The 113999-nt window shown below is 70.3% G+C and carries 100 protein-coding genes, 1 tRNA gene and 11 pseudogenes (1 of these 112 running past the window's edge); 60 read left to right on the forward strand and 52 right to left on the reverse strand.

The genetic code is table 11. The features are described 5' to 3' along the window. The first annotated feature begins 308 nt into the window (after nt 1-308). On the forward strand, nt 309-707 hold the full coding sequence (locus AB0M92_RS23715) for a pyridoxamine 5'-phosphate oxidase family protein (protein WP_366104274.1): 399 nt from the start codon (nt 309-311) through the stop codon (nt 705-707). Here the strand turns inward: AB0M92_RS23715 and AB0M92_RS23720 are convergent. From AB0M92_RS23720 to AB0M92_RS23730, 3 genes and pseudogenes are all read right to left on the reverse strand, one after another. Beyond that, nucleotides 682-863 (reverse strand): annotated as a pseudogene (locus AB0M92_RS23720) (hypothetical protein); the annotation flags it as partial. The gene AB0M92_RS23715 and the pseudogene AB0M92_RS23720 sit on opposite strands and share 26 nt — an antisense overlap. Nucleotides 864-1592: 729 nt before the next feature. Beyond that, nucleotides 1593-1988 (reverse strand): hypothetical protein, encoded by a 396-nt coding sequence (locus AB0M92_RS23725; RefSeq protein ID WP_366104275.1) that lies wholly within the window; start codon nt 1986-1988, stop codon nt 1593-1595. A gap of 17 nt (nt 1989-2005) precedes the next feature. Next, nucleotides 2006-2365 carry a hypothetical protein gene (locus AB0M92_RS23730; RefSeq protein WP_366104276.1) on the reverse strand — a complete coding sequence of 120 codons (360 nt, stop codon included), beginning with the start codon at nt 2363-2365 and terminating at the stop codon, nt 2006-2008. A gap of 214 nt (nt 2366-2579) precedes the next feature. Here AB0M92_RS23730 and AB0M92_RS23735 point away from each other — a divergent pair, with 214 nt between their 5' ends. Further along, on the forward strand, nt 2580-3032 hold the full coding sequence (locus AB0M92_RS23735) for a hypothetical protein (RefSeq protein WP_366104419.1): 453 nt from the start codon (nt 2580-2582) through the stop codon (nt 3030-3032). Here AB0M92_RS23735 and AB0M92_RS23740 read toward each other — a convergent pair. Continuing rightward, on the reverse strand, nt 3004-3990 hold the full coding sequence (locus AB0M92_RS23740) for a helix-turn-helix transcriptional regulator (protein ID WP_366104277.1): 987 nt from the start codon (nt 3988-3990) through the stop codon (nt 3004-3006). The two genes, AB0M92_RS23735 and AB0M92_RS23740, sit on opposite strands and share 29 nt — an antisense overlap. 265 nt (nt 3991-4255) lie before the next feature. Between AB0M92_RS23740 and AB0M92_RS23745 the strand changes: the two genes are divergently transcribed. The 7 genes from AB0M92_RS23745 to AB0M92_RS23775 all read left to right on the forward strand — a co-directional run bounded on the left by AB0M92_RS23745 (nt 4256) and on the right by AB0M92_RS23775 (nt 12342). After that, complete coding sequence (locus tag AB0M92_RS23745; RefSeq protein ID WP_366104278.1) at nt 4256-4501, forward strand: hypothetical protein; 246 nt, start codon at nt 4256-4258, stop codon at nt 4499-4501. Nucleotides 4502-4563: 62 nt separating this feature from the next. Then, nucleotides 4564-4833: a hypothetical protein gene (locus AB0M92_RS23750; protein WP_366104279.1), complete on the forward strand. Its 270-nt coding sequence runs from the start codon at nt 4564-4566 to the stop codon at nt 4831-4833. After that, entirely contained in the window at nt 4802-6007 is a 1206-nt protein-coding gene (locus tag AB0M92_RS23755; protein WP_366104280.1) for a tachylectin-related carbohydrate-binding protein, read from the forward strand. Before AB0M92_RS23750 ends, AB0M92_RS23755 begins: the two co-directional genes overlap by 32 nt. 115 nt (nt 6008-6122) lie before the next feature. Next, entirely contained in the window at nt 6123-7433 is a 1311-nt protein-coding gene (locus AB0M92_RS23760; RefSeq protein ID WP_366104281.1) for a tachylectin-related carbohydrate-binding protein, read from the forward strand. 246 nt (nt 7434-7679) lie between these two features. Continuing rightward, nucleotides 7680-8876 (forward strand): S1 family peptidase, encoded by a 1197-nt coding sequence (locus AB0M92_RS23765; protein ID WP_366104282.1) that lies wholly within the window; start codon nt 7680-7682, stop codon nt 8874-8876. A gap of 429 nt (nt 8877-9305) precedes the next feature. Beyond that, complete coding sequence (locus tag AB0M92_RS23770; protein WP_366104283.1) at nt 9306-10565, forward strand: family 16 glycosylhydrolase; 1260 nt, start codon at nt 9306-9308, stop codon at nt 10563-10565. Nucleotides 10566-10653: 88 nt separating this feature from the next. Continuing rightward, a complete protein-coding gene (locus tag AB0M92_RS23775; RefSeq protein WP_366104284.1) occupies nt 10654-12342 on the forward strand; it encodes a beta-1,3-glucanase family protein in 1689 nt (562 codons plus the stop codon). Nucleotides 12343-12444: 102 nt separating this feature from the next. Here AB0M92_RS23775 and AB0M92_RS23780 read toward each other — a convergent pair whose 3' ends face one another. The 3 genes from AB0M92_RS23780 to AB0M92_RS23790 form a co-directional block, all read right to left on the reverse strand. Continuing rightward, nucleotides 12445-12702 (reverse strand): hypothetical protein, encoded by a 258-nt coding sequence (locus tag AB0M92_RS23780; RefSeq protein ID WP_366104285.1) that lies wholly within the window; start codon nt 12700-12702, stop codon nt 12445-12447. A gap of 492 nt (nt 12703-13194) precedes the next feature. Continuing rightward, nucleotides 13195-14106, reverse strand: a complete 912-nt coding sequence (locus AB0M92_RS23785; protein ID WP_366104286.1) for a hypothetical protein — start codon at nt 14104-14106, stop codon at nt 13195-13197. Beyond that, nucleotides 14099-14410, reverse strand: coding sequence for a hypothetical protein (locus AB0M92_RS23790; RefSeq protein ID WP_366104287.1), 312 nt, complete (start codon nt 14408-14410; stop codon nt 14099-14101). The genes AB0M92_RS23785 and AB0M92_RS23790 overlap by 8 nt, the downstream gene beginning before the upstream one ends. A gap of 614 nt (nt 14411-15024) precedes the next feature. On the opposite strand from AB0M92_RS23790, the gene AB0M92_RS23795 reads away from it, so the two are divergent. The 4 genes and pseudogenes from AB0M92_RS23795 to AB0M92_RS23810 all read left to right on the forward strand — a co-directional run bounded on the left by AB0M92_RS23795 (nt 15025) and on the right by AB0M92_RS23810 (nt 19374). After that, nucleotides 15025-15348: a hypothetical protein gene (locus AB0M92_RS23795; protein WP_366104288.1), complete on the forward strand. Its 324-nt coding sequence runs from the start codon at nt 15025-15027 to the stop codon at nt 15346-15348. Between the two features lie 1233 nt (nt 15349-16581). Beyond that, nucleotides 16582-16758 (forward strand): annotated as a pseudogene (locus AB0M92_RS23800) (CBS domain-containing protein); the annotation flags it as partial. 1527 nt (nt 16759-18285) lie between these two features. Continuing rightward, nucleotides 18286-18717, forward strand: coding sequence for a response regulator (locus AB0M92_RS23805; RefSeq protein WP_366104289.1), 432 nt, complete (start codon nt 18286-18288; stop codon nt 18715-18717). 423 nt (nt 18718-19140) lie between these two features. Then, complete coding sequence (locus AB0M92_RS23810; RefSeq protein ID WP_366104290.1) at nt 19141-19374, forward strand: hypothetical protein; 234 nt, start codon at nt 19141-19143, stop codon at nt 19372-19374. 13 nt (nt 19375-19387) lie between these two features. On the opposite strand, the gene AB0M92_RS23815 is transcribed toward AB0M92_RS23810, so the two are convergent. Both AB0M92_RS23815 and AB0M92_RS23820 read right to left on the reverse strand, forming a co-directional pair. Further along, nucleotides 19388-19747 (reverse strand): hypothetical protein, encoded by a 360-nt coding sequence (locus tag AB0M92_RS23815; RefSeq protein ID WP_366104291.1) that lies wholly within the window; start codon nt 19745-19747, stop codon nt 19388-19390. An 852-nt stretch (nt 19748-20599) separates the two neighbouring features. Next, complete coding sequence (locus tag AB0M92_RS23820; protein ID WP_366104292.1) at nt 20600-21223, reverse strand: TetR/AcrR family transcriptional regulator; 624 nt, start codon at nt 21221-21223, stop codon at nt 20600-20602. A 126-nt stretch (nt 21224-21349) separates the two neighbouring features. Between AB0M92_RS23820 and AB0M92_RS23825 the strand changes: the two genes are divergently transcribed. Beyond that, nucleotides 21350-22300 (forward strand): alpha/beta hydrolase, encoded by a 951-nt coding sequence (locus AB0M92_RS23825; RefSeq protein WP_366104293.1) that lies wholly within the window; start codon nt 21350-21352, stop codon nt 22298-22300. Between the two features lie 376 nt (nt 22301-22676). Here AB0M92_RS23825 and AB0M92_RS23830 read toward each other — a convergent pair whose 3' ends face one another. Then, complete coding sequence (locus AB0M92_RS23830) at nt 22677-23879, reverse strand: serine hydrolase domain-containing protein (RefSeq protein WP_366104294.1); 1203 nt, start codon at nt 23877-23879, stop codon at nt 22677-22679. Between the two features lie 451 nt (nt 23880-24330). Between AB0M92_RS23830 and AB0M92_RS23835 the strand changes: the two genes are divergently transcribed. Continuing rightward, a complete protein-coding gene (locus tag AB0M92_RS23835; RefSeq protein WP_366104295.1) occupies nt 24331-24657 on the forward strand; it encodes a hypothetical protein in 327 nt (108 codons plus the stop codon). An 18-nt stretch (nt 24658-24675) separates the two neighbouring features. Further along, a pseudogene (locus tag AB0M92_RS23840) lies at nt 24676-24762 on the forward strand (IS5/IS1182 family transposase); the annotation flags it as partial. A gap of 301 nt (nt 24763-25063) precedes the next feature. Here AB0M92_RS23840 and AB0M92_RS23845 read toward each other — a convergent pair. The 4 genes from AB0M92_RS23845 to AB0M92_RS23860 all read right to left on the reverse strand — a co-directional run bounded on the left by AB0M92_RS23845 (nt 25064) and on the right by AB0M92_RS23860 (nt 28944). Beyond that, the gene (locus AB0M92_RS23845; protein ID WP_366104296.1) at nt 25064-25984 is read right to left on the reverse strand and encodes an NADP-dependent oxidoreductase; all 921 of its coding nucleotides are present in this window, start codon (nt 25982-25984) and stop codon (nt 25064-25066) included. Nucleotides 25985-26454: 470 nt separating this feature from the next. Further along, entirely contained in the window at nt 26455-27342 is an 888-nt protein-coding gene (locus AB0M92_RS23850; protein ID WP_366104297.1) for a hypothetical protein, read from the reverse strand. A gap of 510 nt (nt 27343-27852) precedes the next feature. Beyond that, entirely contained in the window at nt 27853-27984 is a 132-nt protein-coding gene (locus AB0M92_RS23855) for a DUF6233 domain-containing protein (protein WP_366104298.1), read from the reverse strand. A gap of 312 nt (nt 27985-28296) precedes the next feature. Then, on the reverse strand, nt 28297-28944 hold the full coding sequence (locus AB0M92_RS23860; RefSeq protein WP_366104299.1) for a hypothetical protein: 648 nt from the start codon (nt 28942-28944) through the stop codon (nt 28297-28299). A 366-nt stretch (nt 28945-29310) separates the two neighbouring features. Here AB0M92_RS23860 and AB0M92_RS23865 point away from each other — a divergent pair, with 366 nt between their 5' ends. Next, nucleotides 29311-29688 (forward strand): hypothetical protein, encoded by a 378-nt coding sequence (locus AB0M92_RS23865; RefSeq protein WP_366104300.1) that lies wholly within the window; start codon nt 29311-29313, stop codon nt 29686-29688. 32 nt (nt 29689-29720) lie between these two features. On the opposite strand, the pseudogene AB0M92_RS23870 reads toward AB0M92_RS23865, so the two are convergent. Then, nucleotides 29721-29870, reverse strand: a pseudogene (locus AB0M92_RS23870) (ATP-binding protein); the annotation flags it as partial. A gap of 107 nt (nt 29871-29977) precedes the next feature. Between AB0M92_RS23870 and AB0M92_RS23875 the strand changes: the two are divergent. The 5 genes from AB0M92_RS23875 (at nt 29978) to AB0M92_RS23895 (ending at nt 34001) form a co-directional block, all read left to right on the forward strand. Further along, nucleotides 29978-30256: a hypothetical protein gene (locus tag AB0M92_RS23875; protein WP_366104301.1), complete on the forward strand. Its 279-nt coding sequence runs from the start codon at nt 29978-29980 to the stop codon at nt 30254-30256. Next, nucleotides 30247-30531, forward strand: a complete 285-nt coding sequence (locus AB0M92_RS23880) for a hypothetical protein (RefSeq protein ID WP_366104302.1) — start codon at nt 30247-30249, stop codon at nt 30529-30531. The genes AB0M92_RS23875 and AB0M92_RS23880 overlap by 10 nt, the downstream gene beginning before the upstream one ends. 19 nt (nt 30532-30550) lie before the next feature. Next, nucleotides 30551-31840, forward strand: coding sequence for a hypothetical protein (locus AB0M92_RS23885; RefSeq protein ID WP_366104303.1), 1290 nt, complete (start codon nt 30551-30553; stop codon nt 31838-31840). Between the two features lie 1156 nt (nt 31841-32996). Beyond that, nucleotides 32997-33431, forward strand: coding sequence for a VOC family protein (locus AB0M92_RS23890; protein WP_366104304.1), 435 nt, complete (start codon nt 32997-32999; stop codon nt 33429-33431). 447 nt (nt 33432-33878) lie between these two features. Then, nucleotides 33879-34001, forward strand: a complete 123-nt coding sequence (locus AB0M92_RS23895; RefSeq protein WP_366104305.1) for a hypothetical protein — start codon at nt 33879-33881, stop codon at nt 33999-34001. Nucleotides 34002-34155: 154 nt separating this feature from the next. On the opposite strand, the gene AB0M92_RS23900 is transcribed toward AB0M92_RS23895, so the two are convergent. Further along, a complete protein-coding gene (locus AB0M92_RS23900) occupies nt 34156-34299 on the reverse strand; it encodes a hypothetical protein (protein WP_366104306.1) in 144 nt (47 codons plus the stop codon). Between the two features lie 772 nt (nt 34300-35071). Between AB0M92_RS23900 and AB0M92_RS23905 the strand changes: the two genes are divergently transcribed. The 5 genes from AB0M92_RS23905 (at nt 35072) to AB0M92_RS23925 (ending at nt 41019) form a co-directional block, all read left to right on the forward strand. Beyond that, the gene (locus tag AB0M92_RS23905) at nt 35072-35515 is read left to right on the forward strand and encodes a hypothetical protein (protein WP_366104307.1); all 444 of its coding nucleotides are present in this window, start codon (nt 35072-35074) and stop codon (nt 35513-35515) included. Nucleotides 35516-35607: 92 nt separating this feature from the next. Next, on the forward strand, nt 35608-38928 hold the full coding sequence (locus AB0M92_RS23910) for a CHAT domain-containing protein (RefSeq protein WP_366104308.1): 3321 nt from the start codon (nt 35608-35610) through the stop codon (nt 38926-38928). A 180-nt stretch (nt 38929-39108) separates the two neighbouring features. Next, entirely contained in the window at nt 39109-39792 is a 684-nt protein-coding gene (locus AB0M92_RS23915; protein WP_366104309.1) for an alpha/beta hydrolase, read from the forward strand. 446 nt (nt 39793-40238) lie between these two features. Then, nucleotides 40239-40697 carry a hypothetical protein gene (locus AB0M92_RS23920; RefSeq protein ID WP_366104310.1) on the forward strand — a complete coding sequence of 153 codons (459 nt, stop codon included), beginning with the start codon at nt 40239-40241 and terminating at the stop codon, nt 40695-40697. A 248-nt stretch (nt 40698-40945) separates the two neighbouring features. Next, a tRNA-Met gene (locus tag AB0M92_RS23925) sits at nt 40946-41019 on the forward strand. A 57-nt stretch (nt 41020-41076) separates the two neighbouring features. On the opposite strand, the gene AB0M92_RS23930 is transcribed toward AB0M92_RS23925, so the two are convergent. From AB0M92_RS23930 to AB0M92_RS23940, 3 genes are read right to left on the reverse strand one after another with little or no spacing between them, the layout of a single operon-like run. Further along, the gene (locus AB0M92_RS23930; RefSeq protein WP_366104311.1) at nt 41077-42033 is read right to left on the reverse strand and encodes an ABC transporter ATP-binding protein; all 957 of its coding nucleotides are present in this window, start codon (nt 42031-42033) and stop codon (nt 41077-41079) included. Then, nucleotides 42030-44915, reverse strand: a complete 2886-nt coding sequence (locus AB0M92_RS23935) for an FtsX-like permease family protein (protein ID WP_366104312.1) — start codon at nt 44913-44915, stop codon at nt 42030-42032. Before AB0M92_RS23935 ends, AB0M92_RS23930 begins: the two co-directional genes overlap by 4 nt. Continuing rightward, nucleotides 44912-48238, reverse strand: a complete 3327-nt coding sequence (locus tag AB0M92_RS23940; RefSeq protein ID WP_366104313.1) for an ABC transporter permease — start codon at nt 48236-48238, stop codon at nt 44912-44914. Before AB0M92_RS23940 ends, AB0M92_RS23935 begins: the two co-directional genes overlap by 4 nt. Before the next feature lie 195 nt (nt 48239-48433). Between AB0M92_RS23940 and AB0M92_RS23945 the strand changes: the two genes are divergently transcribed. Both AB0M92_RS23945 and AB0M92_RS23950 read left to right on the forward strand, forming a co-directional pair. Then, nucleotides 48434-49177, forward strand: a complete 744-nt coding sequence (locus AB0M92_RS23945; RefSeq protein WP_366104314.1) for an ABC transporter ATP-binding protein — start codon at nt 48434-48436, stop codon at nt 49175-49177. A gap of 494 nt (nt 49178-49671) precedes the next feature. Further along, nucleotides 49672-50532: a GNAT family N-acetyltransferase gene (locus AB0M92_RS23950; RefSeq protein WP_366104315.1), complete on the forward strand. Its 861-nt coding sequence runs from the start codon at nt 49672-49674 to the stop codon at nt 50530-50532. 832 nt (nt 50533-51364) lie between these two features. Here the strand turns inward: AB0M92_RS23950 and AB0M92_RS23955 are convergent. The 4 genes from AB0M92_RS23955 to AB0M92_RS23970 form a co-directional block, all read right to left on the reverse strand. After that, complete coding sequence (locus AB0M92_RS23955) at nt 51365-51559, reverse strand: hypothetical protein (RefSeq protein ID WP_366104316.1); 195 nt, start codon at nt 51557-51559, stop codon at nt 51365-51367. Between the two features lie 123 nt (nt 51560-51682). Next, nucleotides 51683-52891 carry a cytochrome P450 gene (locus AB0M92_RS23960; RefSeq protein WP_366104317.1) on the reverse strand — a complete coding sequence of 403 codons (1209 nt, stop codon included), beginning with the start codon at nt 52889-52891 and terminating at the stop codon, nt 51683-51685. After that, a complete protein-coding gene (locus AB0M92_RS23965; protein ID WP_366104318.1) occupies nt 52888-53598 on the reverse strand; it encodes a tRNA-dependent cyclodipeptide synthase in 711 nt (236 codons plus the stop codon). The genes AB0M92_RS23960 and AB0M92_RS23965 overlap by 4 nt, the downstream gene beginning before the upstream one ends. Then, entirely contained in the window at nt 53592-54776 is a 1185-nt protein-coding gene (locus AB0M92_RS23970) for a class I SAM-dependent methyltransferase (RefSeq protein ID WP_366104319.1), read from the reverse strand. Before AB0M92_RS23970 ends, AB0M92_RS23965 begins: the two co-directional genes overlap by 7 nt. 1156 nt (nt 54777-55932) lie before the next feature. On the opposite strand from AB0M92_RS23970, the gene AB0M92_RS23975 reads away from it, so the two are divergent. The 4 genes from AB0M92_RS23975 to AB0M92_RS23990 all read left to right on the forward strand — a co-directional run bounded on the left by AB0M92_RS23975 (nt 55933) and on the right by AB0M92_RS23990 (nt 59414). Beyond that, complete coding sequence (locus AB0M92_RS23975) at nt 55933-57087, forward strand: hypothetical protein (RefSeq protein WP_366104320.1); 1155 nt, start codon at nt 55933-55935, stop codon at nt 57085-57087. A 233-nt stretch (nt 57088-57320) separates the two neighbouring features. After that, entirely contained in the window at nt 57321-58649 is a 1329-nt protein-coding gene (locus AB0M92_RS23980) for a hypothetical protein (RefSeq protein WP_366104321.1), read from the forward strand. A gap of 7 nt (nt 58650-58656) precedes the next feature. After that, nucleotides 58657-59220 (forward strand): RHS repeat-associated core domain-containing protein, encoded by a 564-nt coding sequence (locus AB0M92_RS23985; RefSeq protein ID WP_366104322.1) that lies wholly within the window; start codon nt 58657-58659, stop codon nt 59218-59220. Between the two features lie 11 nt (nt 59221-59231). Continuing rightward, nucleotides 59232-59414 carry a hypothetical protein gene (locus tag AB0M92_RS23990; RefSeq protein ID WP_366104323.1) on the forward strand — a complete coding sequence of 61 codons (183 nt, stop codon included), beginning with the start codon at nt 59232-59234 and terminating at the stop codon, nt 59412-59414. Nucleotides 59415-59794: 380 nt separating this feature from the next. Here AB0M92_RS23990 and AB0M92_RS23995 read toward each other — a convergent pair whose 3' ends face one another. Continuing rightward, entirely contained in the window at nt 59795-60079 is a 285-nt protein-coding gene (locus tag AB0M92_RS23995; protein ID WP_366104324.1) for a hypothetical protein, read from the reverse strand. 211 nt (nt 60080-60290) lie between these two features. On the opposite strand from AB0M92_RS23995, the pseudogene AB0M92_RS24000 reads away from it, so the two are divergent. Next, nucleotides 60291-60722: pseudogene (locus AB0M92_RS24000) on the forward strand (ISAzo13 family transposase); the annotation flags it as partial. Between the two features lie 419 nt (nt 60723-61141). On the opposite strand, the gene AB0M92_RS24005 reads toward AB0M92_RS24000, so the two are convergent. Further along, complete coding sequence (locus tag AB0M92_RS24005; protein ID WP_366104325.1) at nt 61142-61798, reverse strand: TetR/AcrR family transcriptional regulator; 657 nt, start codon at nt 61796-61798, stop codon at nt 61142-61144. A gap of 112 nt (nt 61799-61910) precedes the next feature. On the opposite strand from AB0M92_RS24005, the gene AB0M92_RS24010 reads away from it, so the two are divergent. Next, nucleotides 61911-62891, forward strand: coding sequence for an NAD(P)-dependent alcohol dehydrogenase (locus AB0M92_RS24010; protein WP_366104326.1), 981 nt, complete (start codon nt 61911-61913; stop codon nt 62889-62891). A 75-nt stretch (nt 62892-62966) separates the two neighbouring features. Here AB0M92_RS24010 and AB0M92_RS24015 read toward each other — a convergent pair whose 3' ends face one another. The 4 genes from AB0M92_RS24015 to AB0M92_RS24030 form a co-directional block, all read right to left on the reverse strand. Beyond that, the gene (locus AB0M92_RS24015; protein ID WP_366104327.1) at nt 62967-63419 is read right to left on the reverse strand and encodes a DUF6207 family protein; all 453 of its coding nucleotides are present in this window, start codon (nt 63417-63419) and stop codon (nt 62967-62969) included. A gap of 333 nt (nt 63420-63752) precedes the next feature. Continuing rightward, nucleotides 63753-64262, reverse strand: a complete 510-nt coding sequence (locus AB0M92_RS24020) for a hypothetical protein (protein ID WP_366104328.1) — start codon at nt 64260-64262, stop codon at nt 63753-63755. Continuing rightward, complete coding sequence (locus tag AB0M92_RS24025; protein WP_366104329.1) at nt 64259-64603, reverse strand: hypothetical protein; 345 nt, start codon at nt 64601-64603, stop codon at nt 64259-64261. Before AB0M92_RS24025 ends, AB0M92_RS24020 begins: the two co-directional genes overlap by 4 nt. Nucleotides 64604-64774: 171 nt before the next feature. After that, on the reverse strand, nt 64775-65023 hold the full coding sequence (locus tag AB0M92_RS24030) for a hypothetical protein (RefSeq protein ID WP_366104330.1): 249 nt from the start codon (nt 65021-65023) through the stop codon (nt 64775-64777). A 215-nt stretch (nt 65024-65238) separates the two neighbouring features. Here AB0M92_RS24030 and AB0M92_RS24035 point away from each other — a divergent pair, with 215 nt between their 5' ends. Next, a complete protein-coding gene (locus AB0M92_RS24035; protein WP_366104331.1) occupies nt 65239-66726 on the forward strand; it encodes an FAD-dependent oxidoreductase in 1488 nt (495 codons plus the stop codon). A 171-nt stretch (nt 66727-66897) separates the two neighbouring features. On the opposite strand, the gene AB0M92_RS24040 is transcribed toward AB0M92_RS24035, so the two are convergent. The 4 genes from AB0M92_RS24040 to AB0M92_RS24055 form a co-directional block, all read right to left on the reverse strand. Then, complete coding sequence (locus tag AB0M92_RS24040; RefSeq protein ID WP_366104332.1) at nt 66898-68889, reverse strand: calcium-binding protein; 1992 nt, start codon at nt 68887-68889, stop codon at nt 66898-66900. A 413-nt stretch (nt 68890-69302) separates the two neighbouring features. After that, nucleotides 69303-69902: an FAD-dependent monooxygenase gene (locus AB0M92_RS24045; protein ID WP_366104333.1), complete on the reverse strand. Its 600-nt coding sequence runs from the start codon at nt 69900-69902 to the stop codon at nt 69303-69305. A gap of 236 nt (nt 69903-70138) precedes the next feature. Beyond that, nucleotides 70139-71002, reverse strand: coding sequence for a prealbumin-like fold domain-containing protein (locus tag AB0M92_RS24050; RefSeq protein WP_366104334.1), 864 nt, complete (start codon nt 71000-71002; stop codon nt 70139-70141). A 596-nt stretch (nt 71003-71598) separates the two neighbouring features. Continuing rightward, nucleotides 71599-73635, reverse strand: a complete 2037-nt coding sequence (locus AB0M92_RS24055) for a M4 family metallopeptidase (protein ID WP_366104335.1) — start codon at nt 73633-73635, stop codon at nt 71599-71601. Nucleotides 73636-74334: 699 nt separating this feature from the next. Between AB0M92_RS24055 and AB0M92_RS24060 the strand changes: the two are divergent. Together AB0M92_RS24060 and AB0M92_RS24065 are read left to right on the forward strand one after the other, a co-directional pair. Continuing rightward, nucleotides 74335-74490, forward strand: a pseudogene (locus AB0M92_RS24060) (ISL3 family transposase); the annotation flags it as partial. A 69-nt stretch (nt 74491-74559) separates the two neighbouring features. Then, nucleotides 74560-74991: a DUF4259 domain-containing protein gene (locus AB0M92_RS24065; RefSeq protein WP_366104420.1), complete on the forward strand. Its 432-nt coding sequence runs from the start codon at nt 74560-74562 to the stop codon at nt 74989-74991. A gap of 455 nt (nt 74992-75446) precedes the next feature. On the opposite strand, the pseudogene AB0M92_RS24070 reads toward AB0M92_RS24065, so the two are convergent. Continuing rightward, a pseudogene (locus AB0M92_RS24070) lies at nt 75447-76116 on the reverse strand (helicase); the annotation flags it as partial. Nucleotides 76117-76520: 404 nt separating this feature from the next. Between AB0M92_RS24070 and AB0M92_RS24075 the strand changes: the two are divergent. The 3 genes from AB0M92_RS24075 (at nt 76521) to AB0M92_RS24085 (ending at nt 79472) form a co-directional block, all read left to right on the forward strand. Beyond that, nucleotides 76521-76973, forward strand: coding sequence for a hypothetical protein (locus tag AB0M92_RS24075; RefSeq protein WP_366104336.1), 453 nt, complete (start codon nt 76521-76523; stop codon nt 76971-76973). 200 nt (nt 76974-77173) lie between these two features. Next, nucleotides 77174-77440, forward strand: a complete 267-nt coding sequence (locus AB0M92_RS24080) for a hypothetical protein (RefSeq protein ID WP_366104337.1) — start codon at nt 77174-77176, stop codon at nt 77438-77440. A gap of 355 nt (nt 77441-77795) precedes the next feature. Then, complete coding sequence (locus AB0M92_RS24085) at nt 77796-79472, forward strand: tachylectin-related carbohydrate-binding protein (protein WP_366104338.1); 1677 nt, start codon at nt 77796-77798, stop codon at nt 79470-79472. 684 nt (nt 79473-80156) lie between these two features. On the opposite strand, the gene AB0M92_RS24090 is transcribed toward AB0M92_RS24085, so the two are convergent. Further along, nucleotides 80157-81347 (reverse strand): ATP-binding protein, encoded by a 1191-nt coding sequence (locus AB0M92_RS24090; protein WP_366104339.1) that lies wholly within the window; start codon nt 81345-81347, stop codon nt 80157-80159. Between the two features lie 549 nt (nt 81348-81896). On the opposite strand from AB0M92_RS24090, the gene AB0M92_RS24095 reads away from it, so the two are divergent. Beyond that, nucleotides 81897-82103 carry a hypothetical protein gene (locus AB0M92_RS24095; protein ID WP_366104340.1) on the forward strand — a complete coding sequence of 69 codons (207 nt, stop codon included), beginning with the start codon at nt 81897-81899 and terminating at the stop codon, nt 82101-82103. Between the two features lie 447 nt (nt 82104-82550). Here AB0M92_RS24095 and AB0M92_RS24100 read toward each other — a convergent pair. After that, nucleotides 82551-82973, reverse strand: a pseudogene (locus tag AB0M92_RS24100) (IS5 family transposase); the annotation flags it as partial. Between the two features lie 180 nt (nt 82974-83153). On the opposite strand from AB0M92_RS24100, the gene AB0M92_RS24105 reads away from it, so the two are divergent. Continuing rightward, nucleotides 83154-84392 (forward strand): acetylhydrolase, encoded by a 1239-nt coding sequence (locus AB0M92_RS24105; RefSeq protein WP_366104341.1) that lies wholly within the window; start codon nt 83154-83156, stop codon nt 84390-84392. A gap of 261 nt (nt 84393-84653) precedes the next feature. Here AB0M92_RS24105 and AB0M92_RS24110 read toward each other — a convergent pair whose 3' ends face one another. From AB0M92_RS24110 to AB0M92_RS24125, 4 genes are all read right to left on the reverse strand, one after another. Next, nucleotides 84654-84848 carry a hypothetical protein gene (locus AB0M92_RS24110; protein ID WP_366104342.1) on the reverse strand — a complete coding sequence of 65 codons (195 nt, stop codon included), beginning with the start codon at nt 84846-84848 and terminating at the stop codon, nt 84654-84656. A gap of 73 nt (nt 84849-84921) precedes the next feature. Then, a complete protein-coding gene (locus tag AB0M92_RS24115; RefSeq protein WP_366104343.1) occupies nt 84922-85152 on the reverse strand; it encodes a hypothetical protein in 231 nt (76 codons plus the stop codon). Continuing rightward, complete coding sequence (locus AB0M92_RS24120) at nt 85149-85718, reverse strand: hypothetical protein (RefSeq protein WP_366104344.1); 570 nt, start codon at nt 85716-85718, stop codon at nt 85149-85151. The genes AB0M92_RS24115 and AB0M92_RS24120 overlap by 4 nt, the downstream gene beginning before the upstream one ends. Beyond that, the gene (locus tag AB0M92_RS24125) at nt 85718-86650 is read right to left on the reverse strand and encodes a DUF692 domain-containing protein (protein ID WP_366104345.1); all 933 of its coding nucleotides are present in this window, start codon (nt 86648-86650) and stop codon (nt 85718-85720) included. The genes AB0M92_RS24120 and AB0M92_RS24125 overlap by 1 nt, the downstream gene beginning before the upstream one ends. A gap of 490 nt (nt 86651-87140) precedes the next feature. Here AB0M92_RS24125 and AB0M92_RS24130 point away from each other — a divergent pair, with 490 nt between their 5' ends. After that, nucleotides 87141-87323, forward strand: coding sequence for a hypothetical protein (locus AB0M92_RS24130; protein ID WP_366104346.1), 183 nt, complete (start codon nt 87141-87143; stop codon nt 87321-87323). A 239-nt stretch (nt 87324-87562) separates the two neighbouring features. On the opposite strand, the gene AB0M92_RS24135 is transcribed toward AB0M92_RS24130, so the two are convergent. Then, complete coding sequence (locus AB0M92_RS24135) at nt 87563-88093, reverse strand: GNAT family protein (RefSeq protein WP_366104347.1); 531 nt, start codon at nt 88091-88093, stop codon at nt 87563-87565. 219 nt (nt 88094-88312) lie between these two features. Here AB0M92_RS24135 and AB0M92_RS24140 point away from each other — a divergent pair, with 219 nt between their 5' ends. The 5 genes and pseudogenes from AB0M92_RS24140 to AB0M92_RS24160 all read left to right on the forward strand — a co-directional run bounded on the left by AB0M92_RS24140 (nt 88313) and on the right by AB0M92_RS24160 (nt 91870). After that, entirely contained in the window at nt 88313-88612 is a 300-nt protein-coding gene (locus AB0M92_RS24140) for a hypothetical protein (RefSeq protein WP_366104424.1), read from the forward strand. Continuing rightward, nucleotides 88503-89102, forward strand: coding sequence for a transposase (locus AB0M92_RS24145; protein WP_366104348.1), 600 nt, complete (start codon nt 88503-88505; stop codon nt 89100-89102). The genes AB0M92_RS24140 and AB0M92_RS24145 overlap by 110 nt, the downstream gene beginning before the upstream one ends. Before the next feature lie 152 nt (nt 89103-89254). Next, nucleotides 89255-89792: pseudogene (locus tag AB0M92_RS24150) on the forward strand (transposase). A gap of 124 nt (nt 89793-89916) precedes the next feature. Then, entirely contained in the window at nt 89917-90315 is a 399-nt protein-coding gene (locus tag AB0M92_RS24155) for an HIT domain-containing protein (protein WP_366104421.1), read from the forward strand. Between the two features lie 430 nt (nt 90316-90745). Beyond that, the gene (locus AB0M92_RS24160; RefSeq protein WP_366104349.1) at nt 90746-91870 is read left to right on the forward strand and encodes a hypothetical protein; all 1125 of its coding nucleotides are present in this window, start codon (nt 90746-90748) and stop codon (nt 91868-91870) included. Nucleotides 91871-92101: 231 nt separating this feature from the next. Here AB0M92_RS24160 and AB0M92_RS24165 read toward each other — a convergent pair whose 3' ends face one another. Then, nucleotides 92102-92452: a hypothetical protein gene (locus AB0M92_RS24165; RefSeq protein WP_366104350.1), complete on the reverse strand. Its 351-nt coding sequence runs from the start codon at nt 92450-92452 to the stop codon at nt 92102-92104. Nucleotides 92453-93124: 672 nt separating this feature from the next. On the opposite strand from AB0M92_RS24165, the pseudogene AB0M92_RS24170 reads away from it, so the two are divergent. Then, a pseudogene (locus tag AB0M92_RS24170) lies at nt 93125-93211 on the forward strand (IS5/IS1182 family transposase); the annotation flags it as partial. Here the strand turns inward: AB0M92_RS24170 and AB0M92_RS24175 are convergent. Continuing rightward, nucleotides 93208-93939 (reverse strand): beta-glucanase, encoded by a 732-nt coding sequence (locus AB0M92_RS24175; RefSeq protein ID WP_366104351.1) that lies wholly within the window; start codon nt 93937-93939, stop codon nt 93208-93210. The pseudogene AB0M92_RS24170 and the gene AB0M92_RS24175 overlap by 4 nt on opposite strands. A 571-nt stretch (nt 93940-94510) precedes the next feature. On the opposite strand from AB0M92_RS24175, the gene AB0M92_RS24180 reads away from it, so the two are divergent. After that, on the forward strand, nt 94511-95107 hold the full coding sequence (locus AB0M92_RS24180; protein WP_366104352.1) for a class I SAM-dependent methyltransferase: 597 nt from the start codon (nt 94511-94513) through the stop codon (nt 95105-95107). Nucleotides 95108-95205: 98 nt separating this feature from the next. Here AB0M92_RS24180 and AB0M92_RS24185 read toward each other — a convergent pair whose 3' ends face one another. Together AB0M92_RS24185 and AB0M92_RS24190 are read right to left on the reverse strand one after the other, a co-directional pair. Next, nucleotides 95206-96162, reverse strand: coding sequence for a class I SAM-dependent methyltransferase (locus AB0M92_RS24185; protein ID WP_366104353.1), 957 nt, complete (start codon nt 96160-96162; stop codon nt 95206-95208). A 10-nt stretch (nt 96163-96172) separates the two neighbouring features. Continuing rightward, nucleotides 96173-96898, reverse strand: coding sequence for a glycosyltransferase (locus tag AB0M92_RS24190; RefSeq protein ID WP_366104354.1), 726 nt, complete (start codon nt 96896-96898; stop codon nt 96173-96175). Between AB0M92_RS24190 and AB0M92_RS24195 the strand changes: the two genes are divergently transcribed. From AB0M92_RS24195 to AB0M92_RS24220, 6 genes are all read left to right on the forward strand, one after another. Then, nucleotides 96844-97677, forward strand: a complete 834-nt coding sequence (locus AB0M92_RS24195) for a HisA/HisF-related TIM barrel protein (RefSeq protein ID WP_366104355.1) — start codon at nt 96844-96846, stop codon at nt 97675-97677. The genes AB0M92_RS24190 and AB0M92_RS24195 overlap by 55 nt on opposite strands. A 481-nt stretch (nt 97678-98158) precedes the next feature. Continuing rightward, entirely contained in the window at nt 98159-100471 is a 2313-nt protein-coding gene (locus tag AB0M92_RS24200; protein WP_366104356.1) for a molybdopterin-dependent oxidoreductase, read from the forward strand. A gap of 56 nt (nt 100472-100527) precedes the next feature. Continuing rightward, nucleotides 100528-101079, forward strand: coding sequence for an EF-hand domain-containing protein (locus tag AB0M92_RS24205; RefSeq protein WP_366104357.1), 552 nt, complete (start codon nt 100528-100530; stop codon nt 101077-101079). A 357-nt stretch (nt 101080-101436) separates the two neighbouring features. Further along, nucleotides 101437-101727 carry a hypothetical protein gene (locus AB0M92_RS24210; protein ID WP_366104358.1) on the forward strand — a complete coding sequence of 97 codons (291 nt, stop codon included), beginning with the start codon at nt 101437-101439 and terminating at the stop codon, nt 101725-101727. Continuing rightward, nucleotides 101720-102016 (forward strand): hypothetical protein, encoded by a 297-nt coding sequence (locus AB0M92_RS24215; RefSeq protein ID WP_366104359.1) that lies wholly within the window; start codon nt 101720-101722, stop codon nt 102014-102016. The genes AB0M92_RS24210 and AB0M92_RS24215 overlap by 8 nt, the downstream gene beginning before the upstream one ends. A 436-nt stretch (nt 102017-102452) precedes the next feature. Continuing rightward, nucleotides 102453-103565: a cytochrome P450 gene (locus AB0M92_RS24220; protein WP_366104360.1), complete on the forward strand. Its 1113-nt coding sequence runs from the start codon at nt 102453-102455 to the stop codon at nt 103563-103565. A gap of 215 nt (nt 103566-103780) precedes the next feature. Here AB0M92_RS24220 and denD read toward each other — a convergent pair whose 3' ends face one another. Next, the gene (denD, locus tag AB0M92_RS24225) at nt 103781-104788 is read right to left on the reverse strand and encodes a D-erythronate dehydrogenase (protein ID WP_366104361.1); all 1008 of its coding nucleotides are present in this window, start codon (nt 104786-104788) and stop codon (nt 103781-103783) included. Nucleotides 104789-104855: 67 nt separating this feature from the next. Then, the gene (locus tag AB0M92_RS24230) at nt 104856-105734 is read right to left on the reverse strand and encodes a pantoate--beta-alanine ligase (RefSeq protein ID WP_366104362.1); all 879 of its coding nucleotides are present in this window, start codon (nt 105732-105734) and stop codon (nt 104856-104858) included. Between the two features lie 509 nt (nt 105735-106243). Between AB0M92_RS24230 and AB0M92_RS24235 the strand changes: the two genes are divergently transcribed. Further along, nucleotides 106244-106453 (forward strand): cold-shock protein, encoded by a 210-nt coding sequence (locus AB0M92_RS24235; RefSeq protein WP_366104364.1) that lies wholly within the window; start codon nt 106244-106246, stop codon nt 106451-106453. A 223-nt stretch (nt 106454-106676) separates the two neighbouring features. Next, nucleotides 106677-106991 (forward strand): annotated as a pseudogene (locus tag AB0M92_RS24240) (DUF4142 domain-containing protein); the annotation flags it as partial. 210 nt (nt 106992-107201) lie between these two features. Here the strand turns inward: AB0M92_RS24240 and AB0M92_RS24245 are convergent. From AB0M92_RS24245 to AB0M92_RS24260, 4 genes are all read right to left on the reverse strand, one after another. Continuing rightward, nucleotides 107202-108761 carry a pyridoxal-dependent decarboxylase gene (locus AB0M92_RS24245; protein ID WP_366104366.1) on the reverse strand — a complete coding sequence of 520 codons (1560 nt, stop codon included), beginning with the start codon at nt 108759-108761 and terminating at the stop codon, nt 107202-107204. Between the two features lie 12 nt (nt 108762-108773). Then, nucleotides 108774-109475 carry a DUF6875 domain-containing protein gene (locus AB0M92_RS24250; RefSeq protein ID WP_366104367.1) on the reverse strand — a complete coding sequence of 234 codons (702 nt, stop codon included), beginning with the start codon at nt 109473-109475 and terminating at the stop codon, nt 108774-108776. Then, nucleotides 109384-109929 carry an EF-hand domain-containing protein gene (locus AB0M92_RS24255; protein WP_366104368.1) on the reverse strand — a complete coding sequence of 182 codons (546 nt, stop codon included), beginning with the start codon at nt 109927-109929 and terminating at the stop codon, nt 109384-109386. Before AB0M92_RS24255 ends, AB0M92_RS24250 begins: the two co-directional genes overlap by 92 nt. A 1053-nt stretch (nt 109930-110982) precedes the next feature. Beyond that, nucleotides 110983-112284, reverse strand: a complete 1302-nt coding sequence (locus AB0M92_RS24260; protein WP_366104370.1) for an FAD-dependent monooxygenase — start codon at nt 112282-112284, stop codon at nt 110983-110985. A gap of 450 nt (nt 112285-112734) precedes the next feature. Here AB0M92_RS24260 and AB0M92_RS24265 point away from each other — a divergent pair, with 450 nt between their 5' ends. Next, nucleotides 112735-113346, forward strand: a complete 612-nt coding sequence (locus tag AB0M92_RS24265; protein ID WP_366104371.1) for a sugar O-acetyltransferase — start codon at nt 112735-112737, stop codon at nt 113344-113346. Nucleotides 113347-113694: 348 nt separating this feature from the next. Here the strand turns inward: AB0M92_RS24265 and AB0M92_RS24270 are convergent, their stop codons facing one another. Then, nucleotides 113695-113999: the 3' portion of a hypothetical protein gene (locus AB0M92_RS24270; protein ID WP_366104372.1), read on the reverse strand. It continues 151 nt past the right edge of the window; 305 of the gene's 456 nt are visible here — the last part of the coding sequence; its start codon lies off the right edge, out of view — the gene reads right to left on this strand; the stop codon is at nt 113695-113697.

Consider the following 113999-nt stretch of genomic DNA (forward strand, 5'->3'; position numbering starts at 1 on the left):
GCTCCAGCACCGCCCACTGTTCATCCGTGAGATCTCCCCGCCCCATGAACAGCGATCATCCAACGCTCAAGATCCACTTTCGACACACGGCCTAGTCCGCCGGTCAGGAGAGCCGACCCTGCCGAGAGCCCCCTGGGCGCATCACGCCCAGGGAGCTTCGCTGCCCCACGCTGACCGCGACGGAACGGTTGCGCGTGGAGCGTTGACGCTTGGTCGTTGCGCGACATCGCCGAGTCCGGGTGTCCGTAGGAGGCGTCTCGAACCACCCTGCGCGACTGCGCCCGGAGGTGCGCCGCTACATTGCCGCGATGGACGTGAACGAATTCCTGGCCCGCCCGCTGGTCGCCCGTGTGGCAACCGGGGGCCCCTCGGTCCGCCCGGTGTGGTTCATCTGGGAGGAGGGGGCATTCTGGTGGCTCACTGGCGCGTACTCCCGGCTGGAGCACATCATCGCCGAAGATCCGCGCATGGCACTGGTCGTGGATACCTGCGAGCCGGCCACGGGGGAGGTGTTCTCCGTGACGTGCCGGGGGAGCGCCGAAACAGTGGCGCTTGACCGGGCGCGGGCGGAAAGGAAGTTGGGCAAGTACCTCGGGCCGATGGAGCACTGGCCGGCACGCTTCTCCGAGCCGCTGGAGGATCCGGCTACGAAGATGGTGCGGTTCGTGCCCAACCGTCCGCCTAGGCTGCAGGATCGGTCGTGGTAGGTCCAGCTGCCGTTTCGAATCTCACGAGCGCGCTCCCACCCCAGCGGATCCCTTCTCGCTGCGGATGCGCGCCCGTTCGCTGCGTAGGGCTGCGAGGGCGTAGGGGTGGCGGGCGTTCGGGTTGCGCCGGCGCAGGCAGGCGTGCAGGGCCCGGGTCGGGCCCGCTCTGACGGGACCGCTGCACCCCCGGATGGATGACGCGCCGGCCGGCTTTAGCCCGGTCGGGCCGACCCTGGAACATGGGGCCGGAAATCGGTGAGGGAGGCCGCGGAGGCCGTGCCGGGCCCGGCCGCGCTGCGGGCGGGGGTGGCGTACGAGGAGGAGCCGGACGGGTAGCGGGCGCTGCTGTTCACCCCGGCCGGTCCGGGTGGCGCGGTGCTCGTGCAGACCCGCTGCGGGGCGCTGGTCCAAGGACCGGTGGCCGGACCTGGTGTCCGCAGCCGAGGCGCAGCCGCCGCACGGCCTGGTCCTCGACGGCGAACTCGTCGTCGAGGACACCGGGGCGGGCCGGCCGCCGTGCGGGGCGTTGCAGCGCCGCGCCGACACCCGCCGCTGCGTGTTGGACGACTCGCGCCGTCACCGGAGCCCTCAAGCTGGATATCGATCACGTGGTCGCGCTCGCGGAGGCGTGGGATGCGAAGTAGGCGGAGTCGTATCGGCTGCATCATTCCGCTTGGCCCGCTGAGGCCCGGACCCCCAGCGTGGAGACCGGTGCGGACAACTCCGGGATGGGGGCGGGCGTCAACGAGCTCGTGCGGATCAACGGCGGTATCCCTGCAGAGTCGCGCTCGCCCCGATCAGGCCTGCGGCCGTCTGGGCGGTGGTACGGCCAATCGGGTCCTCCGCAACAGGCGCCGGCCAACGGCCGTCAAGGGCTCCGCCGGGTCACCGCCAGGTGCGGGTGTCCAGGACCTTCCCGGATCGTACGTCCACCCGACCCTGGAGATCCCCCGCCCGGGTGGCGATGACCAAGACGGGCACTCCCTCAGCGCCCAGGTAGGCGGTGTAGAAACCGAAGACCGCGTTCGGGTCGCCGGACATCTCCCGCGGCGGGGTGAGACGGAACTTCTCGGAGCCGTCAGCCTGGTACAGCACCGCGTTGTCGACGGGAGTGAACGGCTGGGTGTTCAGAGCCTCGACCACGAGCACCAGCGTCTCACCACCCTGCCGCCACGCAACCACGGCCTGCGGCGGCTTGGCGTAGTGCTTGTCCACCGTGGTGCCCGCAGTCCTATCGCTCCAGCGGACCGCGGTTTCGCCCGCCGTCCAAGCGAGGGACACCTCTGCTCCTTCTGCTGTCACTTGGGTATCTCCACAGGAGGGCCGACTGGGATCAGCCGGGCTCGGTCGGTGTAATTCAGGATTTCGAGTTGGCCGGCGCCGCCCGGCAGGTGCCCCAGCGTCGGATCGGTCTGCGGTCCGATGATGCTCTCCTGAATGCGGATGGGGTCGCCCCCTTCCGGTATCCGGTAGCGCTGGAGCACGGACACGTCGTCCTTCCAGTCCGTCCGAACGGCCGGTTGGTCGCGAACGAATTGCTGGTTCGGTACGTCATCGAACGTACCGAAGGCACCCGGGGTGGACGGCGACTGGCCTTTGGACAGGACCATGTTGAATTCTTCACCCGGCTGCGCGATGCGCGACGTGCTGGGGGTCACGCCGCCGCCCGCCGGTTTGAGGCGCGTTGGGGCCTGACGGCGATGTCGCCGCAGGACCGTACGGCGGTGCGTCGTCCGTCGACGGGGGAGCTGGCGAAGGCGCACCGGCGCGGCCTGCTGGAGAGCGCCCGGCAGTCCCTTCAGCGCGCGGTGCGTACCGCGGCCGCGCTCGCCGGGGAGGGGGTTGGAGGTTGCGCAGGGTGCTGTGGCGGTCGTGGTTGGCCAACAAGGCGCTGTCCGGGACCCCGGCCGACCGGGCTGCGGTCCTGGCGACCGGCCTGCGTCTGGCCCGGGCCGAGACGAGCGGGTTGCCGTCGCCCGGATCCTGGCCCGTCCGGGTATCAATGACGCTCTGCGTGCCGAGGCCGACAAGGCCTTGGACGGTACGCCGGAGGAGCTGTGGTATTTCATCACGGTCGGTCAGTACCTGGCTGACCGGCGCTGCTGGGCACCCGGTGGGGGAACGCCCGGGCCCAGTGGCGGACGCAGAACGAGACGCCGGGCACCACCGGTGAACGGGGCGTCTGGAGGACCTCGGCGCCTGCTGGTCTCCCCCACCCCGCCCCGAGCCGCATCTCCGCCCTGCCCCTCTCTCCCGGGGCGGAGATGTGTGACATGGCGGCCGATGCCCCCGATCGTCAGAGCCAGCCCTGCTGCGCCGCTTTGAGGCCGGCTTCGAAGCGGCTCGTCGCGTGGAGGCGTTCCATCAGGGCGGACATCTGGCGCCGAACGGTGCGCAGGGACACCCCGAGGCGCTTGGCGGCGGCCTCGTCGGTCATGCCCGAGGCCAGGAGCTTCAGCAGTTCGAGTTCGGTCGTGGTGGGAAGGGTGTCGCTGGGGCGGGGCCGGTCCGCGCCGAGCGGTACCGCCGAATCCCACGTCTGCTCGAAGAGTGTGGTCAGGGAGGCCACGATCCCGGGCGCGCTGGTGCACAGGGCGCCGAGCCGGGAGTGGTCCGGGTCGATCGGGACGACCGCCACCGCGCGGTCGAATATCAGCAGGCGCGGCGGCAGGAGCGGACTCGTCCGCACCTGGCCGCCCTGTTCGGTCAGCCACCGCGCGTAGGCCAGCGTCGTCGGATCGTTGCGGGCGCTGTCCTGGTAGACCGAGCGCATCTCGATGCCGCGGTCCAATGCCCGCCGGTCCAGCGGCCGGGAAGCCTCCAGGCTCGCTTCCGACAGTGCGCCGCCCGGCAGGATCGCCAGGCACTCCCTGGTCAGTCCGTGGGCGAGCTGCTCCAGGCGGCCCTGGATGGCGTCCATCCCCACGAGCCGTTCCGCGCCGTCGACCTCGGTGTTGGGGCTGAGTCCGGCGAACTCGGAAACCACCTGCGCCGCGGCGGCCTTGCTGCGGGCCAGTTCCTGCTGCTGCCTGGCCAGCTCCTCTTCCTGGCGCCGCAGGAGCAGCTCCAAGCCCAGTTCGGGTCGCACCGCGCGCAGGCCGCCCGGGCAGTCGCGGGACGGTCTGAGCAGGTCGAGGTCGACGAGCCGGTCCAGGCCCTCGCGGACCCGGGTCTCGGTCAGACCGAGGCGGTCACTGAGCTCGGTGATGCCTCCCGAAGGGTCGGCCAGCATGCCCCGGTACACGGCTTCCACGTCGGCTCCGAGCCCCAGCGTTTGCAGCATCTCCCAGCCCCCCGGCTGTAGTTGGGCCGCCCCCGGCGGGCGTCGCCCCCGCGATCGTAGGCGAAGTCTGTCACCAAGGTGCCAGGCCTGTTGGTGCCAGCCGGAACCTCTTCTTCGCAGGTCCCGCGGGCAGCAACATGGTGTTCACCGGGACGGCGGGGACGAAACTCCCCGACTCAGGCCAGAGCCGCAAGGACGATCCGGACCAGCGCGCAGCACACCGCACCGAACGCCTCGCTTCCATGCCTGTGACCTGGGGGAAACCATGTCCCGCACCGCCCGCACCGCCCGCACCGCCCGCACCGCCCGCTTCGCCGCTGTCGCCGCCGTCCTCACCGCCCTGTGCGCCGGCGCGGTCACCACCGCCTCGGCGGCCGCCGCCGAGGACCACAGCGTCAGCGCCGCCGCCGACGGCAGCATCAACTGGGACACCGCGCCCGCGTCAATCGAGGACAGCATCAACTGGGACACCGCGCCCGAGTCCGCCCGGGACAGCATCAACTGGGACTGACCGCAATGCGCGTCGTACGGGCCTCACTCTCAGGGCCACGTGCCGATCCGGACCCGGAGGGCGTGCTCGCGCTCGTCTCCGATCTGATCTGGGCCCACACGCCCGCCGCCCACGGACTCGAACACCTGCGGACCAAAGCCGCGGCCGACGGCGTGGACGTCTACCTCTTCCTGAGGGCCGCCTCCGAAGCCGCGGCCCTCACCCAGGCCCACGCCATCCTCGACGGCGCCCGCGCCCCGCTGCGGGCGCACGGCTACCGCCCCGGCGAGCCGCGCCGCGAACGTTCCCCAGGAGAGCACAGTGACCGCCACCCTCCGTCAGGCCGCCCGTAAGAGCGCGGGAGCCGCCCTCTCGACCGCCCTCGGAGCCTGCCTGCTCACCGCCGCGGCCGTCGCCGCCGCCCCGGCCGCCGAGGCCGCGACCACGTGCGGCGGGACCGCCTCGATCTACGGCGTCCTTCCCGACGGCCGCCTGACCTTCAGCACCATCACCCCGGCCACCGGCGCGCTGAAGAAGGTGCGGGTCGGAGCGGACCTGGGGTTCGAGCCCAGGGCGATGGCCACCCTCGACTTCAACACCGTCCTGGTGACCTCGACGACGGGCGCGCTCTACCGCCTCGACGTCCTCACCAACAACGAGTCCCTCGTCCTGGAACGCCCGCCCGTCAAGATCTTCGACAGCGGCTGGACCCACGACAAGCTCACCTACGACGGACACGGCCACCTCTACGGCACGGCGGGCGGGGTCCTGCTCCAATACCTGGTCTCACAGCCCAAGCCGACCGGCTCGGCGCACATCGGCCAGCGCAAGGAGATCGGCAGCGGCTTCGTCCTGAAGACCCTCACGGCCGCCGGAGACGACCGTCTGCTCGCCACCACGTCGGCCGGCGCGCTCTACTCCTACAAGATCAACGCCGATGGCACCTGGGACCGGGACGACCTCAAGCCGTCCGGCTGGTCCGGCTTCGACCAGGTCGTATCGCCCGGCGGCGGCCTCTTCTACGGCCGGATCGAAACCACGGGCGCCATGTACTGGTACAAGGACGCCAATCCGGCGGACGGTTCCGGAACCGACATCGCGTACCACAACGACACCCCCGTCAACACCGGCGGCTGGACGCAGCGACTGCTCTCCGCCCAGCCGGGGACCTTCAACTGCACCACCACCGCGGACCCGCTCGACGGCCACGACATACCCGCCGTGAAGGCGGCCGGCCGCGACCTGATGAACCGGCACGACGCCGGCGCCTGGAACAGCACCAGCCAGTGGAACTGCCTGGAGCAGCTCTGGGACAGGGAGAGCGGCTGGCGCTACTGGGCCGACAACCCGAACTCCACGGCGTACGGCATCCCCCAGGCCCTGCCCGGCTCGAAGATGGACGCCTTCGGCGACGACTGGCGCACCAACCCGGTCACCCAGATCAAGTGGGGACTGTCCTACATCGACGGCCAGTACGGCACGCCCTGCGGCGCCTGGACCCACTTCCTGAACAACAACTGGTACTGAACGGCCCCGAGCCGCGCCCGCTCGCCCGTTCCGCCTCCCCTTACCTCCCCTTACCTTCCCTCACCTCCCGGCCCGACGCGCGTACGTCAGGGCTGCCCAGAACCTGGAGACACCCATGTCCTCGTCGTCACTCAAGCGCCGCCTCGCCGCCACCCTGGCCGTCTCTGCCACCACTCTCGGCATGATCACCCTCACCTCGGCGCCCGCCCAGGCCGCCGCCATCTGCGGCGGCAACGTGTCGGTCTACGGCATCCTCCCCGACGGCCGCCTCACCTACACGGCGATAGCCCCCAACACCGGTGACCGCGTCAAGACCCTGGTCGGCGCGAACCTCGGCTTCACGCCCAAGGCGATGGCCACCCTCAACTTCAACACCGTCCTGGTGACCTCGACGGCCGGCGCGCTGTACCGCGTCGACATCCAGACCAACGACAGCGCCCTGGCCCTGGCCGGTGTCACGAAGATCTGGGACAGCGGCTGGACCTTCGACAAGCTGACCTACGACGGCGCAGGTCACCTCTACGGCACGGTCGGCGGCGAGCTCCACCGCTACAACGTCTCCCAGGCCAAGCCCGCCGGACCCGCCCACATCGCCAAGCACGCCGTGATCGACACCGGCTTCGTCCTGAAGACGCTCGCCGCCGCGGGCGACGACGTCCTCATCGCCTCCACCGCCGACGGCCGCCTGCTGTCCTACCAGATCAACGGCGTCGGAGACTGGGAGAGCTCGGAGCTCAAGAGCTCCGGCTGGTCGGCGGTCGACAACCTCGTCTCGCCCGGCGGCGGCCTCTACTACGGCCGTACGAACGGCGGGATGTACTGGTACCACGACGCCGACCCCACCGACGGCAAGGGCGACGACATCGCCTACCACCCCGCCGACCCGGTCGACACGAGCGGCTGGACCCAGAGCCTGCTCTCCGCCTTCGCCAACGACTGCACCTACCAGCCGCCGGCGCCCCCCACCCCCACCCCCTCCACCAAGGGCGGCCAGATCGCGCGCAGCGAGATCATGAGCCGCGCCGCGAACTGGCTGAGCCGTGACATCGCCTACGACCAGAGCGCGTACGCCTCCGACCCGGACGGCGACCACGCCTACCGCACCGACTGCTCCGGCTTCGTCTCCATGGTCTGGCACGCCGGTACCAGTTACACGACCCAGAGCCTGCCGGGCACCGCCGCCACCATCTCCAAGTCCGAGCTCCAGCCCGGTGACGCGCTGAACACCCTGGACGGGCACGTGGTGCTCTTCGAGAAGTGGGTCGACAAAGCCGCGGGCAAGTTCTCGTACATCCACGAGGCGAACACCAACGACGACATGATGCGCGGTCAGGACTACCTGAACGGCGGCAGCGACGGCCGCATCGCCGGCCACGCCGCCTCGGGCTACGTCGCCCTGCGCTACGACCACGTCGTCAACGGATAACCCCCCGCGCGAGCGAAGGCCGGACCGCCCTCCACCGGGCGGTCCGGCCCTCACTCGTGGGTCGCTCCGGGGCCTGGGAGGCCGCCCTCGGCGCCGGGGGCGGTCCCCGGTGACCGAGTGGTCGCGCGGGTGCCGCCGCGGCGGCACCGTGCTTGGTATGGACCTGACAAGCGGGGGCGGCTAGCGTAGCGGTTGACACTCTGTGAGAGCGCTCTCAAGCGTTCGATCCCCACACCAGGAGGTCTCGTGAAACACGACCGCCCCTTACGCGCCGCCATCGCCGCCCTGCTCCTGACCGTCGGCCTGGGCGCCGCCCACGCCGGTGTGGCGAGCGCCGTCCCGCTTCCGGAGCCCGCCGCGGCTTCGTCTGCCGCGGATTCGCCCGCCGCGGCTCCGTCTGCCGCGGCGCCGTCCGCCTCGGCCGGACTGCTCGACGCGATGCGCCGGGACCTCGGGCTCACCGCTTCCCAGGCCGAGGCGCGGCTGAGTGCGGAAAAGGCCGCCGCGGCCGTGGAGAAGACCGCACGGCAGGCCGCGGGTGATGCGTACGGCGGTTCGTGGTACGAGCCGTCCACCGGCCGGCTCGTCGTCGCGGTGACCGACCGTGCGGAGGAGTCCGAGGTGCGGGCCTCGGGCGCCGACACCCGCCTCGTCCGGCACAGCGCCGCCGCGCTGGACCGCGCCAAAGCGCGCCTGGACACGCTGCGCGCCCCCGGCGGGGTGGCCGGCTGGCACGTCGACCCGCGGACCAACAGTGTCGTCGTCACGGTCGTACGTACCGAGCGGGAAGCCCCCGCCGTACGGGAGTTCGTCGACCGGGCCCGGGCCGGCGGTCCCGTCACCGTCGCCGAGACGGCGCAGGCGCCCCGTACGTACGCCGCGGGCACCGTCGGCGGCGACCCGTACTACACCGGCAACGTCCGCTGTTCGATCGGCTTCTCCGTGTACGGCGGCTTCGTGACGGCTGGGCACTGCGGACAGGCGGGGGCCGCCGTGCGCGGCTGGGACGGGTCCGCGATGGGCACCTTCCAGGGATCCTCGTTCCCCGGCAACGACTACGCGTACGTCGGGATCCACAGCGGCTGGTGGACCGTACCGGTGGTGCTCGGCTGGGGCACCATCCCGGACCAGTTGGTACGCGGCTCCGCCGAGGCACCCGTGGGCGCCTCGATCTGCCGGTCGGGATCCACGACGCACTGGCACTGCGGCGCCGTCCTCGCCAAGAACGAGACCGTCAACTACAGCCAGGGCGCCGTCTACCAGATGACGAAGACCAGCGTCTGCGCCGAGGGAGGCGACTCCGGCGGCTCGTTCCTCAGCGGGGACCAGGCCCAGGGCGTCACCTCCGGCGGCTGGGGCAACTGCTCGTCCGGCGGCCAGACGTGGTTCCAGCCGATCAACGAGATCCTCGGCCGCTACGGCCTGACGCTGCACACCGCCTGACGCTGCACACCGCCTGAGGCCGGACACCGCCTCACCCTGCACGCGCCCGAGGCCGGCGTGGCACCAGGTCCTTCCGGGCGCGAGCACCCGGAAGGACCTGGTGGCCGGGGGCAGGCGGTACGTACGCCCGCGCGCAGTACCCGCGGCGGCGGTCCGGCCGACGATCAGGTGAGGCTCCGATTCGCACCCCTCTGCATCAAGCCAGCCTTAAGAGAGTGTTAAGCCGAAGGCCATAGGAGAAAACCGCAGCTCAGAGGCGTGCGAGGAGTGACGCCTGACGTTGCCATGACGGTTACCTCTCCGTAATACTCACTGCCTCGGGTGACATTGCGTCTCGTTTGAGAGCGCTCTCGTATCCCTCGTGTCACTCGTCACGGATCGCCGGCCTGGCCCTCTTCCTTCCCCCCACCCAGACAAGGAACCATGCCCATGGCTGCTGCTCATCGCGCACGCCGCCGCTCCCTCGGCGCAGTGGTGCTCCTGGTGACCACCGCCCTGGTCGCGGCGGTGCTCATGTCCTTGACCCGGTCGGTCGCCCCGCATGCCGGCGCCGCCGTCGTCGGGCAGAGCTGGTCCGACGAGTTCGACGGCGCGGCCGGCCGCGCTCCTGACGCCGCCAAGTGGACCCTGGAGAAGGGTGGTTCGGGCTTCGGCAACCACGAGTTGCAGTACTACACCAGCAGCACCTCGAACGCCGCGCTCGACGGCCAGGGCAACCTCGTCATCACTGCGCGCAAGAGCAGCGACGCCAACCTCGCCTGCTGGTACGGGCAGTGCCAGTACACTTCGGCCCGGCTGAACACCGCCAAAACCTTCACCCAGGCGTACGGCCGCTTCGAGGCCCGCATCAAGATCCCGCGCGGCCAAGGCGTCTGGCCCGCGTTCTGGATGCTCGGGAACGACCTCGGCAGCGTGGGCTGGCCCAACAGCGGCGAGATCGACATCATGGAGAACATCGGCCGCGAACCCAACACCGTGCACGGTACGGTGCACGGCCCCGGCTACTCCGGAGCGGGCGGCCTCGGTGCCGCGCACAACCTGCCGGGCGGCCGCGCCTTCGCCGACGACTTCCACGTGTTCGCCGTCGACTGGAGCCCGAACTCCCTCGTCTGGTCGGTGGACGGCACCACGTACAAGACCCTTACGCCAGCCGACACCGGCGGCGACAAGTGGGTCTTCGACCACCCGTTCTTCGTCGTCCTCAACCTGGCGGTCGGTGGGGACTGGCCCGGCACGCCGGACGCCTCCACGTCCTTCCCGCTGACGATGACGGTCGACTACGTCCGCGCCACCTCCGCCGGCGCCCCCGCCGCACACCCGGTCCGTGGCATCGGCGGCATGTGCGTCGACGTCGCCGGCGGCTCCGACGCCGACCGCACCCCCATCCAGCTGCACGACTGCACCGGCGGCGCGGCCCAGCAGTGGACCATCGGGGGCGACGGCACCGTCCGCGCCCTCGGCAAGTGCCTGGACGTCGAGGCAGGCTCCACCGCCGACGGCGCCGTCGTCCAGCTCTACACCTGCAACGGCACCAGCGCCCAGAAGTGGACGTACACCGCCGCCCGCGACCTCATCAACACCGGTGCGGACAAGTGCCTGGATGCCAAGGACAAGTCCTCTGCCGACGGCACCCGGTTGCAGACCTGGTCCTGCACCGGCGCCACCAACCAGAAGTGGACGGCCGGCTGACCCACCAGCCCCGCCGCCCTCCCATCCTTCCCCGTCCCTGCGTCCGACCGCTCCCCCCGCCCGCCCCCACGAAGAACGGACCCCCACCGTGACGGCTCGCCACCAGCGCACCATGCCCCGTAGAAAACTCCTCGCCGTGACAGCGGGCCTGGCCCTGGCCGTGCCCGCCGCGGCTGCCTGGCTTGAGGTGAGCGCCAACGCGTCCACCACCCCCACGCTCCCCCTGGACCTGGTGAACACCACCGGCAACAGCACGGTGTACGCCTATGTGCTCGGCCGTGACCCCGCGGCCGGCGGCACCTGGGCCTTCATCCAGGCCAACGGCTCCAGCCTGTACCACCCGCCGGCCCCGGCCAACGATCAGACCCCGCTCGGGGTCGACTGTGCCATCCCCCTCAAAGCGCCCGGCGCCGGGGCGCGGAGGGTGGTGCTGCCGCGCCTGGACAGCGGCCGCATCTACTTCTCCGTCGGCACGAAGCTCACCTTCCTGGTGAACCGCGGTGGCGGTCTGGCCCTGCCGTCGGTGAGCAATCCCACCGACCCGAACGCGAACGTCCCGCACGACTTCTGCGAATTCACCTTCAACAGCGACCAGTTGTACGCCAACATCACGTTCGTCGACATGGTCTCGCTGCCGATCGCCTTCGAACTGGAGACCGGGCAGGGCACCCAGACGGTACGCGGGCTACCCGCCGACGGACTGTCCCGGGTCGCCGCCGCGCTGCGGGCCCAGTCAGCCGCCGACGGCAGCGACTGGAGCCGGCTGGTCGTCACCGGGGGCGGCCGCGACCTGCGCGTACTCAGTCCCAATCTGGCGATCCGCGGCAACAGCGGCCTGTTCCGCGGCTACTTCGACGGCTACGTCGAGGAGGTGTGGAACAAGTACCGCTCCACCGACCTGCGCATCGACACCCAGTTCACCTGGGGAACCGTCACCGGCCGGGTGAACGGCGACGTCCTCGCTTTCCCCGGAGTCGGCAACTTCGCCAAGCCGTCCACCCTTTCGATCTTCTCCTGCAGCGACGCGCCCTTCACCACGGGCAACGACCTGATGGGCAATCTCAGCGCACGGCTCGCCGCCGCCTTCAACCGCACCACCCTGCTGGACAACCCCCACCAGCCGACCGCCGAGAACCCCGCCGCCTTCTACACCCGGCCGCGCACCAACCACTACGCCCGCATCCTGCACGACACCACCCCCGACCATCTCGGGTACGCCTTCCCGTACGACGACGTGCACCCGGCCGGAGTCGACTTCGAGGGCAAGGTGCAGTCCGGCAGCCCCGGCCGCTGGACCATCACGGTCGGTGGTGTGGCCGGCGGCGGCACACCGACCCCGACGCCGACCGCCACCGCCCCGGGCGGCGGGGTCAGCGCCTTCACCACCATCCAGGCCGAGGCATTCAACGCCCAGTCCGGAGCACAGGTCGAGGCCTGCTCCGACGGCGGCGGCGGCTCCGACGTCGGCCATCTGTCCAACGGCGACTGGCTGAAGTTTTCGGCCGTCGACTTCGGCGCCACCGGCGCCACCCGCTTCGACGCCCGCGTCGCTTCGGGGGCCGCCGGCGGAGTCAGCGGCCTGGTCCAGGTCCGCCTCGGCAGCCCCACGGCCACCCCGGTCGGCGGCTTCGCCGTCGCCAACACCGGCGGCTGGCAGGCATGGCGCACCGTCCCCGCGGACATCGGCCGCACCACCGGAACCCATGACGTCTATCTGACCTTCGACAGCGGCCAGTCCGCCGACTTCGTCAACGTCAACTGGTTCTCCTTCGCCTGACGGGCTCGTGCAGGGTTGGCGGTGGCCCGTCGAAGGGTGCAGGTCGGCTCGGTGGTCACCGGGCGTCGTCTACGGCGCCCGGTGACCACATGGGCGCGGATGTCAGCGCTGGTGCTGCAGTGCCTCGGCACCTGCGGCGATGACTTCGGCGAGCCGGTTGGCGAAGTCTGCGTTGCACCCTCCGAGCCGGACGAAGCCGTGGCTGCCCACCGGCCCGTCGTTGCTGAGGGAGGGAAGGGTGAGCTCTGCCCGCGCGAGGGCTGCCTGAAGGTTGGTGACGGCGTCTTTGCCGGCCTGGTAGGCGGCATCCTGGCGCCGCTTGTGCTGGATTCGCTCGACGTAAGCCAATTCGTACGCCATGTTGCTGACCTCTCTTGGTAGACGTGGTGAGGCGCCGGAGCGCGTTGTGTATGCGGTGTAGCGGGTCGTGGCCCTCTGGCAGGTGCGCACGCTCTCTGCGCACTCTCTGCGCACAGGGTCCTGGTCGTCGCGGCGCTGGCCAACTGAGCAGCAGGCACGCCAAAGAAGCCGATGGCGCTGCCCGTTGGCCGCGTGAGGCATGACCCATCCCCACGGCACCTCACTCGGGTGCGTCGCAGTGACCGGGCGCTGCGGGTGAGGTCCGGGCCGCCGCCCGTTGGGCGGATTCCAAGGGCCCGCCTCGCGTGGGACGATGGTGGGTAGACCGTCGGACTGAGTCTGCGTACGGCCCGTGACTATCGGTTTGGATCTTCGTTTCAAAGGTGCAGGCGAGCACCCCTTTGACGCGTGGGAAGGACCGAGTTGGCCAAGGAGTCAGCGGCTGTCACCGCCTTCGCTCTTCGCGGTCGCTGCCCATGGGGTGCTCGACTCTCATGCGCCGTACCCGAATCCGTGACTGTGCGGCGCGGAGCGTACGCCCCTGCTGTCTGCCGCGGGGTAGCCGGGGGGAACTCGGACCGGGCTCTGTCCCGCCGCGGTGGTTCGCCTGAGCTGCGGGGGCGCAGCGAGGGGCGGGTTTCGATGCCGGGGAGCGGTTTGGCGCGGTGGTCGCGTGAGGGTGATCTGGCGGACCAGTTGTTGAAAACAGGCCAGTGCCGCGATGGCCGGAAGAGCGGAAGCCGCCCCGGCGGCGATCGTTCGGGGCGCCTGAGCCACGCAGAGAAGCGTCGCCAGGGTGGAGAACAGCAGAACGATGGACCAGGAATGGAGCGCCCGGCGCTGGTGCAGGGCCGATCTGAGGATCGACAGAGAGGCAACCATCCAGGGGCCGTAGATCAGTAGGGGCCACCAGCTCACCACCGCGCGGGCCGTGTGGGGTGCGGCACTGTGGCGCAATGTGTCGCAGATGGCGAGCCCACTGAGGATGCTCACGACGGCGGCGATGGTGCCGACCAGTGCGGCCGTGAACAGACTGCCCGTTTCCAGCAGGGTCACTACCGGCGTTCTGGACGGGCCACGGCGGTGACCGCCTGAGGACTGTGCGGGCGCAGGTTCGGTAGAGGCGTGTTTCAGCCGCGTGACGAGGCCGATGGTGCCGGCCGTGTCACCCATGCCGTCGAAGCCGTCTCGGGTGAAGGCCTCCGTCTGACCGGGTGCGGCGCTCTCTTGGAGCAGGCCGGCGAGTTCCTCCGCCGGATCCCACGGCGGATGCGCCTCGCCGGGCCCGCCGAAAGTGTCCCTGGGGGAGGGATGCTGTCCATGCTCTGGCAGGCCCCAGAACGCGGAGATCTCCGGCTGGGGGTGGAGGCCGTGGTGGTCCGGGTACCCGTACGACTCATACACGGGAGCAGCCATCCGAGCCGCCAACGGTTGTTGCGCTCGTCGCGGTGGTCCCCAGCTGCCTGCCGAACTCGACCTGGATCATGCTCATCGCGTGGAGGAAGTCCTCAAAGACCGAGGACGAGTAGCTCAGATCGATTTCCACAGTCCCGTGTTCCAGCGTCGCATGGCGGGTATCGCCACCGTCGGCTGAGCTTGGATTGAAAAGCCACTTCCCGATCCGGACGGTTCCGGAGTGAGGACGGCCTCCCTGTCCGTCTTCCTCTGCGGTCCTGCCGAAGAAGACGGGGAGCTTTGCTGTTGTCATATTCCATAAACGCTGTCGATGTTGGTCCGGTATGCGCCAACCGGGTGATGGTGGTTCATGAATAGGTTTTGACCCCGTCTGATCGGTTCTGAAAACAGAGCGAGATGCGGCTCAGCCGCGCGTTTTCCTGCCGTCCCGCAACTCAAGGCGACGATGACTGCGGCCCGATGCGGGTGCCAACGCGGCGGGCCCTCACCGCTGCACCCCGTCCGGCGGCCCGCGGGAGGCTGCTCTTGCCGCAGACGACGGTGCACGTCTTCCTCTCCCCGTTGAGCCCTCACGGTCGGTTCCGCCGATCTCACTTCCCCGGCTTCGGGGCGGCGCGCAGATCCTCTGTGTGCGCTCCGTATGTGCTCCGTACGCGCTCCGTCTGCGGCCGCCGAGCCGCCCGCGAGCCCTGTTCGGTCGCTCGCCGCAGCTGCCTGATCGTCGGTAGATAGGTCGAGATGCCGAACCCGGCCGGTTGCTGCGCATGGCTGCAATGGGAGGACAGGCCGCAACCCTGCATATGCCGCTGCGTTATGCCGAGGGATCGCGAGGGCAGCTGCCCTGCACGTCCCTCGGAACCGCGACCTTCGAAAGGACCAGCTGTGGGAGGTATCCTCCTGTGGATCTTGCTCATCTCTGCCGTGCTGGCCACAGGTTTGACCGCTTGCATGTCCTCGGGGACTGGCCGTCTGTGGCATGTGGACGCCCTTGAACTGAGGCGCCAGCAACGCTTCGAGCGCGTCCTGTCCCTCCATGTGGACGCCGCCACCCGGCTGTCTCGTCAAGAAGCCGCGGCGCCGGTTCACCCGGCGGACATGCTCGGAGTCTCCGGCCTGGGCGCGAAGTCGCTCGGGGTCGTCCCTGAGCCGTGCCGGCCGGCACCTGCCTTCCCGCACGACGCGCCCTATTGCTGGCGGCTGCTCCCGCTCGCTGAACGACTGCAGCTCTGACGGCTCGCCTCACCTCTGCAGGTGGGCCTCGCCGGAGCGACGGCGTTGCGTGGAGACCGTCCCCGGGTGCGAGACGCTGGCGACGCGCGTGCCGGTCCAGCTCGCGTCGGAGCCGCTGACTGTTTGGGTAATGGAGCGTCAACTGTCTGCCGCCCCGGTTCAATAGCCCTCGCGAAGCATGGCCCGCAAAGCCAGGTGAGCGCGGCGGGGCGTCATCCGATTTCACTCGGCAAGAGGTCGCCCGGCCGGTCATTATGATCAAGATCTCCTCCTTCGCAGGGAAGTCAATATCGCTGAAAACCCCGGCAATAATTTCCGCGCGTGCAAAAACCCCGGCAATTCTTGCCAGGCGTCAAAAACCCCGGCAAATCGTACATCGATGGCTTCTGGTTGCCCAACATGTCATACCAAAAGGCGGAGGCTGTCCAATTTCCGGCCAGCCTATCTCGCGTCAATCTTGAGGAAATGGCGAGAAGTGTCTAACCTGAAAGCATTATCATCGCAGCAATACCGCGTGGGCCATCCACACCCATCGACGGCCGGCCGTCACCTGCCTTTGAAGCGTCCCCGTAGGCCAGCCCGAAGGGACGTGTCTCCGGACGCGTCCGACAAAGAGTTCTGGATCTTTCGGATCATCTGGACACACCCCGCGAGAAGGGCCGCGTGAGGATGGCCCCCTGGAGGTGCCCAGCCGTTCGCGGACTCCGGTCGGCGACAACACGAGTGGTGTGTGCGATGAGGGCGGCGCTGATGCAGGTGACAGGCCGCCTGGCTGAAGCGGGGGAGTCCGGCGAAACTGGGCCGCCTCGAACGAAGATGAGCTCGGTACCGGTACTTCTGGACGAATACAGGGCGGGTTTCTCCCTGCCCCTCCCTCGCCCGGCGAGCGACCTCCATGCATGCCCATGGTGCCGATCACTCGGAACCCGCGGCACTCCTGGCGAGTCCTTGCCCCCTGAGGACTGCTGGCCGTGACAGCGGTCCATCAAACGAACGGCTCTCTTCCGCTCAGGCGGGACAGCGACCGCTCGCCACCGGAGAACGGTGCCGAAGGAGGTGCCATCCCGGATGGTCACGCACCTCTGTGGTGGGAGGAGACGCAGGTGGAGGATTCGATCTGGCGCGCGGTGGGCGTCGTGAAGGCGCCACTGGCCGACGACGGGTATCTCGCGGCGTCTACCAGGCACTGAGCCCCGGCGTAGGTCCTCGGCGCGGGCAAAGCATTCCGCGCAGGTGAAGGCCGGCGGGCTGGCTCCGGGTGAGGCGGTCACCATCGGCGCGGACGACGAGGCCGCGGAGAGCCTGTGCACCTTGACCGCGTACAAAGCCCGCCGCCTCCCAGTGATCGACGGCCACTGCCTGGTAGGCGTGGTGGCCCCATCCGATGTCGCCCTGCGGCGGGCCCGGTAGGGGCGGGGTGGACGGGTGACGCATCCGGAGGCGCGAGGAGCGCGGCAAGGGGCAGGGCAAAGGGACCGGCGGCACACACGGCCACCGTCGCGCAGCCAGCCCCCGGGCCGGCTCTGACGGGACCGCTGCTCCCTCCCCCCGGATGGATGATGCGCCGGCCGCTCCGCCGGGCGGCGCACGTCCAGTCTCCGGCTCTCGTTGATCACGTGCCAAGGCAGCTGGCTCCGTGGCAGGATGACGGCATGTTGATCCGAAAGGCCGATGCCGCGTAGGCGTCCGAGGGGGCTGCGCGCGAAGCGTTGGCGGCCCAGAAGAGGTATCCCGGTTCGCCGGATCGGTGGTGTGTCTGCGGCGACCCGTGTGGCGATCCGGAAGTTGGAAGAGGACCGACTGTGGCCGGGGGCGGTGGCTGCTGCCCTGGCCGAGTGCCGGTGGTATGTCAATCAGCCAGGGCGTGTGCTGCCGGATCCGGTGATGGGCTGCGAGTGCTGTGATCCCCTGGTGGCGCGAGACCGCCTGGAGGACGTGCTGCGGTGGCTTCCCCGCGGGGCTCGGGAGGACCTTGGCCGGCTCGTCGGCAGGCTCGATGCCGCATTCGACCGCCGGACTGTCCCCCTCAGCCCTCACCTCACGCTGGCAAGCCCGTGGGGCGCGTGTGGGTGGTGGCGTCAGCGCTTCCTGGAGAACTGAGGGACCGAGGGTGGACAGACGCTTCTGCCAACCCCGCGGCCGGCCTGGACCCGGTGCGCCGATTGGCGCGCTTGGGCAACCTCACGGTCGGCGTCTGCGGATCCGCCGACGTCGCAACACCGGGGTACGGGTCGTGCGGGCCGGCGCCCAGAATCGGGTAGGTCGGGCAGTCGCGGCGGTTCCCGGCCTGCCCGGACGCCGGAGGGGCGGACGTGGCATGCGTGAACCTCGTCCAGGTCTCCCGCCCCCCACGCCGATGACTCGTCTGAGGATCAGCTCGACTGATCCATATCCTCATGGGGCCGCACACGTAGGACCACCGCGCAGGCCGCACCGGTCCGCCCGCAGTAGTCAGCCAGCTCCGTTCACCTCTGGTGCTGTTCGGCGATCTCAGCGCGTCGCAGCGGGGCGGCTTCTTCTTGGCCTGGTGAGACGGGTCGTGTCGGCGGTGGATGCAGGGGAGCGCGTTTGCCGTCTCGGCGACGGCCAGCAGGTCATTCCGGCCCCGCACAGCTGGCGTCACTCCCGGCGACACCGCCGTCGGCGGAGGCCGCCGTCCCCGATGCGGATCGCACAGGCCAGGGGCGCGGGGGTGTACGCGGTGACGGCGGGGGCTCCTCCCGGCGTGGACGGCGGGGCGTCTGGGCGTGCGCGGACCGGGTCGGGGGCCTGATCGCCGTGTCGTGGTGCGGGGCACATGGGGACGCGGTCGGTGCGGGAGTGGGGTGTCGGGGTGCTCACCAGGGGCGACGCCTGGCGGGTTGAAACAGGGCGTGATCGTCACCACACGTTTGTGGTCAATGCCTGCGTGTATCGGGCTGCTAAGAGGAGTTCAGCATGAGAGCGAGGACTGGTATCCGCCTGTCGAGCGGCGTCGTCAAGCCGAAGGCGGACGGCACCCCGCACCGCATCCTGGTCACTGCCGATTCCGCATTCGTGAGCAAGCAGCTGTCCCACTTCCTCAGCGAGGAGGGACGCGAGGTGACGATCGTTGAGAGCGCCGAGGCAGTGGGGACCGCTTCCAGGGGCGCGAACCCGCCGGTGAACCTGGTCCTTCTGGACGTCACAAAGGAGGAGGCTCTGGCCGCCTTGACGAAGATCGAGGAGCACGAAGACAACGCCCGGCGCATCGTGCTTCTTCCGGTTGATGACCGCGAGACGGCGGCGAAGGCGATGACGGCCGGAGCCGAGGAGATCGTCAACAAGCCGGTCTCGCGCGACGACGTCCTGTCCGGGTGGCACGCGTACTGGCATGAGCCTTTGCCCTGACCGGACCGCATCGCGGCTCGGTCAGGTGATGGGCGACATGGCTTGTGCATGGGCGGGCCGCATGGTCGGCCAGGTGCTGTCGGTGGCCGAAGTGAGCGCCGACCGGGCTGTCGACCACGGTGGAATGTTTCGCCACCTGGTGTGATAGCAGCGGCTGCGCACGGACCTGCTGCCTGATGAAGCGCTGTGCGCGGGCCGGCCACCGGCGCCCTCCAGCCGGTACGCGGTCGGCCAGCAGCTGCTCGACCGCGACCGCCAGACCCACGGCACGGTCGTCGCCCGTTACCCCTCACCGCTCGTGCTGCGCCTTAAGGATGCGGCCGGTTTCCAGTGGATCGCCCGCCCCCACCGCACCGCGGCCGACCGCCCCCCGCTACGGAAGCGGACCGGGAAGGGGTATGGATCCGTGCGGGAAGGGTGCCGGTGGACGTGCTGCCCACCGAACTCCGCGCCGGGGACCGGGTCGTCAACGGCGGCCGCCTGGTCGCCATCACCGATCTCCGCTACCGCCACGGCGGGACCCGCATCATGATCCTGGCCGGTGGCCGCCCATCAGCCGACCCCGACCACATGGTGCGCCGCACCATCGCGACCCACCCCCGACTTCCGGCTGAGGACCTGACGCGGCTGCGAGGGTGTCAGCGGGGCAGCGCATGATCGGGTGAATGAACTACACACGGTGGACTTCGGATCGCATGTTTGTCCCGTACTGCCAGTGGCTGGTGGTCCCCTGGGCAACCGCGTGGCGGTCTTCGCGTAGGGCGGTGGCGATGCCGGCGAGGGGCGGAAGTCCGCTGTTGGTGAGGTGATCGAGCCAGGCCGGCAGCGGTGTGGCGTCGCGGTTGTCGTGCATGGCTGCGAACTGGCGGACCAGTGCGTGGGTGCGGTGAAGTTCCGGGGCAGTGGTCGAGTGGCCGTCGCAGGCGCTGCGCCGTCTGCGGGCCGCCCAGGCTGCGGGCCTGGGGGTGCGGCAGGTGTTCACCGCGGCCCGCACGGACACACGCTCGCCCTGCTCCTGGCGGGAACCCATCCCGAGGAACTCGGCGCCACCGGGATCATCAAGCGCGCTGAGTACCTACGGCTCCTCGCTCTGGGCTGCACGCCCAGTCTTGCCGCGCAGATCCTTTTCGACGGGACGGGCAGGGCCAGTGGCTGGCGGCGCGAGGACCCGGCGTTCGCGCGGGCCTGCGACGCGGCCGGGAACCCCGCCTCCGGCCACCCGGCCCCGGCGCGCGCACCCCGCTTCACCCCCGAGCGACGCCGCGTCCTCCTCGGCCACCTGGAAGCCGGCCTGTCGGTCACGGCGGCCGCGGCCGAGGCCGGGATCACCACCGCGGTCATCTACCAGCGCCGCAATCGCGATCCCGCGTTCGCCGCAGCCATGACACCGCCCACCACACCCGCCCCCGCCCCCGCACCCCGGACACGACGCCCAGCGCCGACGAGTGGGATGCGTTCTTCGCCCACCTCCGACCGGGCGTGGCCTTGCGGCAGGCCGCGCTTGCCGCGGGCGACCGGCCGGAGATGGTCTACCACCGTCTCCGCACCGACCGTGCGTTCGCCCGCCGCACCGATCGGCACAGAGCCGCGCGCTGACCGGAGGCCCGTCGGGTGCTTATGACGGCCGCGCTGCGCCTGGGACGGATGGCGCGACGGCCGTACTGCGGAGCCGCCTCCGGCTGGTTCGGCGGATCCTGGAGGAGGGGTAGGCATGCCGTGAGGGAGACCCTGTGACGCTCAGACCGCCGGTGGGGCCAATGTGGGCGCAGGCCGCGGAAGCCGTGCCGGCCCGGCCGCTTTGCGGGCGGGGGTGGCGTACGAGCAGAAGTCATGGACGGGGTTTCAGGGCTGTCCGCTGGGTGCTTGGGTGTGACTGCCGAGGTCATGCGGGTGACCTGGTGGGGCTGTTGGTGAAGATCCGGTTGAGGTGGTGGTCGAGTACCGCGATGGCGGAATGCGGTGTCCGCTGGCCGACGAGGATGCTGGTTCCCATGGTCGCGGTCATGGCGAGCAGACTGATCGCCTCTGTTCGCGCGTCAACGGCTGGATCGGCCAAGGCGGTCTCCTGGGCCTGCTGGAGCAGTGCGGTCAGGGCGTTCTCGGCGGCGTCGGGGTTGTCGATGAAGGGCTGGGCGGCCAGCGCCTCGTCAGTCACGGACAGGATGGCGTAGGAGCTGTACAGCAGGTGGAACGTGCGGCTCTCTTCGTCGGTCGGCAGCGAGGCCAGCAGTAGCGCCTCGATCGTGGCGCGCGGACCCGGGTCCGGTCCGGTGGCGGTCAGACGTGCGCCCACACGCGCGGTGAAGCGGTCGGTGAGGTGCTTGAGGCCATAGAAGAGCAGTTTCTCCTTGGTCTCGAAGTAGTACTGGACGAGCCGTAGTGACACGCCTGCCTCGGCCGCGACGTCGCGCATACCGACGGCGTGCAGTCCGCGCCGTCCGGCGGCCTGGATCAGGGCGTCGGCGATCTGGACGCGCCGTTCCTCGTGGTCCACGTGCTTGGGCATGTGCGGCGTCTCCGGCTGTCGGTGGTGAGTTCGCGTCCGGCCTGCCCGGATCGCTTCATAATACCGCCGTACCAAACAATGTGGTACGTTCGTATCACGAAGAATGGATCTTCCTGGAGGTGCCCCGTGCCCGAACTCACGACCCGTGCGCGCCGCGATGTTGGCCGCTACGTCAACGACCAGCTCCGCGACCGCTACTTCGCCGCCGCGGACGTGCTCTACGCGATGGGAGCGCCCATCCGCTCCGAGGCGGACGTGGAGACGAGTTTCGGCACCACTCATGTCTACCGGTACGGGCCGGCGGACCCCGCGGCCGAGTCCCGGACGCCGATCGTCCTGATCCACGGCGCCGGCTACAGCTCCGCCATGTGGTACCCCAACACCCCCGGGCTCAGCCTCGACCGCCCGGTCTACGCCCTCGACACCCCGGGCGACGCCAACCGCAGCATCCACCGCGAGCCCATGTGGCAGCCCGAGCGTGCCGCCCAGTGGATGGACGAAGCCCTCGACGCGCTCGGCCTCGACGAGGTCCACCTCGTCGGCTCCTCCTACGGCGGCTGGCTCGTCCTCAACCAGGCCCACCGGCGCCCCGGACGGCTCGCCTCGGTCACCGCCCTCGACCCCGGAGGCCTGGAGAAGGTCGGCCTGCGCTTCTTCGCCTGGGTCTTCGTGAGCCTGTTCGCCACCTTCGCCCCCAAGGCCTTGCGCCCCCGGCTCGCCAAGTGGCTGGATCAGCCGGTGATCGCCGTTCCCGAGATGCGCAAGTGGATCCAACTCGGCGCCCGCGCATACCGAATCCGCCGCCCCGCACCGCTGCCCCTCGCCGAGGACGCGCTGCGGTCCATCCGGACCCCGCTGTACTTGATCATGGGCAAGCACAGCCTCCTCGTACACCCGAAGCGGCAGCTGGAGCGCGTACCGCGCCTGATACCCGGGGCTCGCGCCGAGATCATCACCGCCACCGGTCACGGCCCGCAGATCGACCACCCGGACGTGGTCAACGCCCGGATGCTCTCTTTCATGGAGGACGTCGACTCCCTCGACCCGACGCGCAATCGGGGCGCCACGCACGCATAGACGGGCAGGCCGCCGAGCCCACGCGGACCGTCCAACAACGCACAACAGAAGCTGGACGGTCACCGTGCGCTGCTGTTCACCGCGGCCGGCCCCGGCGGCGCGGTGCTGGTGCAGACCCGCCGCGGGGCGCTGGCCCAGGACCGGTGGCCGGACCTGGTGGCCGGACCTGGTGGCGGCCGCCGAGGCGCAGCTGCCGCACGGCCTGGTCCTCGACGGCGAACTCGTCGTCCGGGACACCGAGGCGGGCCGGCTGTCGTTCGAGGCGTTGCAGCGCCGCGCCGCCCCACGGGCCCGCGGCGCCCGGGCCCTCGCTGCGCCGTCTGTGCTGGTGACGGTCGCCCTCAGCCGGGGTTGCTCCCTTGGCTGGGGTGTCGGGCTATCCCGCCGCTCCTGTGAACGCGGGTGTGAGCGCCTGTTCCGGTGTGAGGCCGAAGCCGAGATGAGTGCCGTAGACCGCCATGGCGAGGGCCTGGAACATCGGAGGTGGCGTGATGGCGTTGGGGTTCTTGGTGGACACCACCTCGATCGCCGTGTCGAGCGTGGGCGAGTACATGGTGGTGGATTCGTAGCCGGCGAAACTGCCTTCTCCGCCGATGAACCCGCCGGATTCGACGAATCCCAGTCCGTACCGCCACTTGCCGGGTCCGTTGTAGTTCCCCGCGAAGACGAAGGGGATGAGGTTCTTGGTCGCCTCGGCCCAGACCTCCGGCTTCAGCAGCTCACCGGTCGCCAGGGCGCGGGACCAGCGCCGCATGTCCGCAAGCGTCGAGACCATCGCCCCGTGCGCCCAGAGGCAGGAAGCCGGAATGGCAGTCGCGTCATCGGCAGCGGTGGGTGCCTGGGTCGGGCTCAGATCGCCCAGCCCGTACCCATGGGTGAAGGGTTTGCTGAGACCGTTGCCCGACGTCGGGAGCAGGGTGCGATGCAGTCCGAGCGGTCGGGCGATGCGCTGCTGGACCGCGGTACTCAGGTCCTGGCCACCGGCCAGCTCCACCACTCGGCCGAGCAGGTTGTAGCCGTAGTTGCTGTACGACCACTTGGCGCCGGGAGGCGCGACGGGCGGGAACTTCGCCTCCGCGGCCAAGAGCTCCGCGACGGTGCAGCCGGTGGGGATCTTCCCCTGGACCGTGGGCGAGGTGAAACCGTCCGCGAGGCCGCTGGTGTGGTTGAGGAGCTGCCGGATCGTGATCCGGTCCCCGTTGGGTACGCCCGCCACCCACTTGGAGACGTGGTCGTCGAGGGCGACCTTTCCCTCTCCCACCAGCTGCAGGACGAGATTGGCCGTGAACGTCTTGGTCTGGCTCGCGATCTTGAACTGCATGTCGGCGCGGAGGGGCGCCCCGGTCGTGAGGTCGGCGACGCCGGTGGCACTGACGAGGGTCCCCTTGGGGCTCCAGATGCCGACCAGGACCCCAGGGGTGCGGTTCGTATCCTGGAACCGGCGGACGATCTGTTTGACCTTGGCCGTGGTCGGGGGGTCGAGAGCGGCACTGTCGCTGCCGCTCGACACCGCGATGCCGCCGTGCGACTCGCATGCCGACACCGCCAGGGCACCGACCAGGACCAGGGCACCAAGCAAACGTCCTCTGCACCAGCCCATGGGTACCCGACTCCCGTGTGTCGACGTCGCCGGCACCGACGAGCGAGAACTCCGGCCTTCAGCCAGCGTCCCGCGTGGAGCGGATGCCGGCATCCCGGCCACGCCCATCGGAGTGGCGCAATGCCCGGCCGGCCCAACGGCAGTCCGACATCCAGCGGCGTGGCCAACCGGGTGGCGCACTCTGGTATTCGGGCCTCAACGCCCTGCCGGCCCGTGTACGGCGCACAGGATCCTTCATCGGGTCACCGCCCAGAACTTCCTCCGACCTGCGTTGATAGAGGCGGCGCCATGACACGCCCTGGCAGACACCCACCCCCACGGTGACCGAGGGTGACGATCCGCGGCCACAAGACAGGCACCAAACCGCGCCGCGGCAGCGGCCCCGCTACCCCCGTTCATCGCCAGGATCCCCGCGATGTTGGATAGCGGCATGGTGAGACGCAAGAAGGAGAAGAAGAAGCGGCACGTCTGGGGGATTCCGAAGGGGATCGTCCTCCTGGCGACGCCGGAGGGCTGGCGCTTCATGATCCAACCCGTGGAAGGCGGAATGCTCTGCGGGCGCCTGGACATTCCGATCAACACCGCCCCGCAAGACGCGCGGGTCGCTGCGGCAGCCATGGTGGTGGAACTCGCACGCGACGTCCACGACACCGATGTAGAGGTGACCTGGGATCCGCCCCTGGAGCCTTGGTCATGGACCGCCCAAGTAACCCTCGCCACCGGGATCGAACCTGTCCCGTCGGGCATCGGAGGTTGAACGGCAAGTGAAAGGGTGCCATGGTGCCTGCCGCTGACGGACCGAGTACCGCTGGTGGCCCCGTACCACCGCACGAACCTTGCGATGCGCCAGCTCGCCCCGCTGCACAACCTCGCCCTGGCGCAGTGAAACCGCAGGTCAAGCGCCACTCCGGCCTGCCCGAGACGGGCCTTTTGAAGCACCCTTGAGAGCGCTTACCGCGCAGCACCCATACCTGCGGACATACCGCGACCTCCCGCCTGCCATACGGCTGGCCGCGATGAGCCAGGCGCTGCGTATGGTCCGCTCGGCGAACGGTTTCTGGATCGCACGGGCAGACCTGGTGCACACCGTCCGGTGCCACCGTCCCGTCCCGTCCCGGTGCCGGGCGGCCGCCGAGCTGACGCGGCTCTGCGGCCCGGCCAGCTCAGTCCTCGGCGACGAGGATGACCGTCTTGCCGGGAGTCCGCTTGTGCGGTGTGAAGGCGGCGACCGCCTCTTCGAGCGGCCGCACGTCGCCAATGATCGGCTTGAGACGTCCGTCGCGTACCCGTTGGGCAAGGTCGCTCAGGCGGACGCGGTCGGGTTCGACGACGAAGAAGACAGCGCGTGCGTCGCGCGGATGGACGGTGACGGGCTCGGCGATGGTGACCAGGGTGCCGCCGGGGCGGACCAGAGCGGTGGAGCGTTCGAGGACTTCGCCGCCGATCACGTCGAACACCACGTCGACGTCGCCGATGTCCTCCAGCTTCTCGGCCTGGAGGTCGACGAAGGAGTGGGCGCCCAGCCCCAGCGCAGTGGCGCGGTCGTCGGCTCGTCCGGTGCCGATCACCCGCGCGCCAGCCGCGCGGGCCAGCTGCACGGCGATCGAGCCGACGCCGCCTGCGGCACCGTGGATGACGACGCTCTGCCCGGTGTGGAGGTGGGCGTGGTCGAACAGGGCCTGCCAGGCGGTGAGTCCGGAGATCGGCAGCGCGGCGGCCGTGACGTGGTCGACATCGGCGGGGAGGGGGGCGAGGTTGCGGGCCTCGACTGCGGTGTACTGGGCCAGGGTGCCGTTGCGGGCCCAGTCGGTCAGGCCGTACACGCGCTGACCGATGGTCAGGCCGGTGGTGCCGTAGCCGAGTTCGGTGACGACGCCGGACAGTTCGTGGCCGGGCACGCTCGGGGTCCGGTCGCGTCCGGCCCGGTCGGTCCAGGTGCCGGGCCAGTCCAGCTCGCCCGGTGTGAAGCCGGCCGCGTGGACCTTCACGATGACGTCGTTCTCCGCGGCGTGCGGATGGGGCAGCTCGGCGAGGACGAGCCCGCTGGCACCGGCCTCGCGGTCCTGGACAGTGATGGCTTGCATGAGGGGCTTCTCCGAGGGCCGGGAGGTGGGCGCTGGGGTGCGCCACGATGGTCACCTTCGACCCTAGGATCCAGGCGGCCCAAACATGTGGCCATTCCTCGCCGGTTCGAGTGGGCCATCCATTCGGAGCCGCCAGGCGGAGTTCCTCGGGTGCGGGTTGGTCGGTGAGGCAGAGCCGGCCGACCGCCGCCGACAGGCGGGCTTCGGGAGCCTCCGTCCGGTCGCGCCACCGCTCGCGCAGCCATGTGACAGTCGGCGGGTGCGGGTGCGGGTGGGCACGGGTGATCTCGGCGGTGGCCAGGATCAGGGCGGCGCGGACCCTCGCGTCGCCTTCGGTGGCGAATCCGTTGGCCAAGGCAGTCCGGATGATGTGGGCGGGGTCGGCGGCGGTCGCCAGGACGTAATCGGCGTCGACCGCCCGCGGTATGCCCGGTGTACGCAAGTGCTGATCGGTGTGACGGCCGCCAGGCTCAATCGAGGGGGAAGCGCTCTGAGGCGGGCCGTAGCGCGGGCACGGCGGCCCTGCCGCGCGGGGCGGAATCGTCGGAGTCGCTGCCCGCGTTGGATGGGTGGTCGGCCTGCTGCTGAAGGCGTTCCGCCCTGGTGGGGCTGGCGTCGCCCGCGTACGCGTCCGTGATCGGCTCGCCCGCCCGTGGCTTGCCCTGCTTCTCGTTGGACCGCTTGATGGCGTCCTGGAGGAGATTGGGGTTCTCCAAGAGCGGGAGGCCGAGGCCCGGGGCGCTCTTGCCGGTGGCGGCCTTGAACGCGCCGCGGGCGAAGGAGGCACAGTTGTAGCGGGCGAGGTTGTAGTCGTCGGCGTCGTGCTGGTCGACGTACTCCTTGAACTTGAGAACCTGCTCCTGCGTCAGAGCCGTTTCGAACACGGAGGAGGCACCTTCGGGCAGGTCCCAGTTCCGCTTCACGACGCCGGGCACCGTCGCCATGATCTCGCGGCGCCCGTTGAGAGGCGCGGCCGGGAAGAAGCCGTAGGACTTGTACGAGGTGGAGCCGCCGGACTCGGTGTAGAGGACAACCCAGGCGTGGCCGACGTTGTCACCGTCCCAGAACTCGGGTTCGCGCATCCGGCGCTCCTTCTTGACCTGGAGCTGGAGCCGGTAGGTGATGTCGTCGGACGGACCAGCGTCCGTGGTGCCGGTGTCCGCCCGCTGGACGGGCGTACCAGTGCGCGCGCCGCGTGCCGCGGAGGTACGCACGGAGGCGTTGCGGCGGCCGGCGAGGGCCTTGGCCAGGGCGCCGTTTCCCGCCGCAGGCTGGAGGGCGTGCATGTGGGGCTGAAGCGAATGGGCGCTGGCCTCGGGCGAGTTGAGCATGGCGGCGGCGGAGGCGGCGTCGGGCATGCGCAGGGGAGAGCCATCCCGCAGCGTGGGGCGATGCGTGTGGGGCGGGGTGTCGGAAACGCGTTCGTGTCTGGGCACGCCTGCTCCTGCTCCTTCGGCCGCTCGTGTGTCACTGCCACCCATCCCAACCGGTGAACCGCGCGCACGCGAGGCCCTTGGGGGCAGGACGGAGGGCAGACATGCGCGGGGCGGGCGGACGGCAGGACCCGGGGAAATGGATCTGGCGGGTCGAGAGCACAGAGACCGCCCGCCCATGGTTGTCGTGCCGATGTGAAGGAGCTGGAGGATGAACCACCCCTCGCGGTAGGTCAGTTAGGACAGCTTCGGTGGGTGCTGGACGGTTACGGGTGACGCGCGTGAGGGTGGCCGAGGTGCTGGCCGGGGTATCGGTGGCAACGGCAGAGCGAGCCGGACGTCGGGGGCTCCGAGGCTGATCGGGTGTCGTCGCCGTACGCGCCTGCGGAACGGCGGGTGGGGGGACGTGGAGACCGGTACCGCCGGGGTCGCCGCTCACTCCAGCGCTCCGAGCGCGGCATCCGGGCGGCAGTGCGGGCAGGCGGACACGCCCTCGACCAGGAGCCGGCGCACCTGCTCCGCGGTCGCGGGCGCACCGCTTGCTGCTGTTCCAACAGCCTCCGGCACGGGTTCCAGTCCTTGTCGATCGCGGCCAGGGCGGCGGCCCGCCGCCCGGCGCGCACCAGGCCCATCCCGAGCCCGCCGGGCCGACGGATGTTCGTGAGCCACTGCCCGATCTGAACGTCGAGAATCCCCGCGCCCCGCGGGGCCGCCCGGCTGCCGTGGAGCCGGTGGTAGGTGCATGCGGCGTCGAGGCTGGTCTCGAAGGCGGCGTCGGCGGTATCCCAGACGATGCCGAGCTCCTCCAGCTCGGCGGCCCGTTCCCCCTCCAGTCCTGGCGTTCGGTGTTGAAGACCTGGTAGCTGATCCACTTGGTGATCAGCGCGGGGTCCCGCGGTGTGTGTTGGTGCCGGCCGCGGTCTGCTCGGCGGCCCTGCGCCGCAGCGCGTCCTCCACGCGGGCCCGCCACAGCCCCAGCGGCTCCGGCATGCCGACGCCCACGAGGGGTGTGCCGGCCGGGGCTCCCTCGTGGCCCCGGCCCGCCTTCTGGTTCCTTTCGTACAAGGTCACCAGGTGTGCCAGCTGCGGCATGTCCCGGCGCAGCCGGTCGGCCCATCCGGGTGTCAGGAAGCTGTGGTTGACGACGAACCGGCCGTCGTCACGGGCCGTCGTCACGTACATGAGGTGGCCGTCCGGGGACCAGAAGTACCGGATGTGAGGGTCCGGGCTCCAGCCTGGCGGCGACGGGTACCGGGACAGTGCCTCGTGACGGGCCGTCGCCTGCTCGTGGGCCATCCACGACCGCACGCGCCCCGCGTCCTGGTACTCCTCATCGGTGAGCGCAACCCCGAAGTCCCAGAGCCTGGGCAGCATGTCCAGCTGGGTGACCTCCTGGAGGTACTGGGCCCGGGCCGGCCCGTCCCCCCGGCGGCCGGCGGCCTCCGCGTCGTGCCGGCAGCTCTCCAGCCGGCGCTCTTGGTCGAACTGCAACAGGGCTGCCCAGTTCAGCTGTTCCGCAGCACTCACGCGTGCCTCCCCCGGCCCGCTCGAACCGGGCCCTTGGCCGGGCAGCCGCCGGTCGGCGGCCCGTACCCACCGGATGATCCTCCGCCCTGAGAGCCGGCGCCAGACGGCCCGGTTGCCGGTGTTCAGCGAGCTGCGCACCGGTCATGGTTCTGACCTGGGGCAGTGCAGTTTCCAGGTGAACGGGTTTCCCGATGGGCGGTGTGAATGGGTCTGGCGGTGGCGCCGGATGGGCGTCGGCCAGGAGGGGATGTCGGCGTACGACTGAGCTCACCGGCTGCGTACCGATGAACGTCGCCGGTTACGTTCGCAGGTCCGGCTGGGGAGATTCAGGTTGAGTCCGACACCTGCCCCAGAGACACTCGCACGATGAGACAAACCATGTCGGTCACCGAGGTAGTGGAACAAGGATGGGACGAGCCCTGGTACCGGGTGCGCACGGAGGCATTCGAGGCATCGTTCCTGCCCAGCGTGGACGAGGACTTGGACTCGGTGTGCAACGTCGATGTCTTCGTGGACCTCCAGGACGGCTCCCGGTGGACCGCGACTGTCTTCACGGTCGCAGAAGTCGAACGCCTGATGGCGGTCTGGGCAGAAAGCGGCGAGGCTCTGGGCGGCCGCTTCTTCTGGGTCTCGGACGGCCTGATTGTCCGAGACCCCGGCGTCAACAGCATGAGTCAGGTGATTGCAGGACTGATCGAGACCGATGAGTTTTCCGCGGTCTTCCAGCGGCTCGAAGACGGCTGATCAGGCCCCGGCGGCCAACTGGACGTGCCCTGTCAGGCTACGTCTGTGTCCCGCTCGACCGCCTTGACGCGGCTCTTGAGACGGTAGCCGGGTCCGGCCTCCCTGATGGAGATCACGTCGCAGTGGTGGAGGAGCCGGTCGAGGATGGCGGTGGCCAGGACCTCGTCACCGAACACCCGTCCCGCGGGACGCGGGCCTTCGCGTCCGGGAGCGGTGCGACGAGGAGGGTGCCCATGTCGGGTACGCGGTCGCACTCCCCGGCGCCCGCGCCGATGCCGGTAAAAGGCCGGTGTGCTTCTCCGGGAGCTCCCTGGCCTACGACTTGTCCCTGCGGCGCGTACGGGAGCGCCTCACTCCCGCCGTCGGTTCGGCGGACTGGGCGGTGGCGGAGCCGGCGCAGGTGCGGACACGGATCGCGGCGGCAGCGGGCGCGTTCGAGCAGGCCGGCCGCGCGTCGGGCGAGCGGGCGCTGGAGGGGCCGGGCGCGGGCGGGCTGGCGGGCGTCGGCGCGCGCGTTGGAGCGGGCCCCGCCGTACCGCCCGGGGCGGCGGGGCGGTGGTGGTCCTGACGCTTCAGGTGGCGCTCGTGGAGGCGGTGGAGGCTTCCCGCCTGTGGCACGAGGCACAGGAGTACCGCGCGCAGGCGAAGGCCGCCTGGGAGGCTGCCCGGCTGCTGCGTGAGGCAGCGCTCGTGGCCGGGGCGCCGGACTCGCGCATGGGTCCGGCGCGCACCGCGCGGACGTCACCGCCGGTGGGCCGTGGCCCGACGGTGCCCGGTGCCGTTACCGGTATGCCGCCCCGTGCACCCGGTCCGCCGAAGCCGGGGACGGGCAAGTCCCGCTGACCCGCCGCGAGGAGAGATCGTGTCCACTCCCGACCCCACTGCCGTGCCCGCCATCGATCCGTTCGCCGAGTCGATGGCCGAGGCCGCCCAGACCTCCGCGGCGGCCTTCCGGCTGATGATGGCCATCTCCGACGCCGTACGTCGCGCCGCTCAGAAGATGCGCACGGGCGCGGAGGAGGAACTCGCCGAGGGCGAGGAGGAACTCGCCCCGGACTGGGCCGCCGACGCACTGCGCCCGCTGCTCGACGGCGGGGTGCTGTCCGACCTGATGGCGGGGGAGGACTGGCCGCGCCTGGCCGGGCAGATGGCCGGGCTGCAGAGGGCCGGTGTCGATCTGACCACGTCCCTGCCCCAGCTCGGACAGATGGCCAAGACCGTCCATCAGGCGGTGGAGGCCAATCAGGCCCGCATCAGCGCGGCGGGCTCCGCCCGGTGCGCCGACCTGCTCAAGACGACGATGCCGGAGGGCCTGGTGCGCGATGCGATCCTCGCGTCCCCGGCCTGGCCGGACATGGTCGCCAAGATGGCCCTCCTCGACCGGCGAGGCGTCGACGTCGCCGGATTCCTGACGGCCGCGCACGGCCGGGGCGTCGGTGTCGACCGGGCCGTCGCCACCCTCCTCGCGCAGCAGGCCGCAGCCGCACCGGTGGCCCCGGCGGCCGGACCCGCGGCGGCGGCCGGAGTTCCCGCGGCACGGACCGCCCCCGCCCCTGCTGCTCCCGGTCCGGCCCCGGCGCAGGTGAAGGCCGCCCTGATGGACAACGGCGACTGGGAGCAGGGCGCGCCCGGGGACCTCGCGTCCCGCATGGCCGGCGCGACCGTGCGGGCCTTGACCACCCCGCCCGGCGTCCCGGTTCCCGACGGCCCCCGCGTCTCTGCCGCCCGCTGCCGCTCCACGACCACCCCGACTGGCGCGGCCCCCGGCCAGCAGGCGCCTTCGGAGGCGGCCGTGCCCGCGCACCGTCAGCAGGCCGCGGCGTCTGCCCGGGGCCGGCTCCGGCCGCGAGCGGTGTCGGACCGGAGTGATCCACGTGTCCCCTATGAGGGAGAAGCGCTGGTGCAGAAGGTGATGGCGCGCAGGCGCCGCCGGGTGGGCTGCAGTGCCCTGGCCGGGGTGGTCCTCGGCGTTACCGGCTGGTGGGCGGACTGGGCCGGATACGGCACCGCGGGCACGGTGCTGGAGGTATCGGCCGGGGTGGCGGTGTTGGCGGGTGCCTGGCGTACCGGCGGCCGGCACCTGTCCTGGGCCGAGCCGCCGCCGGGTGACGGCGCGCTGCCGCCGGACCCGGACCCGGACCCGGAGCGGTAGCCACGGCCGCTGTGCGATCGACGCAGCGGGCGGGGTGCGGCGACGGGCAGTCCCCGGCGTCGAGGACTGGGGCCCGGACGGCAAGGCCTGGTTGGACAATCCACTGCGGCAGGCGCTGAACACCACTGCGCCGGGGGAGGTGCTGTCCGGGTTCCCGCACTGCCCCCGTTGGCCGACATGGACATGCACGGCAGTACGAATTGCGGGACCGCGGTCGCACGCTCGACACCGAGCCCTGGGGTCGCCGCCACCACTGACCGGTGTCGGCGGCCGCCTGGACGGCGGGCGGCCACCGGCACCGCACCTGAGGTAGACGCCTCGACTCCTGCCGCTCGGACAGACATGGGCCACGGCAGTGAGCCCTGGACATCCCGGGCCCGGCGCCGCGTCCGAAGACAGGGCAGGGGCGGCGCGTACTGCAGCACCTTGCCCCCGTGTTCCGGGGGCCGAGCCGTTGGCACGCACTCGGCCGCCGGTGGTCTGCTCGGAGGGGTGGGGCCCGGGAGCCAGGGGGAAGGGGTGGCGCCCGGGCCGGTGTCGCGGCACCGCGGGGGAGCGGTATGTATTCCGTCGCGACAGTAGGAGAAACGATTCACTGGCGAGAAGGTAACGGCCGCCCTGCCGCCTGGCGAAGCCGGCCGCTCATCGCCATGCGTCAGGAACGGAGTTGCCCTGCCAGGCCCTCCGGCGCCATGGGTGCCGGGGGCCTACCGTCGTGCCGGCCGGCTACTGCCGGGTGCTGCTGTCCGGCCGTGGCTGGGCTGCCTGCGCGCGTGTGGCCGCCGAACTGCCCGCCGTGGCTTCTGGGTGGGGGTAGCGGGCGGCCCGGCGAGTCGGATGGGTCGAGGGGCGGGCGGCATTCGTGCCGTCCCTCCTGCGGGGAGGGCGCTTCCCGCCAGGACCTGGCCCTGCAAACGATCAACGGGCTCAAGATTCCCCGGCCGTGGCGACGAGATACGACACGAGCCCACGTCTTCCGCGGCACCGTCACCCTCGCCGCGATCCGGCTCCGGCTCTGGCTCTGGCTCTGGCTCCGGCTCTGGCTCTGGCTCCGGTCGTGATCCATCGGGCCGGGGCTCGTCCGGCACGTTGCTGACAGCGGCTCCGTCGGCCGTGCCCATGCCCGACTGTCAGAGGTGCGCAGTACGGTCCCGTCATGGCAGCCAAAATCGACCTGACGCTGGATGGTACGGATACGCAGGTTCTTGCCGTGTTCTGGAAGACGGCTCTGGGCTATGTCGACGAGCCGCCGCCCGCCCCCTTCAAGACGCGCGAGGAGTGGTTCGCGCAGTTCGAACTGCCGGAGGACGACTGCGTGGACGACGGCGCGTGGCTCTGTGATCCCGACGGCGTCGGCCCGCGCCTTTGCATCCTCAAGGTCCCCGAGCCCAAGACGGCAAAGAACCGGCTGCACATTGACGTACGAGTGCCAGGCCACGGCAGTTCTGACGAGCGATGGGCGCGGATCACGTCGGAGTCCGAACGCCTGGTGCAGGCGGGTGGGACCATACTGGAGAAGTTCGACGGACACCATGTCTTGATGGCCGACCCGGAAGGCAACGAGTTCTGCGTCGGCGCAGCCTCTGCCTGATGTGTGGGCAGTAGGCGGATGCGGTGCCGCTGCCGAGGTCTGCGGCGGTGAAGGCGTTGTCGCCTTCGGCCTGTCCGATCAGTCGGGTGTCGGGAGAGAGGGGCCCGAGTCGCATGAGGCCGAATGCCACGGCGTACCGGGGGACGTGCGCCGATCGCGGTCCGGTCGGGGCCGGGGCGAGGCCCCGTGCGGATGCTCGGCCCTTGTGCCCGGTGATGTGTGCGGTGGGGCCGTCCATGGGACCGGGTTCGGCGATGATCACCCGGTGGCGGCGCGCGGCGACGCCAGGGTCGGCCAAGGGTCGGGTGAGTACGACTCCGCCTCCGGAGAATCCGAGGACGTCGACCCTGCCCTTGTCCAGGCGGTCGACGAAGGCGCCGAGGTCACGGACCGGTATGGGTTGAGTACGAGCAGCAGCTCGGCCCTGGAGAGACAGCCGACGTTCGGTTGGCTCCCCTGCAGCCCGAGCAGTGGCAGCACCTGAAGCCCGGTGACGTGATCTTCATGCACGAAGCCCGTCCTGTCGCCGGCATCGCCGAGATCGTCGAGGCCCTGCCGCCTCGCGTTTGAGTCCACTGGTGCAGGCAAATGCGGGGTGCTTGCGGGGACGGTCGTCAGCCGCTGTCAGGGTCCATGGTGAGGCGGCCGGCGCTGGTGCGGAAGTCGGGCATGCCGAGGTGGGCGGTGGACGGCGGGGCTGCCGCCTCGCGCCGCTGGAAATGGTTCAGCCCTCACGGACCCGTCCACCGAACGCACTGCCGATCCGGCCCGGGTCCAGGGCGGCAGCCTTGCGGACCTGACCGTCCCGGCCGGCGCCGCGGGCGACCTGCCGGGGCTGTCGGCGAGTGGTGTTCAGATCAAGGATCATCAGAGCCCGAGCCTCGTCCGCGGATCGGCTTCAGGCGCGGTTCAGTGACTCCGTCGAGCAGCATGTCGAGCATCTGATTCATGAGTGGATCAACGCCCCGCCGCCTCTTGCGTCACACCCCTCGACGCCCCGCCCGCCCCGGGCCTGGTTCCGCGCGTTGTGGTGCCGGCGCGGGGCGTGGCCCAGGCGGGACAGGCGGGTCGTTGAGAGGTGGCTCAGGGTTTGTCCGTCACCGCTGCCGAGACGGCCTCCCGTGCGGCCTCCCCCCTCCGCGCCGCCGGGTGGGACGTCACCGCGTCGCTGGAGGATGACGACGGGATGCTCTGGATGGTGATCGCCGCACCCCGGGAGGGCAGCGACATCCGCATCCTGGCGAGCGAGGGCACACCCGCCGTGTCGTTCCGCGAAACAGACGTCGGTGGTAGCACTGGACGCGGGTGCTGCTCGCCCAGCCGCAGCGGAAAAGCCGGTGCAGGGAGTGCCACACCAGCAACGTCCGCCCTACCTGCCGGGGTGAGGCAGGTTGAGCACCTCCGACGTGTCCCCGTACCGACGCGGCTCCCACTCGTGCTGCCCTCAAAAGCCCGGCCACTGCGGCCGCATGCGGGCACCGCCGTGGAGCGAGGCTGTCGAGCGGACGAGGCGTGCCTTGCCGCCCACACGCCGTTCCGAATCGGAACCCGACGATCGGAAAACGGCTCGGATCGTGCGTCCTGCCGCCTTCACCCCGAAACGGCTTGATTTGAATGATGAGCCATCAATAATGCTGTTCATGACCCAAGTTGAAGAGCAGGCGCAGCGGCAGTGGTGGGAGGCGCCCGCCTCCGCGCAGCAGAGCGGCCGCCGCAGCCTTCCGGAGCTCCTCGGAGAACTGCTCGCCGCATCGGCGCTCATCCCCTTCTTCCAGGCCGTGGTGACCAAGGCGGGCGAGGAGACCTACGCGAAGATCCGAAGCCTGCTCTCACGCGCACAGCGCGCCCGTATCGAGGACGACGCGCGCCGCGAGGGCGTCATCACGATCATCGACCCGGAGAGCCGGGTGATCGTGCGCCTGCCCGAGTCCATGGAGCTGCGGGACCTGCAGGAAATCGGCAACCTGAAGTTGCGCTGGCCGTGGGCCGGCTGGCTGCTCGTGACCCATGACGGATCCGGGTGGCGCATCTCGCACACCGACGTACCGCCGGAGGAAGGCATCACCCTGGCCGGCGGCGAGTGACGGACCACGGGGCGAAGGATTTTCTGGACCGGCAGGTACAGGATTATCTGGACACCCGGGAACCGGCTTTCCTGGTATCCCCGCAGACCGCCATGGCCCGGTCGGACCTCCACGACACCCTGCGGGGCCACTTCGCCCGGGGCGGTCAGCCGGAAGAGGTGCTCGATGAGCTGCGGGTGCTCGGCTGGGCGCTGTACTGCCTGGCCGAGCTGAAGAGCGGGGGCGCGACCTTCCAGGCAGCCGCGACGCTCCTGGCTCCCGTCTACAGGAGCTCTCCGGCCTTGGTGCCCCCCGCCCTCCGCCACGCGTGGGACGAGGCCTCGGCGGAAGACCCCCGCACGACGCGCCGACGCATGGTGTACCAGGTGCTCCTGCGGGCGGCGGAAGGCCGGGACGTCGGGCTCCTCCGCAAGAGCGTGGAGCTGCTCACCCGGCTCACCGACGAATCCGACCCCGCGGACCCGGACCACGCGATGGAGGTGGCCGAACTCGCCGAAGCCCTGTGGCAACTGCACCTGCTGTCCAACGACATGGACGCTCTGGCCGAGTCCGTGAAACGCTTCCGCCAGGCGCTGGGCCGGCGATCCTCCGACTCCGGCACGTACCCCGACGACGTACGTGCCGCGGTGCTCGGCACCTTCTGCCAGGCTGCCGGGGCGCTCTACTTGCACCGTGGAGACGCCGCGGCTCTGGAGGACGCCATCGCCGCCGGAGAGCGCTGCCTGGCGTACGCCGCCGCCAGTGACCAGCTCCTCGGGCGCTACCGGTCCGCTCTGGGGAACGCCTACCGGTCCCGGTTCATGCTCTTCGGGTCGAAGCCTGACGCCGTCGAGGCGATCGGCCACGGGCGCGAAGCGGTGAGGGCCACCTCGGCCGACGATCCCAACCTGGGGGTCAGGAAGAACAATCTGGGCAGTTCGCTGCTCGCCTCGTACAAACAGGACGGGGACGAGGCCCTGCTGGCCGAGGCGATCGGCCAGTGGCGCGAGGTGATCGAAGCCCTGCGCCCAGATGCCCCGAACCCGGGCATGGTGTACTCGAACCTCGGCAGTGCGCTCACCCACCGGTTCGCCGCGGACCCGGACCTGGCCGTCCTGGACGAGGCGATCGCCCTGCACCGCGAGGCGGTATCCCGGACCCGTCCGAACCAACCGGACCTGTCCCTGTACCTGAGCAACCTCGGAGCCTCCCTGCTCCACCGGGCGACCTTCCTCCGCGATGTCGGCGACACGCGCAGATCCGTGGAAGCCCACCAGCGCGCGATGGCACTGATCCCGACGACCCACCCGGACTTCGCGCAACGCCTGGGCGGACTGCTGGCGGCACTCGATCAGTACGCGCGCACCGAGGACGGACGCGAGGACCCCTCGCTATCAGCCACGCTCCGGGACGCCCTTGCGCGCATGCGCGAGACCGTGGCAAGCAGCCCGGAGGGCCGCCCCGGGCTCGCGCAGGAGTTGCAGCTCGCCGCCAGGGTGCTCGACAGGATCGGAGGCGATGCCGACGAGGTCCTCGGGCTCAGCCGAGCGGCCCTCGCGGCGTCCCACCCGGACGACCCCGACCGTCCCGCCTACGAATACACCGTCGGCCTCGCCCTGTGGGCGAAGTACGCGGAGCGACCGCGGGCCGGCGCACAAAGGGAGGAGGAGGCGCGCGACGAGGCCCTGGAGCACCTGCGCGCGGCTTGGCGCGTACGAGCCGGCCTCCGCTCCCGCTTCCTGACCCAGCTCGGTGGCCGTTTGTGGGACGCAGCCCGGGAGGCACGCGATCCCTCACTCATGCGCGAGAGCGAAAGGACGCTGGAAGAGGTGCGCGCGACCGCCTCCGCACCTCCGGCCCTGCGGTACAGCGTCGCGACCGTACTGGGAACCCAGTACGCCGATGCCGCCAACTGGGCCGCCGCCGACGGGGCGTTCAGTGACGCCATCCGCACCCTGTCACACACCGTCCCCCGGCGCCTCGAACGCAAGGACCAGGAGAGGCTCCTGGCCGGTCTTCCGGGCGTCTGCTCCGATGCTGCCGCATGCGCGTTGAACACCGGAGATCCCGAACGCGCCTTCGGCCTCCTGGAGCAGGGCAGATCCGTCCTCGCGGCCCAAGTCCTCGACACCCGCGGGGACATCGCCGAGGTCCGCCGCAGGTCGCCCCGCCTCGCGGACCGGCTCGAAGCCGTCCGCAGGGCCCTCGGCGAGCCCGCCGAGCCGGACGGCGAGAGGCGGATCGTCACGCTCACGACCCAACTGGAGGAAGTCACCGCGGAGATCCGCACCCTGGAAGGACTCGCAGACTTCCCCCGGCTCTCGGACGCGGATCTGGGCGCCGCAGCCTCCCGGGGTCCGGTGGTGACCGTGAATATCAGCTCGTACCGTTCGGACGCCTTCGTGTACACCGCTTCGGGACTTGAGGAGGTCGTCCACCTACCGCAGGCGACCCGAGGTGACGTCGACCGCCTCTACGCCGATTTCAAGGAGGCACTCGCCCTCGCGACGCGGGACACGTCCACCGAGGAAGCCGAGAGGGGGGAGGCGCTGGTCGACGGAGTGCTGCGCCGGCTGTGGGACAGCGTCGCCGGCCCCGTGCTCGACGCCTTGGCCGGGCTCTGGCCCGATGATCCCGCAGAACCCCGGCGCCTATGGTGGTCACCCACTGGCTTGCTGAGCTTCCTTCCGCTGCACGCGGCCGGCCACCACGAGGAGCGGGGCAGGCACGGCGCCCGTACGGTCCTCGACCGTGTGGTCTCGTCCTACACCCCGACCATGAGAGGACTCCGGGAGGCACAGCACCGCCTCTCACGTGCCGACACCTCGTTGAGGGGCGCTGTCGTCGCGCTCCCCGATACGGGTGTCCCGTGGATCGGCACCCTCCCGGGAGTGGACGAGGAAGTCGAGATCCTCACCCGCGGCTTCACCGGGGTGGACGTGTTGCGAGGGGCGGCCGCGACCCCCGGCAACGTGGTCGAGGCGCTGGGGGACCACGGTTGGATGCACTTCGCCTGCCACGGGGTGAGCGACCCCGATGCGCCCTCCTCCGGGGCGCTGCTCCTGCACAGGGCCCAGCCTCTGGGGGTGACGGACATCGCGGCGCTGAGCATCGACGGGGCGGGACTGGCCTTCCTCGCGGCCTGCAACACCGCTCGCGGCGGCAACGACCTGGCCGACGAGTCCATCCACCTGGCCTCGGCCTTCCTCCTCGCCGGATACCCGCAGGTCGTCGGCAGCCTTTGGCCGCTGGGCGACGCCGCGGCCCCCGTGGTCACCGGCTGCACCTACGGTCCGATGTCCGGGGCCGCACGGGGACCGGGACCGGATCTGCGCAAGGTCCCGTTCGGGGTGCACGAGGCCGCACTGCGCCTGCGCGCCGCGCACCCGCACCGACCGTCGATCTGGGCCGCTCACCTCCACGTGGGCGCTTGAGCGGTCTCACGCGCTGACCCTCCACCACTCGACGTAGAGGTACCACCCGTCCTGCCGCACGGCGGACGGCGACGGCCCCCAGTGCCCGGATGGCTCGTTTGCGGTGCCCCGTAGCGTGGTGTGGACTCGGAGGTCGGGAGAAGCCGGAGCACCGGGGGGGACCCACCGAGAGGAAACGCCATGTCCCCGAGCAAGCCGAGCATTGTGTTCGCCCACGGCCTGTGGGCCGACGGGTCCTGCTACAGCAAGTTGATCCCCGCCCTCCAGCATGACGGGCACGAGGTGGTGTCCGCCCAGAACGCGCTGGACTCGCTGGATGGGGACGTCGACGCCGTGCGCAGGGCGCTGGGCCGCGTCAGCGCACCGGCGATCCTCGTCGGCCACTCGTGGGGCGGCTTCGTCATCACGGCCGCGGGAACCGACGAGCGGGTCGCCGGGCTCGTCTACATCGCCGCCTTGGCCCCGGACGCGGGGGAGACTCCGCAAGACCTGATCGGCAAGTTCGACCCGCCACCGCTCTTCTCGCACCTTGACGCCGAGGACGGGCGGCTGTGGATCGCCCGCGACGGCATCGCCGACTTCTGCGGCGACCTCCCAGAAGCCGAGCAGCAGCTCGTGTGGGCGACCCAGGGCTCGGCGGCGGAGGCAGTGCTCGGCGCCAGCACGGACGACCCGGCCTGGCGGACGAAGCCCAGCTGGTTCTGCGTGACCAAGCAGGACCACGCAGTCGTACCCGAACTCCAGCGCTTCGAGGTCGAGCGCATGGGCGCCACGGCCGTCGAGGTCGACTCGTCGCACGTCCCGATGCTCTCGCAGCCCGAGACGGTCCTGGACCTCATCCGGCAGGCCGCCCGCTCCGTGTGACCGGGTCCGCCGATCGGCGATCGCAGACGGTGAAGTCCGCGAGACCTGTCCGTGCGCAAACGGGGTCGTCGGCGGAGGCAGAAACCGCATGAACGTCGGCGACCGGGCCGGGCCCCAAGAGGCACGGGAGGGCGGGGTGCCGGGCCGCAGGCAACTCCGCGGCGCGAGCCCAACGCCGCTGCCCGGCCTCCTCCGGCTGCACGGCCCTCCGGGCCACCGCGCAGTCGCCGGATGCTCCGTCGCGCAGGACATCGATGGCAGCGGAACGAACGACACCGACACGGCGCCGACTGCGGGCCGACTCGCGGCTCGCAGTCGGCTCGACGGCGGGTACCGCCAAACCCGGCGCCGGCCTCGCCCTCGAACCGGCCATGACCCGCACGAGGGCTTCCGAACCCACTCCGGATCGGTCACCATGTAGATCCGTCGGCGATCCGAGGATGCGGATGAGCGAGGGTGGGGACGTTCCGGACGGGCGACCGGCACAGGTCGGCCCCGCGCCGTGGCTGGCGCTGGCCTGCCTGGTCGGACTGCTACTGGCCTACCTCGTGCTGACGAACTTCACCGCAGAGCTACGGGCAGCGCTGTGGGGCGAGCCCGGGACCGTGACCGAAGCCAGCTGCCGGACGTACGACAACACCGTGGCCAACGCGGGAACATCGTCGTCCTGCTCGGGCACCTTCACCCCCGACAACGGCGGCTCCTCGTTCGACGTCCCCGTCGAGGGCGACATCAGCTCGCGACCAGTCCATGCGTGGCTGGTGGACGGCACCTCCGGCACCGCGTACGTCTCACCGGCGGTGTGGACCGGAGTGCTCCCGGTGGTATTCGCCCTCCTCCTGGCCGGCATCCCGGTGGCGATCACCGTGCAGCACGTTGCACTGCGTCGCCGCACGGCGCACTAGCGTCCGTCTCCCGACAGCCGCAGCCGGGCCGCCGTCGAAGCGGGGCACGTCATCGATGGACGCGTCCAGGCGCAGGCGGGGACGTACGCCATCGTGTGCCGGTAGACGTTCGTCTGGTCGACAGAGATATCGGCGCCGGGCTCCGCCATGAGGCCTGCACGAGGCCTGGACGAGCGGCCCGTGGCCGGCGCCCTGCGGGAAATGCGTTCGGAGCAGGGCGGGTGGTGCCGTAGTGTGGGGTCTACCGACGCGGGGTGGAGCAGCTCGGTAGCTCGCTGGGCTCATAACCCAGAGGTCGCAGGTTCAAATCCTGTCCCCGCTACTACGCCGAAGGGCCCGGATCCTCGCATGGATCCGGGCCCTTCCGCCGTGACAGGCCCTAACTCCCGTCCGGCCGGAGCTCGATGCGGTCCGGGGCCAGGTCGACCGCCACGCGGTGCTCCATGCCCAGGGCCGCCAGGAACTTCTGGGGGAGCTGGACGCGCCCGGAGCGGTCCAGGACCACGTACTCGCGTTCGCTGACCGATTCCTCGCCGTGCTCGTCGGTGACCAGACTGCGCAGGACCTCGCTGCTGGTGCGGCCGTCGCGGATCGCCACCGTGCGGCGGACCTCGCCCGCCACCATCGGGTCGTGCGTCACGATGACCACCGTCACGCCGAGCTCCTTGTTCACCGTGCGGAAGGTCTCGAAGACCGCCGCGGCCGTCTCCGAGTCCAGTTCGCCCGTGGGCTCGTCGGCCAGCAGCACCTTGGGATCGTTCGCCATCGCCACGGCGATCGCGACGCGCTGCTGCTGCCCGCCGGACAGTTGCGCCGGGTGCCGGTGGGCCAGGTCGCCGATCCCCAGGGCGTCCAGGACCTCCGCGACCCGGGCGGCGTGGCGCGCGCCCGCGCCGCGACGGGAGCCGCCGCCCTTCAGCTGCATCGGCAGCGCCACGTTCTGGGCGGCCGTCAGGAACGGCAGCAGGTTGCGGGCCGTCTGCTGGAAGACGAAACCGACCGCTTCACGCCGGTACCGCAGCCGGTCCCGCGCCGACAGTTCCAGCAGGTCGTACCCGGCGACCGCCGCACTGCCCGCCGTCGGGACGTCCAGGCCCGCCAGGATGTTCAGGAGGGTGGACTTGCCGCTGCCCGAGGCGCCGACGAGGGCCACCAGGTCGCCCTGGGCGACGGTCAGCTCCAACCCCTGGAGGGCCTGTACCTCGATGCCGTCCGTGCTGAAGATCCGGACCAGGCGGTCGCAGGCGATCGCGGCGTCCACCGCGCCGGTGCGGGGCTCCGCGGCGGCCGTCGCCCTGCGGCGCAGTTCCTCGTACGTCGGCTGCTCGGTGTTCAACGCTGGTCTCCCGCTCTCAACTCGGTGGTGATCTGCCGTCGCCCGGATGTCGCCGCTTCGACGAGCACGGCCGCGGCGACCAGGGCGGCGAGGCCCACGGCGGGTGTGAGTACGGGCCCCGCGGTGAGCCGTACACCGGTCGGCACGCTCGCGCCGACCAGCGTGGACAGGTCCATCGCCGGGCCCAGCAACGCCACCGCGGCCGCCGCCACCAGAGCCCCGCCCAGTGCCGCGGCCAGCGTTTGCGGCAGGGCCTCGGCAAGGATCAGTGCCACGCCCTGCCGGCGGCGCAGCCCCATGGTGCGCAGCCGGGCCAGCAGCGCCGCACGTTCGGGGACGCTTCGCATCAGCGTGAGCAGTACGGCCAGCAGCGCGAAGCCGGCCGCCGCCGCGACGGAGGCCCAGAAGAGGCGTTGTGCCGACCGCTGGAGCGGATCGGCGGCCAGCTCGGCGACGGCTTCCGCGCTGGTGCGCACCGGATACGCCTCGTCGACCGGGAGCGCCTGGGCAGCCGGATACCGGCCCGCGCCGGGCGCCACGGCCGGAGCCGCCGCACCCGCCGCCGGGCGCGTGGCCCGGACCAGCGCGCGCAGCCCGTCCGCGGCCGGGGAGCCGAGGCCGAACCACCGGTTCGGGCGGTCGGCGCCGTGGATCGGGGCCGTCGCGGGGCCCGCCGGCAGGACGACGGTCACGCCGCCCGGACCCGGCTGGGCGGGGGTGCAGTCGATCACGCCGGTGACCCGCGTCCGAAGTTCCCCGCCGCTGCCCGCCCGCAGCACGTACGTGCCCGGCGTCGCCTGCCGCGCCAGGTCGACGCTGAACAGCGCTGGCACCGGGGCATCGGCCGACCCCGCGCCCCCTCCGGCCAGCAGGGCGGGGTCGAAGGCGCCGCAGCCGAGGGTCCGGGAGAGCTCCGCGTAGGCGGCGGGCTCGGCGACGATCAGCGTGACCTGGGTGGTGCCCTGGGCGGTGCCGAGGACGAAGGAGTCGTGGTCGATCCACAGCGGCACGGACGTCCGTACGCCCGGCAGCTCGCCCGCGGCCTTCGCGAGCCCGTCCGGGAGCGGGGAGTTCCCGGGCGCGGAGATCGCCGCGTCGCCCCCGACCGTCAGCCGGACCACCCCCAGCCGGGCCGAGTCCACCGACTGCAGGACGGCGGCCCCGAACCCGCCGGTGGTGATGGCGAGGAGCAGGGCGACCAGCGGCAGGACGGAGGGACCGCCCCGGGCCCGCGCCCCGCTCGCCCCCGAGCCGCGGGCGGCCCGCGCCAGCCCGAGGAAGCCGACGAGCCCGGAACCGCGGCCGGCCGCCCGGGCGAGCCAACCGGTCACGACGGGCTGCAGCCGGGCCAGCAGCAGCCCCCCGCACAGCGCGAGCAGCAGCGGAGCCGCGACCAGCAGGGGGTCCACGTCGCTGCCGGCGGGGGAGACCCCGCGGCGCCGGACCTCCAGCACGGCGGCGCCCGCGGCGGTGAGCACGAGCAGCTCGCCGACGGGCCTGCGCCACCGCGCGGCCGGGCGCGGCGGGGCCAGCAGGACGGCCGCCCGTACCGGGAAGGCCAGCAGCGCCAGCAGGGTGACGGCCGCGGCGCAGAGCAGAGCGGGTGCGAGCCGGGGTGTGGGCAGCAGCAGTACGGCCAGTGCGGCGGCGGCCGCGGCTGCCGGGAGCACCGTGACGGCGCCCTCCCCGAGGAGACGCCCGACGATGCCGGCCCGCGAGCCGCCCCGCGCCAGCAGCAGCCGTAGCTCGGCGTCCCGGCGGTCCGAGGCGAGCGCACCGGCCAGGCACAGTACGACGAAGGCGACCCCGCCGACCCCGGCGGGTCCGATCGCGGCGAGCGGCGCCGCGGCCTGTCTGCGCGCGCGGGCCTGCTCGAACAGCTCGGACAGCCTCGAAGTGGTCCGCAGCAGATCGCGGTTGCTCTCACGGGCGAGCGTGGCGGCCGTGGGCCCCGCGACGTACGAGGCGACCTCCCTGGCCGTGGCATCGAGCCGGTCGGCCCGCAGCCGGCCGATGTCCACCGGAAGCCGCCAGAAGTCCACGGCGGTGCGGCCCCAGCTGTCCAACCGGTCGAGGTCCCCGGCTCCGACGAAGGCGTCGACGTCCCAGGAGAGGTTCTCCCCGGTGTAGTGCTCACAGGCGCGGGCGAGGCACCCCAGGTCGGCCCAGAAGTCCTCGGTCTCGTCGGGGACCGTGTACAGACCGACGACCTCGACGGAGGGCGTGCCGTGGAGCTGGGGCGCGCTCGTCAGGACCGACCCGAGGCGGGCGCCGAGCGTCTCGGCAGCGCGCTTCGAGAGCGCGATCTGCAGGGGCCGCGCGGACCCGGCGGGGTCCTGCGTGCCCTGCGGGGGTGCGCCCCCGGAGGCATCGGCGGGTGTGCCGCCCGGCCAGCGCCCCTCCACCAGCCGCACGTGCGCCTCCGCCTGCCGGACGTACAGCAGGGCCATGTTCGGCGGGAAGCCGGACGGGCGGGACAGTTCCGGATTCACCAGCGGCTGCCGCTTGACGGTCCGGCTGCCGTGGACCACCGCGTCCGCGTCGATGGGCAGGCTGCCGCCGGTACGCGCGAGCAGGTCCTTCAGCGTTCCGTCCAGGACGAGGTTGCTCTGCCCGGCCTCCGGGGGCGGCGCGGTCGCCAGGAGGCTGGTGTCGCTCGGCCCGCTGTGCCGGAGGAAGGACCTCAGGGCCTGGTCGGCGCCCCGGTCCTGGGCCCGTGGCAGCGCGGCGGCCAGCAGGACGGCGACGAACGCCAGCGCGGCGCCCAGCACGGTGGCCAGCGGCGCCGCCCGCAGCCGGGTCCTGATCCACGGCGCGGGCCGTGGCCCGGACCGCGGGGCGGCGGCGGACGGCGGGGGAACGGTCGGCGGCGGGGTGGTCACATCTCCTCCACGGGGCGCAGCCGGGCGGCGATGTCGCGGCCCCGGGGGCCGCTGAACGCGGCCGACAACAGGGGAACGGCCGCGATCGCGGCGGCCGTCAGCAGGGTCTGCCAGAACGGCATGTCCACCCGTACGGGCGGGAAAGGCAGTTGTGCGGCGGGCGTCAGCACCATCAGGGGCGCCATCAGGTGGACGAGGACGACACCCAGCCCGGTCCCGACCGCGGTCCCGAGGGCGATCAGCACCCCGCCCTCGGCGGCGGATGCCCCGGCGAGCGACCGGCGGGGCGTGCCGAGTGCCAGCAGGACGGAGAACTCCCGGCCCCGCACCCGCCGTTCGGCGGCGGTGGACGTCGCGAAGCCGATGGCCGCCAGAACTGCGCAGGCGACGGCGAGGGCGGCCAGCGCGCTCTGCGGCCCGGCGCTCAGCGGGTCGTCCAGCAGGCCCGCGGTGATCTCTTCGCGGAGCTGGACGCGCTCGGTCCTGGCCCCCTCGCGCAGCGCGGCCGCCGCGCGCGCCGGGACCGGGTCGGCGGCCGAGGCGGCGGGCAGCCACCACTCGGTGGGCGGGGTCGGCTGCTGACCGGAGGACTCCAGCAGGAAGCGGCCGAGGGTGCGCAGGTCGACGGCGAGCGCCGTCCGTCCGACCACGGGGAGGGCGTCCACGGCGGCGGTGATCCGCACCGGGACGGTCGCGCCGTCCAGCGTGATGCGGACCGTATCGCCCACCGAGGCGCCGAGGGACCGCAGGTAGTGCGTGGTGGCGACGGCCGGGACGGAGGCGGCAAGCGGCGCGGCCGGCGCCGGGAACAGCAGGGCGTGCACCCCCTTCTCGGTGCCGAACCCGCCTTGGTAGCGCAGCCGCAGCAGGTCCGTGGAACCCGCCGGGACCGGGGAGACGACGGCGGCCTGCGCGGAGCGGGGCTCCTGCGGGGGCGCCGCTTGCCAGCCCCCGGTACCGCCCGGGCCGGGCGCGGAGGGCGCGGCGGGCACGGTGACCGGTACGGCGGCCCCGTCCGCGGCGTCGGAGACGGCGATCCGGCGCAGGGCCAGTTCGCAGCCGTCGCCCGCGGGGCCGCCGTCCCCGGCGTACGCGAGGCGTATCCCCGCCAGCGTCAGCGGCGCCGCCGCCGAACCGACCGGAGCGTCGGTCAGGGTGTCGAGGTCGAACGGGAGGGTGGCGTCGCCGCTGGTGGGCAGCCTGACGGTCGCCGTCCCGTGGGTCGCCCCGAACCGGTCGCGCAGCAGCAGGCTCACGGTGGCCCAGCTCGTACCGGCGGTCCGCACCGTCACGTCGAGGTCGATCCGGCGGGGCGAGCCGGGCAGGGCGATGCCCGGGCCGTCCGCGGGGCTTCCGGCCGGTCCCGTGGCAGCGGCGGCTCCCGTGGCAGCGGCGGCGAGCGGGGTGAACAGCTCGCGCATTCCTTGGCCGCCACGCAGATCGGCTCGTAGCGGCACCCGTTCGCCCGCCTTGGCGGCGTCCAGTGCCACGACGTCGCCGACGCCCCCGCCCGGCAGCTGCTGCTCCTCGCGGACCACCGGGATCAGCCGGTCCCCGCCCGGCAGCGCCCCGTAGCGTCCGCCCTGCCCGATCGGGGACATGCTGCTCCCGGAGATCCGCAGGCCGCCGGCGGTCGCGAAGTCGGCCTGGTCGCGCTGGGACGCGGACCAGGCGGTGTGCTGGCCGAGGGCCAGGGTCCCGCTGGAGACGGCGAGGACCAGCAGCAGCACGGGCCCGGCGGCGCGGCCCGGCCTGCGGGCGAGCTGCCAGCCGACGAGGGCCGGGCCGAGGCTCCGGCCGCGCGCCGCCAGCCGCCCCCCGGCCCTCGCCGCGAACGGCAGCAGCCGCAGGACCAGCAGCGTGCCCGCGACCAGGGCGAGGGACGGCGCGGCGACCAGCACGGGGTCCACGCCCAGGCCGCCAGCCGTGGAACCGCCGGGCGCGGGGGCGTCCGCACCCCGGTAGTACGACAGCTGCTCGTAGCCGAGGACCGCGAGGGCCACCACGGCCAGGTCCAGGCCGGAGCGGGCGGCGCCCCTCACCACGGCCTGCCTGCTGCCGGCGCGGCGCAGCACGGCGGCCGAGGCACCGCGCAGGACGGAGGGCAGGGTCGTCAGCAGGACACAGGCCAGGGCGCAGCCGGCCGCGACCGGCCAGACCAGCCAGGTGTCCGGGATCTCCAGGTGGACCCGCCCGAGCGGTCCCACCCGGCCGAACAGGTGCAGCAGGGGCGGCGTGAGCAGCGGTGCGAGGACGGCCGCGGGCAGCGCGAGCAGCAGCGACTCGGCCGCGCCCAGCGCGCCGAGGCGTCGGCGGGAGGCGCCGCGCGCGGTGAGCAGGACGCGCTCCGGTTCTTGACGGGCCGTCATGATGTGGGAGACGAGGAGCAGTGCGGCGGCCGAGAGGACGGCGAGCTGGAGCGCGCCCGCCAGCAGCGCGGACCGGGCTACGAGCAGTCCGGAATCCAACTCGGCCAGCAGTTCCGGGAGTTCGGTGGAGGTCCGGAGCGAGGCGGAGCGCTGGAGGGAGACCCCTGCGGGGTTCGCGGCGGTCGAGACGGCGTCGGCCTCGGAGGTGCGGATCGTGCTCAGGTCCGGGGTCAGGAGCGTGCCGCGGTACTCCTGGAGGAGGCCGCCCGTCGTGAAGGCGCTGTCGTCCACCATGAGCGGGCCGTAGGTGGTGAAGGCGCTGGCCTGGATCTCCCGGCCGCCGAGCGGGTCGAGCCGCCAGTACCCGGCGTCCGGATCGGCGGCCCGGTACACGCCGGTGACCAGCACGGTCAGCGGAGGGCCGCCGAACCGGTCCTCCAGCCGGACCGGCGCGGGCAGCGCGGACTCGGCCAGACCGAACCGTGCCAGCGCCGCCCGGGGCACGGCCACTTGCGGCGGAGTGCCGCCCCCGATGGCGGCGGTGACCGGCCGCGGCCACTCGCCCGCGAGCAGCCGTACGTGCTCCCGGCCGAGCGCGGCGAGCAGGGTCAGGTCGGCGTCGCGGCCCGAAGCGGCGGCGCCGGGTAGCCCGTACGAACGGCTGAGGGCCACGCTCTCGGAGGCCACCGGAAACCGCCCGAACACCTCGTCCGCGAAGCCCCGTACGGACTCGTCGTCCTTGGCGCGGGAGGAAGCGGGACGGCCGCTGGTGACCACGACGGTGGTCCGGGACCGTTCCGGGCCGGCCAGGGCCCGCCGGAGCCCTTCCTCTCCCACGCCGCGGGTGAACGCCGTCAGCGCGGTCAGGGCTGTCGCGGTGATCAGTACGGTGAGCAGTGCGGCGACAGCGAGCGGCCATCGCCCGCGCAGCCGGCGCACGACGAAGCCGAGCACGTGTGCAGTTCCTCCCCCATCCGGACTTTCGGTACCGGATAGCGGACGATGCTGTCAGATTCAGGTGGTAAGAGGAAGAGACTTGCGTGAATAGCGTGACAGGTGCGCAAATGTGAGCGGAAATGCGCAGTGGCAGAACGCGCGGGAGGCGGGGCCGGGGGCGCCGCGCACACACTCAACGGGGGAGTGCAGATCATGACGGCGAATCCGGAGACCACGGCGACGGTCACCGCACCACGGAAGGACGGCGACACGCCCATCGTGGTCGTGGACGACGTACGCCACAGCTTCGGCAGCGGACCGCAGGCCGTCCACGCCCTGCGCGGCGTCTCCTTCGACATCCGCCGCGGCGAACTCATCGCCCTCAGGGGCCGGTCGGGCTCCGGCAAGACCACCCTGCTGAACCTCGTCGGCGGCCTCGACACCCCGACCGGCGGCCGGATCACCCTCGACGGCACCGACCTGGCCGCCCTCGACGAGCCGGGCCTGCTCGCCCTGCGCCGCGACCGCATCGGCTTCGTATTCCAGTCCTTCGGCCTGATCCCCGTCCTCACCGCCATCGAGAACGTCGGCGTACCGATGCGACTGCGCCGCATCCCCGCCAAGGAGCGCGAGGAGCGCGCCCGCACCCTGCTCGCCCTGGTAGGCCTCGCGGATCACGCCGAGCAACGCCCCGGCGAACTCTCCGGCGGCCAGCAGCAACGCGTCGCGGTGGCCCGCGCCCTGGCGAACGACCCCGACCTGATCATCGCGGACGAACCCACGGGTCAGCTCGACCTGGAGACCGGCCGGTCGATCATGGAACTACTGCGCGCGGTGGTCCGCAGCAAGGCCGTCACCATCCTCGTCGCCACCCACGACCCCAACCTGATCGAACTCGCCGACCGCGTGGTGGAACTGCGCGACGGCCGCATCGTCACTCCCGACGCGGACGCGTAGGACGTCCGGGCGGGGGCGCGTACCCGAACCCGGCCCGCATCCCGTGTCATCTGCCGCCGCTGACCCGGTGGCGCCCGCCCGCGACGTGCTCGTCGTGCCACCCCGGAACCGTCGTGGTCCCGCCCTCCCAGTCCCGGCGGAGCACCGCGTATCCGACCGCGTCATGAACCACCCCGTCAGCCCCCGGCCACGAGGGCATCACCCTCGGACACGACGAAGCGCCGGCAGCTGATCCCGGTCGCCGGGTCGGTGTCCACCGAACCACTGCGCCGGCACCAGGTCGCCCGGGAGACCATGCGGGACGACCATCCGTACGACGAGCTGACGGCATGAACCCCGGGGCGATCCGAGGCGTGAACGGCTAATCGGTTGATCGCGCACGGGGCTGCGCGGAACACTGTCGCGGTGCCGTGCCTGTCATACCACCGCCTCGGGAGTGTCCTCCATTGTCAGATCTCGTGTTAGGGCTGCCGCCGGGATACCGAGCTCGCCCGATGACCTCTGACGACACCGCTGATGTCCATCGCTTGGTCTCGGCCTGCGAGCGCGAGCTCTTCGGGCGGGGGCACACCGATCTCGGCCGCATCGCCGCGGACTTCGCCAGACCTGGCCTGATCCCGGAGTCGGATACCCGGCTGATCCATGACCGGTCGGGGCGATTGGTCGCCCGGGCCTGGGTGAATCGGCGCTGTGAGGTGGACGTCCACCCCGAGCACCGGGGCCGTGGCCTGGGCAGTGCGCTCCTGACCTGGGCCGAGGCCCGGGCCAGGCGGGCGAGCAGTGCACGCATCGTCCAGACCATCCCGGACGGCAACACGAACGCTGTCGCGCTGCTGCGCTCGCGCGCATACGAACCGATGGTGACCGAGTGGCTGCTGGAGTTCCCCATGACGGAGGAGCCAGCCGTGCCCGAGCCGCCTGCGGGCATCACGGTCCGATCGTTCCGGGTCGGCGACGAGCACGACGCACACCAGCTCGTCGAGGACGCGTTCGACGAATGGCAGCAACGGCGCATGAGCTACCAGGAGTGGGCCCGGCACACCGTCGAACGTCCCACTTTCGCACCCGCAATGTCAGCGCTGGCGTTCGCCGACGGGCAACTGGTGGGCGCTGTGCTCTCCCTGGACCTCCCGGACACCGACGATGGTTACATCGAGCAGGTCGCCGTGCGCCGCGACCACCGCAACCGGGGCATCGCCCGCCTCCTGCTCCTCAACGCATTCCGCGCCTCCTATCAGCAGGGGCGCAAGACCTGCACCCTGGGGACGCACTCGGACACCGGCGCGTTGAACCTGTACCTGCGTGCCGGGATGGCAGTCCGGCACAGCTCCACGGTCTTCCGAAAAGATCTGTGAGATGAGGCGTCACCCTCTCCCCGAGATCACGGGTGCTGAGGTCTGTAGGACCGCTCATGCCGTTGCCGCGAGCCCGTTCCAGACAGTGGTCGGGGGCGGTGAGCTTTCCCTTGGCCTTGGTGCGGCTGACCTGGAGTCGTTGGACTTCGCCGAGCCAACCGTTCGTCCGCGCTTCTGCCATGCGTTCGTGAGGTTGCGGATGACTCGATCAACCGGGGCCGCTGCCCGGGGGGAAACCCGTAGCATCGGGCAGCGCAGGCACGAGTGCTCGTGCTGGCACGGGGTTCCGTAGGGGCGTGCGCAGTCGCCGAGTTCCAGCTTGCGTGTGGAAGCGTTCCTGGAACGGGCCGGCTTTGTTTACGAGTTCCGGCTCTGGTCCACTTCTTGTGGAGGCTCACGGACAGTGATGTCGGTGACGTCCGCCCGGCGGAACCCGCCGCCTGTGGGGTGAGGGTGCAGACGGGGCTGGGGAGGGTGAGGGATGGCGTCCTACCCGTTCAGCCGGGCGAACAGGATGTTCCGTATGCACTGCCACAAGGAGCGAACGTGACTGCTGACCCCGGTATGAGCCCACACACCGTGCGGGCCAGAGTGACCTTCCTTCCTTCCTTCCTTCCAGCCCTCTGCCGGGGGGCGGGCCACACCGGCGATGAGCGGGATTCGGCCGATCCTTCGGCTCGGCGAAGTCCTGACCTCGTGCGTCGTGCGGTCGGCCGAGGGTATCGAGTCGTTCCAGCCGCAACGCCCTTACGACGTCGACATCGAGATCGTCTTCTGGCACGAGTACGGGAACATGTTCAGTCCGGAGGCTCCCGTGCGGTTGTACGACGGCTCACGACTGATCGCGACCGGCGAGTACCTTCTCCCTGGTGAAGACTGACGTCGCAGCCGGCGTTGCTTCGTCGAACCGCAGCGCCGTTTCGGTGAAGCAGCCATCGATCACCTGCGGTCTGTACTGCAGCATCTTGAGCTTGCGCTTGACCGCGCGGGTGATCAGGTGGAGGCGGGCGTTGTCCCACGCCAGCACAATCGGGTCGAGCTTGGCGAACCGGATCCGCGAGGGTGTCCAGCGGCGCCGCCATCACCCGCCACTGACGGGTCCCAGCCGCTTGACGGTGGCCATGGCGGCTCGCGGCCGGAACCCCGGGCGTCACCAGGCGACAGGAAGGGCGGCCGGTTTGGTGAAGTGGGGGTCCACCGCCCAGGGGATTTCGTGCGGCGAGATGGCCAGGAAGAGGGTGGGGAAGCGGGTGAAGAGAGCCTGATAGGCGGTCTGCAGGAACATGCGGGTCAAGGAGGCGCCGAGGCAGAAGTGCGGGCCGGCGCCGAAGGTGGCGGTGGCATCGGTGCGGCGCATGATGTTGAACGCGGACGGGTTGGGGTAGTGCGCGGGGTCCATGGTCGCCCCGAGCATCGGCGTGCAGACGCCCTCGCCCTTGCGGATGGTGACGCCGTGCAGGGTAACGTCCTCGGTGGCGACCCTGGGCAGGCCGAGGACGCCGTTGTGGTGGTAGCGGAGGATCTCCTCGACGGCTTTGGGCCACAGCTGAGGTGTGGCCAGGACCTGGCTCAGCTGGCGTTGGTGGACCAGCATGGTGATCACACCGGTTCCCAGCGGGGAGACCAGTGGTTCCGATCCGGTGACGAAGAGGTAGGCGGTGGTGCCCTGCAATTCGTCCTCGGAGATGACGCCGTCCTTCTGTGCCTCGATGAGTGCACCGATCGGGCCGTCGTCACCGCCGTGCCGGCGTTTGCTGTCGATCACTTCGGCAGTGAAGTTGCGGATCACGGCGGTGGCGGCGGCGACGTCTTCGGGCGTGGCCTGGAGACTGGTCTGGGTGGCGAAGTGGGAGTGGTTGGCTTCGCGTAGTTCCGCGGGGACCTGGAGGATGTCGGAGCTGACCCGCAGCGGCAGTGGAGCGGTGTAGGCGGGGATGAGGTCGGTGGGGTTGAGCCCGTCGGACATCTCATCGAGGAGCAAGCGGGCGTGCTGCTCGACCAGGGGGCGGTAGCGCTCCACGCCGGCGGGGTTGTAGAAGCGGGCGATGACGTGCCGCACCCGGGTGTGGTCGGGCGGGTCCAGGTTGAAGATCCCTCCGGCCATCGAGGTGAAGTCCTCGCCGACGAAGCGCGGCGCGCCGGGGTCGAGCAGGTCGCGGGAGAAGCGGGTGTCGGTCAGGACCTGGGCGATGTATTTCTTCCGGGTGACCATCCAGACCTGCGCCCCGGAGGGGAGCTGGACGGGGCAGACGGGCGCATGCTTGCGGGCCCATTCCAGCACCGGCGGCGCCGTGCCCAGCGGGCCGGGGTCGAACGGGTAGGACAGTGGCAAGGCTGGGTCCGTGGGATGGACGGTCACGGCTGCTCTCCCTGGATGGTCACGATGGCGTGGCCCTGGCCTGCGGCCGGCCGCAGAGCGGTGGCCTGATCGCTGGTCAGGATGTCGACGAGTTCCATGCGGCGGTGGTAGACGAACACGGAGGTGTCGGCGGCGAAGATCGCCGGACTGCTGGTGACCAGGGGGACTTCCGCCAGGACGTAACCGACGGCCAGGTCGACCTGCTCCTCGCTGGGCGGGGCTTGCCGGGTGCCCCCGCCGCGGGCGTGGTGGATCGCGGCGGCGGTCACCTGCCGGCAGGCGCGGCGTACGACCGGGTCGCGGTCGTAGGCCGTGCGGGCCTGCTGGAGTGCGGCCAGATAGGGGGAGCGGTTGTGCAGTTGGGTCCACACGTTGACGTGGTGCTCGGGGTGTTCGATACCGCACCGCTCCAGGGCGCGCAGGGCGGCGTTGCGCAGGCGGTGAACGGAGCGGCGGGCGTGGCGCACGGCTTCCGGTGCGTCGAAACCGGCGGCGACGAGCGTGTGGGCGGCCTCGTAGCCGGGCAGGACGACGTCAACCTTCTTGAAGCCGTCGCTGGCCCAGGCCACCAGGGTCTCGACCGTGCGCGGCTTGTAGTAGCCGTTCATCGGGGAGAGGCCGAGCAGGACGTGGTCCGCGCGCTTCACCAGCTGTTCACTGGTTGCGGAGAGTGGCCGCACTGTGATGTCGGGATTCACGCTCACCACCGCCCCCCGGCATCGGTGCTGTCCGCGCGGGGGCCCGCGATGGCGTCGATGATCAGTGCGTGTGGGGTGGCGAGATAGGGGTGCCAGTACTTGGCACCGTAGGCGGCGAGGCCTTCGTCGGAGACGTCCGGATGGTGCCAGGAGATGGCGGAGAACCCGGCCTGACGCAGGGCTTGTTCGTGGGCATCGGCTGACCAGCAGAAGAAGTCCACGTCGATGACGTGGTCGTCCACGCGCGCGCTCAGGTGGCCGGGGCTTCCCTCGCGCTGCGGGTCCCGGGCGAGCAGCGTCATCCCGTAGCGTCGGTACCAATTCGGCTGGGTGGAGAAGTGGGGGTTGAGCGTCATCACCAGGAAACGGCCCCCTTCCGGACGCAGCGCATGGCGGGCTGTCTCGCAGATGTCGAGAAGTGCTTGGCGGGTCGGCATGTACGGCAGCACGTACATCGCGGTGACCACGTCGAACCCACCCGCCAGGGCCGGGATCGGCGATCTCGCGTCCCCCACCACGTACGTCACGCGCGGCACCAGCTGGCGCCGTGCGCACGCGATCATCGCCTGTGACTCGTCCACCCCCACGACCCGCGCCGCGCCCTGCGCGCTGAGCCGGCGGGCGTACCACCCGGTACCGCAGCCGAGGTCCAGCACCGAGCGGCCCTTCACATCCCCGATGGCCTTTAAGAAGCTGTGCGCTTCAACGTGCTGTCGAAACGGCATCTGTTCCATTGACCGTTCATACGCATGGCGTGTGGAGTCAAACTGACTTACCATCACATTCCTTTCCCATTGGGATTTGCCGCGCTCGGCTTTAGCCTTGGTGGCGGCACGCTCCGCGATCCATGCCGCGCTGGACGTCGTCGCAGAGCCCTGCCGACCAGACGGCCTCATCGACGCAACCGACCTTGGATCTCTGGCACTCCTCGGTAACCCGGACGAAATCCGCAGCCTGGCCGGACCGAGAAGACTCCCGGTGTGCAGCCAGACGGCGCGTGGCCCCGCGTCCCTTCCGGAAGGTGACAACCGGGCATGGGCATCGCCGGGGGAGGAGCAGCTGGCCCTGCTCGCAGGCACCGGCGGGGTGGCTCGAAGCCCGCGGATGGCCATAGCCGGGCGGTGAACTGGGGCGGGGTGTGAGCGCAGCGGGCACCAGCTCGTGTGCTGGCACCGCGGGACGCCCATGTCGGCGCCGATCCGTCGGAGGCGATCGCGAGCTACCTGCTGCCCCCGACCGACTTCTGTGCGAACGTAAGCCCCAGCCTGCCGGGGCAGTAGGTGCGGCCGCAGTCGAAGCCGTGCCCGGCCCAGCCCTACGCGCCCCCGGAGAACCCGAGGCGGTCCCCACCGCGATCGGCGCCAGGATCAACTTTCCCGCGCAGTACGCTGCGGCGCCCTGTCGCCGGATGGTCCGGGGCGGCTGCCCGTTGGCAGAGGGAGAATGTCCGCGGTGGTCGCTCCAGAGCAGGCCGGGCTGGAGGCAGCCGCATCCGGGAGAGGGGCGGGCCAAAGCTCTCGGTCTCCACAGGGCACGAACGGCCGCAGCCGTCAGGGCCGGACCTGTGCTGGGCCATCGCCGGCATCGTGCGGTCGCCAGCTCCAGGGTGCTGTCGGGCATGACTGAACCCTTTCCGTCGAGGTTCGCAAGTCCGGACCGGCGGCCCTGCACGTCGTGTGGGGCCGACGGGTGCCGTGCATCCGCACCGAATGCGCGGGTTCGGTGCCGGAACACCTGTGGTCGCGCTGGCACAGGAATACCGGGCGAAGAACCTTGCGGCCCACGCCCAAGGCCATGGGCTGCAGTGCCGGACGGGGGCCTTGGGCCTGCGATCAAGACAACATCGCTCCAAGACGCGGCGACAAGCACACCCGCATGACTAAAGGGAACCTTACTTCCAACAGCAAATCTGCCCATATACGGCTACTCATGGCATTTCCCGGTCCTGACGGGGGCCTGCTGTCAGCTCGACCACAATCGGCGTGACCCTGGACCAGTAAGATCACCAGGAGCATGTGCTTCGTCCGCGCGACTCACCCGGGGCGAACGGCACCAAGAATCCGATCGTGTCCACACTTACCGCCGTGGCGTTCTCATGCGCCCGACATCTCGGAAATCTGATGATTACCGACGGTAATGACGCATGTGAGTAGGGAGATGTATAAGAAACCGGCCGCACCGAGCAACGTGCCCCACCCGTTGCAGGCCGCCAGAGACGATCTCGGGCTCACTCAACTTGAGTACGCCCGCCGGATAGCTGCAGAGCAGGGACTCGCGCCAGGGACAGTCAGGTCCGGCAGGAACGTGGCGCGCTGGGAGACCGGCACCAACCCGGAGCCTCCGGTGAAGATGGCCATCGCCCGGCTCCACTGCATCAGCCCGGAGGCGGTTCAACAGTACGGGTGGCCGCACTTCCTCACACTGCGGGGCAATGCCGTTCTCGGCGCCCCATGGACGGCTAAGGGCAGCCTGGATGCACTGGGCTCCTTGCGTTGGACGGCCGCTCCCGCCACTCGCCACCCCAACGTCACGGGCCAAATTCTCGCCGGCTTCCTGCACCAGGCGACCACCGCCGTCGCCGCGGCACCTCTCCCCGTGGCTGGCCGCACCGAATCGGCCGACGCCGACTTGATCGAAGCCCGCGCGAGCGATGTAGCGGCATTCTGGCTCACCGGTGATCCGCTGACCGCCTACCAGTTCGCCCGCGCCGAGCTGGATTTGATCACCACGCTCCTCGGTGAACCCCGCGGTCACCCGGCCTGGTCCCGCCTACTCCTGGCCGCGGCCCATCACGCCGACCTCTGCGCTGTGATCACAGGCATCCTCGGGGACTACGCAGCGGCCGAGAGATACTCCATGCTCGCTGTGCGCACCGCCGCGAGTGCGGGATCCGTCCCGCACACCGCCTTCACCATGGCCGAACTGGCTGCCGGGCACGCTCGCGGCAAGGACCCCCGCGATGCGTTCGTCGTGAATGCGGCGACGCGTAGTGTCATCCCGCGCCCCGCGCCGCGCCTGTCAGCGGTCTTGTCTGCCAATGAGGCCCAGGCGCAAGCGCGCCTGGGTAACACCAACGCCACCCTTCGGGCACTGGACAGCGCAGCCGGCGCCTTGACAGCGGGAACGGGCGACGGCCCCCTGTGGTGCGTCGTCGACGAGCAGTGGCTCTCCCACAGTCGCGGAGAGGCGATGTATGCGCTCGGGCTGCACAGCAAGGCGCTGGAGCACTTCGATCACTTACTCAAGGACGCACCGAGCCCACCCTTCACCACCCAGCCGCCCCTGTACACCGCCCTCGCGCTCCAGTTGGCCACCCGCGTGCAGCTGCAACTCGGCGAGATCGACGCAGCCGTCCACACGGCGCGCCGGACCGCGGCTTTGTTCCATCGGATGCCCTCCGGCCTAGCCCAGCGGGAACGGCGAATGTTCGAGCCCCACCGCCGAGTACCCAGCGTCCGCGAATTTCTCGAATTCCACGCCGAGGCGACCGGAGTATGAACGCGCTCAGCCCCACCCTCAAAACGCCCCAGAAGCCACCCGAATAGCCGCCTCGACAACCGCTCCAGAAACGCCCTCACCCCTGCTCCGGGCCGGCCGCCCGTCTGCCGTCCTGGGCGGCATCGTGCCCGCACCACCGCACGCGGCAGAGGCACCAAGTAGGGCTCCGGAAGACTTGTTACCCTTCTCGGGCCTGGTTCTACGCGCGTTACCCAGAAGGTGGAGCATCCGCCATGGCAAAGCATCCGCTGCAAGTCCTGCGGGAGGCTCTCGGGCTGAGTGAGGCGGGCCACGCACGGCTGCTGGCCGGCACCTACCAAGCCCTCGGCCACGGCGTCCTGAGCACGTGGCAGGCCAGGGCCGCGATCCGCGGAACGGAGAGAGACGAGCCCGAACGTTCCGTCCAGCTCGCCATCGCCCACATCCACCACATGGGCCCGGAAGAAGTGGACCAGTACGGCTGGCCGCACTTCCTCCTCCTCGCCACCGGCGACATCACACCCCCCACGGCACCGTGGCCCCCCGCCTACACGACCGCTTCCCTGCGCACCATCCCGTACACGGCGGCCTTCTCCCCGCCCACCCTCACCGGCGCGGCCCTCACCGCCTTCGTCCGCCAGACCCGCGCCACGCTGGCCGCCGCCCCCAGCCTGCGGTCCCACTCCGGCCGCCCGATCGGCCCTGACACGGTCTCCGCCCTGGAGTCCCGCGCCGCTGCCCTCCGAGACATGTCCCGCCGCCTCAGCCCCGCCGCCCTGCTCGCCTTTGCCCGTACCGACCTAAGCCTCGTCACCACCGTCCTCAACGACAACGCCGACGACCCCGCCGCCCGTGCCCGGCTCTTCCTCGCCGCCTCAAAAATCGCCCAACGGTGCGGGCACGTCCACTGCGACCTTGGCGATGCGGCCCAGGCGGAGCGCTACCTCCTGTCCGCGGTCCGGGCCAGTGCGAGCGCCGGCGCGCCCGTGACCGCCGCAGCCTGCCTCTCCGACCTGGCAGTGGTGCACACCGACGACGGAGACCCCCGCGACGCGCTGAACCTCACCAAGGCCGCTCGGTCCCTCGCACCAACGCCCCCGCCCCGGCTCGCGACCGTGCTCCACGCCCGGGAAGCGCGCGCCCACGCCCGCCTGCGCAATGCAACCGCCAGCCTCCAAGCCCTGGACCGCGCCGCCGACACCATGACCAGCGACGCCGACAACGAATCTCCCTGGTCCTTTGTCAGCGAGGAATGGCTCTCCGAGGTCACGGGCAAGATCTGGCTCCACCTCGGCCACCCCCGCAAGGCCTTGGAAAACCTCCTGCCCCTTCTCGACTTCAACGAGTCACGCCCCTCCCGGCAACCCTCCTGCGTGGCAGACCTCCTGACGCAGACCGCCAGCGCATACCTGGCCCTCGACGAAGTCGAGAGCGCCCTCCAGAGCGCCCACCGCACCGCCGACCTATTGCACCAGATACCCGCGAGCCTCGCCTTTCGCTACCGACGGCAGTTCCACCACCACCGCACCGCACCCGCCGTACGCGAGCTCCTCGACCGACTGGATCCGCACGGCAGCCAATGAGCTGCCCTTGGACACCGCCATCGCACCCAACGCCGTCACCTCGGACGAGTACGGCAACGGCACCGGCCCTGTGCAGAACGCCCGCTACGCATGGCTGGGCACCGAGCAGCGTTCCTCCGTCGAGGTCAGCGACCTGTCACTCATGGGCGCACGCCTGTACTCACCCTCGCAGGGTCGCTTCATGTCGACCGACCCCATCCCCGGCGGCAATGCCAACGCCTACGAGTACTGCCACGCCGATCCGGTCAACTGCACTGACCTCAGCGGAATGTGGTCCTACAGCACCTGGTCACGCTGGTGGTCGCCGTACAAGCAGATCGTGATCTATCTGAACAAGTACGAGACCCGATGGGCAGCCGCCGGATCCGGCTCCGCGGGACAGCTCTTGGGAGTCATTGAGAAGTGGCTGCCCGGCCCGTGGAAGATCCTGGCCGGTTACATGCGACTCTACGTCTGGTACATCGCATCGGTAGCCAGTTACGCATCCGTCCGAGGGCGTTGCCTGCGCATTCATGCCTGGATGGCGGGAGGCTTCTACGGAGCTCCTTCGGCATGGTCGGGGTATTGCTGACAATGACCAAAATGAAGCCGTCAACCGGTCAAAAGATGGCCTTTGTTGGTGAACTCGCGTTCTCGGCGGTTCTTGCCGCCCTTGCTGTTCTTTTCCTGCAGCAGCGAGACTGGCTGGGCTACGTCCCTCTCATGGGATGCCTGTCCTTCCTCGCTGACGCCCTTCGGAGGAGAAGCAGCTGGAAGCACCAGTGACATCCTGAATAGTCACACGCTGCTCAGACTATGCAGCTGAACGGTGCGGGGCCGGCCCAGAAATCATGGGTCGGCCCCTTCCCGTTCCTGGGGAGCCGATCCCGCTTGGTGGCGTTCTTTGCTTTCGCCCTGCCCTGCGCCGCTGATCCCACCCGCCCGTGCATGACGAGGCTGTGCGTGCGAGTTCTACCAACCCGGCCGACGTCCAGAAGACCCTCCCCACCTGCTCGGCACCGCCAGACGAAGCCAGGTCTGACGTTCTCGGGGGCGCGGGAGACCGTGACGTCCTACGCGTAAAGCTGGTGCGCCCCCGTCCGCTGGCGGAGCCCAGTGGTCAGCTCACACCACCCGCCCCGAACGGGGCGTGGCTCCAGGACGAATCAGGTGATCGGCTGTGCAGAGTCGTCGATGAGCTCGGCGAGCTGGAGCATCAGCCCGTAAGTGGCCATGCGTCCGTGGATGCGGATGAAGTAGGACCGATTCGAACACTGGTAGATCTCTCGGCGGCGCACCTTCCCGACGTTGTGCTCGTACGCACGTGCCGCGGCCAGCAAGGCCGTCTCCGCTTCCTCCGTGCTGCCGTCGAGCTCGGTGACGATTTGGGCATCCCGCTTCACCTCGCTGACACCATCGACGGGTATGGCCAGCACGATCCATCGGGACATTCAGCGATCCGTTCTTCGTGGCGCCGCCGTCGCGACGCGCACCGCGCCAGTGTGTCAGGGGCACTGCCATGGTCAAGCGTTCCCTACGAAAAGGGGAACAGGGCCCAACCCCTAAGGGCTTCTGATGGCCCATCCTAAGGGCTCGCAGAGAATCAAGGTGTTGCTTCCCGTGGTTCTACTCGGTGGTGTGGTACGCGCATATCTGGCGAGGTCTGCGCTGTTGGCTCTGGTCGAGCCCGACGTCCGCGGGGATCCGATGTCGCCACTGCGTTGGACGACGAAGCCGACCCGCAGACTTGCCGGCGAGCTCACCAGGCAGGGCCACCGTGTCTCGCGAGGGCCGGCAGCATCCCGACCGGGATGCCCAGCGCCGATACATCAACGACCGGGCCCAGGAGCATATGAGTACCGGCGACCCGGTGATCAGCGTGGACACCAAGAAGAGGGAGCTGGTCGGCCACTACAAGAACGGGGGTCCTGAGTGGGAACCCAAGGGGTTCCGGCCCAGGTCAAGACGCACGACTTCCTGGACCGGCAGGGGCCGGGCAAGGCGATTCCGTACGGAATCTACGACGTCGCAGCGAACACCGGCTGGGTCAGCATCGGCACCGATCATGACACCACGGGCTTCGCCGTTGCCTCGTTCTCGTCCTCCTCGTTCTCGCCGAAGAATGAGGAGGCCGGTGCGACGGACACCATCGTGGCGACGCGCCGGTCGTCGTCCTCGTCTGCCGTCGGATCGATGTCGATCGCCGACAGTGACCGGAGGGAGCACACGGCGAAGCCGGCGTGGAATTCCTGGCCGATGTCGGACGGCTCGCTGGTGTATCCGACTGCGTGCAGGTTCCGCTACGACGTCGTCGAGGAACCGGCAGGTCAGCTGTACGTCGGCGAAGTGGACCGGGACGAGCTCGGTCCGGCTGTCGTAACTGAGCTCGACCACCTCCACCGTCTCGGCCTCGCCGTACGTGACGACGAGCATGCATTGCATGGTGCCAGAGCGGTATGACAGGGACGTTCCCGGCCGTATGGGGCGGAGCGCCGGTGGGGCCCGCGTGCGGCTCAGGTCCCGGCGGCCCCGGCGAGGCGGGCCGCGAGGGTGTCCAGGATCAGTTCGAGGCCGTAGTCGAACTCCGCCCCGTACGCGTAGCCGGGCCGGAGCACGTGGTGGGCCGCGAAATCGGCCAGGTGCGGGTAGGCCCCGGCCGGGAAGGCCGCGAGGAAGTCGCCGACGGCGATCTCCACGTCCTGCGGGGCGAAGGGCAGGGCCGCCTCGGTCAGGGCGAAGCCGTACACGTAGCTGTCCAGGAGCGAGTAGGCGTGCCCCGCGAGCGCGTAGGGGAAGCCGGCGCGGCTGAGGATCCCCAGGACGGCGTCGTGGTGGTGCAGGGTGGCCGGGCCGGGGTGGGTGCGCGACTCCATGAGGGCGATGGCCCAGGAGTGCCGTCCGAGGACCGTCCGGGCGCTGTGCGCGCGGTGGCGCAGGGCCGCGCGCCAGTCCGGTTCGTCGAGGGGGAGCTCGATGTCGGCGAAGACGGCGTCGACGATGCCGTCGAGGATCGCCTCTTTGTGGGGCACGTGGTGGTAGAGGGACATCGGTTTCACCCCGAGCCGCTCCGCCACCGCCCTCATGGTGACGGCGGCGACCCCTCCCTCGTCGGCGAGGCCCACGGCGGCCCGAAGGACGCGGTCGCGGCTGAGGGGTGCGTGCTCGGGCACCTCTTTCTCCGTCCTGCTCCGTACTGGGTTGACCGGACGGCCCAGGGTACCGTACTAAGTAAGTCGTACTAAGTACGGCAGTGGGCCGGGCGAGTAAGACGGGATGACGCAGATGGACAGCTCGACGATGAAGGCGGTCGTTCAGACCGGGTACGGGGCTCCCGAGGTGCTGCGCCTCACGGAGGTGGCACGGCCGACCCCCGGTGCCGGGCAGGTGCTCCTGCGGGTCCGGGCGGCCGGCATCGACCGGGGCACCTGGCACCTGATGGCCGGCTACCCCTATGCGGTGCGCGCAGCCCTGGGACTGAGACGGCCCCGCAATCCGCTGACCGGGCTGGACGTGGCGGGCACGGTGGCCGCGCTCGGCCCCGGGGTGACCGGGTTCGCCGTGGGCGACGAGGTGTTCGGAACCGCCCGCGGGGCGTTCGCCGAGTACGTGGTGGCGCGCGCCGACCGGCTGGCGCCCAAGCCCGAGCGGCTGGGGTACCCGGAGGCGGGCGCGCTCGCGGTGTCCGGCCTCACCGCGCTCCAGGCGCTGCGCGGCGCCGGGAGGGTCCGGGCCGGCCAACGGGTGCTGGTCACCGGGGCGTCGGGCGGTGTGGGCACGTACGTCGTGCAGCTTGCCAAGGCCTTCGGGGCCGAGGTCACCGGGGTGTGCGGGCCGACCAAGGCGGACCTGGTGCGCTCCATGGGCGCGGACTACGTGCTCGACTACACGCGCGAGGAGCTCACCGCCGGGGGCCTCGGCTACGACGTGGTGGTGGACATCGCGGGCGGCACCCCGCTGGCTCTGCTGCGCCGGATACTGGCGCCGCGCGGCACGCTCGTCATCGTGGGCGGCGAGGACTGCGGCGACTGGGTGGGCATGGGCCGCCAGTTCCACGCGGTCGTGCGCTCGCCCTTCACCCGGCAGCGGCTGACGATGCTGGCCAGCCGCCAGAACCGTGCGGGGCTGGACGAACTGGCCTCGCTCGTCGACGCCGGCCAGGTCGGCCCCGCCGTGTCCGCGACCTTCCCGCTCGACCAGGTCCCGCAGGCGTTGGAGATGCTGATGGCGGGCGCTGCCCGGGGCAAGATCGTCATTACGGTCTGACGGCTCTGGTGGGGGCGGTGGGGCCCCGGCTCCGCTTCGGGGGTCGGGTGAGTGGGGGCGGGATGTCGCCCCGGGTTACCCCGAACAAGGAGCCGCGGCAGCCCACCAGGCCCTCGACGACGCCGCCCGCATCGACTCCACCCTCGTCACGTCCCGGCTCAACACACTCCTGCACGCCGCCCGCCCGTACGAGACCACCGAGGTCGACGACGTACGCGCCAAGGCGCGAGAGCTCACAGCCGCACGCCCGACCGCCATCGCAGCCTGACCTGAGAGCATCGAGCACACGGGCAAGCACCGCCGACCCGGCCCCCCGAACCAGCCCTCCCGCGCCGTCCCCCGCATCGACGCGGCCGACCCCCTCGCCCCGCGCCCGGGCACGGGGAAGGCCCGGACGGTGTCCTCGTCCCCGCCGGTGATGTCCGGGAACACCAGGCCGGGCTCCGCGATGTGCTGCTCGTCGAACGGCTTCACGAGCCCTGCGACGGCGGTGGACCCGGACCGGTTCGCCGGCGACCCCGGAGCCACTCCCGCGAGGGCCCCCGGCGCAAGGTCGGCAGCTCTGTCGAGGTGCGGCCCCCTCGGGGGAATCGGTCCCTGTGCACCCGGCCGGGCGCGAACGGGTGAGGCAGCAGAGCCGCTCGCCGGCCCGTGACATGCCCAGAGCCGAGCCCGCGGTATTGGTCAGCCAGGACCAGCATGCGAAGGCGGCACACGCCCGGTGGATGCGGCATCCACTACGACCAGTGGAGCGAACTGAGCGCGGAGGAAACACTTATGGTCCGCGCCTGGGACCGCCCGCCGAGCAGGGTCTGGTCAAGAGGGTCCGGGATCCGCTCCAAGCGTCACGAGTAGGGCTCGTCACCGTCGCCTCAGCCCTGCTCCGGGTGGGGTCTCGGGACGGCGTCTTCCGGCACGCTGTGCGCGGACCTTGCTCACGTACCCCACCATCATGGTTACCGGGAGTCCGGCGCCCAGGAGGAGGGCGAAGCCCACCGGGATCGCCCCCGTCCACACCGACGGTGAGACGTACGCGGTGCCGCCCGCCAGCCGTGCACGTAACGGATAGACGCTGACATCCTCCTCCTCGACGTCGACCTCGTACGACGATCCGCCGCCGTCCGGCGTGAAGGAGGCCGAGCAGTACGACGCGCTTCCCGATGAGGTGCCGGTGTTGTTGTACGTCCGGCATCTGCTTTCAGAAATGGTTCCGGACTTGCCCCACAGCGCCGCCCGCGCCTCTCCGGTGAAGCCAATCAGCACTAGGCAGGCCAGAATCAACCCGGCAAGGCAGGCCAGCGTCGGCCTCAGTCTGAGCCTGACGTCCTTCTGATTCCGCCGCTTGTTCGTAACGTCTTCGCCCCCGCTCATTCTCTCCCCCTCGGATCGCCGATCGACCTCCAGGGTGTCCGGTCCGCATCACCCCCGGAAGCCCCTGTGCACATCACGGCCTCTGACCAGTCCGCACAGCGAAGAGCTGCTGGAGCCTGCACGACAAGGTCGATGACGACGCACGCGATGCCCTCCGCCGCGTCCAGTTCGGCCTGCGCCCAGTTGCGCAGGGTGGCCACCAGGACCCGACGGAGGGCCTCCAGGGCGAACATCTCCGTGGTCGGCTCGCCGGCATCCGGGCCGGGCAGGGCGGTGACGGGGACGACGATCCGCTCGACGACGTCGCCGAGCAGCACCGTGCCCTTTACCGCCCCGTACATCCTGGCCTTGGGCTTCTGGATGCCACGCTCTCTTCTGGTTGCCCAAACTCGGCACCTGGATCGAGGTGAAGGGGCCTGGCACACCCCAGGTCGCAGTCGTGCACCGCGCCGTCCTGATCAGCCGTGGCGATCTGCCGGGGTGACCACGACCGTGGCCCCCCGGGCCCACGGTCATAGCTGAGGCGTGAGGACCGTCAGGCGCAGCAGGGCGGCCAGGGCCAGGCCGGCAGGGATGGCGTACCACCAGCGGCGCAGCCATTCGGCCTTCACGAAGACCCACGTGAGCAAGGCCGCCGCGATGGAGAAGGCGAGTCCGAGGCCGGCCGCGAACTCGCTGTTGCTGACGGCCTGGCTGTCCCAGGGGCCGTCGGGCTCGACCTGAATTCGGTGCCGGGGATCGGCCGGCGGCGAACCGTACACGGCATCCGGGCCCGGCAGAGGCGGGGCCGCAGGGGTGAAGGGCGCCACACGGGCGGGCGGGGCTGGTGCACGCAGTCCGCGTGCGTGGGACGGTGCGGTCGGGGTACGGCCACAACTGCCCGGTCGTTGCCTGGCATTGCCGCGGGTAGGCCGCTGGGTTGCGGCGGTCAGGTCGGTGTCCGCGGCTGCGGGCCCGTGGACGTGAGGAGTTGCTGGTGGCGCGGGATGTTGATGTGCTGGTGGTGGGTGCGGGGGTGGTGGGCCGGTCACTGGCGTTCGCGCTGGCCGCCGCGGAGCCGTCGGTTCGGGTGGTGCTGGCCGGCGACACCTGCACAGCCGGTCCCGGTGGGGTTGGGGGTGGGGGTGCGTCTGGTGCGGCGGGGGCGATGCTCGGCGTGCTGGGCGAGGTCACCGACCTCGGGATGCGGACCCGTTACGGGCGACTGCGTATCGAACTGGCTGCCGCGGCCGCGCGGCGGTGGCCGGCCTGGCGCGATCAGGTCCGCGCCCGCGCCGGCACCAGCGCGCCGGAGCAGGACGGGTACGGCGTCGGCACGTTCATGATCTTGAACGCGGTCTCCTCCCGCCTCGACGATGCCTCCTTCACCGCCGTCGCCCGGGCGGCGGCCGAGCACAACCTTGCCTGCCACGACACCACTGCGGCGGACATCCCCGGATACCGGCCGCTCGACAACGACCGCGCGCTGCGCGCCTGGTACCTGCCCGACGAGCAGTTCCTGGACGCCCGGGCCTGGCTCGCGACCCTGGACGCCGCCCTGACCGCCCTGCCCCAGGTGACCCGCACCCCGGCCGGCACGCTCACCGGAGCCCCGGGCAGCGGCTACCTCCTCACCACCGGGGCAGGCGTCTTCCGCGCTCCGCGCGCGATCGTCGCGGCCGGCTCCTGGACCACGCCGATCCTTCAATCCCTCGATCCCGACCTGCCCGTCGTCCCCGTCCTCACCGCGGCCGGCACCTCCGTGACCGTCACCGGTCCCGAGGCGTGGCCGGCGGTGGTCCGTACCCCCAACCGGGCCTACGCGTGCGGCCTGCACGCCGTCCCCCAGGCCGACGGCACCCTCTACCTCGGCGCCAGCGCCCACCCCGCCCTGACCCCCACCAGCAGGCCGACCGCAGGGGCGCTGCGCTTCCTCCTCGACGCCGCGCTCTGCCAACTCGACCACCGCCTAGCCGGCGCCTCCCTCATCGCCACCCACCACGGCAACCGGCCCCTGTCCCTGGACGGCCAACCCGTCATCGGCCCCACCCCCAGACAAGGCCTGTGGGTGGCATCGGGCACGCACCGCGACGGCCTGCACGCCTCCCCCCTGATCGCCACCCACCTCGCCGCAGCCCTCCTCGCACCCGTGAACCCGCCGCCTCGGCTACCGGACCGATTGGCCGCGTTCACGCCCTGCCGCGCGCTGATCGCCGATCTCACGGCCAAGGAGGCGGCCGCGGAAGCCGCCGCCCATCACGCGGCCCTTGCCGCGGAGGCCCGGATGCGGCCACCCCTGACCGGCTCCTGGCCCCAGGCCCTCACGGACGCCTACGCCGCCCGGATGGAGAACGCGTACGCGGCCATGCCCGAGGGCTACGTGCCGCCCCCCGACCTCGCCCCGCTCGCCTACGAGGAAACCGGACCGGCCCTCGCCGAAATCGCCGCCGACCACATGGCGCGCCACGACCGAGCCGGAGTGTGACCAGAGGGCGGTGATCACCGTCGTCTCCGCCCCGGGTCGTGGTCGTACAGGCCAGCGGGGAGGTGAACCCGGACGACGACAAGGAGTCGGATCTGCCCGGCGGGGCTGCGCCCCGGCGCCGGCCGGGTTTCGCCCGGCCGGCGCTGGTGGGGGTGCGCGGTTGGCTGTCCGTCAGGGGCAGCTGATGCGGGTGTCGCCGGTGTCGGTGGTGCAGGTGTCGGAGCCGGAGCCGCCGTTGGCGGTGTCGTTGGCGCTCACGCCGTCGGTGGTGGTCAGGCGGTCGTTGCCGTAGTAGCCGGTGAGGACGTCGTTGCCGCGGTCGCCGTTCATGGTGTCGTCACCGAAGCCGCCGTCGAGGTTGTCGTTGCCCGGACCGCCGTAGACGGTGTCGTTGCCGAAGCCCGCACGCACGGTGTCGTTGCCGGAGAGCGCGCAGATGACGTCGTTGCCGTAGCCGCCGGTGAGGGTGTCGGTGCCGGACGTGCCGATGATCGTGCAGCCCCGGGCGTTGTTGACCGAGGTGGTGGCGGTGGCGTTGTTGTCGCCGGTGTTCGGGTCCTGCGGGGAGCCGGTCACGGACGCGGTGTCCCGGAGGGTGCCGGTCGTGCGCGGTTCGGCGGTCACGGTGACCGTGGCGCTCGCGCCGGGGGCCAGGCTGCCCAGGGCGCAGGTCGCGCCCGTCGCGGTGGTGGTGCAGGTGCCCTGGGAGGGCGCGGCCGAGATCAGGGTGCCGCCGGCTCCGGAGAGGGAGTCGGTCAGGGAGACGCCCGTCGCGGTCGCCGTGGAGGAGGCCGCGTTGGTCACCCGGACCGTGTACGTCGCCTGGTCGCCGATGCTCACCGTCGTCGTACCGGACTTGGTGACGGACAGGTCCGCCGACTGCGGCGGGGGCGTGGTGCCGCCACCGCCGAGGTAGCGGGCCACGCCGCGGTCGGCGGCGAGGCTGTTGGCCTGGCCGACGACCCCGCCGGCGACGATCTTCCCGTCGGGCTGCAGGGCCACTTGGGAGGCCTGCTCGGAGGGGCCGCCGAAGTCGGTCGTCAGCCGGCCGTCGCCGTCGAAGGAGGTGTCCGCGGCGCCGTTGGTGTTGTACCGGGCCAGCGCCCAGTCGCCCGCGTACCGGCCCGCGACGACGATCCGGCCGTCGGCCTGCAGGGCGACGTCCGCGGCGTCGGCGATGTCCGGTCCGAAGGTGGTGGTGACCCGGCCGGCGCTGCCGAACGTCGGGTCCAGGGCGCCTCCGGCGGTGAATCGCGCCAGCCCGAAGACGTTGTCATCGCCGGTCGCGACGACGATCCGGCCGTCGGACTGCAGGGCCACGCCCCGGGCCCTGGCCCCGAAGCCGGGGGTCGCCCGCCCGTCGCCGTCGAAGGTGGGGTCGAGGCTGCCGTCGGTGTTGTAGCGGGCGAGCGTGACGCCGCCGGGGCCAGCTCCGGCGACGACGACCCGGCCGTCGGGCTGGAGGGCCAGGTCGGCGGCCGAGGCGAAGGTTCCGCCCGGGAAGGTGGTGACGGCCTTGCCGTCGCCGTCGAAGGTCGGGTCCAGGGAGCCGTTGGCGTTCCAGCGGACCACGACCCAGCTCGCGAAGCTCTGACCGGCCGCCACGATGCGGCCGTCGGGCTGCACGGCCACGGTCATGGCGGTCTCGATCGCGTCCGGGTCGATGTCGGTGACCGCCCTGCCGCCGGTGCCGAAGGTCGTATCGAGGCTGCCGTCGGGGTTGTAGCGGGCGGCCACCCAGTCGCCGTATCCGGCGATCGAGGTGGACCCGCCGACCGCGATGATCTTGCCGTCGGGTTGCAGGGCCAGGGCCCTGGCCTCGTCGTTGTTGAAGTCGAAGTCGGTGTTGACGATGCCGTCGCCGCCGAAGGTCGTGTCCAGGCTGCCGTCGGCGTTGTACCGCACCAGCACGAAGTCGCCGCTGGTCTCGTCGAAGTAGCCGTCGCCCACCGTGATGATCTTGCCGTCGGGCTGGACGGCCATGCCCGAGACGTTCTCGTAGCCGGTCACGTCCGTGACGACCTTGCCGTCGCCGCTGAAGGCGGGGTCCAGATCGCCGGGAGCGGCCGCGGACGCCGTGGGCAGGCCGAGTACGAGCGCCAGGGCGGCGGCGCTGGCGGCGCCGGCGCGCCCGGTCCGGCGCCGTGGGGAGTGCTGGGGCATGCGCGAACCACTTCCGTCCGTCGGTTCCTTGGGTGCCCCAGCTTTCTGGGACACCGGGTCGGGGCGGGGCCGCGGCGGGCCGGGGCTGCGCCCACTGGACCGCCGTGTTCCACCCCCAGGAGTGACGGCCCGGTCATCCGAACGGCCCGGTACGGGCGGCCGTCGGCCGGAGCGGCCGGCGAACCAGGCGGCCGCGGCCCGCGTGTGCAACGGGAACGACGACAAGGGGCCGGGGGGAGAGCATCCGGATCAGGTCGTGGCCGAGGACGGCCAGACCTTTCTCTCGCGGTAGGTTCTGGACGACGTCTTCGGCCCCGCGACACGGTGCATCCCCGAGTGGCCGAGCGTCTGGCTCCTGTCGCAGACCGGCACGCGTCCTCGCTGTCCGTTCCCGAGCGCCGCGCGGGGGCGGCTCAGATGGCGCGGGCGTCGGCGTAGGCGGGCAGCTGCCAATCGCCGCCGCGGTCCTCCTTGGAGAACCGCGCGACCAGGTCGGGGATCCGGAAGAAGCAGGCCAGCGCGGTGGCGTTCTGGAAGGCGCTGATGGCGTGTTTGTTCAGGGGCATGCCCACGCGCAGTATGCGGGGGTTGACCTCGCCCTGGATCTCGTTGACGAAGGGCCGCAGGACGCGGTCGTAGTTGGCCAGCGCGGTCGGCAGATCGTCCGCGTGCCGGTTGATCTCGCCGGCCAGGACGTACGCGCCGATGAGCCCACCGGAGATGCCCATGCCGCTGTAGAGGGAGGCGCAGTGCGCGGCGTCACCGGCCAGGGCCACCCGGCCCTTGGACCAGCTGTCGATCCGCACCTGTGCGATCTCTTGGGAGTAGAAGAACGGGCTGTCGTTCATGCCTTCGATGAAGCGGTCGGTCTGCCATCCGGCGTCCCGGAACCGGTCGGCCCATAACTTCTGCTGCTGCTCGACGGGGGCGCGGTGGATCGCGCACGCTTCCGCTGACTCCTCGCGCATCACGAAGTACACCTGTGTCTCGGTCGCGTTGTGGCTGCGCCGCATGATCTGCCGGCCCCCCGGGACCATGTACGTGTCGCGGATGTTGCTGTCGGAGGCGAGGAGGGGATGACTGTGTCCTGGTCAGGCTGGGTAAATGTCGTGATCATGGCTGTCGTGCGGTGACCAGGCTGCTGCCATCGGTTGCCAAACAGGAGGTCGGTCGGGTGCCCCATGGGCGTCCCGGGTGGCACGCACCCCGGGCGGTGGGTGTGTGCTGATGGGCGCTCGACGCCCAACGCTTACCGACAATGCTTGGGACCCTTGCCGTGCTTGCCGTGCTTGTCGCGCTTGTTGGTGAGAATGACCTTGAACGGGTGTTCCAGGGTGGTGGGCGTCAGGTGGTAGGGGCCGCTGACCGGCTGCCGCGGGAGCTGGTAGCCCTGGGGGACGGCGGTCTCGCGTAGGTAGTACTGGCCGGCCGGGACGTGGAACTCACAGCGTCCCTGGCGGTCGGTGGAGCAGCTGTCGATGGGGGTGTCCCTGTCGGTGCCGGTGGGCTGGAGGCCGGGACGGTCGTTGGTCTCGCTCCAGAGCTCGAAGACAGCTCCGGCGAGGGGCCGACCGGTCTTGGTGTCCTTCTTGACGACGAGGAACGTTCCGGGAGGGGTGCCCTTCCACGGGTCGGTGTCGGTGACGGCGGTGCCGCTGAGGGCGCCCTCGCCGGTGACGGTGGTCTCGTCCGTGTGCGGCTCGCCCGGCTTGATGCCGGTCAGGATGGCGGTGCAGACGTAGGAGGCACCGACGGCGAACCGTTGGCTCGGGTCGTCACCGAAGGTGGCTTCCCAGCGCACGGTCCTGCCGTTGGGGTCGTTCGAGGCCGTCCCGTCGGGCCAGTTGCAGGAGAGGTCGGTGAGGGTGGCGGTGCCCTGGGTCACGATGTCGGTGACTTCGACCTTGACCAGCGGCTCGGTGCCATTGTTGGTGATGGTCATGTTCAGCGGCACGTCATTGGTGTTCGGGAGCGGGACGCGGGTGTCCTCGGTGTTGGCTTCCGAGCCGGTGGGGGTGTCCTTCTTGACGATGTCGATCCCCGGCTCGCCTGCGGCGTGGGCGGCGGGGGCGGCCAGGAGGAGGCCTCCGGTCCCCGGTGGCGTTCGGAGCACCCGGAGCAGGCCCCGCCGGCCCGACGGCGTTCCACGGACCCCAGGCCGCCGCCCCGGCTCCTGCTGCTCCCGATCTGGCTCGGGCTCCGGGGATGACCGCGGTAGACGAAGAGCCTGTCGGCGAGCGAGAAGGCCTGGCAGCTCCAGTCGGCGGAGCGCCTGATAGCGCTGGAAGGTTCGCCGGTGTGGAGCGTCGCGGTGGAGGTGGGTGATGGTTGGGTAGCCGTGCTCGTCGTGCCAGGGGCTGCGGCTCTCTACCTTTCCGTTTCTGTCAGGGCGCATCACCCGGATGGCGATCGAGCCGTTGGGGCGCAAGGTGGATACGCCCGCGTTCGCCGACAACTCGAACTGGTCCGGTCCGGATCACCCTCGACGACCCCTGCGAGCGCTTGGGCGCGGCGGAAAGGGACCTTCAGCTCTACCGGCAGGGGGTCCTTCGGGGTGTGAGCGGATCTCGGCCGGATACGGCGATCCCGCCCCACGCGGTGGGGCGGGATCGGTTGCTGAGCCCGGAGAGGCGCTCCGGTGGTCCTACGTACGCCACCCCTTGCCGCGTCCCTGGCGGCGGGCACCCGCTTCAGGACGTGGCCGGCCGGTCAGAACGTGAGCTTGAAGTCGGTCACCGTGCCGACGTCGGAGGCTCCCTTGTCCTGGACCTTCAGCTTCCAGGTGCCGTTGGCCGCGGCGGCCGAGGCGTTCACCGTGTACGTCTTGTCCAGGTTCGCATTGGAGTCGGACGAGGAGTTCTGCAGTCGGAAGGAGGTCCCGTTGGGGGCCACGAGGTCGATCTGGAGATCACCGATGTAGGTGTGGGTGATCTTCACGCCGACCTTGAGGGCGCTCGGCGCGTTGCCGGTGACCCCGCTGACGGTGACCGACGAAGTGACCGCGGGACCGGGGGAGTCCGGGATGGCCACCCGGGTCGTGCTCTCGAAGACCTTGCCCGGGGTGGTGGTGCCGGTCGAGCGGGTGCCCACGTTCACGCCGGCCCAGGCGTCGGTGACGCTCTTGACCTCGGCGCTGCCGGCCCCGTACAGCTCGGTCGCCGCAGCGATCGTGCCGGCACGGGCACCCGCGTAGTCCGTGCTGGAGTTGAACTTGGTCGTGAGCGCCTTGTACCAGATGAGCTGTGCCTTGTCCCGGCCGATACCGGTGACGGGCAGGCCGTCGGAGGTCGGCGAGTCGTAGCTGACCCCGTTGATGGTCTTGGCGCCCGAGCCCTCGGAGGCCAGGTAGAACCAGTGGTTGGCCGGGCCCGAGGAGTAGTGGACGTCGAGGTTGCCGATGCCGGAGTACCACGCGTCCTTGGAGCCGCCGTCCTTGCTCGGCTTGTCCATGTAGCGCAGCGGGGTACCGTCGCCGTTGATGTCGATCTGCTCGCCGATGAGGTAGTTGCCCCGCGCGCTGGGGTTGTTCGCGTAGAACTCGACGGACGTGCCCATGATGTCGGAGGTCGCCTCGTTCAGGCCGCCCGATTCGTCGCTGTACTCGAGCCCGGCGGTGGCGGCGGTGACGCCGTGCGTCATCTCGTGGCCGGCGACGTCCAGCGAGGTCAGCGGGTCGTTGTTGCCCGTTCCGTCGCCGTAGGTCATGCAGAAGCAGCCGTCGTCCCAGAACGCGTTGACGTACGCGTTGCCGTAGTGGACCCGGGAGTAGGCGGCGACGCCGTCGCCGCGGATTCCGGAGCGGCCGAGGACGTTCTTGTAGAAGTCCCAGGTGACCCCGGCACCGTAGGCGGCGTCGGCGCCCGCGGTGGCGGCGTTGGAGTTGGCGCCGTTGCCCCAGGTGTCGCTGGACTGGGTGAAGAGGGAGCCCGTGCCGGACGTACCGCGGTTCAGGTTGTACGTCTTGTGGCCGCCGCGGCCGGCGTCGTTCAGTGTGAAGTTCGAACCGGACGCCGACGTGCCGAGGGTGACCTGGCCGCTGTAGTGGGTGTTGCCGACACCGGTCTCGATGCCCTGCCACTGGTGGAGCTCGGCGCCCGTCTTGGCGTCGGTGATCACGTGGAGCTGGTTGGGGGTGCCGTCGTCCTGGAGCCCGCCGACGACGGTCTCGTAGGCCAGGGTCGGCACGCCCTTCGCCATCCACACGACCTTGCGGGGCGCGGCGTCGGTCTTGTCGGCCTTGGAGCCGATCGTCTTCGCGGAGGCGAGGGCCTTCGCGGCGGCGGCTGCCGGAGCGTCGGCCGGAGCGGCGACGGAGACGCCCTGGAGCTGGGCGGCGGACGCCTTGCTGACGCTCTGCGTCCGGTCCGCGGCCGTGCGGCTGACGATGAGGTCGCCGCCGAGGACGGGAAGTCCCTCGTACGTACGCTCGTACCGGGTGTGGGTGGCACCGTCCTGGTCCTTGACCACGTCGTGGACGAGGAGCTTCTCCTGAGGGCTGAGGCCGAGCTCTTCGGCCGTGGAGGCCGTGGTGCTCTGCGCCTTGGCTATGAGCTCGGCGCGCTGGGAGGGGGAGAGCTGCGCGGGCAGCGCGCCCGGGTTGGGTACGGACCGGCCCTGGGAGGCGGTCGTGCTCGACTCCTCGGCCTGCGCACTGGCGCTGGCGGCCTGGGCTCCTACGGTGAGCAGGGCGGCGGCGGTCAGCAGGGCGCCCGTGGCGGTGGCGTTCCGGCGGTGCGTGGACTTCACGCGGACTCCATCTGAGTGTGGGGGGTGGAACCGACAGCCGTGATGGGGGCGGCCGGGCGGAGCGTGTGGTGCTCGTGGTGCTGGTGGTGCCAGTGGGGATGGAGAGAGGTTGCCAGCGATCTTCGTGATCGCCATGGACGCGTCAGGAATTCGCCAAAAGGTGTCCTGTTCTCACCAAGTGGCGTCCGGTGAACGGACGTCCGGGGGCGAAGGCTATTGGCTCATATGCGCCCAACACGTCACAGACAAGGCGGTACTTGCTCCGGCCTCGGCGCTCCCGGGAGTCTTCCGCATCAGGTAAAGCGTTCGCCATCAAGCGTCAAACACTCTTGTCCCGCACATGGCTTGGCGGGTGAGATCGTGGAAGCCGCTTCACGCGGCGCCACTCCCTCAAGGGAGTCCGCAATGACTTCAGTTCGTCATACGTGGCCGCGCGCCGCGGTCATCACGGCCGCCACCGCAGGCCTCGCGCTCACTACGCCGGCGGCCGCCCCGGTGACCGAGACCGCCTCCGCGCTCCCGCCCGCCGCGGCCCTTCCGGCCGTCGCCGGCCACCAGCTGATCCGCGTCGAGGGAAGCCGGCTCTCCATGGAGGAGTGCCGGACCAAGTGGAAGATCGCGTGCTACACCCCGCAGCAGTACCGCCACGCGTACGACCTGCACCCACCGAACAAGGCGGGCATCACGCTCGACACTCTCGCAGCCGGCATCGACCGAGACCGCGACGCGGTCATCGTCGGCCTGACGCTGCCCCGGAACTCCGGAGTCGTCGAACGCCACGTCAACCGGATCAAGATGCTCAAGCGCCAGATGTTCGGCCGTGCAGGCTTCGACCTCCTGCGTAAACGGGTCCTGCTCGCCCCGCAGTCATGTTGTCAGTCCCTGATGCGAGGATCCGGGCGACCCTACGCAAGGGAGATCAGCATGGGTACCTGGGATACCGGCCCCTTCGACAACGACACAGCCGCGGACTTCGCCAACGCTCTCGACGACGCCGAGCCCGAGGCGCGCGAAGCCCTGATCCGAGGCGCCCTCATCCGGACGATCGACGCCACCGGCTATCTCAAGGAAGCAGAAGAGGCGGTGGCCGCCGCTGCACTCATCGCAGCGCAATGCCCGGGAGGTGAACCCGTCGACATGTCCTACGCTCCGGAAACACCTATGCCCGTGTTCCCTGCCGACCTACGGGCCCTCGCCGATGAAGCCCTCGCCCGCATCGCCAGCGTCGAGGACGGGCCAGCCTCAAACTGGGTCGACCCGGAGGACTGGAAACAGTGGCGAGACATACTCACCCGCCTTCGCGCCGTGCTTGCCACGCCACCCCCTTCCACCGCTCTCTTCGATGTCCAGCCATAACGGAGCATCATTCGGCACGAGAGCTGAGCAAGAACCGCTGAACGTGAACAACCAGCGAGGTCGACCGGGACGGCCTCGGGAGGCGAGCGGCGCAGCGGCTGCGCAGCCGCCAGACGCGGGGCCGGCCTTGCGCGGCGGCGGGGGACAGGAGTCATCGGTGTGCCTTCGGTCCTTGCGGCTGGACCGGGCGGAGTTCACCACTGGTGACGGTGAGCCGGGCGGTGAGGACGTCGCCGTTTCGTGAAGTGCAAGCACGACCAGCACCCCACGGCCCGCAGGCGCGCCGGCGACGGCGTGCTCGATCCGACGAACGCGACCTCGCCCGGACGATCCCCGCTCCAAGCGTTGCCATCCCGTGACGGCGCAGGGCCGGGGTCGCGGTCGGCGGCCGCGCGTTTCCTGCGGGTCCCGGGCCGCCTGTGCGGCCGGAAGCTGGCGCTGGCGACCATGTCGGTGGAGCCGTCGCGGTTGAGCCGCAGGGCCCGGCCGATGTTCTGGACGATCTCCACCTGGGAGCCGCGCGTGTCGGCGAAGCAGATCGCCTCCACCCCGCGTTCGCCGGTGATGTCCACGCCCTCCCCGAGCACGCGCACGGACGCGAGGAACGCCCGGTGCACGCGCCGGCTGTCGGCGTCGATGCCGTTCGCGAACTGACGTAGGACCTGGCGCCGTTCGGTGACGAGGTGGTCTCCGCACAGCCATGCCGACCAGACCCGGTCCGGCGGGACGTGGCGGCCGGCCTCCAGCTCGTAGAACTCGACCTCGACGGAGGACTTCGGCAGCTTCTCCGCGGCCACCAGGTCGGCGTCAGTGTCGTCGGTGACGTACAGCTCGGCCGCCGTCTCCGGCAGTCTCGGCGAACGCGGCTGCCTCCTCGACCTTCTGGTGGAAGGTCATGACCGTACGCAGGTTGTACGCCGCCGTGTGTTCCGGGAGCGCGGTCTGTAGCAGTGCCAGGCGCCGGCCTAGCAGAGACTCTTGTGAGAGCACGCCGATGACGGGTCCGGGGTCGCTGATTTCCAGGACGTCGATCTCGAACCCGGCGAGGATGCCTCGCTCGATCGCCTCGGACAACCCTGGCTCCGCGAGCCACGTCCCGTAGGTGCCGTCCGGGTCGTCGGTCATGGTTGCGATCTCCGGCTCCTGCCCCTGGGTGCCCTTCTGTGGGCGGGCCGCGGCGAGGATGCGCGGGGTGGCGGTGAGGTAGAGCCGGTAGTCGGCTGGGATGCGGGTGTTGTCGTGGATGGCGGCCCAGGGGCGTCCGAGTGCGATCTCTCGGTTCGGTGACAGTGTCGTGAGAGACAGTGAGGGCCTGCGTGTTGGCGCAGTTCAGTGCCGGGTTCGGGCCGGGGCTCACTGTCACGGATGTGAGAGATGTGGGCGGTTCCGCTGTCACCAGGCGGTGTTCGTGCAGGTGGCGCACTGACACGAAGCCGAGAGATTGCAGGTGGGCTCATCTCCACCATGAATCGAGGTCTGCTCAGCGCCTTCTGGGATGCGGTCGCGTCTCGTCGCGACTAACCTGGCAAGTGCAGAAATCTCTGCGAACACAGCCCAATTCACACTGGGGGATCGCCATGGGCGAATTTCCAGACGTTGAGACCCTCTTGGCTGGCCCCGCACCAGAGGCGTCGGGAGTGATTGATGCAGGGGCGTACCGCTTCCATCAATCAGGACCGAACCGACTTGAAACAGAGTGCGTGCCAACGACATTCACCAGTCTCACGTATGGGTCGTTCACCGTTTCAATTAAAATCTTTGTAGGGATGGAGCTGCACACTGGGCACGTTGTCACTCCTGAAGAGGCACAGGGCCACGCCGCAGCGGCGGCGCAGCTTGCCGCTACAGCGGTGGCCAGACTGCTTGACTGGGGCAACGCGCCAAGCGGCGCCGCCAAGGCATTCAAGGACTACACCGAGCAAATTCTGAAAAAGACTTATCCGACGTATGGCTACCAGGTGCAAGACTGTCACGGCCTCTAGGGAGGAGTGATGCTAAGAGCGGTGGGTTGGCGGCGAACTTAGGGGTAGCGATGACTCAGCCAGCGGCATCTTTCAGCACAGCCGAGGAAGCCCGAGACTACTTGCAGGCTAACGGGTCCGGAGGACCGATACTCGTACTCGCCCCAGACGTGCTCGACCAGATCCAAGCTGCCGAGGCGGCAGGTGGATACGAAGGTGGCATGTCCGGAGCGGACGGAGAAGGCGGCTACTCTGGAGGAGGAAATTCAGGGCCCAACTCTAGCGACGGCAGCGAGCTACCTCCGCTAGATATAGCCATCTGCGAGAGCATATGCACCGGCGAGGGGATCGCGCGGTTCGTCGAGGGCGTTCTTGAAGTGACACACGTCGTGGGCGAGGTCGTGCACTGGATCGCCGAGCGTGGCGTGACCCCAATTATCGTCATTCCGCGGGAAGAGTTGAAGAAACTCGTTCCTGACGGCGCATGATCGTGCAATGGCAGAACTACGGGTTCATACCCGTAATCGCCTCGCCGTGTGGAAACTCCGGCCACGCCGCTACGTGAGAATTCTGTGACTCGGCCAGGGCGGTTGGCTCTTGTGAGTGGTGTCTCGGAATAAGAAGCGGAGGAGTCATAGCAGGCGACATCATGGCTATTACGCCCGAAGCTATGAGGGGCATGTAGCTGGGGTGGGGCACGTCACGAAGATCCAGTATGAATTGGATTCTCCGCAGGCTGCGGGATGAATGTAACTTCTCCTTATGGCCCGAGCCAGATCCTCGCAAGCAGATTCCGGACGATGAGCGCGCAGCGGATTCATTCGATCGATATGTGGAGGAGTCATGGCAGAGGGAGGAATACTCGCCATCATCTACGGCATTACGCTGGACGGCGATTTGCAGTGGTACCGCCACGCCGGGTGGGAGGACGGCGCGAATAGCTGGACGCCAGGGGAAGGCGGAGAAAACGTCAGTGGAGGCTGGAACATCTACAGCATCGTCTTCTGCGGCGGCGGCGGCGTGATCTACGGAATCACACCAAATGGGAATCTCCAGTGGTACCGACACGACGGCTGGTCAGACGGCTCGAACCGCTGGACGGCAGGAGCTGGTGGGAAGAACATCGGCGGAGGCTTCAACAAGTACAGCACCGTCTTCAGCGGCGGCGGCGGCGTGATCTACGGAATCACTCCAAGTGGGGATCTCCAGTGGTACCGGCACAACGGCTGGTCAGACGGCTCGAACCGTTGGACGGAAGGAGCTGTAGCCGGTGGAAATAACGTCGGCGGAGGCTGGAACATCTACAGCACCGTCTTCAGCGCCGGCCGCGGAGTGATCTACGGAATTACACCAGGTGGGGACCTTCAGTGGTACTTCCACGACGGCTGGGCAGACGGCTCGAACCGCTGGACGGCAGGGGCAGGTGGAAGAAACGTCGGCGGAGGCTGGAACATCTACAGCACCGTCTTCAGCGGTGGTGGCGGCGGCCGAGTGATCTACGGAATCACACCAGGTGGGGATCTTCAGTGGTACCGCCACGACGGCGCGAAAGACGGCTCAAACCAGTGGACGGCAGGAGCCGGTGGAAAGAACGTTGGCGGGGGCTGGGGCATCTACAGCACCGTCATGAGCGACACCGCTTACCTCGTCGGTGACTTGTCCCCCGCGACGATACCTACCGTTGAACACGTCCCCGTCGGCAAGCTCGATCCCAACGCCCCCGGTGTGATCACTTACCAGCGCAAGACTTTCGACGCGAACGGATCCCTTAAGGTTGCAGAAGGGCTGGTAGCGGCTGGAGCGCCTGTGCCGGTCGGCCCCCTGCGCGTGCCTGGAGAGAGCTTCTCCTACAGACAAACCTTCCTCGACAAGTCTGGAGCGCTGCGAGCGCGTGCCGGAGACATAACGGTGACGGCTGACTTGCGGCTGCAGATCGGCATCGTGAAATTCGAAGGCTCGGTCGACGGAAAGACTCTCACCGCAAAGGGTTACGCCGAAGTAGTCACGGTCAGGCTTGACGGATCGGCCTCGTTTGGTGCTCCGGGTGCTGGGGGGAGCGCTACCGGACATGCCGTGGGGCCCAATGCCCATATGTCCGGGGAGGCCGGCCCGAATGGGGTGGGTGGGGAGATCGGCCTGTCCGCGGGCGAGATCGGCGGGCAACTCGGTGTATCGATCGGAGGCCAGCATTTCGGCGTCGGCGGTGAGATCGGACTCAAGGCTGAGCTAGGTCTGCACTGGGCGGCGACGAGCACTCTCAAGCTGCCTCTCATCACGATCAGCGGCCCGAATCCGCTGGCCGGGGTGACATCGTTCGCTGTAGGCGCCGTAAGCGACCTCGCTCGAGACCCGGTAAGGACTGTGGAGCAGGCTGTCAGCGACATCACCGGTGTTGGCACGGACGCGGTCGAGGCGGTCGGCCAGATCGTCGAAAGCATCGCCGGCATCTTCGGGGACGACGACGAAGACGACCATATTGTCACCAACGACGTGCCCCAGGGGAACCCCGGGAATTTCTGACAGATGATGGGGCTTGTGTGCACCTCTCCACTCAGCCGGTGAAGGGCGTTGCGACGGCCGCATCGAAGCCGTCCAGCCGCTCCTCGATCATCGCCCGCACGACCGGCGCGGCCTGTCCTCGCCCGATGCCCCGCTCCCGGGCGAGGACGCCGACCAGTTGCGTGCGATCTCTCGGTTTCGGGGCAGTGTGTTAATGCTGGTCAGTGATTGTTTTGGGGTGCGGGGTCACTGTCTTTCATGTGAGAGACGGGCGTTGGATCACTGTCCTTGGCCTTTATCGCTCCAGGGGTGACGCTGTCTCAGTTTCGTGAGTTCTGATCCATCGGCTGGCCGGGGACCGGTTGTCTGGGAAGCTGACCACGGGGCATGTGCGGGCGGCCCCGGCCTCCAGACGTCACTCGCTGGACGGTCCGCTGGGACACGCCCGGGACAGCGGCGATCTGCCGGGCGGAGCCCCGCTCCCACCGCAGCAACGCCTTCAGCTGGTCCGTCGTCGTCACCGGGACCGGCCGCGTGTACAGGAGCCGCTCCAGCCCGTCACCTATCGTCCGCACGCCCCCACCAGCCCCTTCGACACAGCATCCCGAGTCCCAGCGGGTCCACCATTCCCACGATCGGGTGGCGGCGGGCTTGTATCCGGCATGGCACTGACGCCGGGCTCTCCCTTGCGCTGAAGAGCCTCCGTCACCACTTCCCGCGTCCGGTAGAGGCATTGACGATGTGGCGGATGATGGCTGCGGCTTCGTTCGGGTTGCGGTCCAGCCAGTCGCCGAGGTGTTGGCGGACGACCTCTTGGACGTAGGTGTCCGCTTCGGGATTGCTGAGCCTGGTTCTGGTGGATCCCTCGAAGACGGGATGGGCGAGCTTTACGGACACGACCGCCGTCAGGCCATCGTGGACGGCCTCGGCCGTGAGGTCCTCGTCCTCTGCGGATATCTGCCGTTGACGGCGCGCGTGCTCGTTGACGACAGACGTGAGCGCGGTGCGGAAGCCCACTTCGTGGGCGCCGCCTTCATGAGTGCGGGTGCTGTTCGCGAAGGAGAGCAACCCTCCCGGGGACCAGGTGTTCCACTGCATGGCGCCCTGCACCGAGATCGTCTGCTCCTCGTTCTCCGACGTGAAGCCGATGGCGGGGGAGTGGACGAGACTCGGGGGGTAGGGGTTGAGGTGGGCGACGTAGGCGCGAAGGCCGTCAAGGTGGTGGTGGCGCACCGGTCGCTCCGGACGCTCGTCGGTGAGTGATATGGCCAGGCCCCCGTTGAGGAAGGCCAGTTCCTGGAGGCGCTGCGACAGCGTGGCGAACGACCACGAGGTGATCTCGAAGATGTCGGCGTCCGGCAGGAACACGATCGCGGTGCCGTGTCCGCTGCTCTTTTCGCGCCTCGTCAAGGCACTGATCGGGATGCCCTTCTTGTACTCCTGGGTCCAACGGTGGCCGTCCCGGTGGACCTCGACCGTGAGATGGCTCGACAGCGCGTTGACCACGCACAGGCCCACGCCGTTGATGCCGCCGGACACCCAGTAGCCGGTGCGGGGCTTGGGGACGAAGGACAGCTCCGTCAGCTGGCGTTCGACGGCGGACTTGCCGGCGGGTTCCTGCGCCTCGACGGGCAGGCCGCGCCCGTTGTCCGCGACGCGAATGCCTCCGTCCGCGGTGATCGTGACGTCGATGGCGTCAGCGTGGCCGGCCAGGTGCTCGTCGACGGCGTACGTGACGACCTCGTAGACCATTTGGTGCAGGCCGCGCTCGCCGGTCGAGCCGATGTACATGCCGGGCCGCCTGCGTACTGCCTCGTGGCCCTCGAGGACCTGGATGTGACTGGCGTCGTACTCGTTCACGTTTACGGACTGACTGGGGTTGCCGGATTCGGTCATGAAGCACCCTCCCTGGGACGTCCTGAGGATGGTGAGCGCAGGTCACCAAAGCGCGGACAACGCCGCTTTACGCTGTCGCCCGTGCACGTCTATCCTAGGTATTCGGAGGAAAACATGCAGGTCAGAGCGCATGTGCTGAGGTCGCAGGTGGCTGCGTCCACGACGTTGCCGACAGCATCGTTCCGGAGTACCGCCACCGGGAGCAGGACAACGCGAACACCCGTCACAGGCGTGCAGGGGGCGTTCCAGGCTGGAGCCGGGGGGTCTTTCCTCGCGAGTTTCCCGGCAGCGTGTGACTCGCCTGCCCTGAAGAGACCACGTCGAGAGGTCGGCCCCTGGAGCTCTGCCACAACCGCTACCGCGCCCAGTCGATGAATCGTCGGCGCCATCACCAGCACCCTTACCCGCCCGCGGCCCCTCGTCCTCGGCCGACACGACCAGACGGGCCGGCTGCGCGCGGTCGGCCGCACGGTCCCGCTGCGCCCCGCCCGGGCCCGCCAGGTCGCCGAGCACCTGGCCGTCGCCGGCCCGGGCCATCCGTGGACGGGGGTGCGGTTCGCGGCGTCGTGGGGGGCGCGTGACGTCCTGGACGTCATCCTCGTCCGCCCCGAGCTGGTCGCGGAGATCGGCGTCGACCGTGCCGTGGACGGGGGCGGGGTCTTCCGTCACTCGCTGCGCTTCAAGCGGCTGCGCTTGGAGGCGACGGCCGAGGGCGTGCCCCGGTTCGGGGCCGGGCCGGCTGCGGCGTCGGGGTGATCGGGGAGGAAAGACGACAGGGCCGGCCCGGGGGGGATGGGTCGGCCCTGTGGGTGCGGCACTCGCGCGGCAACGCGGTGCTGCTGAGCCCCTTGCGTGACGTCACCACTTCAGGGGGTCGCCGGTCTACCCGACGGATGTGCCCCCACGGTGCCGGGGATGTTTTCCTGAGACAAGTGCAGCTGGGACGGCGATGGACGAACGAGGGCGTTCGTACCCCCGGCGAGGGCGCCCTTTGGCCGCTTTAGGATGTTTTGCGAACAGCGAGGCGGGCGCAATGGCGAGGCGGCCGGGTATCGCCGCAGCTCAGGGGCGGTGTCTGAGAAATTCGGGTCTGCGGACGCTGAAGGACGAATGAAGCGCCATTCCCGGCAATTCGACTAGGCCGTTTCTTAGCGATCACCTCGCGGCCCAGATGTGGATGGCCGCGAGGTGGAGGGCTGCTCGTTAGACCGTTGCCGTTTTGTCGTAGCGGGTGGCCAGGCCGCGCCACTGTTTGAGCTTGTTGATGTACCGCTCGACGGTGTTCCGCTGCTTGTAGGCGGTCTTGTCGAACGCCGGAGGCCTGCCGCCATTGCTGCCAAGGCGCTTGCGATTGGCGATCTGGTCGGCGGGCTGCGGGATCACTGCCCGGATCCTGCGCTTGCGCAGGTGCTCGCGGATCGCGCGGGACGAGTAGGCCTTGTCGGCCAGCACGACCGCGGGCCGGGTTCTGGGTCTGCCTGTGGGCCTGGCCACTCGGATGGCGGCCATGACCTGCGTGAACGCGGGTGCGTCGCCGGCCTGGCCGGGTGTGACAACGAAGGCCAGCGGCCGGCAGTGGCCGTCGGCGGCAAGGTGGATCTTCGTGGTCAGTCCGCCGTGGGACCGAAGTCGATCGCGCGGTACGCAGCCCACCACCTCGCGAGCAGATCGACCGGACAGAGCCGACCGCATAGGCCCCCGGGCGTAAGCCCGTGGGCTGATGTTGTGGGAGAGGGGTGCGTGACAGGGTCCTCCTGTGCCCACGGAATGGCCGTTGCGGCACGGTTGACGATAGGGGGAGGGCTCTTGATCACGACGCCGTTCATCAGCCGGAAGGGCATGACGCGCCGCAGCATGCTGGGAGCCGCGCTGGCCGCCGGGGCCGCCGGGGCCGCCGTGCCGCTTGCCGCCGGTGCCGGCCGCGCGTGGGCCGCCCCGGCCGCCTCCGCCCCGGCTGACCCGGCTGCCGCGCGGCTCACGCTGCCCGGGCCGACCGGGCCGTATCCGGTCGGTACGGTACAGCTGCACCTCGTCGACCGGTCGCGTCCGGACGACATCGCGGGCCCGGGGCACTTCCGCGAGCTGATGGCCACCGTCTGGTACCCCGCCCGTGACGTCGCGCGGTACCCGGTGGCGCCCTGGATGCCGGCCGGCGCGTTCCAGGCGTTCCTCGCCGACGTCGGGTTCAGCGATCTGGCCCCGCTGAGGCCGCTCACCGCCGGCCACGTGGGTGCTCCGGTGCGGCGAACGGGCCGACGACTGCCCGTCGTCGTGTTCTCCCACGGCGCGCACAGCCACCAGGGCGACCACACCGTCATGGTCCAAGAGCTCGCAAGCCACGGATACGCGGCCGTGACGATGGCCCACCAGTACGACACCTACACCGAGTTCCCCGATGGCCGGCTCGCCGTCCCGCTCCGCGACAGGCCGGCACCGACGCTGCCCGGGGACTTCGCAGCCGACCTGCGCTTCGTCCTGGACTGCGTCGAGCAGCTCGCCGCCGGGTGCAATCCCGACGTCGACCACAGGGAGCTGCCGGCCGGGCTGCTCGGCTCCCTCGACCCGCGGCGCATGGGCGCGTTCGGCTGGTCGAAGGGCGGGACGGCCACCGCCTGCGCCATGCTCGCGGACGAGCGCATCCGGGCCGGGCTCAGCCTCGACGGCCCGATGCAGATGAATCCGCCACTGGCCGGCGACTTGAACCGGCCCTTCATGATGACGTCCGCCGAGTTCACCCGAGCCAAGACCCCCGCGGCCGCCGCCTTCTGGTCGCACCTGCGGGGCTGGCGGCTGAACATTGCGGCCCAGGGCGCCGTCCACATCTCGTACGGGGACAATGAGGCGCTGTTTCCACAGGTGGCGAAGGTGTACGGATGGAGCGGACAGCAACTCCAGGACGTGATCGGCACCCTCGATCCCGACCAGGCGGTGAAGATCCAGCAGGCATTCCCCCTCGCGTTCTTCGACGAGCACTTGCGCGGGCACCGGAGGCACCTGCTCGACGGGCCTTCCCCGGCCTTCCCGGCAGTGACGTTCCTCCCCTGAGTACCCGAGGCAAGACCCGCGGTCTCGGCAACGGCGGGCGGTGGGGGCTGGAGCGCGCCGGCGGCTGTACGGCGACGGCCCGGGCGCCTGCCGGCGCCCAGACACCGAGCACCGCGAACGCCCAGGGCCGGATCCGCCTGTCCTGACCGCCCCGCTCCCCGGCGGCGGCGCCGCCTCCGCAGCGTCGGGACAGCCGGGGAGCCCCGGCGGGACGGCGGTCCTGCCGGGGCTCCGGTCATGTCCCTGTGCGGGACGACTCGTTCAGCGCGAGCGGTGCTCCGCCGAGCGCGGGGGCCGGGTGTTCGAGGTATCGGCCGCCTTCGTGCAGAACACGCAGAAGCAGTTGAAGTCCCTTGGCGGGCCCGACCGTCGGGCGGCGACGGCGTCCGGAAGCGGGGTCAGGGCCGTGACCGCGGCGAAGGCGCCGGGGGCCGGAACGCGGGGTGTGGTGTTCATGGGATGCCCTCCTGTGATGAAAGGGGCGGAATGGGCTGCCCTCCAGAAGAACAGGACCGGCCCGGGCACCGTGTCATACGGTCGGACGACCCTGGTGGACGATGACGGGGGCGGCCCGGACGATGTCTTGCTGCAGCAGCTGGTCCAGCAGTTCCAGCGTCGCCGCCTCCGGGAGGTCCGCGTCGAGGGCCGCCTCCCGGCCCGTGCGGGTCCCGTCGCACCGCGCCAGGAGCAGGCCCGTCCCCGCGCCGATGCGGAAGGCCCGCAGCGGCGCGTCCCAGGCCCGCTGGAGCAGGACCGTCACCTCCTCCGGGGGCAGCTGCCGCGGGGCCCCGGGTCGGTGACGTCGTGCTCGTACGTGGCCACGCGGACCGCGGGGGAGAGGACGACCGGCCCCTTGGCCGCCTCGGCGTGCGCGGGGGGCGCCGCGGGGCCCGGGCGGCAGGCCTCGGCGGCCACGGAGTCGTTGAGCAGCCGGTACTGCTCCAGCTCGAAGCTGCCGAAGTCGGCGAGGGGGCGCGGCAGCGCGGCGAAGTCCAGGAAGTCGGCGCAGGCCCGTACGACGCCCATGGGGTCGTCGGCGTCCTCGGCGAGCGTGGTCGCCCCCAAGAATGCCTCCAGCAGCTCCGGATGGTGTTCCGTCAATGCCTCGACGGTCCTCGGGATGCCGACCGCGAGATGGGCCTTCCGCTTCGCGCCGCTCTCCTCGGCCATGAACGCGTAGCTGTCCGCGTCGACCCCCGCCAGCACCGCCGGTTCGGCCTCGGAGAGGCCGAACCGGGTCCGGACCTCCTCGGGATCCTCCCGCAGCACGGGCAGCAGGGTGGCGGGAGAGGCGATGACGGAGGCGAACGCCTCGCGCAGGCCCATCACCGCACCCCCGCCGGCGCGGGGCGGGCGGCGTCGAGGATCCGCCGGGCGTGGTCGAGTTCCTCCTGCAGTTCACCGAAGTCGTCGGGGAAGTTCTGGTCGCGTTCGAGGAGCGTGGCCCGGACGGGGGCCCTGGACACCAGGTCCGTCAGGAGGTCCCAGACCGCGGGCGGCACGGGCTCGCTGTGCGTGTCCAGGTCCATGCGGTCCTCCTCCCCGGCGGTCCCGCCGGCAAGGTGCACCTGGACCACGCGCTCGACGGGAATCGTGTCGAGGAACTCCGCGGTCGAGTAGCCGTGGTTGCGGGCGTTGATGTCGAGGTTCGTCAGGTCCAGCAGCAGTCCGCAGTCGCAGTGCTCCATCACCTCCGCGATGAACTGCGCTTCCGAAAGCGGGGAGTCCAGGTCGATGTAGTAGGTGACGTTCTCCAGGATCAAAGGCCTGCCGACGGCGGCCTGCACGCGCTGTGCGCGACGGCCCACCTCGCGGGCGATGTCCCGGGTGCGGGGGAGCGGGGTGAGGGTGCTCAGGGCGACGCCGCCGGCCCGGGTGAAGCACAGGTGGTCGCTGAACCAGGGCGCGTCGATCTCCTCGGTGAACTGCGCCAGCGCGTCGAGGTAGCGGGGCGAGGGCTCCCGGGTGCCGCCGATGGACAGCTCCAGGCCGTGCGGCACGATCCGGAACCGGCGGCGCAGCCGGTGCAGCACGTCCCGGACGTCGGGCGGGGCGAACAGGTAGTGCTCGGTGATCACTTCGAGCCAGTCGATGCGATGGGCCGGGGAGTCGATGGCTTCCTTGATCTCGCTGCGGTAGCCGATCCCCGAGCCGAGGTACGGAAGGCCCGCGACCGGAACGGCGGTGGTGGCGGTGGCGGTGGTGGTGGTGGTGGCGACGGCGGTGCCGGGAACGGTCCTCGGGTCTGCGGTGGTCATGAGGGTGTCCTCTCGCGGTGCGGGCCGGTGCTCGTACGGCCTCCTGCGGCCACCGTAGGGACGCCCTTGCGCCGGGTCCGTCCTTCGGTCGGGTCATCGGCAGTCAGCCCCCTTTCATCCACCCGGCCGGTCGGTCGGATGACAGGGGCGGCCGCGCCGACGGGCTGCACTGGAGCAGTGGTGTCGCATCCCTGTGCACCACCCGGCGCAGGGCCCGGACGTGCGAGAGCGGTCCGTCCGGGCCCGCGCCGGTACATGACGGGCCCGCGCACGAGAGGGACGGACGCCATGACGACCGACACGATGACCTACCACGACCGCACCACCGGCACCGCCCGCACCACCGGTACGGACACGCTCGCACCGGCCGCGGACAGGGCTTGCCGCGATCGGCTCGCCCCGACCGAGGTGACCGCGCGCGATCTGCTGCGTGCCGACGGCCGGCTGTGCTTCTGCGTCTGCCGCCCCTCTGAAGTACGCCAGTCAGACGATGGGCATCTGGTTCCTGGCCGTGACGGCCGGCGACAGCGTGGCTTCGCTGATGGTGCTGTCGGGGGTCGATCTGAGCACCACGCCCGTGGTGGCCGCCGAAGGCGCCCTGGCCGTCCTCGCGGGCCTCGTCCTCTTCCTGCGTCACAAGCGGGTCGACGCGTGGCGGCTGACCTCCCCCTGACCGGGGCACTCGTATTCAGGCGTTCAGGCCGGCTCGGTGCAGCGCCACCCGGGACAGGTCGCGAACGGCCTTTCCGGGACCGGGACGGCGACGGCCGGGTCCTGCACCGGCCCGGTGAACGCCCGCAGGGCTTGCTCCGGGACCTCGCCTTTCGTGACAGCCGGCCTCACCCTCCACCGGAGCTCCGGCGGCATCGAGGGCGCCGCCAACCGAAATTACGCGGAATGCGGACGGCAGTCCTACGTGCCGGAGCGCCATTCCCCTTCGAGGATGCTGAAGATCATGGAGTCTCGCCAGCCGTCGCGGATGAGCGCCGTGTGACGCAGGCGTCCCTCGTACTCCATGCCGATCCTGGACAGCACTCGGGAGGAGCCGAGATTCCTCGGGTCACAGGTGGCATGGATCCGGTGAAGCCCCAACCCGTCGAACCCATGGGCGAGTAGCTGCCGACCGATTTCCGTCCCGATGCCCTGCCCCCACACCCGGGGGTGCACGCTGTATGAGATTTCGCCCTGGCGCTGCTTGGAGCTGCGGACATGCAGTTCGCCCATCCCCACCACATCCCGCCCGATGCGGGCGACATAGGGGAAGCGGCGCTGAGGGGTGTCCGACCAGGCCTTGGCCGCGGAGCCCACGAACTCCTGCGTCTGGAGCTCTGTGTTCGGCCCCCAGGACTGATAACGGCAGACCTCCGGGAGGCGCGCCCACGAGTGGACGGCCGACCAGTCCTCCAAAACGATCTTGTTCAAGGTTACCGAGTGCTGACCCATACGGCGATCATGTACGGGTTGTTGCCCGAAGATCAAGAAGTCGATCGCGCCTCACTCACGGCCGGGCGGCGGAGCAGGGCTCGGCGCCGTCCGTTCCCGGGTTCTGCCTCACTTTCCGTGGAGCATGCACGCTGAGTGACGGTTGTCGAGCGGGCGAGCCCTGGGGAAGTCGCCCGGAATTGACCGGTACCGGGTGCGGTGTGGCTGACAGTTCGGCCCGTGGAAGAAGTGGTGCTCCGGCTGGAGGAGTTGCTGTTCCCGTCGATCGTCGACGTGGCGGTGCTGTCCATCGCCGTGAACGACGAGGCGGTGCAAATAGAGGCCCGAAGCACGGTGGGCGGGGCCATCTGCCCCGGCAGCGGGAGCTGGTCACGCCGGATTCACAGTTCCTACCTGCGCTTTCCCGCTGATGTCCCAGCGGAGGCGGACGGGTTGCTCTCTGCATACGCGTCCGCAGGTTCCTCTGCCCGGTTATCTCGTGCGGGAGGCGGACCTTCGCCGAACAGCTGCCAGGGTTGACCCGTCGGTACGGCCGGCGGACCGAGCGCTTGCGGTCTACGCTGGCTGCGGCCCGCGGGTAGTCGGCGTCGATGAACGCAACTCGCAAAGGGCGTCACCACGGGACTGTGCTGGTCGACGTCGAAAGCCGGCGTCCAGTGGACCTGCTGTCCGACCGGGAGGCCTCCACCCTGGCCGCTTGGCTCTTGAAACGGCCAGGGTGGAGGTGGTCTGCCGCGATCGTGCACCGTTCTTCGCCGAAGGCGCCACGGCCGGGGCACCACAGGCAGTGCAAGTGGCGGACCGGTGGCATCTTTGGCACAACCTGAGCGAGGCTGCGGAGCGGTGCGTCGCAGACCACCGCGGATGCCTGCAGGTCCTGGCGCCAGATCCAGCCCAGCCTGCCCCGAGCCGCAGAAGTTCGAAGACCCCTCCGGCTCGCCATGGCCAAGGGGACACCGCTTTGCTGACCGCACCCGCGATAAGCACGCGACCGTCCACGAATTACTGACAACCGGGCTCAGCCGGAGGGCAATCGGCCGCCAACTCCATATGACCTCCCGCACCGTCAAACTCTTGGCCGACGCAGCCACCCCGGAGGACCTGTTCCACGGGCAGTGGCAGGACCGGCCATCAAACTCGACCCCTTCAAGCCCTACCTGGATGACCGCTGGAACCAGGGCTGCAAGAACGACTGGACGGTGTGGGAAGAGATCGTGCCGTTCGACTATCAGGGCAGCTACCAGCGCGTTCGCGCCCATTTCCGGGAGAAGCGGCTCTCACCGGGCTCTGTCACAGCTCGGCCGCCGTCACCCCGCGTCGTCGCCGGATGGATCCTTCGCAGACCCGAGACCCGAGACCCTTACCGAGACGGAGGTCTCTCGGCTCAAGGCCGTTCTCGTCCACTGCCCTGAACTGGACGCCCTCACTGGCCACGTCCGCTCCTTCGGCCAAATGCTCACCGAGCGCCAGGGCGAACGGCTGCCGCAGTGGCTCGATGCCGTCCGGCAAGACGACCTCCCCGGCCTCCACACCCTCGCCGCAGGCATATACCGTGACCGCGACGCCGTTATCGTCGGCCTCACCCTGCCCTGGAACTCAGGCGTCGTCGAGGGACACGTCAACCGAATCAAGATGCTCAAGCGCCAGATGTTCGGACGCCGGCTTCCAACTCCTTCGGAAAAGAGTTCTCCTGGCGTGACTGGTTACTGAGGCCCGCAGGCGTCTCCCAGAGAGACAGTTCTACGATTCAGTTCATGACGACTCCCGACTGCTACACATGCAGCAAGGAAGCAGATTTCGGCAATCTCCCACCACGCGAGTGCATGGTGTATGACCAGCACTGGCGGGTGGCCCACGCCTTAAACACGGCAGTGCCCGGCTGGCTGGTGCTGCTGCCTCGACGCCACGTTGCCGCGGTTCATGACCTCACCAACGCTGAGGCATCTGCCCTAGGGGTGTGGCAGGTCGAGCTCTCCCGGGCTCTCCGGAGCATGACTGGCTGCGCCAAGACCTACATTGTCCAATTTGCCGAAGCCGAAGGCTTCGCGCACGTGCACTTCCACATCGTTCCGCGCATGGCAGATCTGCAACCAGAGCATCGTGGGCCGGGTATTTTCGAGCTGCTTCGGCGACCAGAGCAGGATCGAGTAACGGCTGACCAGGCAGACCAAATAGGCCACTCTCTGCGAGCTCAACTTCATGGGTACCCGAACGCTCGGTAACCAGATCACGGAATCTGAGCCAGAACCCGAGAACGGGAGGCACGGCCCGCTCGTAGGAGTGCGGTGCACGAAGCCATAGCCGCCGCAGCACTGGGACGGCTCGGGAGGCGGCGGACCGACAGCTCCAGGTCCCGGATCAACCGCGCTTGATAGAGGGCGCGGGCATCGGCCTGCCCGTCCCACTTCCGGTCCCGCCGGATCCCGTCGTGCACCAGGGGAGCAGCAACCACCGGATCCTGCGCGGCGCGCACCGCGACCAGCCCACGGCCGCGTTGCAGCTGCCGAAACCCGCGAACCTGCGGGCCCTGGCCCGACTTCCGCGGGCTGCACGCGCCGAGTGACGGGCGACTGTGCCTCATGCGCCTGGGAAACCGATTGGCCGGCCGCTCGCGAACTGCGATGATGCCTCCGATTTCCAGACGGAGGACATTTGTTCGTTTTCGCATGTGAGGGGTGCGGCGCTGAGCTGACCACTCCGATGTCCCAGGTCGCCCTGCCGGTCCACGCCCATCAGAAGTACGGAAACGGGATCCAGCTCCCGGTGCTCATGGAGTCGGGCACCTTCGCCGTGGACTCGGAGCCATGGGGGCCTCCGTGGCGGACGTGGGAGGACATCGCTCCGGACGAGGCTGCCGCCCGCGCCGTCTACGCGCCGGTCTACGCCCTGTCCGACGGCGCGCCGGGCGCGATCGTCATCGCGCCGGGCGACGCCCGCGGAACCGTGCTGATCCCGGAGAATCGCGGAGGCGGCTACTGTTGCGGCCTTGACGGAGCCGATGGCCCCAACGTGGCCTGCGTGGAGTGTGCCCTGCCCGTGGCGACCCGGATCGACGACTGCTCGCTCTGGCAGGCGATGTGGCTCGCCCCGAACGCCGTGCGCCGCCTTACCGTCGACGCCTCCGACGCGGCACCGCTTTCCTGGGCGGAGCTGATGGAGGAGGGCGAGGGCACGCCCCCGTTCGAGCCGATCGCCACGTGGGGGTCGCGGGTGCGGCCGGCCCACTGGTCGAACCACTGGTGGTCGTGGAGCCCGCAGTGGGAGGCGGCGGCCGGCCGGGCACTCGCCCACCTGCTGGTGGCGTCGGAAGGCCGGCCGGTGATCGTCCCGAACGGCTTGGTCGGGGAGGTGTTCCAACACTCGCTCGACGACCTGCTGCCCGAGGGCCCGCCGGCGCGGCGCGCCGTCCTGGCCGGACCGGGGCTGCCGGCTCCCGGCCGGGACGCCGACATCCTCCTCGTGCCGTCCCATCCGCAGACGGGGGAGGTCTGGGCCCCAGCCGGCCCGGCGGCGTACCTCCTGGTGCCGTTGCCGTTCGGGGTGTGGCTATGGATGGTCTCTCCCGAGCCGGACGCGCCCGTTCCCATGTCGGGCCGCCTGCCCAAGGGCGTCCTCCGCGACGACTTCGACTCGCCCCCGCTGCTCCCCGGTCGCCGGTTCCTGGTGGATCGGGGAGTGTTCCAACACACCCTGGTTCGGCTGCCCGCCGTCCGCAGCCCGTTGCTGCGCGAGATCCTCGATGGCCTCGCGCACCACAATCGGGCGGGGTTCGTCTAACCCGCGCCCCGTCGAGTCGAGCCACGACGGAGGGTGCGGTCCAGGTGGGGGCCGGCACAGGTCGGGAGCCCATTCGTCACACAGCGCGCCCCTCCGCTGAAGTTGAGCCGGAAATCGTGAAGTAGCAGCGATTGAGCAGCCGTTCGGGCCGCAGTTGGCGATCTCGGGTGCCGCGGATGTTCACCAGAAGTGGCTCTGGCGCAAGTTCTGTGGAGCGGCTCCACGGACCAGTCAGAGTCTCGTCCTGTCACCGTTCAGATGGTCGCGGGCTGCGGTCACGTACGCGGCGATAGCCGCGGTGAGATGCTGGTGCTCATCCTGGGCAGCCTGCACGGAGGCAGGGTCGGAGTAATCTCTCTGCCGGGCGGCGAGGCGAATCTGAAATGCCGCGCCGGCGACTTCCTGGGCGAGGTCAGAGACGTGCTCGGGCCCTTCGAGCTGGACGACGGGCAGTGTGGCCCGCAGGGCGTCATCCCTTTCTGCGGCCTCTGCCCGCAGAACAACGGCGTGCGCTTCCACGCCCGCACGGTCGTTGGTGGCAACGTCGTTGGCAAGTTCGCTACGAGCCTGGGCGAGCGTCACCGTGCGCCGCGTCCCGTATGCGTACGATTCTGCAGCTTGTAGGAAGGCGGCGTAGGCGTCCCGCTGGTGCTGCCGGCGGACTGCGTCTATGGGACCCCGACGGGCTCCGTGGCCTTGGTGGCGCCCTGCCGTGTAGGCCGCGAACGCGGCCACCAGTGCGGTAGGGCTGGCGATGACGACAGCTATCACCTGTGGGTCCATGACCGAGATCATGCAACAGCCGACCGCTTGCCGGGACTGGGTAGGCAAAGCCGCCACAGAAGTTGTGCCGGAACCACGGCCCGTGAACAGAGCCACCCGGGCCAGGCACTCGGCCAGGCGCCCTCCGTCAGCAAGGTTCGCCAACACCACCCGCGGTGGCCTCCGCTACCGCTTGGGCGATGTCCGCATCGCCGGCCACGTCACGTCACTCCACGCCACGATCCGCATCCACGTCGGAACCGGACGCGATTCGCGCACCGCGCTCCGTCAGGGCCGCCGCGATCACGTCTGGGACAGCCGCTCCTACACCGCCATCCTGAGCGACGCCCCCAACCGCGTCGTCGACACGACGCCTGGGCCCGCCGCCGCTGACCCCCTGCCTCCGGTCCGCCGTCCGGCCGGCACCGGACGGCAGACGGGTGAATGCCCGGTCGCGCTCCCGCGACCAGGCATTCACGCGTCACCTGATTCCACCGTTTCGAGCGCCTGCGGATCCGCTACGAGATACGCGCCGACCTCCACCAGGGCTTGCCCCAACCCGCCTGCAGCATCAGCTAAGGGCGGATGACGCGGAGGTAGGCCACCTCGAAGGACATCTCCGACACGTTCCGCTCGGGTGCCGGGTGGTAGCGGCCCGCGCAGACCGAGAGGTTGACGATGAGGTACGCGCGCCAGCGGCGTCCCACCCCGCGCCGGTCGGCGAAGACCTGCTTGCCGTTGACCCACCACACCACCGAGCTGGATCCGAACTCCACCTTGAGGTCCACCCAGCGGCCGGGACCGATGGCCGCGTCCCGGTGGTAGCGGGAGCCGCCCTTGACGTGGTTGGACAATTCGAGGAGGTCGGGGTTGTCCGGGTGGTACTCGAAGACGTCGACCTCGTTGTCGCCGTCCAGCCAGGTCCAGATCGCGGGCCAGGCCCCGAGTGCGGCGGGCAGCCGGACCCGGGACTCCAGCACGTCCCCGGTACGCACCATGAACCCTTCGTCGCTGCCCTCGGTGGTCAACAGACCCGTGTTCCACTTGCCGTCGGGACGGCGGGCCGCCCGGAAGGTGCCGCTGCGGCTGAAGGACGCGTCCGGCACGAGGTAGTCGAGCTTGTTGTCGCCGGCATTGGTGGGTCCGCCGTTCGGATAGGCCCAGGAACGGCCCGCGACCCACTGGCGGGTCGAGCCGAAGTCCGCCGTGAAGACCGGGACCGGGACCGGGACCGGGGCGCTCGCCTGGGCGGCGCCGACACGTTCGGACGTAGATGCGGACGTAGATGCGGACGTAGATGCGGACATAGGTGCGGATGTGGGGGTGGAGGCGGGGCGTCCGAAGAGCCGTCGGATCCGGTCGAGAACCTGAGAGAGCACATCGCTCCTTCCGGAGTACGCGAGCCCTTGCAGCATGCCCGCCTCCGGTCAATCACATACCGGACCACCGGTTTGTGTTTCGCTCACCCCCATCGCGGAACCCGGGCAGCGTCACGTGGACGTCGTCTCGCCCGGTGTGCAACTCACGGTCACGTTACGGGGCCGTACACCTCGCGAGTCTGCAAGGGGATGAGGCCGTCGGAGGAACCGGAGATGATCCGCGGGTGGTTGCAGATCACACGGGGATCAGCGTCGGGTTCCAGGTCGTCGGACTCCCATGCCCGCCACTGTGCCCACGCTTCCGCCTCCGACCGCATCTCTTCGCCCAGGTTCCGCCACACGTTCTCGGCCTTGTTCCAAGACCCGGCCAGCAGCCGTCCGTAGTGCCGAGCCTGCCCGCGACGCGATCCGGGTAGCGTCCGGGGGAGTCGGCCAGTGCAGGGTGAGGGGGAACAGGGTGTGCACCGAGGACGAGCAGTTTCTGGCACGGCTGGAGCAGATGCTCCGGCCTTCTGTGTCGATCCCGCGGGGTGACGGTTGGGCTGCGGCTCCGGATCTGCTGCTGTACCTCGCGGAGCAGATCCGATCGCGGCGGCCGTCACTCGTCGTCGAAGCGGGCAGCGGCACCTCGACCTTGTGGCTTGCCACGGCCTTGCGTGCTTTCGGCATACCGGGCCGTGTGGTGAGTCTGGAGCACGACGCGGGCTACCACGAACGAACCGTCCGGGAGGCGGACCGGTTGGGGCTGGGCGACATCGCGCAGGTGCGGCTCGCCCCGCTGGAGCAGCACACCGTCCAGGGCGAGAGCTGGTCCTGGTACGCGGAGGCGGCCTGGCGGGACTTGAGCGGCTGTGGCCTGCTGTTCGTGGACGGCCCGCCCGGGCCGACGGCACCCCTCGCCCGGTACCCGGCCGTACCGTTGCTCGCCGGCGCCCTCACCCCGGGCGCACTCGTGGTCCTGGACGACTATGACCGCGACGAGGAGAAGGCTCTGGTTGCCCGCTGGGCCCGGCAGCACCCCACCTGGACCCTGGAACGCCTCGCACACCGGAAGGGAACCGCTGCGCTGCGCCTGCCAGGCACGGAACCGGGCTGACACCCGCCAGCGGCGGAAATGATCGTTTGCACCGCACCATCCGGGCGGTCCGCTGGGCGTTTCAGGGGGGCCGTCTCATCTGGGCGGTGCCGATATCGTCAGGTGCCGGGCAGGCGCAGCCGGTGCCAGGTGTGGACGAGTCGGTCGAACATCGAGGGGCGCAGGAGACGCCGTGCCTCGGCCGCATCGGCGCCGGGTTCAGGCAACGTCCTGCCGTCCTCGCGTCGGGAGACGAGTGCGGCGACTTGCATGCGGTATGCGGCGTAGTTTCCTTGGAACCGGTGTGCGGTGACGATGCGGAGGCCAGCCCGGGTGTGGAGGCGGGTGAGGGAGCGGGGTGTGAAGAAGTTGATGTGGGTGACGGGGTCGGGCCCGATGGGGAGGCCCTTCCAGATTTCGACCGGGACTTCGCTGTAGAGGACGCCGTCCGCCGACAGCAGGGGGCGCAGCCGCTGGAGGGTGGTGAGCGGGTCGGCGAGGTGTTCCAGGACGTGGCTGCACACGATGGCGTCGAACGGCTCGACGTCGGGCAGGTCCCGCAGGGTGTCGGCGAGTTTGCGCACGCCCGACAGCGGGCGGTCGTTGTAGTCCACGAGCGCGCAGTCGGCGCCCCGCTCCAGGAACGGTGCCAGGAGCTTGCCGTTGCCACCGCCGAAGTCCAGGACCCGGCGCGGTTCGCGCCCGAGCACGGACACGACGGCCACGTGGGCACGGTCGGCTCGCCTGCGGTCCAGCTTCGCCCCCAGGGCGGAGGAAGCCGACCCGCCGATGTCCTTCTCCCAGTGCTGGAGGAAGCGGTACTTCGCCGCGACGTCATCGCTCGTGGGGCGCGGGGCGTAGGTCATGAAGCCGCAGCGGAGGCACAGGCGCTCCCGTAGCGTCACCGCGGTCCGTCCCGGATACCAGACCTCGAACAGGACACGGCGCCGCAGCAGTTCGTAGTCGCTCAGGACGCCGCCCTCGGTCTGGGTGCGCTCGCCGGCCTGGTATTTCCAGCAGCCGTGCGTCTCCCAGTCGTCGTCCGCGCAGACCGGGCACGTGAAGGTCTCGTTCACCGGCTCGCCCTCACCGCTTCAGGCTCTGGTAGAAGGGGGTGTGCTCGGCAGGGATCAGGTCCTGCAGGCTCTTGCCGTAGGGAGGGCACGATGTGAAGTACTCGGTGACGTCCTCGACGGGCACGCCCGTGAACGGCTGGACCGTCTCGGGAGCCATCCGGGTCCAGGTGTGCTTGTCGTGGCGCACCAGGACATACAGCTCTGGTGCGGACACCGGCAGCTTGACGAGGTGGGGATGGTCTTCGAGGAAGAACACGTCGACCCGGCGCGGTACGTCCCGGAACGGGGCCTGTTTCCAGGCGTCCTTGTAGAAGCAGTACGTGCCGCCGGCGAACCAGCCGCTGCCGGCGTCGACGAGCTCGCCGGTCGCCGCGATCAGCACCAACAGCCGCTCCACCCCGGCCACCACGTCCGACCGCCCCGCACCCAGCAGTTCGGACGTCATCACCTCCAGGAACCGGGGGTGGTAGTAGTCATCATCGTCCAGCTTCTGGACCACGTGACCGGAGCAGGCTTCGATACCCAGGTTCAGCTTCGTCCCCAGCGACGTCGGGCGCGGAAGCCGCAGGTACTTGATCTGCGGCACATGGGGCACCAGTGCCTCGCAAGACCGGACCCCGTCGTCGACGACGATCAGCTCGGTGTCCTCCTGCGTCTGCTGCAAGTAGTACCTGATCGCCTGTGCCAGGAAATGCGGCCGGTCCTTGGTCGCCAGAATGCAGGAGAGTAAGGGCATGCGCCGTCCGTTCGGTAGATCCTGAGGTCCGAATTTCCGGCAGCCAGGCCGGTCAGCGCGCTGCACCGCAGGGCCGCAGGAACTTCCACGAAGATCATAGACACCCGGGTGCTGTCAGACGGCGGTTCGCATCAATTCCCGCGGCGCAGGCTCGGCTCCGCGCCCTGGCCGAGGCTTCGCGGCGGAAGCCGCCGCGGGCTGGTGGACCGGCTTCACCTTGGTCGCAGCGCACTGACCGACCTGAACTGGTGCGCTGCCGCCATCGCCGGCACGGGGAGCGGCTCGGCGTGAGCCTGCCCGTCCGCACCGCCAGCCGCGGCCCGCGCCTGGCCGGCCCGGGCGGCACCGACGCCGGCAGCCTCTGGGACGCGATCACCGTCCTCGACGGGGCGGGCTGCCCCCGCTGCGTCGTCACCGACGTCGGCCGGGAAGGGACCCTCGCCGGCCCGAACACCGGCCTGTTCACCCAGGTGTGCGCGCGGACTGCAACCGCGGTGCTGGCCGCGGGCGGGATCGCCTCCCTGCACGACCTGCGCACGGTCGCGGGTCTGGCCTCGTACGGCGTGCAGGGTGTGCTGGTGGGCCGCGCCTTGTATGCGGGCACGCTCACTTTGGCTGAGGCGCTGGCGTGCGTGGCCGCCACGGGGCCAGCCGATCCGGGTGACCCGACGCGGCCCGTCCCTTGCGCCGCCGGCTGGCCTGCCGGTCGGCGGCTGCCGGCCCCGCCCGGTTTCCCCGGCGGGCATCACCCGCTGGGAGCTGGATCGCTTTACCGGTGAAGTGGTGCAGCCGATCGGGCGCACCAGTCCCAGGACCAGTGGGCGCCCCCTTGGCTCTCGCCCCTACTTCAGCATGCGTTCCGCGTCATCTGGAACCCAGGGAAAGGGGACGTCGGGCCACTGTGTGGCGGCCCATGCCATGCGTCGAGGTCGACAGCGAGAACGGCGTCCATGGAGGCTGCGGCCCGTAGCTGTGGGCGGTGACGTAGCGCGTGATGAGGAACAGGGTGACATGAGCGATGCAGGGCCCGGCCCGCCGATCGAACACGACGGGGTGGCCCGGGTCCGTCCACGGGCCGTACCCGTATACGTGCCCCTGGCGCCTCCGTCAGGGGCAGTTGCGCGCACCGGCGAGGTTGGGCGGTGGGCCGCAGGGGAAGTCTCTGTCCCGCGGCCCGCCGGCCGGGGTGGTGCCCCTGTGGCGGGAGCAGCTGCTGTGCAGGAGCAGGAGCAGGGGAAGCTTCAGGGGCGGAGTTGATGCATGGTGGAACGCCGCATGTCGGTGGCGACGCACTGGGGCAGCTTCGTCGCCGTGGTCGATTCCGGTCGGCTGGTGCGGATCGAGCCGAGGGCCGATGACCCCGCGCCCTCACCCATCGGCCCCGGAATGGTGGCAGCCGCCGACGACGGCGTTCGCGTGTTGCGCCCAGCGGTGCGCAGGGGCTGGCTGGACGGCCTGCCGCGGGTCCAGGACACGGCCAGAGGCGTGGACGCCTTTGTGGAAGTGAGCTGGGACGACGCGATCGCTCTGGTGGGCGATGAGCTCCGTCGAGTGCGTTCGCAGAACGGTGACAGCGCGGTGTTCGGCGGATCCTACGGTTGGGCGAGCGCGGGAGCATTCCACAATCCGCAGGACCAGCTCCACCGGTTCCTCGCGTTGGGCGGTGGCTACACCGACTCGCGCAACACGTACAGCACCGCGGCTCTGGAGGTCATCCTGCCGCATGTGATCGGCGGGCATCCGTGGAGCTACCAGTCCCGGATGCCGATGTGGGCCGAGATCGCCGAGGACTGTGAGCTGGTGGTGGCGTTCGGAGGGCTGGCCCTGAAGAACAGCCAGATCAACCCCGGTGGGCTGGCCAGGCACCAGACGCAGGGCCTGCAGCGCCGTTGCCGTGAGGCCGGAGTGCGGTTCGTGAACATCAGCCCCATCCGAAGCGACGCCGCCGGCTTCCTCGACGCCGAGTGGCTGCCCGTCATCCCCAACACCGACACCGCCGCGATGCTCGGCATCGCCCATACAATGCTGGTCAACGGGTGGCACGATGCGGACTTCCTCAGCCGGTGCTGCGTCGGGTTCGACCGTTTCGCCGCCTACGTGACCGGCGAGCTCGACGGCGTACCCAAGGACGCTGCCTGGGCAGCGGGGATCACGGGCATCAGCCGCGACGCGCTCATCGACCTCGCCCGCCGCCTCACCAGGCAACGTTCTCTCATCATGGTCAACTACGCGGTGCAGCGGGCGGACCGTGGCGAGCAACCGATCTGGATGTCTGTCGTGCTGGCCGCCATGGCGGGCTCGATGGGCCGGCCCGGCTGCGGCTGGGGCGCAGGCTACGCAACGATGGACGCGACCGGCGTTGCCCCGGGCCGCCCTTCCGTGGCGACGCTTCCGGGGGTTCCCAACCCGGTCCCGGATTTCATCCCCGTCGCAAGGATCGCCGACACCCTGCTGCATCCGGGCAGGACCATCGACTACGACGGCCAGCGTCTCACGCTGCCTGAACTCCGCCTGATTTACTGGTGCGGAGGCAACCCGTTCCACCACCACCAGGACCTGCATCGGTTGACCCGAGCCTGGCAGACTCCTGACACGGTGGTGGTTCACGAAGCCTGGTGGAACACCACGGCCAAGTTCGCCGACATCGTCCTTCCCGTCGCCACCAGCTTGGAGCGCGACGACTTCGCCGCCGGGTTCTCGGATCCCCACCTCGTGGCGATGCCGAAGGTCCGCGAGCCCGCGGGCGAGTCGCGCACCGACCACCAGATCTTCGCCGCCTTGGCCTCCCGGCTCGGATACGAGCAGGAGTTCACGGAGTCACGCTCACAAACCCAATGGGTCCGCCACCTCTACGAGCAGACCAGGGCCAACCTCGGCGACGATGCCGTCTTGCCGGGCTTCGACGACTTCTGGCGCGACTCCACCGCCGAGCTGCCGACGCTGAGCGGACCGTTTCCCGGCAGCTTCGAGGCGCTCCGCTCGGATCCGGAGCGTTTCCCCCTGCCGACGCCGTCGGGCCGGATCGAGATCTTCTCCGCGGAGATCGACTCGTTCGGCTACGACGACTGCGCCGGACATCCGAGGTGGTTCGAACCGGTGGAGTGGCTTCGTGGCGATCTGGCGGACCGCTTCCCGTTGCATCTGATATCGAATCAGCCCGCTTCTCGCCTGCACAGCCAGTACGACAACGGTGGCCGCAGCCTCAGCTCAAAGATCCGTGGCCGTGAGCCCATGACGATCAATCCGTTGGACGCCGCGTCACGGGGCATCGAAAACGGCGCAATCGTACGCGTCTACAACGACCGGGGCAGCTGTCTTGCCGGCGCAGTGCTGTCGGACGACGTCATGCCAGGCGTCGTGCAACTGTCCACGGGAGCGTGGTGGGATCCGGTCCAGCCGGGCACGACCGGAACACTGGACCGCCACGGCAATCCGAACGCCCTCACGGCGGACCGGCCTTGCTCGCGCTTGTCCCAGGGACCAAGTGCCCTCAGTGTGCTGGTCGACGTCGAGCTGTACGGCGGTTCCCTCCCTGATGTGCTCGCCTTCACGACCCCGGACTTCGAACATTGACACGAAGAATTCTCGCCATTTGCGCCTGAGTGACGACGTGAATACTGTGCGCAATCGTGACTGCACTTCAACACCTCAAATACGGCCAATGGTTCAGGGGCGCCGACGTCGATGGCGACGGGTTCATCACCCAGCGGGACATCCGCATGATGAGCGAGCGATACATCGCCGCCCGCGGCACCGCGCCGGACTCCACGACCGCCCGCCTGCTCACCGAGGGGATGGACGAGTTCTGGACGAACGTGATCGCCCCCATGGACCAGGACGGTGACGGGAAGGTCGATCTGCGGGAAATGACCGAAGGATTCATGCGGGCCCTGACCGACCCCGCCCTGTATCCGGAGCAGGTCGAGCCGGTGACCAATTGCTTCTTCGACCTCGTCGATCTCGACGGAAACGGCACGATCGACCAAGCGGAGTTCCAGCAGATGTTCGACTCGATCGCCGCCGTCCCGGGCGAGGACTGCGCGGCGGTCTTCGCCGCTTTGGACCGCGACGGCTCCGGCGCGCTGGACCGCGCCGAATTCCACCGGGCGATTTCCGAGTTCTTCTACGGCAACGACCCGGAAGCTCCCGCCAACCACCTGTTCGGCAAGGTCGCCGTCTAACGGCCCCGGATGAAGCCCGGAACCCGTACGCCCACACCACTGCCGGTGTGGGCGTACGGCACGAAGGCCTCAGAGCAGGCAGCTCCTGCGCCCTTCGGCCGGTGGCCGAACCTCGCCCTCGTCCTCGTCCAGCTCCGGCGCACCTGCCGTTTGACCGCGGCGCTGGCGCGCCATCCTCGGCGGCTACGACCGTCCAGGCCGGCTGAGAACGGTCACACCGCGCCCCGATCTGGCCGCGGAGATCCGCGCCTACCGCGGCGGCGTCTTCCGCCACAGCCACACCTGTCGTTCCCGCCGAATGGTCGACCGCGACGGCATTGGCAGGGCAGACTCAAGAGGAGAGGAAAGGGGCGGCCGATGACTGCACAGCCGATTCACCGGCAGGAGCCGGAGCAGGTCCCGAGGAACGCCAAGGGCATCGCGGGCGCGTTGACGCCGGAGGCCGCCAAGGATTTCTACGCCGAGCTTTTGGCTGCCGCGCCGGAGGAGGCCAGGGGAGTGCTGCTCCGCTGGTGGGGCCGGGCCATGCTGGACTGCGCCCCGGAGCGGGAGCGCCGCGTCACGGCCGCGCTCGCGGGCACGACGCCCACGGTCACTGTCCAGGAGATGCTCGACCGGCGCCGGGCCGAGGGGCTGCCCGTTGAGTGAGACGTTCGACGACGGCTCGCAGGGCTGGCCGTGTGTGCTGTCCGAGGAAGTCACCGCTTTCATGATCGACCCGGCGCTGCCGCCGTGGGCCATGGGACCGATCGTGGCCGCGATGGTCGAGATCGGCGAGTATCGGGGACTTGTGCCAGGGAGCAGCGTCGCGGAGGACTGGCCGGAGTGCCGACTGCTGCCGCTCGGCACCGACGGCGCACTGGGCATCATCGAGTACGTGGTCGCCAGGGCGGCGAATCCGCCCCAGGTGATCGTCACCCGCATCCTGCTGTACTGAGCCCCGACAGAGCCGACCGCGCACGACAAGAGGCGCCCTCGCCGGGCGGTGGCGGTCGTTCGAGCACCGCAAACGGCCGACCCTCCAAGGCAGGGAGCCCGAAGAGGCTTGCCGGCCCGGCCTCCACCGAGTACGAGCGCACCCGTGTACCCGCGGCCGTGCACCCATGCCCCTCTGCGGGCCGCGGATCGTGGTCTGCGTGAGCAAGCTCGGCTCCTTCGGACCTCGGCGACCTCCGCGACACGGTGCTTCGGCACGCTCTGGTGATCCACCCGCCAAGTCGGCCTCGTAGCCATGGTGTCCGAGACGGCCTGGCACGGTGGGACGACCGGAAGGCAGCGCCCTGTCGGTGGCAGTACGTTGGCGGGGTACTGGTATCTGGCCAAGGTCGTCTCGGTGTTGGGTTTTGGCCCGCCCGAGGGGACAGCCTTGGTGCATGAGCATCCACGACTCTGCCGCCCTCCCTGCCTCCTGTCCGCGGGCACCTGCCGCGTCGACGGCCTGTCGGGTGGGAATGCGGGGCGGGAGATGGGCGTGGCTCGTCACCGGTCATGAGGAGGTTCGGCGCCGACTGGCAGATCCGGTGTTCGCCGTCGACGACAGGTTTGCCGGATCGGGCCATCGCGGGTTTCGTCTGCCAGGTCGGCTGGCTGGTGAGCTCCTCAACCGTGACGGCGCATCTCACGCACGGCTGCGGGCCGCCGCCGCCAAGCCCCTGGCCCCGCAGCGCATGCGGGCGTGGGAGGAGCCGGTCGGCCGGATCGCGGACGGGTTGGCCGCCGCCGTCGCAAGGCGAGGCTGCGGTGATCTGGTTGCCGACTTCGCCGTCCCTCTGGCCCTGACCGTCGTCGCGGACCTTCTCGACGTGCCGCCACGCGACCGGGACGCGCTGATGCACTGGACGCGCCTCATGTTCGCCCCACCCCGGCCCGAAGACCTGACCGCGGCCATCGAGGGCGTCCACGGCCTCGCCGACCGCCTCGTCACCACCCGCACCCAACGCCCGGGCACCGACCTCGTCTCCCATTGGGCCGCCACCGCACCGGGGGCCGGGCTCGACCGCAATGACGTCGTCATCCTCACCTTCGGCATGTGGTGGGCGGGCATCGAGAACACCGCCCACCTCATCACGCGCAGCGCCCTGGACTTCATCCATCCCGCTTCCGGCGCCTGTCGGCAAAGGCCGGTGGACCGTGCTCTGATCGAGCAGCTGCTGACCCGGCAGAACCCGGTCCTGACCACGGCGCGACGCTTCGCCCGCCGCGACCTCACCATCGCGGGACAGCACATCCACGCCGGCGATACCATCCTGTTCTCCCTCACTACCGCCCCCCACGCACCCCACCGGGGCCCTGGCCGACACCTCGCCTTCGGCCACGGCCCCCACCACTGCCCCGGGGCAGCCCTTGCCCGCCTTGAACTCCAAGCCGCCCTCACCGCCCTGCAACGTCGCCTGTCCGACTGCGCTCTCGCCGTTCCCCCTCACTGTGTGCCCCAGCGCACCTCCCATCGCCTTGCGGGCTTGCTTGCCGTCCCGATCACGATGTGAATTGCCATGGAGTGTGCCTGCGCTGAAGTCGCGCGTTCAGACGTCGGGCAGGCGTCGCTCGCGGCCGGCGTGAACGAGCCGGTCGAGCATCGACGGATCATCCGTCCCGGCCGACCGGGGCGATGAGCAAGCGCCGGCCGAGCCCGAATCCGAGCGTGACACCTGCGCGCAACCATGGGCGCCGGCTTGCCGGTACGAGTGGATTGCCCTTTCGATCAGTCCTTCGCCTTGTCGGCGCGGCCGGTGATGTAGTCGTGCATCAGGGAGCGGAGGTCGAGGTCTGGCCGGAGGCCGAGGGCGGTAGCGCGTTGGTTGTTGAAGAGGGCAGGCCAGGACGCGACGATCGTCTCGACGGCCGGGTCGGGTGCAATGGTGACGAGGTCGGCGACTGCATCGCCGGCGACCTGCCGCAGGGTGGTGATCACGTCGGCGACCGTGACGGTGAGCGCGGGAAGGTTGACCGGATCCGTCCCGCCCGGGCGTCCTGGCTCCGTGCCGCGTCGGGCTTCGGCGATGCGCAGGAGTCCGTCGATGGTGGTCGCGGGTGAGGCGAGGGCGACCTTGAGGTCGGGCCGTACGGGGCAGGTCGCCGGGAGTCCGCCCAGGGGTTCGCGGATGATTGAGGACAGGAACCCGGAGGCGGCCGCGTTCGGTCGGCCGGGGCGTACGGCGACGGTCATCAGTCGGGCTACGCGTCCGTCGAGGAATCCGCGGCGGGTGTAGTCGCCGATCAGGTGCTCGCAGATGAGTTTCTGTACGCCGTAGCTGGAGCGAGGCATGGGTGCGGTGGTCTCGCTGACGGCCGGCGGGTCCGGCTGCGCCGGGTCGATGCCGTAGACGGCGAGGCTGCTGGAGAACACCAGCCGCACCAGTGGCCCGCCGGTAGCGGCCTGCCGGCGGGCGGTTTCCAGGAGGGCGCGGGTGGTGTCGAGGTTGGCGCGCATGCCGAGGTCGAAGTCCGCCTCGCAGGCGGCGGATACCGCGGCGGCCAGGTGGAACACCACGTCGACCGGTCGGGCGAAGACGTCGTCGAGGCGGTCGTTGAGGTCGCCGTGCACGATGTCGCTGAGCGGATCGGAGACGATCGCGGGATCTGGCTGGACGACGGCGTCGGCCAGGACCAGCCGGCCGATGGGCCGCCCGGCGAAGGTCCGCTCGTGCAGGAGCGTCCGTGTGAGCCGCTGTCCGAGGAATCCTGACGCGCCCGTGATGACGATCCTCACCCGTGGTCTCCTCCGATGTGCCGTGGCTGTGACTTACCCGGCCGTGCTGCTGAGCCAGTTCGCTGTCTCAGCCGGGACCGGGGCCGGGACCGGGACTCGGGCCGGGGTGCTCGGTGAGGGTGAGGGGCATGCCGTCGATGAGCCGGGTGGCTCCGACTTGTACGGCGGCCAGCAGCCACGCCTGCCCCGCCCGAGGGGCGGGTTCCAGACCGGGACCGGTCAGCTCCACATACAGCGGTTGCACCGGGATCTGGCCGTGCGCGGCCTCGTCCAGGACCTTGCGGGCGGCTGCCAGCACGTCCTGTGCCCGGCCGCCGGCCGATGCCGCCTGCACTCCGGCGGTCAGTGCACGCGGGAGGGTGAGTGCTGTGATGCGTTCGGTGGGGGAGAGGCGGGTGTTGCGGCTGGAGAGGGCCAGGCCGTCACTCTCGCGTACGGTGGGCACACCGACGACCTCGGTCGGCACGTCCAGGTCGAAGATCATCCGCTGGAACAGTGCCAGTTGCTGGAAGTCCTTCTCTCCGAGGAAGACCGCATCGGGCCGGACGAGGTTGGTCATCTTCAGCATCACGGTGAGCACACCGTCGAAGTAGCCGGGCCGCCCGGCGGCCTCCAGCCCCTCCCCTCCGGGCCCCGGCGCCACCCGCACCAACGGGCCCTCCGCCCGGTACACCTCGACCGTCTGCGGCAGGTACACCACCTGTGTGCCTTCGGCCTCGCACAGCGCGCAGTCCGCCTCCGGCGCACTCGGATACACCGCCGGATCCTCGTACTGCAGCGGGTTGACGTATACCGTCACCACCACGTGATCGGTCCGCTCGCGCGCCTCCCTGATCAGCGCCGCATGCCCGGCGTGCAGCGCGCCCATGGTGATCACCAGGCCAACCGACCCTGCGAGATCGGCGCGCGCCCGTAACAGCCCCGCCCGGTCCGTTGCCACGATCATGGAACCCCTGCCTCCCCTGGACGAAGCCCGCGCTGCAGCTGCGGCTGTCTACCCGTGCCCCTGCGCCGGTCAAACCCGCGGCCCCTGCGATGGTCCTCGCCCGCACAGGGCCGAAGCCGAAGCCGACGCCGACGGAGCTGTCGGCTGGGGCGTCTTCCGGCAGTCGCTCCGGTTCAAGTGATCCACAGTCCGTCCAAGCGCCGCCGTCGCCGCTGGGCCGTCCAGGGTCGGCCGACATGCGGTCGCGCCGCTGCCAATCCGGCCAGGGGCAGTGTCAGCCGTCCTCAACCGCAGCGGGCGGCTCGTGGACGCGACCCCGCACTCCCGGACGGCAGCGCCTTCGGCGCCGGGCGCGCCCGTCCCGGGTCCGTGTCTCCCCGGCGGCTGCCCGCCCCCGTTCCACCACTGCGCCCGCCGCCACGCCCCCCGGACAGTAGCTTTGATTCACCCGGACCCGGGGTGGGCAGGGATGGTGCAGTTGATCATTCTCGATGAGATCGGTGAAAAGCGTGAGCAATCGGCAGAGCGGCGTTGTGAAGTGGTTCAACGACGAGAAGGGGTACGGATTCATCACGCCTCAGACGGGCGATGACCTCTTCGTTCATTTCAAGGCCATTCAGGCCGACGGCTTCAAGACCCTGACCGAAGGTCAGGCCGTCACCTTCGTCGCCACCCGGGGACAGAAGGGAATGCAGGCCGAAGAGGTCCAGATCGCATAACGCCGGGCACGCCCACCGAGGACCGCTCGACCGCTCCACCCCCGGCTGAGCGAGTGCTGCGAGCTGCGCGCAGCGTTGCGCGGCGCATCCGCGGTGATAAGGACACGACGAGCACCGACGATTTCGTTGAAGCCGCCACCGAGTTCCACATCGGACGGGTCGTGACGGGGAACCTGGCCATGGAGAAGACCCGGGGGCGGGGAGGTCAACGGGCTTCGCTCAGCAGGCCGTCACGGACCACACCAAGGCGCCACGGAGGCTGAACGACATCGCCGGGAAGCTGGACGTCAGTGCGCCCGACGAGGCGGCGCTGACGGACAAGGTGAAGAAGATGATCCTGGAGCGGCGGGAAGAGTCGTTCGACCAGGCGTATGTCAACAACGCCGTGGAGGCCCAGGAGAGGGGCGTCGAGCTGTTCAAGAAGGAAGCCTCCAACTCGGCCGGGCCCGAGCTGAAGTCCTACGCGGCGGAGACCCTGCCCACGATGGAGCATCACCTTGAGCCCGCCAGGGCACTCCAGGCGAAGCACGGCAGGTGACGGTGTTCACCACCTGAGGTGGCCCGGGCCGCCGATGCATCGTTGGCGGCTCGGACGCCGCCGTTCTTCCTGCCTCCGCGGGACGTCGCGCCCCCGGGCCCCGAGGCAAGTGCGGCCTTGGGGTCTTCCCTCGGGCATAGGTGCGTCCCCGGCGGCGCGGCGCGGTGTGCGGCGTCTGGCGCCCGGGCGACGGTCCTTGTGCGGGCAGCACTACGCGATCGGGCTGGAGGCCGGGGTGTTGAGGATGGTGTCGGCTGCTGTCCGGATGCGGTTCCAGGCATGTGTGATGTGGTCGCCGGTGGTGTGGGTGCCGCCGGCGGCGAGGCGCAAGGCGGATCGGCCGTCGATGTCGGTGCTGGTGAGGTAGAGGTCCCCATCGGCGTTGACGGTTTCCAAGAGCCGCATGTTGACGAAGTTGTCGGGGTGCAGGCGGAAGGTGACGAGGCCGAAGGGGTGGGGTGCGCAGATCTCGAACCGTGGGTCCGTGCGGACCAGTTCGGCGAACATCTGGGCGTGGTGGATTCCTTGTCGCAAGTGGGCGCGCAAGCCTTGGGCGCCGTACCAGCGCAGGGTGAACCAGAGTTTCAGGGCCCGGAACGGGTGCCCGAGGGGGATCTGCCAGTCTCGGTAGTCGGGGATGGTGTGCTGGTCGTTGAGGGCTTCGCGGAGGTATCCGGCCGCGGCGGTGGTCATGGCCTGGTTGACGTGGGTGGGGTCGGCGAACCACATGGGGCTGGATTCGAACCCGGTGAGCAGCCATTTGTGGGTGTTGACGCTGTAGCTGTCGGCGAAGTGCAGACCCTGGTTGATCCAGCGGAGTTCGGGGCAGACGGCGGCGACACCCGCGTAGGCGCCGTCGACGTGCAGCCACAAGTCGCGTTCCCGGCACAGTCGGCCGATGGCCGGCAGGGGGTCGACACCCGTGGTCGAGGTCGTGCCGACCGTGGCGACGACCGCGACCGGAGTGAGCCCGGCCGCCAGGTCGGCCTCGATCGTGTCGCGCAGGGCGTCGGTGCGCATGGCCCGTGTGAAGGGGTCGACGGGGATGAGGCGCAGCGCGGTGTCGCCGAGACCTGCGAGGCGCACGGCCTTGCCGACGGAGCAGTTTGCTTCGGTGGAGGTGTAGACGGTGTATCCGGGCCCGCTGCCGTGTTCACGCCATTGGTCGCCGGCTTTGCGCCACAGGGCGGCGGTCACGGCGACGAGGGCGGCGGAGGAGGCGGTGTCCTGGATGATCCCCCCGCCGGTGAGCGTTTCAGGCAGGTCCATGAGGCGGGCGAGCCAGGACATGACGCGGAGTTCGAGCTCGGTGGCGGCCGGGCCGGTGGCCCACGTCATCGCCTGTGCGTTCAGCCCCGCGGTCAGCATCTGCGCGAGTACGGCCGGACCGGACGTGGTCATCGGGAAGAAGCCCAGGAACCCGGGGTGCTGCCAGTGCGCGAGTCCCGGGGCGATGAGCTCGTCCACGTCCCGCATGAGCGCGGCGAAGTCCTCACCTTCTTCAGGCGCGTGAAGGGGTAGGCGCTCGGCGGTCCCGCCGGGCACGACCGTGGGGACCACGGGCCGGGCGGGCAGGGTCTGCCAGTAGTCGGTGATCCAGTCGACGACCTCGTACCCGCGCCGGCGGAATTCCTGCGCCGACATGTGCACCGGCCCGTCCGCAGCGCAGCCTGCGGACGGGCCGGTGCAGGGGAAGTCGCAGGAGGGCTGGGGCAGGCCTGCGTCGTCCGTGCCGCTGCCAGGGGTGACAGGGTGGCTCTGCACGGTCATGGGTCTGGTCACCTACAGGTTCAGGGCGGGTACGGGCTCAAGCGGGTTGTCCACGGCGCTGTCGGGGAAGCGGGTGCGGTAGGCGGCGTGCTGGGCACGGTCGTCTCTGAGAAAGACGAGGTCGGGGCGGATCATGCGGCGCAGCGCGAGCAGCGGGACGGGGCTGTGGAAGGGCCGGAAGCCGGGGTTGCGCACCCCGTGGGCGGGCGGTGGCCCGTCGTGGAACTCGCCGACCATCAGCCCTCTTTGTGCCAGGGGCGTCTTCAGCAGCAGCTGTGCGCCCTCGATCAGCCGCCTGGCGCTCGGGCGGGGCAGGGCGGGGAAAGCGACCAGCAGGGCTTGACCGTCGTCGTCCCCGCACACCCGCTCGAACCAGTCTGCCCACTTGTTCATGATTTCGGTCAGCGCCTGGGTGTCGGGCACCGGCCACGGCCAGACGAGGACGTGGAGGCGGCCGGTTTCGAGTGCGCGCCGGGTGTACGGGCACACCGCGCCGGGTCGGCCGAGCTGCGGATGGGGCCGGCACAGGTATTGCAGCACCCACTCGTGAAGCGCCCGCCAGGTCTCCGCGCAGGTAGCGGCCCCCGGGCTGCCGCCCAGAGGCCGCGGGGTGCGCCCTGGGTCAGACCTCACCGAACTCGGCGTGGGCGTGGTCGCTGGTGTAGAAGTCGACGGCGGAGGCGATGACTTCGTCGAGGCTGATCGTCCCGTCACCGTCGGTGTCGATCCGCTTGGCCTGCTTGGACGCCTCCGGCTCGACGGCGCCCATCGCCATCAGCATGCGGGCCCACTCGGCGAGGTCGACACTGCCGTCGCCGTTGGTGTCGGCGATCTCGACCACGGCCGCCGCCCACGGGCGGATCACCCGCGCGAACCCGTCCTTGTTTCCGCGCAGCCGTGACTGCGCGGCGTTGACGAATGTCTGACGCGTGATCTCCCCGTCGCCGTCGATGTCGGCTTCCTGGGCCAGGCTGGTGAAGTACTGGCGCGCGCCGGCCATCAGCGCGGCACCCTTGGGCGAGGTCTCGGACAGGTTGTACTCGGCGAGGATCCGCTCGGCCATGGTGTCGAAGTCGGCGGCAGTGATGCGGCCGTCGTGGTCGTGGTCGAAAGTGGCGAAGCGAGCAGCGAGTTTGGTGCTGTAGACGTCGTGGTCCATCAGGGTCATGCGTGCCTCCGTAGGGGTGCGGGGGACGGGGCGAGGGGCTGGGCCCCACGACCGGGCATAGCACAGCGTAACAAAGAATCACTTTGAGTAGTTGTAGGGCTGGGCCGTTCGATCTTCGTGCCAGGGTGGCCACCCCACACACGTCGGTGCCGCCGAATCGGGACAGGAGCCGGGGCGGCGGTGGCTACAGGCGGTTACCTCCCTCTGTCAGGGGCAGTTGGATCATCGTGCGGACCAATGGAAGATCCCTGGGTTTCCGCGGATGGCGCGTGACGAGTGCGCCTTGTCGGCCGGGACCGCCTCTGGCCCGCCGCGGGACCGTCCGGGGCGGCGAGCAAGGCGCAAGGGGGCCATCACGTGTGTGAAGGCGGGCGCGTCACCGTCCTGTCCGACGGTGAGAACGAAGACGAGGGGCGGCAGCAGGCGCCGGCAGCGGGGTGAATCTCCGTGCTCAGCGCCGCGGGGAAGACCGCTGGCAGGATCGCCCGGCTCGTCGGCAAGGCACCCCTCCATAGAGGACCCCGGCCGAGTGCTGGTGGGCACGCACGATCGTGGAGTCCACCGGTAGGTACCGCCCGGTTCAGGTCTCCGTCGGCGTCGGACTGGGCCATGAGCGAGGTGAAGACGCGCCCCCCCCGTGCTGTCGACGGTCCCCAGACGAAGCCGGCAGGTCGTCTCCAACAGGGACGAGTGGCTCACCTCCATCGCCACCGGAGAGGCCGTCGGCATCACCGCCGAGGCCACCCGCCACAGCCATCCCCATCCCGCAGTGCGCTACCTGCCGCTCACCGACGCCGGGCCCGTGACGGTCCACTTCCTGGCGCCCACTTGGGCGGCCGTGCCGTCGCGTCGAGTCCGGGCACGCGCCGCATCTCGTGGTGGATTTCCTTCACGGGGCAAGTCAACCAAGCGGACGGACACGGCGCTTGAGGTCCACTACAGGTCACGTACTCAGCGGGCAGCGGGCAGCGGGCAGCGGGCAGTCGGCCCGGCGGGCCCGGTCCGTCCACCCGCCAGGCCGTTACGTTCCGGGCCACGCCCGCCATGTGGCACCTACGTTTTGGCCGACGAGGTGTTCGGGGACGCGGCTTGGGCTGCGGAGTCCGGCGCCTCCGCGTAGTCGGGCAGCTCGATGCCGTCGATCGCGCGCCCGACCAGCTCGGTGAACCATTCGCCGGAGAAATCGGGGCGCGGCCCGGCGTCCGGCCCGGGGACTTCGCGGCTGCGGGCGTTCAATCGGCCGATCTCCTGGTTGGCCTCGACGAACGAGCGCATCCGTGCCTCGTAACGGGCGAACCCGGTGGCGGGGTCCCACTCGGCGGCTGCCAGCTCTCCGGCCAGCACGTAGGCACCGACCAGTGCCAGCCCGGTGCCCTGCCCCGACATCGGAGACGAGCTGAACGCCGCGTCCCCCAGCAGCGCCACCCGTCCGCTCGACCAGCGGTCCATCACCACCTGGGCGACCTGGTCGAGATAGAAGTCCGGGGTGTCGTCCAAGTGCGCGAGGATGTCCGGGGCCAGCCAGCCCAGGCCCGCCATCCGTTCACGCAGCAGGCGCTTCTGGGCCGCGACGTCACGGTAGTCGACATCGAAGTCAGCCGAGGCGCAGTAGAACATGGCCATCGCCCTTGTGGCGTCCTGGATGGGGCGCAGGAGGGCCGAGCGCCCGGACTCCTGGTCCTGGTACTCAAGCAGCCAGCGGTCCAGCCCGAACTCGTTGGGCACGCTGTAGAAGGCCAGCACGTGCCCGAGGTGGCGCAGGAACCGCTCGTGCGGCCCGAAGACCATCGCCCGCAGCTCCGAGTGCAGCCCGTCGGCCCCGATCACCAGGTCGAAGCGCCGCCGGTCGCCGCCCGCGAAGACCACGTCGACGCCGTCCGTGTCCTGGGCGAGCTCGGCGATCCGGTCGCCGAAGAGGTACTCGACGCCGTCGCGGGTGTCGTCGTAGAGCACCTGGGACAGGTCTCCGCGCAGGATCTCGATGTCCGCGATGAACCCGTCGCCACCGTCGTCGTCCGAGCGGAAGGTCTCCAGCACCTTGCCGTCCACGTCCACGGTGTGCGCGCCGGCGGTGTCGGTGCACGCCGCGCGGACCGCCGCGCCCAGCCCCATGCGCCCGATGACCTCCTTGGCGACCCCGCGTGCGTCCACCGCCTGCCCGCCGGGACGCAGCCCGGGAGCCCGTTCCACCACGGTCACCTCGGCCCCCCGCCTGCGCAGCCAGTGGGCCAGGGCGGGTCCGGCGATGCTCGCCCCCGTCACCAAGACCCGGGGACCGCTCACCCGCGTCCCCTGCTCGTCCGTCCGGATCGTGCGCTCCTGCTCGGAGTCGTCGACGCCCATCACTGCCTCCATGTGCTTCTTCCCATGTCGAAACGTTCCCTGCACGGGCCCGCCGCTGTCGGTGGGTCCGGGGTGTCGACTACGGATCCGCGCAAAAGTCATCGGTACGGCCGACATCGCGTCCACGCTCCGCACACACCTGGAATAGGGCACGCGCACGTCGGGCATGGTCGTGACGCGGCGGGCGGAGCGGGCGGCTGCCGGACTTCGCGGCCGGCTGCGAAGGCGCGGACGTCGAGGTGACCGGTACGGCCTCGAAGTCCGCGATCGGCCCCGTCAGGTCGACGTCCGCCTCATCCAGCGGCTGGTCGCAGGGGAGGGCAGGCCAGTCCAGCGGGTACTCGGCCGCGCCCCGCACACTGCCGGAGCACCGGGTCGCGCTTGACCGCCGTCCACCGCTCCGCAAGTGTGAGGCTTGTGCGTAACTGCAGGCAACCGCAGCTCTGAACGGAGACCACCCGCGTGGGAGAGAACCAGCGGCGCATGGAGGCGGGGGAGTGGTTCCTCCCCGACGATCCCCAACTCGCGGCCGACACCCTGCGCCGGGTCGATCTGTGCGCGCGGTACAACAACACGCCGACCGCAGAGCCGCCCGAGGAGCGGGAAGCGATCCTGCGGGAACTGCTCGGCTCGGTGGGTGAAGGGGTCAGGATCCGGGCCCCGTTCCACTGCGATTTCGGGCGCAACATCCGGATCGGAGCCGGTACGTTCGTCAACTTCGGAGCGGTCTTCCTCGACACCGCGCCGATCACCATCGGTGCGAACGCCCAGATCGGCCCCAACGTCCAGTTGCTCACCCCCACGCATCCCCTGGACCCCGCTGCCAGGCGCGCGGGCTGGGAGCGCGGACTGCCGGTCACCCTCGGCGACAACGTGTGGCTCGGCGGCGGCACCATCGTCTGCCCGGGCGTGACCATCGGCGCCGACACCGTGGTGGGTGCCGGCTCCGTCGTCGTCAAGGACCTTCCCGCGGGCGTCCTCGCCGTCGGTCACCCGGCTCGTGTCGTACGCTCCCTCGATCCGGCCGAAGCGGGTCCCGGCCACCCGGACGAGGAAGTACCTCAGACCCCGTAGCACGGGGGCCGTACCGGTCCCGGCCGCCGCGCTGGCCCTCACCACGTCGCTTCTGTCGGGCTGACGTCGCAAGAATCCATCGGCCGATCAATATCCCTACTGGTCGGCGGGCTCTGGAGCTCGGACAGGGAACTGGGCAAGCACGCCGGCAAGGTCGGCCCCGCCCTGATCGTCCACCGCGGCAAGCACGGCACCCACGACCAGATGAGCGGAACTCGCCGGGCCATGACAGCAGGTCAGCGCGTGCAATGCGGCTGACCGTTGAGCTGGGTCATCAGCTGGAGGACGGGGGGCGGGCGGAGGCCGCGTCGGCGACCCGCTCGGGCGAGTCGCCGGGCGGCGGGGTTGTCAGCAGGTGAGGGTGACCTCGTGCGCGACCGGTCGGGGTGCCCAGGGGAAGGAGGCCACGCCGAACGTGCCGCGGACCGTGGCGCCACAGGGAACGGTGCTCCCGGGGCCGCGCACTTCGAGGGTCGTGGAGGTGAAGAGGACGGGCTTGTCCTGCGTGAGGGGCGGGGCGTCGGCTCCCACGACCTCGGCGGACAGAGTGGTGGACAGTTCCTTCGTGGCCGGCGTCGGGCTGCCGGGGGAGGGCGGTCCGGCGAGGCTGACCCTGCCGTAGAACTGCACCGTGTTGCCGGTGACCTCCGCGC

It is taken from the genome of Streptomyces sp. NPDC051582, assembly GCF_040681715.1.
GTDB lineage: Bacteria > Actinomycetota > Actinomycetes > Streptomycetales > Streptomycetaceae > Streptomyces.

Excerpts from the sequence above, each read along its gene's own strand:
- AB0M92_RS23715 (WP_366104274.1), top strand. The coding sequence starts at position 309 with ATGGACGTGAACGAATTCCTGGCCCGCCCGCTGGTCGCCCGTGTGGCA.
- AB0M92_RS23740 (WP_366104277.1), bottom strand. The coding sequence starts at position 3,990 with ATGCTGCAAACGCTGGGGCTCGGAGCCGACGTGGAAGCCGTGTACCGG.
- AB0M92_RS23745 (WP_366104278.1), top strand. The coding sequence starts at position 4,256 with ATGTCCCGCACCGCCCGCACCGCCCGCACCGCCCGCACCGCCCGCTTC.
- AB0M92_RS23760 (WP_366104281.1), top strand. The coding sequence starts at position 6,123 with ATGTCCTCGTCGTCACTCAAGCGCCGCCTCGCCGCCACCCTGGCCGTC.
- AB0M92_RS23770 (WP_366104283.1), top strand. The coding sequence starts at position 9,306 with ATGGCTGCTGCTCATCGCGCACGCCGCCGCTCCCTCGGCGCAGTGGTG.
- AB0M92_RS23780 (WP_366104285.1), bottom strand. The coding sequence starts at position 12,702 with ATGGCGTACGAATTGGCTTACGTCGAGCGAATCCAGCACAAGCGGCGC.
- AB0M92_RS23790 (WP_366104287.1), bottom strand. The coding sequence starts at position 14,410 with ATGACAACAGCAAAGCTCCCCGTCTTCTTCGGCAGGACCGCAGAGGAA.
- AB0M92_RS23805 (WP_366104289.1), top strand. The coding sequence starts at position 18,286 with ATGAGAGCGAGGACTGGTATCCGCCTGTCGAGCGGCGTCGTCAAGCCG.
- AB0M92_RS23815 (WP_366104291.1), bottom strand. The coding sequence starts at position 19,747 with ATGGGTTCCCGCCAGGAGCAGGGCGAGCGTGTGTCCGTGCGGGCCGCG.
- AB0M92_RS23820 (WP_366104292.1), bottom strand. The coding sequence starts at position 21,223 with ATGCCCAAGCACGTGGACCACGAGGAACGGCGCGTCCAGATCGCCGAC.
- AB0M92_RS23835 (WP_366104295.1), top strand. The coding sequence starts at position 24,331 with ATGGTGAGACGCAAGAAGGAGAAGAAGAAGCGGCACGTCTGGGGGATT.
- AB0M92_RS23845 (WP_366104296.1), bottom strand. The coding sequence starts at position 25,984 with ATGCAAGCCATCACTGTCCAGGACCGCGAGGCCGGTGCCAGCGGGCTC.
- AB0M92_RS23850 (WP_366104297.1), bottom strand. The coding sequence starts at position 27,342 with ATGCCCGACGCCGCCTCCGCCGCCGCCATGCTCAACTCGCCCGAGGCC.
- AB0M92_RS23865 (WP_366104300.1), top strand. The coding sequence starts at position 29,311 with ATGAGACAAACCATGTCGGTCACCGAGGTAGTGGAACAAGGATGGGAC.
- AB0M92_RS23890 (WP_366104304.1), top strand. The coding sequence starts at position 32,997 with ATGGCAGCCAAAATCGACCTGACGCTGGATGGTACGGATACGCAGGTT.
- AB0M92_RS23900 (WP_366104306.1), bottom strand. The coding sequence starts at position 34,299 with ATGATCCTTGATCTGAACACCACTCGCCGACAGCCCCGGCAGGTCGCC.
- AB0M92_RS23905 (WP_366104307.1), top strand. The coding sequence starts at position 35,072 with ATGACCCAAGTTGAAGAGCAGGCGCAGCGGCAGTGGTGGGAGGCGCCC.
- AB0M92_RS23910 (WP_366104308.1), top strand. The coding sequence starts at position 35,608 with ATGGCCCGGTCGGACCTCCACGACACCCTGCGGGGCCACTTCGCCCGG.
- AB0M92_RS23915 (WP_366104309.1), top strand. The coding sequence starts at position 39,109 with ATGTCCCCGAGCAAGCCGAGCATTGTGTTCGCCCACGGCCTGTGGGCC.
- AB0M92_RS23920 (WP_366104310.1), top strand. The coding sequence starts at position 40,239 with ATGAGCGAGGGTGGGGACGTTCCGGACGGGCGACCGGCACAGGTCGGC.
- AB0M92_RS23945 (WP_366104314.1), top strand. The coding sequence starts at position 48,434 with ATGACGGCGAATCCGGAGACCACGGCGACGGTCACCGCACCACGGAAG.
- AB0M92_RS23950 (WP_366104315.1), top strand. The coding sequence starts at position 49,672 with ATGACCTCTGACGACACCGCTGATGTCCATCGCTTGGTCTCGGCCTGC.
- AB0M92_RS23970 (WP_366104319.1), bottom strand. The coding sequence starts at position 54,776 with ATGGGCGTCCCGCGGTGCCAGCACACGAGCTGGTGCCCGCTGCGCTCA.
- AB0M92_RS23980 (WP_366104321.1), top strand. The coding sequence starts at position 57,321 with ATGGCAAAGCATCCGCTGCAAGTCCTGCGGGAGGCTCTCGGGCTGAGT.
- AB0M92_RS23990 (WP_366104323.1), top strand. The coding sequence starts at position 59,232 with ATGAAGCCGTCAACCGGTCAAAAGATGGCCTTTGTTGGTGAACTCGCG.
- AB0M92_RS23995 (WP_366104324.1), bottom strand. The coding sequence starts at position 60,079 with ATGTCCCGATGGATCGTGCTGGCCATACCCGTCGATGGTGTCAGCGAG.
- AB0M92_RS24010 (WP_366104326.1), top strand. The coding sequence starts at position 61,911 with ATGGACAGCTCGACGATGAAGGCGGTCGTTCAGACCGGGTACGGGGCT.
- AB0M92_RS24020 (WP_366104328.1), bottom strand. The coding sequence starts at position 64,262 with ATGAGCGGGGGCGAAGACGTTACGAACAAGCGGCGGAATCAGAAGGAC.
- AB0M92_RS24025 (WP_366104329.1), bottom strand. The coding sequence starts at position 64,603 with ATGTACGGGGCGGTAAAGGGCACGGTGCTGCTCGGCGACGTCGTCGAG.
- AB0M92_RS24040 (WP_366104332.1), bottom strand. The coding sequence starts at position 68,889 with ATGCCCCAGCACTCCCCACGGCGCCGGACCGGGCGCGCCGGCGCCGCC.
- AB0M92_RS24045 (WP_366104333.1), bottom strand. The coding sequence starts at position 69,902 with ATGCGGCGCAGCCACAACGCGACCGAGACACAGGTGTACTTCGTGATG.
- AB0M92_RS24065 (WP_366104420.1), top strand. The coding sequence starts at position 74,560 with ATGGGTACCTGGGATACCGGCCCCTTCGACAACGACACAGCCGCGGAC.
- AB0M92_RS24080 (WP_366104337.1), top strand. The coding sequence starts at position 77,174 with ATGTCCGGAGCGGACGGAGAAGGCGGCTACTCTGGAGGAGGAAATTCA.
- AB0M92_RS24085 (WP_366104338.1), top strand. The coding sequence starts at position 77,796 with ATGGCAGAGGGAGGAATACTCGCCATCATCTACGGCATTACGCTGGAC.
- AB0M92_RS24090 (WP_366104339.1), bottom strand. The coding sequence starts at position 81,347 with ATGACCGAATCCGGCAACCCCAGTCAGTCCGTAAACGTGAACGAGTAC.
- AB0M92_RS24110 (WP_366104342.1), bottom strand. The coding sequence starts at position 84,848 with ATGAACACCACACCCCGCGTTCCGGCCCCCGGCGCCTTCGCCGCGGTC.
- AB0M92_RS24120 (WP_366104344.1), bottom strand. The coding sequence starts at position 85,718 with ATGGGCCTGCGCGAGGCGTTCGCCTCCGTCATCGCCTCTCCCGCCACC.
- AB0M92_RS24125 (WP_366104345.1), bottom strand. The coding sequence starts at position 86,650 with ATGACCACCGCAGACCCGAGGACCGTTCCCGGCACCGCCGTCGCCACC.
- AB0M92_RS24130 (WP_366104346.1), top strand. The coding sequence starts at position 87,141 with ATGGGCATCTGGTTCCTGGCCGTGACGGCCGGCGACAGCGTGGCTTCG.
- AB0M92_RS24135 (WP_366104347.1), bottom strand. The coding sequence starts at position 88,093 with ATGGGTCAGCACTCGGTAACCTTGAACAAGATCGTTTTGGAGGACTGG.
- AB0M92_RS24145 (WP_366104348.1), top strand. The coding sequence starts at position 88,503 with ATGTCCCAGCGGAGGCGGACGGGTTGCTCTCTGCATACGCGTCCGCAG.
- AB0M92_RS24155 (WP_366104421.1), top strand. The coding sequence starts at position 89,917 with ATGGTGTATGACCAGCACTGGCGGGTGGCCCACGCCTTAAACACGGCA.
- AB0M92_RS24175 (WP_366104351.1), bottom strand. The coding sequence starts at position 93,939 with ATGTCCGCATCTACGTCCGCATCTACGTCCGCATCTACGTCCGAACGT.
- AB0M92_RS24180 (WP_366104352.1), top strand. The coding sequence starts at position 94,511 with ATGCTCCGGCCTTCTGTGTCGATCCCGCGGGGTGACGGTTGGGCTGCG.
- AB0M92_RS24190 (WP_366104354.1), bottom strand. The coding sequence starts at position 96,898 with ATGCCCTTACTCTCCTGCATTCTGGCGACCAAGGACCGGCCGCATTTC.
- AB0M92_RS24200 (WP_366104356.1), top strand. The coding sequence starts at position 98,159 with ATGGTGGAACGCCGCATGTCGGTGGCGACGCACTGGGGCAGCTTCGTC.
- AB0M92_RS24210 (WP_366104358.1), top strand. The coding sequence starts at position 101,437 with ATGACTGCACAGCCGATTCACCGGCAGGAGCCGGAGCAGGTCCCGAGG.
- AB0M92_RS24220 (WP_366104360.1), top strand. The coding sequence starts at position 102,453 with ATGAGCATCCACGACTCTGCCGCCCTCCCTGCCTCCTGTCCGCGGGCA.
- AB0M92_RS24230 (WP_366104362.1), bottom strand. The coding sequence starts at position 105,734 with ATGATCGTGGCAACGGACCGGGCGGGGCTGTTACGGGCGCGCGCCGAT.
- AB0M92_RS24245 (WP_366104366.1), bottom strand. The coding sequence starts at position 108,761 with ATGACCGTGCAGAGCCACCCTGTCACCCCTGGCAGCGGCACGGACGAC.
- AB0M92_RS24255 (WP_366104368.1), bottom strand. The coding sequence starts at position 109,929 with ATGACCCTGATGGACCACGACGTCTACAGCACCAAACTCGCTGCTCGC.
- AB0M92_RS24260 (WP_366104370.1), bottom strand. The coding sequence starts at position 112,284 with ATGGAGGCAGTGATGGGCGTCGACGACTCCGAGCAGGAGCGCACGATC.